86 protein-coding genes are annotated in these 115343 nt (G+C 65.1%); 33 read left to right on the top strand and 53 right to left on the bottom strand.

Features of this window, described 5'->3' with window-relative positions:
- Nucleotides 1-26: 26 nt before the first annotated feature.
- Nucleotides 27-1472 (bottom strand): cryptochrome/photolyase family protein, encoded by a 1446-nt coding sequence (locus tag BUB09_RS14175; protein ID WP_072898574.1) that lies wholly within the window; start codon nt 1470-1472, stop codon nt 27-29.
- 129 nt (nt 1473-1601) lie between these two features.
- On the opposite strand from BUB09_RS14175, the gene BUB09_RS14170 reads away from it, so the two are divergent.
- From BUB09_RS14170 to BUB09_RS14145, 6 genes are all read left to right on the top strand, one after another.
- Nucleotides 1602-2516: an ABC transporter ATP-binding protein gene (locus tag BUB09_RS14170; protein WP_072898572.1), complete on the top strand. Its 915-nt coding sequence runs from the start codon at nt 1602-1604 to the stop codon at nt 2514-2516.
- Complete coding sequence (locus BUB09_RS14165) at nt 2513-3280, top strand: ABC transporter permease (RefSeq protein WP_072898570.1); 768 nt, start codon at nt 2513-2515, stop codon at nt 3278-3280. Before BUB09_RS14170 ends, BUB09_RS14165 begins: the two co-directional genes overlap by 4 nt.
- 7 nt (nt 3281-3287) lie before the next feature.
- Nucleotides 3288-3506 (top strand): BolA family protein, encoded by a 219-nt coding sequence (locus tag BUB09_RS14160; protein ID WP_072898568.1) that lies wholly within the window; start codon nt 3288-3290, stop codon nt 3504-3506.
- 15 nt (nt 3507-3521) lie between these two features.
- Entirely contained in the window at nt 3522-4787 is a 1266-nt protein-coding gene (murA, locus tag BUB09_RS14155) for a UDP-N-acetylglucosamine 1-carboxyvinyltransferase (RefSeq protein ID WP_072898567.1), read from the top strand.
- A gap of 42 nt (nt 4788-4829) precedes the next feature.
- Nucleotides 4830-5594 (top strand): NYN domain-containing protein, encoded by a 765-nt coding sequence (locus BUB09_RS14150; RefSeq protein ID WP_072898565.1) that lies wholly within the window; start codon nt 4830-4832, stop codon nt 5592-5594.
- A gap of 179 nt (nt 5595-5773) precedes the next feature.
- A complete protein-coding gene (locus tag BUB09_RS14145; RefSeq protein WP_072898563.1) occupies nt 5774-7924 on the top strand; it encodes a TonB-dependent siderophore receptor in 2151 nt (716 codons plus the stop codon).
- On the opposite strand, the gene eutC is transcribed toward BUB09_RS14145, so the two are convergent.
- Both eutC and BUB09_RS14135 read right to left on the bottom strand, forming a co-directional pair.
- A complete protein-coding gene (eutC, locus tag BUB09_RS14140; RefSeq protein WP_245793293.1) occupies nt 7908-8753 on the bottom strand; it encodes an ethanolamine ammonia-lyase subunit EutC in 846 nt (281 codons plus the stop codon). The two genes, BUB09_RS14145 and eutC, sit on opposite strands and share 17 nt — an antisense overlap.
- The gene (locus tag BUB09_RS14135; RefSeq protein WP_072898561.1) at nt 8750-10144 is read right to left on the bottom strand and encodes an ethanolamine ammonia-lyase subunit EutB; all 1395 of its coding nucleotides are present in this window, start codon (nt 10142-10144) and stop codon (nt 8750-8752) included. Before BUB09_RS14135 ends, eutC begins: the two co-directional genes overlap by 4 nt.
- Nucleotides 10145-10260: 116 nt before the next feature.
- On the opposite strand from BUB09_RS14135, the gene hisG reads away from it, so the two are divergent.
- Genes hisG through BUB09_RS14120 form a run of 3 tightly spaced genes read left to right on the top strand, consistent with a single transcriptional unit; the run spans nt 10261 to nt 13138 of the window.
- Complete coding sequence (hisG, locus tag BUB09_RS14130) at nt 10261-10902, top strand: ATP phosphoribosyltransferase (RefSeq protein WP_072898554.1); 642 nt, start codon at nt 10261-10263, stop codon at nt 10900-10902.
- The gene (gene hisD / locus BUB09_RS14125) at nt 10899-12215 is read left to right on the top strand and encodes a histidinol dehydrogenase (RefSeq protein ID WP_072898553.1); all 1317 of its coding nucleotides are present in this window, start codon (nt 10899-10901) and stop codon (nt 12213-12215) included. The genes hisG and hisD overlap by 4 nt, the downstream gene beginning before the upstream one ends.
- A 38-nt stretch (nt 12216-12253) precedes the next feature.
- Nucleotides 12254-13138 (top strand): DUF4382 domain-containing protein, encoded by an 885-nt coding sequence (locus tag BUB09_RS14120; RefSeq protein ID WP_072898551.1) that lies wholly within the window; start codon nt 12254-12256, stop codon nt 13136-13138.
- A 136-nt stretch (nt 13139-13274) separates the two neighbouring features.
- Here the strand turns inward: BUB09_RS14120 and BUB09_RS14115 are convergent, their stop codons facing one another.
- The 4 genes from BUB09_RS14115 to BUB09_RS14100 are packed head-to-tail and all read right to left on the bottom strand — an operon-like array spanning nt 13275 to nt 17775.
- Entirely contained in the window at nt 13275-14387 is a 1113-nt protein-coding gene (locus BUB09_RS14115; RefSeq protein ID WP_072898537.1) for a glutathionylspermidine synthase family protein, read from the bottom strand.
- Entirely contained in the window at nt 14387-14758 is a 372-nt protein-coding gene (locus BUB09_RS14110) for a hypothetical protein (protein ID WP_072898535.1), read from the bottom strand. The genes BUB09_RS14115 and BUB09_RS14110 overlap by 1 nt, the downstream gene beginning before the upstream one ends.
- A gap of 8 nt (nt 14759-14766) precedes the next feature.
- Nucleotides 14767-15168 (bottom strand): DUF350 domain-containing protein, encoded by a 402-nt coding sequence (locus BUB09_RS14105; RefSeq protein ID WP_072898532.1) that lies wholly within the window; start codon nt 15166-15168, stop codon nt 14767-14769.
- Between the two features lie 54 nt (nt 15169-15222).
- Nucleotides 15223-17775 carry a tetratricopeptide repeat protein gene (locus BUB09_RS14100; RefSeq protein WP_072898530.1) on the bottom strand — a complete coding sequence of 851 codons (2553 nt, stop codon included), beginning with the start codon at nt 17773-17775 and terminating at the stop codon, nt 15223-15225.
- A 256-nt stretch (nt 17776-18031) separates the two neighbouring features.
- On the opposite strand from BUB09_RS14100, the gene BUB09_RS14095 reads away from it, so the two are divergent.
- From BUB09_RS14095 to BUB09_RS14070, 6 genes are all read left to right on the top strand, one after another.
- A complete protein-coding gene (locus tag BUB09_RS14095; protein WP_139250299.1) occupies nt 18032-20074 on the top strand; it encodes a carboxypeptidase-like regulatory domain-containing protein in 2043 nt (680 codons plus the stop codon).
- Between the two features lie 169 nt (nt 20075-20243).
- Nucleotides 20244-21476 carry an efflux RND transporter periplasmic adaptor subunit gene (locus tag BUB09_RS14090; protein ID WP_072898525.1) on the top strand — a complete coding sequence of 411 codons (1233 nt, stop codon included), beginning with the start codon at nt 20244-20246 and terminating at the stop codon, nt 21474-21476.
- A 41-nt stretch (nt 21477-21517) separates the two neighbouring features.
- On the top strand, nt 21518-22219 hold the full coding sequence (locus BUB09_RS14085) for an ABC transporter ATP-binding protein (protein WP_072898523.1): 702 nt from the start codon (nt 21518-21520) through the stop codon (nt 22217-22219).
- A 13-nt stretch (nt 22220-22232) separates the two neighbouring features.
- Nucleotides 22233-23381: an ABC transporter permease gene (locus BUB09_RS14080; protein ID WP_072898521.1), complete on the top strand. Its 1149-nt coding sequence runs from the start codon at nt 22233-22235 to the stop codon at nt 23379-23381.
- A gap of 70 nt (nt 23382-23451) precedes the next feature.
- On the top strand, nt 23452-24630 hold the full coding sequence (locus tag BUB09_RS14075; RefSeq protein WP_072898519.1) for an ABC transporter permease: 1179 nt from the start codon (nt 23452-23454) through the stop codon (nt 24628-24630).
- Nucleotides 24630-25451, top strand: a complete 822-nt coding sequence (locus BUB09_RS14070) for a TOBE domain-containing protein (RefSeq protein ID WP_072898516.1) — start codon at nt 24630-24632, stop codon at nt 25449-25451. The genes BUB09_RS14075 and BUB09_RS14070 overlap by 1 nt, the downstream gene beginning before the upstream one ends.
- On the opposite strand, the gene modC is transcribed toward BUB09_RS14070, so the two are convergent.
- From modC to BUB09_RS14045, 5 genes are all read right to left on the bottom strand, one after another.
- Nucleotides 25448-26104 carry a molybdenum ABC transporter ATP-binding protein gene (gene modC / locus BUB09_RS14065; protein WP_072898514.1) on the bottom strand — a complete coding sequence of 219 codons (657 nt, stop codon included), beginning with the start codon at nt 26102-26104 and terminating at the stop codon, nt 25448-25450. The two genes, BUB09_RS14070 and modC, sit on opposite strands and share 4 nt — an antisense overlap.
- Nucleotides 26104-26808, bottom strand: coding sequence for a molybdate ABC transporter permease subunit (gene modB / locus BUB09_RS14060; protein WP_072898512.1), 705 nt, complete (start codon nt 26806-26808; stop codon nt 26104-26106). The genes modC and modB overlap by 1 nt, the downstream gene beginning before the upstream one ends.
- Entirely contained in the window at nt 26808-27611 is an 804-nt protein-coding gene (gene modA, locus BUB09_RS14055) for a molybdate ABC transporter substrate-binding protein (protein ID WP_084083455.1), read from the bottom strand. Before modA ends, modB begins: the two co-directional genes overlap by 1 nt.
- A gap of 100 nt (nt 27612-27711) precedes the next feature.
- The gene (locus tag BUB09_RS14050) at nt 27712-28704 is read right to left on the bottom strand and encodes a formylglycine-generating enzyme family protein (protein WP_072898510.1); all 993 of its coding nucleotides are present in this window, start codon (nt 28702-28704) and stop codon (nt 27712-27714) included.
- Between the two features lie 80 nt (nt 28705-28784).
- Entirely contained in the window at nt 28785-31049 is a 2265-nt protein-coding gene (locus BUB09_RS14045) for a bifunctional serine/threonine-protein kinase/formylglycine-generating enzyme family protein (protein ID WP_072898508.1), read from the bottom strand.
- A 144-nt stretch (nt 31050-31193) separates the two neighbouring features.
- Between BUB09_RS14045 and BUB09_RS14040 the strand changes: the two genes are divergently transcribed.
- Complete coding sequence (locus tag BUB09_RS14040; RefSeq protein WP_084083454.1) at nt 31194-32150, top strand: 2-oxoadipate dioxygenase/decarboxylase family protein; 957 nt, start codon at nt 31194-31196, stop codon at nt 32148-32150.
- Nucleotides 32151-32156: 6 nt separating this feature from the next.
- Here the strand turns inward: BUB09_RS14040 and BUB09_RS14035 are convergent, their stop codons facing one another.
- Complete coding sequence (locus BUB09_RS14035; protein ID WP_139250298.1) at nt 32157-33584, bottom strand: mannose-1-phosphate guanylyltransferase/mannose-6-phosphate isomerase; 1428 nt, start codon at nt 33582-33584, stop codon at nt 32157-32159.
- Nucleotides 33585-33942: 358 nt separating this feature from the next.
- Between BUB09_RS14035 and BUB09_RS14030 the strand changes: the two genes are divergently transcribed.
- The 3 genes from BUB09_RS14030 to BUB09_RS17705 all read left to right on the top strand — a co-directional run bounded on the left by BUB09_RS14030 (nt 33943) and on the right by BUB09_RS17705 (nt 43367).
- The gene (locus tag BUB09_RS14030) at nt 33943-36900 is read left to right on the top strand and encodes a ribonucleoside-diphosphate reductase subunit alpha (RefSeq protein ID WP_072898506.1); all 2958 of its coding nucleotides are present in this window, start codon (nt 33943-33945) and stop codon (nt 36898-36900) included.
- A gap of 361 nt (nt 36901-37261) precedes the next feature.
- The gene (locus BUB09_RS14025) at nt 37262-40294 is read left to right on the top strand and encodes a TonB-dependent receptor (RefSeq protein ID WP_072898504.1); all 3033 of its coding nucleotides are present in this window, start codon (nt 37262-37264) and stop codon (nt 40292-40294) included.
- Nucleotides 40295-40394: 100 nt separating this feature from the next.
- On the top strand, nt 40395-43367 hold the full coding sequence (locus BUB09_RS17705; RefSeq protein WP_072898503.1) for a thrombospondin type 3 repeat-containing protein: 2973 nt from the start codon (nt 40395-40397) through the stop codon (nt 43365-43367).
- Between the two features lie 110 nt (nt 43368-43477).
- On the opposite strand, the gene BUB09_RS14015 is transcribed toward BUB09_RS17705, so the two are convergent.
- Genes BUB09_RS14015 through BUB09_RS13990 form a run of 6 tightly spaced genes read right to left on the bottom strand, consistent with a single transcriptional unit; the run spans nt 43478 to nt 47338 of the window.
- Nucleotides 43478-43969 (bottom strand): hypothetical protein, encoded by a 492-nt coding sequence (locus tag BUB09_RS14015; protein ID WP_072898489.1) that lies wholly within the window; start codon nt 43967-43969, stop codon nt 43478-43480.
- Nucleotides 43970-43976: 7 nt separating this feature from the next.
- On the bottom strand, nt 43977-44492 hold the full coding sequence (locus BUB09_RS14010; protein ID WP_217650312.1) for a YHS domain-containing (seleno)protein: 516 nt from the start codon (nt 44490-44492) through the stop codon (nt 43977-43979).
- Nucleotides 44493-44529: 37 nt separating this feature from the next.
- Nucleotides 44530-45699 carry a hypothetical protein gene (locus BUB09_RS14005; RefSeq protein WP_245793292.1) on the bottom strand — a complete coding sequence of 390 codons (1170 nt, stop codon included), beginning with the start codon at nt 45697-45699 and terminating at the stop codon, nt 44530-44532.
- 13 nt (nt 45700-45712) lie between these two features.
- A complete protein-coding gene (locus tag BUB09_RS17245; RefSeq protein ID WP_072898487.1) occupies nt 45713-46225 on the bottom strand; it encodes a hypothetical protein in 513 nt (170 codons plus the stop codon).
- Nucleotides 46209-46661: a hypothetical protein gene (locus BUB09_RS13995; protein WP_139250295.1), complete on the bottom strand. Its 453-nt coding sequence runs from the start codon at nt 46659-46661 to the stop codon at nt 46209-46211. The genes BUB09_RS17245 and BUB09_RS13995 overlap by 17 nt, the downstream gene beginning before the upstream one ends.
- Before the next feature lie 11 nt (nt 46662-46672).
- Complete coding sequence (locus BUB09_RS13990) at nt 46673-47338, bottom strand: peroxiredoxin-like family protein (RefSeq protein ID WP_072898470.1); 666 nt, start codon at nt 47336-47338, stop codon at nt 46673-46675.
- A 161-nt stretch (nt 47339-47499) separates the two neighbouring features.
- On the opposite strand from BUB09_RS13990, the gene BUB09_RS13985 reads away from it, so the two are divergent.
- Entirely contained in the window at nt 47500-48447 is a 948-nt protein-coding gene (locus BUB09_RS13985; protein ID WP_072898469.1) for a LysR family transcriptional regulator, read from the top strand.
- Nucleotides 48447-49292, top strand: a complete 846-nt coding sequence (locus tag BUB09_RS13980; RefSeq protein WP_072898467.1) for an alpha/beta fold hydrolase — start codon at nt 48447-48449, stop codon at nt 49290-49292. Before BUB09_RS13985 ends, BUB09_RS13980 begins: the two co-directional genes overlap by 1 nt.
- Here BUB09_RS13980 and BUB09_RS13975 read toward each other — a convergent pair.
- Entirely contained in the window at nt 49289-50731 is a 1443-nt protein-coding gene (locus BUB09_RS13975; protein WP_072898458.1) for a GNAT family N-acetyltransferase, read from the bottom strand. The two genes, BUB09_RS13980 and BUB09_RS13975, sit on opposite strands and share 4 nt — an antisense overlap.
- 424 nt (nt 50732-51155) lie before the next feature.
- On the opposite strand from BUB09_RS13975, the gene BUB09_RS13970 reads away from it, so the two are divergent.
- Nucleotides 51156-52352 (top strand): ribonucleotide-diphosphate reductase subunit beta, encoded by a 1197-nt coding sequence (locus BUB09_RS13970; protein WP_072898456.1) that lies wholly within the window; start codon nt 51156-51158, stop codon nt 52350-52352.
- Between the two features lie 166 nt (nt 52353-52518).
- Here the strand turns inward: BUB09_RS13970 and BUB09_RS13965 are convergent, their stop codons facing one another.
- From BUB09_RS13965 to BUB09_RS13950, 4 genes are all read right to left on the bottom strand, one after another.
- A complete protein-coding gene (locus BUB09_RS13965; RefSeq protein WP_072898454.1) occupies nt 52519-53523 on the bottom strand; it encodes a WD40/YVTN/BNR-like repeat-containing protein in 1005 nt (334 codons plus the stop codon).
- Nucleotides 53524-53583: 60 nt separating this feature from the next.
- Complete coding sequence (locus tag BUB09_RS13960) at nt 53584-56172, bottom strand: efflux RND transporter permease subunit (protein ID WP_072898452.1); 2589 nt, start codon at nt 56170-56172, stop codon at nt 53584-53586.
- Nucleotides 56173-56385: 213 nt separating this feature from the next.
- On the bottom strand, nt 56386-57738 hold the full coding sequence (locus BUB09_RS13955) for a DUF1329 domain-containing protein (protein WP_072898450.1): 1353 nt from the start codon (nt 57736-57738) through the stop codon (nt 56386-56388).
- A gap of 47 nt (nt 57739-57785) precedes the next feature.
- The gene (locus tag BUB09_RS13950) at nt 57786-60347 is read right to left on the bottom strand and encodes a DUF1302 domain-containing protein (protein ID WP_072898448.1); all 2562 of its coding nucleotides are present in this window, start codon (nt 60345-60347) and stop codon (nt 57786-57788) included.
- Between the two features lie 418 nt (nt 60348-60765).
- On the opposite strand from BUB09_RS13950, the gene BUB09_RS13945 reads away from it, so the two are divergent.
- From BUB09_RS13945 to BUB09_RS13935, 3 genes are all read left to right on the top strand, one after another.
- On the top strand, nt 60766-62025 hold the full coding sequence (locus tag BUB09_RS13945) for an OmpA family protein (protein ID WP_139250294.1): 1260 nt from the start codon (nt 60766-60768) through the stop codon (nt 62023-62025).
- Between the two features lie 89 nt (nt 62026-62114).
- Nucleotides 62115-63356: an alkane 1-monooxygenase gene (locus BUB09_RS13940; protein WP_084083452.1), complete on the top strand. Its 1242-nt coding sequence runs from the start codon at nt 62115-62117 to the stop codon at nt 63354-63356.
- A 75-nt stretch (nt 63357-63431) separates the two neighbouring features.
- Entirely contained in the window at nt 63432-64511 is a 1080-nt protein-coding gene (locus tag BUB09_RS13935; RefSeq protein WP_072898442.1) for a 2Fe-2S iron-sulfur cluster-binding protein, read from the top strand.
- A 154-nt stretch (nt 64512-64665) separates the two neighbouring features.
- Here BUB09_RS13935 and BUB09_RS13930 read toward each other — a convergent pair whose 3' ends face one another.
- Together BUB09_RS13930 and BUB09_RS13925 are read right to left on the bottom strand one after the other, a co-directional pair.
- The gene (locus BUB09_RS13930) at nt 64666-67284 is read right to left on the bottom strand and encodes a LuxR C-terminal-related transcriptional regulator (protein WP_072898440.1); all 2619 of its coding nucleotides are present in this window, start codon (nt 67282-67284) and stop codon (nt 64666-64668) included.
- A 104-nt stretch (nt 67285-67388) separates the two neighbouring features.
- Entirely contained in the window at nt 67389-69005 is a 1617-nt protein-coding gene (locus BUB09_RS13925; protein WP_072898438.1) for a fatty acyl-CoA synthetase, read from the bottom strand.
- 400 nt (nt 69006-69405) lie between these two features.
- Here BUB09_RS13925 and BUB09_RS13920 point away from each other — a divergent pair, with 400 nt between their 5' ends.
- The 4 genes from BUB09_RS13920 (at nt 69406) to BUB09_RS13905 (ending at nt 77731) form a co-directional block, all read left to right on the top strand.
- On the top strand, nt 69406-71028 hold the full coding sequence (locus tag BUB09_RS13920; RefSeq protein WP_072898436.1) for a flavin-containing monooxygenase: 1623 nt from the start codon (nt 69406-69408) through the stop codon (nt 71026-71028).
- Nucleotides 71029-71060: 32 nt separating this feature from the next.
- The gene (locus BUB09_RS13915; protein WP_436232914.1) at nt 71061-73211 is read left to right on the top strand and encodes a PQQ-dependent dehydrogenase, methanol/ethanol family; all 2151 of its coding nucleotides are present in this window, start codon (nt 71061-71063) and stop codon (nt 73209-73211) included.
- 135 nt (nt 73212-73346) lie between these two features.
- Nucleotides 73347-74795, top strand: coding sequence for an aldehyde dehydrogenase (locus tag BUB09_RS13910; protein ID WP_072898435.1), 1449 nt, complete (start codon nt 73347-73349; stop codon nt 74793-74795).
- Between the two features lie 245 nt (nt 74796-75040).
- Entirely contained in the window at nt 75041-77731 is a 2691-nt protein-coding gene (locus BUB09_RS13905; RefSeq protein ID WP_072898433.1) for a winged helix-turn-helix domain-containing protein, read from the top strand.
- Between the two features lie 24 nt (nt 77732-77755).
- Here BUB09_RS13905 and BUB09_RS13900 read toward each other — a convergent pair whose 3' ends face one another.
- From BUB09_RS13900 to BUB09_RS13880, 5 genes are all read right to left on the bottom strand, one after another.
- Entirely contained in the window at nt 77756-78598 is an 843-nt protein-coding gene (locus BUB09_RS13900) for a class I SAM-dependent methyltransferase (protein WP_072898431.1), read from the bottom strand.
- Nucleotides 78599-78711: 113 nt separating this feature from the next.
- On the bottom strand, nt 78712-79554 hold the full coding sequence (locus BUB09_RS13895; protein ID WP_072898417.1) for a class I SAM-dependent methyltransferase: 843 nt from the start codon (nt 79552-79554) through the stop codon (nt 78712-78714).
- 99 nt (nt 79555-79653) lie between these two features.
- Nucleotides 79654-80268, bottom strand: coding sequence for a C40 family peptidase (locus BUB09_RS13890; protein WP_072898415.1), 615 nt, complete (start codon nt 80266-80268; stop codon nt 79654-79656).
- A 126-nt stretch (nt 80269-80394) separates the two neighbouring features.
- Complete coding sequence (locus BUB09_RS13885) at nt 80395-82941, bottom strand: hypothetical protein (protein WP_072898414.1); 2547 nt, start codon at nt 82939-82941, stop codon at nt 80395-80397.
- Between the two features lie 83 nt (nt 82942-83024).
- Nucleotides 83025-83738: a hypothetical protein gene (locus tag BUB09_RS13880; RefSeq protein ID WP_139250293.1), complete on the bottom strand. Its 714-nt coding sequence runs from the start codon at nt 83736-83738 to the stop codon at nt 83025-83027.
- 128 nt (nt 83739-83866) lie between these two features.
- Here BUB09_RS13880 and BUB09_RS13875 point away from each other — a divergent pair, with 128 nt between their 5' ends.
- Nucleotides 83867-85750 (top strand): DUF885 domain-containing protein, encoded by a 1884-nt coding sequence (locus BUB09_RS13875; protein ID WP_072898411.1) that lies wholly within the window; start codon nt 83867-83869, stop codon nt 85748-85750.
- 7 nt (nt 85751-85757) lie between these two features.
- Here BUB09_RS13875 and BUB09_RS13870 read toward each other — a convergent pair whose 3' ends face one another.
- The 17 genes from BUB09_RS13870 to BUB09_RS13790 all read right to left on the bottom strand — a co-directional run bounded on the left by BUB09_RS13870 (nt 85758) and on the right by BUB09_RS13790 (nt 103974).
- The gene (locus BUB09_RS13870; protein WP_072898409.1) at nt 85758-86492 is read right to left on the bottom strand and encodes an RNA pseudouridine synthase; all 735 of its coding nucleotides are present in this window, start codon (nt 86490-86492) and stop codon (nt 85758-85760) included.
- Between the two features lie 37 nt (nt 86493-86529).
- Nucleotides 86530-87069, bottom strand: a complete 540-nt coding sequence (locus BUB09_RS13865) for a SprT family zinc-dependent metalloprotease (RefSeq protein WP_139250292.1) — start codon at nt 87067-87069, stop codon at nt 86530-86532.
- A complete protein-coding gene (locus tag BUB09_RS13860) occupies nt 87066-89387 on the bottom strand; it encodes an ATP-dependent DNA helicase (RefSeq protein ID WP_072898395.1) in 2322 nt (773 codons plus the stop codon). Before BUB09_RS13860 ends, BUB09_RS13865 begins: the two co-directional genes overlap by 4 nt.
- The gene (locus BUB09_RS13855) at nt 89384-90109 is read right to left on the bottom strand and encodes a hypothetical protein (RefSeq protein ID WP_072898393.1); all 726 of its coding nucleotides are present in this window, start codon (nt 90107-90109) and stop codon (nt 89384-89386) included. The genes BUB09_RS13860 and BUB09_RS13855 overlap by 4 nt, the downstream gene beginning before the upstream one ends.
- Nucleotides 90109-90699, bottom strand: a complete 591-nt coding sequence (locus tag BUB09_RS13850; protein WP_072898391.1) for a LexA family protein — start codon at nt 90697-90699, stop codon at nt 90109-90111. The genes BUB09_RS13855 and BUB09_RS13850 overlap by 1 nt, the downstream gene beginning before the upstream one ends.
- Nucleotides 90700-90772: 73 nt before the next feature.
- Nucleotides 90773-92215, bottom strand: coding sequence for an amidohydrolase family protein (locus BUB09_RS13845; protein ID WP_072898869.1), 1443 nt, complete (start codon nt 92213-92215; stop codon nt 90773-90775).
- On the bottom strand, nt 92212-93483 hold the full coding sequence (locus BUB09_RS13840; protein WP_072898389.1) for a CoA transferase: 1272 nt from the start codon (nt 93481-93483) through the stop codon (nt 92212-92214). The genes BUB09_RS13845 and BUB09_RS13840 overlap by 4 nt, the downstream gene beginning before the upstream one ends.
- On the bottom strand, nt 93462-93914 hold the full coding sequence (locus BUB09_RS13835; protein ID WP_072898867.1) for an SRPBCC domain-containing protein: 453 nt from the start codon (nt 93912-93914) through the stop codon (nt 93462-93464). Before BUB09_RS13835 ends, BUB09_RS13840 begins: the two co-directional genes overlap by 22 nt.
- 15 nt (nt 93915-93929) lie before the next feature.
- Nucleotides 93930-95426, bottom strand: coding sequence for a class I adenylate-forming enzyme family protein (locus BUB09_RS13830; RefSeq protein ID WP_072898387.1), 1497 nt, complete (start codon nt 95424-95426; stop codon nt 93930-93932).
- Nucleotides 95427-95504: 78 nt separating this feature from the next.
- Entirely contained in the window at nt 95505-95819 is a 315-nt protein-coding gene (locus BUB09_RS13825) for a hypothetical protein (RefSeq protein ID WP_072898385.1), read from the bottom strand.
- Between the two features lie 30 nt (nt 95820-95849).
- On the bottom strand, nt 95850-96794 hold the full coding sequence (locus BUB09_RS13820) for an alpha/beta hydrolase (RefSeq protein ID WP_072898383.1): 945 nt from the start codon (nt 96792-96794) through the stop codon (nt 95850-95852).
- A gap of 16 nt (nt 96795-96810) precedes the next feature.
- Nucleotides 96811-97983 carry a thiolase C-terminal domain-containing protein gene (locus tag BUB09_RS13815; RefSeq protein ID WP_072898382.1) on the bottom strand — a complete coding sequence of 391 codons (1173 nt, stop codon included), beginning with the start codon at nt 97981-97983 and terminating at the stop codon, nt 96811-96813.
- Nucleotides 97980-98411, bottom strand: a complete 432-nt coding sequence (locus BUB09_RS13810) for a Zn-ribbon domain-containing OB-fold protein (RefSeq protein WP_072898379.1) — start codon at nt 98409-98411, stop codon at nt 97980-97982. The genes BUB09_RS13815 and BUB09_RS13810 overlap by 4 nt, the downstream gene beginning before the upstream one ends.
- A gap of 210 nt (nt 98412-98621) precedes the next feature.
- A complete protein-coding gene (locus BUB09_RS13805; protein WP_072898377.1) occupies nt 98622-101168 on the bottom strand; it encodes a CaiB/BaiF CoA transferase family protein in 2547 nt (848 codons plus the stop codon).
- An 85-nt stretch (nt 101169-101253) separates the two neighbouring features.
- Nucleotides 101254-102360, bottom strand: coding sequence for an amidohydrolase family protein (locus tag BUB09_RS13800; RefSeq protein ID WP_072898376.1), 1107 nt, complete (start codon nt 102358-102360; stop codon nt 101254-101256).
- 144 nt (nt 102361-102504) lie between these two features.
- On the bottom strand, nt 102505-102825 hold the full coding sequence (locus BUB09_RS13795) for a 2Fe-2S iron-sulfur cluster-binding protein (protein WP_072898374.1): 321 nt from the start codon (nt 102823-102825) through the stop codon (nt 102505-102507).
- Between the two features lie 117 nt (nt 102826-102942).
- Nucleotides 102943-103974, bottom strand: a complete 1032-nt coding sequence (locus BUB09_RS13790) for a Rieske 2Fe-2S domain-containing protein (protein WP_072898865.1) — start codon at nt 103972-103974, stop codon at nt 102943-102945.
- 192 nt (nt 103975-104166) lie between these two features.
- On the opposite strand from BUB09_RS13790, the gene rpoZ reads away from it, so the two are divergent.
- The 3 genes from rpoZ to BUB09_RS13775 all read left to right on the top strand — a co-directional run bounded on the left by rpoZ (nt 104167) and on the right by BUB09_RS13775 (nt 107607).
- The gene (gene rpoZ / locus BUB09_RS13785) at nt 104167-104424 is read left to right on the top strand and encodes a DNA-directed RNA polymerase subunit omega (protein ID WP_072898372.1); all 258 of its coding nucleotides are present in this window, start codon (nt 104167-104169) and stop codon (nt 104422-104424) included.
- Between the two features lie 116 nt (nt 104425-104540).
- Nucleotides 104541-105455, top strand: a complete 915-nt coding sequence (locus tag BUB09_RS13780) for an AraC family transcriptional regulator (protein WP_072898853.1) — start codon at nt 104541-104543, stop codon at nt 105453-105455.
- Nucleotides 105456-105570: 115 nt separating this feature from the next.
- Nucleotides 105571-107607, top strand: coding sequence for a Tad domain-containing protein (locus BUB09_RS13775; RefSeq protein WP_072898370.1), 2037 nt, complete (start codon nt 105571-105573; stop codon nt 107605-107607).
- 101 nt (nt 107608-107708) lie between these two features.
- On the opposite strand, the gene BUB09_RS13770 is transcribed toward BUB09_RS13775, so the two are convergent.
- From BUB09_RS13770 to BUB09_RS13750, 5 genes are all read right to left on the bottom strand, one after another.
- Nucleotides 107709-109016 carry a TolC family protein gene (locus BUB09_RS13770; RefSeq protein ID WP_084083448.1) on the bottom strand — a complete coding sequence of 436 codons (1308 nt, stop codon included), beginning with the start codon at nt 109014-109016 and terminating at the stop codon, nt 107709-107711.
- 5 nt (nt 109017-109021) lie between these two features.
- Nucleotides 109022-110062: a beta-barrel domain-containing protein gene (locus tag BUB09_RS13765; RefSeq protein WP_072898366.1), complete on the bottom strand. Its 1041-nt coding sequence runs from the start codon at nt 110060-110062 to the stop codon at nt 109022-109024.
- A complete protein-coding gene (locus tag BUB09_RS13760; protein WP_072898364.1) occupies nt 110059-111771 on the bottom strand; it encodes a type I secretion system permease/ATPase in 1713 nt (570 codons plus the stop codon). Before BUB09_RS13760 ends, BUB09_RS13765 begins: the two co-directional genes overlap by 4 nt.
- Nucleotides 111772-111843: 72 nt before the next feature.
- On the bottom strand, nt 111844-113091 hold the full coding sequence (locus BUB09_RS13755; protein WP_072898362.1) for a glycosyltransferase family 4 protein: 1248 nt from the start codon (nt 113089-113091) through the stop codon (nt 111844-111846).
- Nucleotides 113092-113168: 77 nt separating this feature from the next.
- Nucleotides 113169-115073, bottom strand: coding sequence for a beta strand repeat-containing protein (locus BUB09_RS13750; protein WP_072898360.1), 1905 nt, complete (start codon nt 115071-115073; stop codon nt 113169-113171).
- Nucleotides 115074-115343: the final 270 nt, after the last annotated feature.

Below are 115343 nucleotides of genomic sequence, written 5' to 3'. Positions count from 1 at the left end.
TTAGCGGGTTGGGTCCGATACGGCGCTCATCCGGCCTTGAGCCGCTCGAAGGCCTTCAGAGCGCGACCGCGGCTCTCACCCAAGTCGACCGACGGCATCGGATAGTCGTGCCCCAGTTGCAGCCGGTTGCGGGCCAGATCGGCAGGGTCGCCCATCCACGGCGCGTGGATCGACTTCTTGCCCAAGCGCGCGATCTCGGGGACCCAGCGCTGGATGTAGAGCGCATCCGGATCGAACTTCTGACTCTGCGTGACCGGGTTGAACACGCGGAAATAAGGTGCCGCGTCGGCGCCGCTGCCGGCGATCCACTGCCAGCCGAGCGTGTTGTTGGCCTGGTCGGCGTCCAACAACGTGTCCCAGAACCAAGCCGCGCCTTCCTGCCACGGAATCAGGAGGTTTTTGACCAGATAGCTCGAAACGATCATGCGCACGCGGTTGTGCATCCAGCCGGTGGTCCACAGCTGGCGCATGCCGGCGTCGATGATCGGCACCCCGGTCTGTCCGCGCTGCCAGCGGCGCAGATCGTCGGCGTAATCGGCCGGCTCGCGCCACGGGAAGGCGGCGTAGCGCGGGTCCATCGGCGCAACCGGCGTTTGCGGAAAGTGAAACAGCACGTGGTGCGCGAACTCGCGCCAGTAGATCTCGCGCTCGAAGACTTCGGCGCCACCGGCGACGCCGGCCCCGTGCTGCTCGGCCAGCGCGCGCTGCAGGCGGCTGAGCACCTGTACCGGGCCGATGTCGCCGAAGTGCAGATGCGGCGACAGCATCGAGGTCAATAGTTGGTCGGGACGGTCTCGCCCGTCGGCATAGCCGGCCAGCGCCTCGGCGCAGAAGCGCTCCAGCCGCTGATGCGCGCCGCGCTCGCCCGGCGTCCACACGGGAGCAAATCCAGCGTCCCAGGCGATCGTCGGCCGCAGGCCCAGGTCCTCGACGCTGAGTCCCTGTAAGCCGGGCACGCCGTCGAGCCGCGTCGGCGCCGGCAGCGGCGCGCGCGGCAGCCCACGAGCGCGAACCGTGCGCGAAAACGGCGTGTAGACCCGATACGGACCACCGGTCTGCGTCTTGACGTCCCAGGGCTCGACCACCAACGAGGCATTGAAGGTGTCGACACGCAGGCCATCGCCGATCAGCGCCTCGGCCAGCCGCCGATCGGCGCGATCTTGGGCCGGCTCGTACAAGCGGTTCCAAACCGCAACCGTCGCGCCGACCTGTTGGGCGAGTTCGAGCAGCACGGCCAGCGGCTCTCCGCGACGGATCAGCAGCGGGGCCCCGAGGGCTTGCAGATCGGCCGACAGCGCGGCCAGCGCGTGGTGCTGCCACCAGCGGCCGGCGCCACCGGGCTCGGTACCCGGCGCTTCGAAGCCGTCGATATAGACCGGGACGATGCGCTGGGCCTGGCGCACCGCATCGTACAAAGCCGGGTTATCGGCCAGGCGCAAGTCGCGCCGAAACCAGACCAGCGCCGTCGTCATGGGTCGTTGTCACCGCAGGAAAGGGCTGCGATTGTAAGACCGCTGCCCGCTGCAAAGGCCACCCCGCAGCGGCGAGGTGCAAAAACACGGCAGCCGGGCCGTCGGCATCGGCCGCTATAATCGCGCCCCATGACCAACTCCCCCTCGAACGCGCTCGACATCGTCGGCGTTCGCAAATCCTACGGTTCGCTACAGGCACTCAAGGGCGTCGAGTTCTCGATCCCGCGTGGCGAGTTCTTTGGCCTGCTGGGCCCCAACGGCGCTGGCAAGTCGACACTGATCAGCATCATTGCCGGTCTGGTCCAGGCCGATGTCGGCCAGATCGCCGTGCTCGGCCACGACACGGTCGGCGACTTCCGGCATGCGCGCCGGTTGCTCGGCGTGGTGCCGCAGGAGCTGGTGTTCGACCCCTTCTTCAAAGTGCGCGACATGCTGCGCATCCAGGCCGGCTACTACGGTGCCGGCCGCGAAGTCTGGCCGTGGATCGACGAGATGCTGGAACGCCTCGACCTGACCAGCAAGGCCAACACGTCGATGCGCGCGTTGTCCGGCGGCATGAAGCGCCGCGTGCTGATCGCCCAGGCGCTGGTCCACAAGCCGCCGGTGGTCATCCTCGACGAGCCCACGGCCGGCGTCGACGTAGAACTGCGCCGCACGCTGTGGCAGTTCATGTCGGACCTGCACCGCCAGGGACAAACCGTGGTGCTGACCACGCACTACCTGGAAGAAGCCCAGGAAATGTGTTCGCGGATCGCGATTCTCGACCGCGGCGAAGTCAAAGCCCTGGAGAGCACGCGGCAACTGCTGCGCCGCCACCCGTTCCGGTTCTTGCGCGTGAAGCTGGCCGGCAATGCCGCGCTGCCTGAAGCACTGCGCGAACTGGTCGCCAGCGAAAGCGACGGCAGCATCGAACTGAAGCTGGAGACCGGCAAACACCCGATCGGCAGCGTGTTCGATGCGCTGCGCGACGCGGGCGTGGCGATCGAGGACGTGCAGACCCGCGACCCCGATCTCGAAGACATCTTTGTGGAACTGACCCGATGACCCCCAACCAGCGCGGCTTCGTCACGCTGCTGAAAAAAGAAGTGATGCGCTTCTGGGCCGTGCTCGGCCAGACCGTGACCGCACCGGTGATCACCGCGCTGCTGTACCTGCTGGTGTTCGCCCAAGCGCTGTCGGGCCGCGCCTCGGCCTACGACGGCATCAGCTATACCGAGTTTCTGGTGCCGGGCCTGATCATGATGACGGTGATGCAGAACGCGTTCGCCAACACCTCGTCGAGCCTGATCCAGTCCAAGGTCATGGGCAACTTGGTGTTCCTGCAGATGGCGCCGCTGGGGCCCTGGGAATGGTTCGCCGCCTACGTGCTGGCCGCGCTGGTGCGCTGCGTGCTGGTCGCCAGCGCGATGTTCATTGCCACGCTGTTCTTCGTGCCGCTGCCGGTGCACCAGCCGCTGGCGATCCTGGCGATGTTTCTGCTGTCGGCCGGCAGCTTGGCCGTGGTTGGACTGATCGCCGGGATCGTGTCGCAGAAGTTCGACCATATCGCGGCCTTCACCAACTTCTTCATCAACCCGCTGGCATTTCTGAGCGGCGTTTTCTATTCGGTGCATGCGCTGCCGCCGTTCTGGTACACGGCGTCGCACCTGAACCCGTTCTTCTACATGATCGACGGCTTCCGCTTCGGCTTCTTCGGCCATGCCGACGTGCCGATTCTGCACAGCATCGCCTGGAGCGCTGGCTTTTTCGCGCTGGCGTCGGCGGTGTGCATGCGGATGCTGATCACCGGCTACAAAATGAAGCGCTGAGCCCGCCATGACCAAAACCGAAATCCAGCAACTGATCGAAGCCGGCCTGCCCGGCGCCACCGTGCGCGTACTCGGAGACGACGGCCAGCACTTCGAAGCCGAAGTGATCTACGCAGGCTTCGCCGGGAAGCTGCCGCTGGCCCAGCACCGGATGGTGTACGCCACGCTCGGCGACAAGATGGGCCGCGACATTCACGCCCTGCAACTGCGCACGCGCGCGGCCTAATCCGAGGTTCCTGGTTTGGATAAATTCATCATCGAGGGCAACGGCCCGCTCAACGGCGAGATCGCCGCCAGCGGCGCCAAGAACGCCGCGCTGCCGATCCTGTGCGCTGCGTTGTTGTCCGACGAGCCGTTGACCGTCACCAATTGCCCCGCGCTGTGGGACATCGGCACGACCAAGAAGCTGCTCGCGCAGATGGGCGTGACCGTCACGCAAACCGACCCGCATACAATCGTGCTCGACGCCAAGCCGATCACGACCTGCGTGGCGCCGTACGAACTGGTGCGCACGATGCGTGCCTCGATTCTGGTACTCGGCCCGTTGGTGGCACGACGCGGCGAAGCCCACGTGTCGCTGCCCGGCGGCTGCGCGATCGGCGCGCGACCGGTCGATCTGCACTTGATGGGCCTGGAAGCGATGGGCGCCGAGATCACGCTCGAAGGCGGCTTCATCCACGCCAAGTGCCGCAAGCTCAAGGGCGCGCACATCGTGTTCGACACGGTCACCGTGACCGGCACCGAAAACCTGATGATGGCGGCGACGCTGGCCGAGGGCGAGACGATTCTCGAGAACGCGGCGCGCGAACCCGAAGTCGTCGATCTGGCGCGCTGTCTGCGTGCGATGGGCGCGAAGATCGTCGGCGAAGGTACGACGACGATCCGCATCCAGGGCGTTACGAATCTGCATGCTGCAACGCATCGCGTGCTGCCGGACCGCATCGAGACCGGCACTTACCTGCTCGCAGCCGCCGTCACCCGCGGCCGCGTACGCGTCAACAAGACCGACCCGAGCCTGCTCGACGCCGTGCTGGTCAAGCTGCAGCAGGCCGGCGCCAAAGTGCAGACCGGCGTCGACTTCATCGATGTCGACATGCAGGGACGCCGCGCCAGCGCCGTCAATATTCACACGATGCCGCATCCGGGTTTTCCGACCGACATGCAGGCGCAGATGATGGCGATGAACTGCGTTGCCGAAGGCGTCGGCGTGATCAAGGAAACGATCTTCGAAAATCGCTTCATGCACGCCCAGGAGCTGACGCGCCTTGGCGCCGATATCCGCATCGAAGGCAATACGGCGGTGATCACCGGCCGTGAGCGTCTGCAAGCGGCGCCGATCATGGCCACCGATCTGCGCGCCTCGGCCTCGCTGGTGCTCGCGGCGCTGGCCGCCGACGGCGAGACGCTGATCGACCGCATCTATCACATGGACCGCGGTTACGAAGACATCGAAGGCAAGCTGAGCGCACTGGGTGCGCGCATCAAGCGCATCGCCAAACTGATCTAGCCCCGGCCGTCTGCGGTCGATCGCCACGACGAGGAGCACCGCATGACATCGCCGAGCACTGAAGCCACACACCGCCGCCTGGCGGTGCTGATCGACGCCGACAACACCACGCCGGGCATCGCCGAAGCGCTGCTGGCCGAGATCGCCAAGTACGGCGTGGCCAGCGTCAAGCGCATCTACGGCGACTGGACACAGCCCAACCTGAAGGGCTGGAAGGACGTGCTGGTGACGTTGGCGATCCAGCCGATCCAGCAGTTCGGTTACACCAGCGGCAAGAACGCGACCGACAGCGCGATGATCATCGATGCGATGGACTTGCTGTACACCAATCGCTTCGACGGCTTCTGCCTGGTGTCCAGTGACAGCGACTTCACGCGGCTGGCCTCGCGGCTGCGCGAGTCAGGGCTCGACGTGTTCGGCTTCGGTGAACGCAAGACGCCGACATCGCTGGTGTCGGCTTGCGACAAGTTCATTTACCTGGACGTGCTGCGCGCACCCGCTGCCAGCGACGACGGCAAGCGCGTCAAAGGCGATGCGCAACTCAACGCCGATGCGCGCTTGCTGGCGCTGTTCCGCGACGGCATCGAGTCCACGGCCGATGACGAGGGTTGGGCCGCGCTCGGCGGCGTGGGTCAGATCATCGGCAAACAAGCGCCCGACTTCGATCCACGCAACTACGGCTACAAGAAGCTCAGCGACCTGGCCGCGGCAATCACATCGTTCGAAGTCGAACACCGTCGCCACGAAGACGGCCGCAGTCGCGGCATCTACATTCGTATCAAGCGCAGCGCCGCGCGCAAGCGCTGAGTCACTCAGCTTTTGCGCGGACGGCGCTTGCGCGTCGCTGCCGCGCGTTGGGCCGAGTCATACGGCCGCGCTGACTATCGACTTAAATCCTCCGCGCGCCGTACACTGACGCCGACCCACCGATCGCGCGATTCGCAAGGCAGGCACTTCCCCGCCCTGTCTCGAATGAGGAATCCGCGATGTCTGCTGCACTCCCCCGCCGCACCCTTTGGCTTCCGTTGCTGCTCCACACTGGTTTGTCATGGTCGGCGGAAACGCCCGACACCGACGCCGTCGTGCTGGAAACCGTCGTCGTCACCGACAGTGGCGCCTCGCCCTATGCGGTCCGCGAAACCAGCGCGGCCACGCGGCTGAACCTGAGCCCGCGCGATACGCCGCAGTCGCTGACCACGTTCACGCGCGAGCGCATCGAAGACCAGAACCTGCAGTCGCTGCGCGATGTTCTGGACAACACCACTGGCGTCTATTCGTACAGCTACGACAGCGAGCGCGTTGTATTCAGCGCACGCGGCTTTACGATCGACAACACCTTGTACGACGGCGTCCCGGTGGCCCCTGGCCTGAACACCGGCTCCAGCGATGCCTCACTCGACACCGCGCTGTACGAGCGCATCGAGATCGTCCGCGGTGCGACGGGACTGATGTCGGGCGCCGGCAACCCCTCAGCTGCGATCAACTTTGTCCGCAAGCACGCCGATGCGCGTACGCCCGAAGGCATGCTGACGCTGACCGCGGCGTCGTGGAACGACCTGCGGACCACGGCCGATGTCAGCACGCCACTGAGCGCCGACGGTCGCGTGCGTGCCCGCGCTGTTGCCGTCTACCAGCATCGCGATTCCTACATGGACCTGTACGAGAACGAGAAACGCGTGTTCTACGGCGTCGTCGATGCCGATCTGACGCCGATTACACGGCTCAGCTTGGGCTATGACGACCAGGCAACGCGACCGCAAGGCAATACCTGGGGTTCGTTCCCGCTGTTCTTCAGCGACGGCAGCCGCACGCACTGGCGTCGATCGATCACGACGGCGACACGCTGGAGCTACTGGAACAACGACACGCGAACCGCGTTTGCCGAACTGCGCCACCGTTTCGGTAATGGATGGTCGCTGCGCAGCAGCGTGCAGCGTCGCGAAACCGACGGGCATTCGAACCTGTTCTACGTTTACGGCTACCCGGACCGCGATACCGGCGAAGGCTTGTTTCCTTACGCCTACCGCAGCGAAGACGCCGGTCGACAGAACACCGCCGATGCGTACCTGAGCGCGCCGTTTACCTGGCGCGGCTTGCAGCACGAGTGGCTGATCGGTGCGACGGGCTCGTGGCTGCGCGGCGATGCCGATGAGTTCGCGCACGGCGAAATGGCCGATACCGGCAATTTCTATGACTGGGACGGCTCGTACCCCGAACCGATGTTCGAACGTGTCGGCACCGATATCCAGCGCAATCGCACGCGTCAGCGCGCGGCTTACTCGGCGCTGCGGCTGGCGCTGGCGGAGCCGTTGAAGCTGATCGTCGGCGCGCGTGCGACCCGCTACCGCGCCGAGCAGTACTACTTGTATGACGGACCGGAAACCTTCCAGCATGATCACGATCGCATCACCCCGTATGCCGGGCTGATCTACGACCTCGGCTCGCAGTGGTCGGCGTTCGGCAGCTACACGCAGATCTTCAAGCCGCAGAATCTGCAGCAGGCCGATGGAACCTATCTGGACCCGCTCGACGGCTATAGCCAGGAAGTCGGCATCAAGGGCGCGCATTTCGGGGGGCGCCTGAATACCGCGCTGACCGTGTTCGATACGCGCCAGGATCACGTCGGCGTCAGTGACGTTGGCCGCTACGTCAACGACGATCCGACGCGTCCGGCCTACCGGCAGGCCGATGGCACACGCACCCGCGGCATCGAAGCTGAAGCCAGCGGCTCACCGTTGCACGGCTGGAATCTGTCGCTGGGCGTATCGCACTTCCGCATGCAAGATGGCGATGGCGAAACGATTCGCCGTTACGTACCACGCAGCCTGGTGCGCGCGTTCTCCAGCTATACGCTGCCCGGCGACTGGCAGGCGCTGACCTTGGGCGGCAACCTCAATTGGCAGTCCGCCAGCGAAGTCGAGGCCGCCCAGAACGTCCAGGGCGACGTGCAGACGATCCGCCAAGGCTCGGTGCCCTTGCTCGGCTTGATGGCGCGCTACGCGTTTGATGCGCACTGGACGCTGCAGGTCAATGGCAACAACCTGCTCGACCGCCGCTACTACGTGCTCGACGAGTACGCCAACCTCGCCTACGGCGCCCCGGCGAACGTCGCCGCCACGCTCAGCTATCGCTTCTGATTGCGGCGATCGTCGACGGGTCGAAGCGCAGTGCCACGCCGCTGCGCTGCGCTTGCAGCGCAGCGCGCAGCAACGCGGCGATCTGCTGCGCAGCCTGAGTCAACACCAAGCCCTGCGGCCGGATATTGGAGATGCAATTGCGCACCTCGTCGGTATTGCCGACGCGCGGTGCGTAGGTCAGATAGGCGCCGAGGCTGTCGGGCGACGACAGCCCCGGCCGCTCGCCAATCAAGCTGACGGCGATGCGCGCCTGCAAGCGTTGCCCGACTTCATCGGACAGCGCGACGCGCGCCTGCGTGGCGATCACGATCGGCGCGATGCGCAGATCGGCCATTAGCGGCCGCAAGGCCTGCAGCAGCGGCGCTGCATGGCATTGGACGGCGGTGGACGACAGGCCGTCGCTGACGACGAAGGCGACGTCGAAGGCCACATCGTCGGCATCGATGCGCGGCGCGGTGGCCGACCGTGCCGCGTCCAGCAGCGGCAGCGCATCGTCATGCAGCCGGCGGCCCCAGTCGGGGCGCGCCAGGTACGCCGCGCGATCGGCAGCCCGGCTGGTCAGCGCGATCACGTCCCAGCCGTCGGCCTGCAACTGCGACTGCAAGGCCGCGACATCGAGCGGCAGATGCACTGCGTCGCGCGCTTGCGCATGGGCCAGGCCAAAGTCGAGCACTTCGCGCGTCGGCAGGCTGCTGCCGCTGCGGCCGAGCGCGATGCGTGCTGCCGTGTACTGGCGCAGCGACTGCCAGGGATCGCGCGCGACGACGCTGCGATCACCGGGATCCGACGGCAGCAGCGGGCCGGCGGCGTCGTCGTTGATGGCGCTCACGAGGCGGCCTGTGCGAACGCGGTCAGCGCCGGCAACATCGGTGACCGACGGCTGTCGCGCAGGCGACCTTGCTCATCAATCAACTGCATCTTCTGCAGCCATTGCTCGAACTCGGGTGCATGTCGCAGCGACAGCGCTTCGCGCAGGAACAGCGCGTCGTGAAAGCTGGTGCTCTGGTAGTTGAGCATGATGTCGTCGGCGCCGGGCACGCCCATGATGTAGTTGACGCCGGCCGTGCCGAGCAGCACCAGCAAGGTATCCATGTCGTCCTGATCGGCTTCGGCGTGATTGGTGTAGCAGACGTCGACGCCCATCGGCAGACCCAGCAGCTTGCCGCAGCAATGGTCTTCGAGCGCAGCGCGGATGATCTGCTTGCCGTCGTACAAGTATTCGGGGCCGATGAAGCCGACGACGGTATTGACCAGCAGCGGATCAAAGCGCCGCGCAACTGCATAAGCGCGCACTTCGAGCGTCTGCTGGTCGACATCGTGATGCGCGTTGGCCGACAGCGCACTGCCCTGCCCGGTTTCGAAATACATCAGCTGCGACCCGCAGGTACCGCGCCGCAAGCTCAGCCCGGCCTGATGTGCTTCGTCGAGCATGGCGAGGCTGATGCCGAAGCTGCGGTTGGCCGCCTGCGTGCCGGCGATCGACTGGAACACCAGGTCGATCGGTGCGCCGCGCTCGATCGCCTCGATCTGCCGCGTCAGGTGGGTCAGCACGCAGGACTGCGTCGGGATATCGAAACGGGCAATCAGCTCGTCGAGCAACTGCCACAGCGTCATCAGCTTGGCCGGATCGTCGCTGACCGGATTGATGCCAATGACGGCATCGCCGCAGCCGTACATCAGGCCATCGAGCGTGCTGGCTGCAATGCCGCGCGGGTCGTCGGTCGGATGATTCGGCTGCAGGCGTACCGCAAGGCGCCCCGGCAGACCGAGCGTGTTGCGAAACCGCGTGACGACGCGGCATTTGCGCGCGGCCAGCACCAGGTCCTGATTGCGCATCAGCTTGGACACGGCAGCGGCCATCTCCGGCGTCAGGCCCGGCGCCAGCGCCGCCAGCATCGCCGGCGTCGTGGTGTCGGCCAGCAGCCAGTCGCGCAGACCGCCGACGCTGAGCCCGGCCACCGGCGCGAACGAGGCTGCGTTGTGCGTGTCGACGATCAGCCGCGTCACCTCGTCGGCCTCGTACGGGATCACGGGTTCGTCGAGGAAGCGGCTCAGCGGCAGCTCGGCCAGTGCCCGCCGCGCGGCCATCCGCTCCTCGGCGGTCGCCGCCGCCACGCCGGCCAGGTAGTCGCCGGATCGGGCCGGGCTGGCCTTGGCCAGCAGCTCGCGCAGGCTGGCGAAGGTGTAGCGGCGGAGGCCGACGGCGTGCTGGTAGCGCATGGGGCCTAGCTTAAGCGCCGCCGATGAATCTGCCGCGTCCGGCCAGGCCGTGCATTCGCCACGCGCGGCGCCCCTAGCGGTTAAAATCGCGGCCCCTCGCTTCACCGATGCCTACGATGACCGGCCTCACCCTCGCCCTGTCCAAGGGACGCATCCTCGACGAAAGCCTGCCGCTGCTCGAACACGTCGGCATCGCGCCGGCCGGCGACATCGACCGGCTGCTGCGCGTGCCGTCGACCCGCGCCGACGTCTCCCTGGTGATGATCCGCCCGGCCGACGTGCCGACCTATGTCGAGCATGGCGCCGCCGACCTGGGCATCGTCGGCAAAGACGTGTTGATGGAGCACGGCGGCAGTGACCTGTACGAGCCGCTCGATATCGGCATCGCGCAATGCCGGATGTCGGTGGCCGCCGTCAAAGGCTATGTCGCCCCGCGTAACCGCCGGCTGCGGATCGCCACCAAGTATCCCGAGATCGCGCGGCGCTTCTACGCGGCACGCGGCGAGCAGGTCGAGATCATCAAGCTGTACGGCTCGATGGAACTGGCGCCGCTCGTAGGCTTGGCCGACCAGATCGTCGATCTGGTCGCCACCGGCAATACGCTGCGCGCCAATGGCCTGGTCGAAGTCGAAAAAATCTGCGACATCAGCTCACGCCTGGTGGTCAACAAGGCCTCGATGAAAATGAAACATGCTGCGATCCAGCACCTGATCGACGCCTTCCGCGATGCGGATGCCAAGCGGGTACGGGCGTCATGAGCCGGCTTGAGATTCTGCGGCTCGACGCCAGCGCCGCCGGCTTCGACGCCCAGCTCGACCAGCTTCTGGACCGCGCGCCCGAACAAAACGCCAGCGTCACGCAAACCGTCGACGCGATCGTCGCCGACATCCGCCGTCGCGGCGACGCCGCGCTGCTCGAATACACCAACCGCTTCGACCGCCGCAGCGTCAGCCAGGCAGCCGAGCTGGAGATTCCCAAAGCCGAGCTGGCCGCCGCATGGCAGCGGCTGCCGGCCGATTTGCGCGCGGCGCTCGAAGCGGCGGCGGCGCGCATCCGCCGCTATGCCGAGCATCAGAAGCTGGCCGACTGGGAATTCAGCGACGAGCTGGGCAACCGCCTCGGCCAGCGCGTGACGCCGATGGACCGCGTCGGTGTCTATGTGCCCGGCGGCAAGGCGGCATATCCGTCGAGCGTGCTGATGAACGTGATTCCGGCCAAGGTCGCCGGCGTGCCCGAAGTGATCATGGTCGTGCCCACGCCCAGCGACGCCGAGGGCCACAGCAAGCCCAATGACGCCGTGCTCGGCGCAGCACATCTGGCCGGCGCCGATCGCGTGTTCACGATCGGCGGCGCGCAGGCGGTGGCGGCGCTGGCCTGGGGCACGGCGACGATTCCGCCGGTGGACAAGATCGTCGGCCCCGGCAACGCCTACGTTGCGGCCGCCAAGCGCGCCGTGTTCGGCCGTGTCGGCATCGACTCGATCGCCGGGCCGTCCGAGATCGTCGTCATCTGCGATGGTCAGACCGATCCGCGCTGGATCGCGATGGACTTGTTCAGCCAGGCCGAACACGACGAAGACGCGCAGTCGATCCTGATCGCGCCCGACATCGCCTATCTGGAGCGCGTTGCCGAGGCAATGGAACAGCGGCTTGCCGAACTGCCGCGCGCGGCCATCGTGCGCGCCTCGCTGGCCGGACGCGGCGCGCTGATCGCGGTCCGCGATCTGGCGCAGGCCGCCGAGATCAGCAACCGCATCGCGCCCGAGCATCTGGAGCTGTCGGTGGCCGATCCGCGCGCGCTGCTGCAGCAGATCCGCCATGCCGGCGCCGTGTTCCTGGGCCGTCACGCTCCGGAATCGTTCGGCGACTACTGCGCCGGTCCCAACCATGTGCTGCCAACCTCGCGCGCCGCGCGCTTCTCCAATCCGCTCGGCGTCTACGAGTTTCAGAAGCGCAGCAGCCTGATCGACTGCACCGCCGACGGCGCATGCCCGCTGGCAGCGATCGCCGGTCGTATCGCCGATGCCGAAGGTCTGCACGCGCACGCTGCCTCGGCGCGCGATCGCAGCTGATACGCTGCGCCGGTCTGCCCGGTCATGGAGTCCGCCCGATGAATCTGCCGAGCCGTTGCCTGCTGATCTTGTCCAGCGTCGTTGCGCTGAGCGCCTGTGAAGACGGACGCGTCAGCGTCGAGCTGAGCGCCGACCGGCCCGCGGTGGCCGCCACGCAACAGGTGGTCGTGCAGATCGCGGGCGTCACGCTGCGCCGCACCGACGGCAGCTTGGACCGTTACACCTTCGACGATCCGCTGCGCGTCGATCTGATGCGCTTCGACCGCAACGCGTTCTCGCTGCTCGGCGCCGAAGGCCTGGATGAAGGCGAGTTCAACGGCATTCGCGTCGATTTCAGCGACAGCGACCGCAGCGACACCGACAACCTGGTCGTCGATGCCAACGGCGCGCAGCGCCCGCTCGACATCGTCGCTGACGATGCCGACTTCGCTGCGCTGGCATTGAAGGTCAACGACAACGGCCGGACCTACGTGGTGCAGACGCGGCTCGACTTGCGTCTGTCCTTGGCGGCCAATGGCGACCGACGCGAGCTGCGTCCGGTGCTGCGCGCCGCGCGCGACAGCCGCGCCGGTCAGGTCAGCGGCAGCGTGCGCAGCAGCTTGATCAGCGCCAGCAGCTGCCGCCAGAACCGCAACGAAGGCGTCGGCGTGGCGATCTACGCGTTCCGCGGCCGCGACGTGACGCCCAATGATGCCGACGGCACCGAGCCGGCGCCGCTGGCGTCCGCGCCGGTGAGCCGCAGCGGCAGCAGCGGCGATTGGTCGTACACGCTGCCCTTGCTGCCGTCCGGTGACTACACGCTGGCACTGACCTGCAACGGCGACATCGAAGACGCCGCCCGCGACGACGACCTCGACTTTGTCGGTGACACGCGCAGCCTGACGCTCGACGACGGCGACGAGCAGGACGAAGACTTCAACTAGACGGCGCAGCGCGGCGCGATGCGCGGCATCGCACCGGTGGCCTTCGATACGTTGGTACCGACATCGGCCGGGCCCCATCCGCCTTCGCCCGCGCCACGGGTGTTCGACTGTCAGAGACCGGCATCGCCGGGGGCAATCAGAACCAGTGGGGCACGAATCGACTGGTGTTGGAGGTAATGTCGGTCAGGCTCTCCCGAATCCCGATTCCGGCGGCCTGATTGCCGATGACCCACGACCCGATCACCGGTCGGTGGCCTTCGAACGACGGCAACGGCTGATACTGCTGGATCACGATGTCGGTCGATGCCCGTTCGGCCCACGCGTCGAGCGCCGTTGGGAACACCTGGATGCCGGCGCCCTCTCGGCCCAGTCGGGGCTTGGCGACGACCGGGCCGTCGATCAGTCGTCCATCAAACGATGCCGCCAGCAAGTTCGGATGCCCCGGGTGGCGCTTCCACAAGGCCGGCAACAGCGCCTTGGTCGACAGCAGCAGCTTCCAGGCCGGTTCGATCCACTCGGTAGGCGCTGACGCGATATGTTGCCCAAAGGGCTCGTCGAGCATCCATTCCCAGGGATAGAGCTTGAACAGCTGGTCGATGGGCTGGTCTTGCAGATCGAGGAACTGCCGACCTTTCCATCCGACGTCCTGAATGTCGAGCTCGATGGTGGCGTGCCCCGCCAGAGCGCAGGTCGTGCGCAGATATTCCACGTTCGCCTCGTCTTCGCGACTCGCGGAAAAACTCGCAAAGTGGACGGTCCGCAGGTCGCCGTGCCATCGCTGTTGCCAGGCTGCGATCAGCTTCTCGTGAATGGAGTTGAACTGGTCGGCCTGCGGATACACGTCCTGAAGCCAGAACCATTGGATCGCAGCCGCTTCGAGCAGCGACGTGGGCGTGTCGGCGTTGTACTCGTAGAGCTTGGGCGCAGAGCGCCCGTCGAAGCAGAGATCCATACGACCCATCAGAGCCGGCTCTCTGCGCTTCCAGCTGCGTTCCACCAGCGCTGCCGCATCGGCGTCCAGCGAGAACGCGTGGTAGTCCCCCGAGGCCACCGTGTCGGCGACCATCGACAGACACATGCCGTGAAGCTCGTCGGTTGCGGCCTCCAGCTGATCGATTTCGTCCTCGGTGAATCGATAGCAGACGCCTTCGCTCCAATACGGCACGCCGTCGGACGTGTGGTAATCGAAGCCCTGTGCTTCCAGCCGGGCGGCCCAGTGGTCGCGCGGCGGACAGACGAGTCGTTCCATCAGCTGCGAGGCGGCGTGCCCCGCCGAGCGGTGCCGCCGAATCCGTTGCGATAGCCCGGCTCGGTGGTGACCGAGCCGTGTTCGCCTCGACCACCCGAATAGCCCGAGCTGGATCGCCAATGGCGATCGCAATGGCCCGGGCCCGGATCCGCTGGATCCTGACGGCGGATCGTCTCATCGCTGGCAAACCAGGGGCCCACGACCTCGGTACCACCGGCGCTTTGACACTGTGCGGCCGAGTAGTCGCATTCGCAGTCGCGACGGTCGGTGTATCGCTTCCGTTCAAGACTTTGGTAATTCGGTGCCAAGACGGTCGCGGTGACCAAGGCCACGCCGGCGACCGTCAGCGTCACGCCGTCGGATCGTTTCATCGACGCGCTCAGTAGGTCATGGCAGCGGCGTTGAGCACGCCGGCCGCGACGGACACGACGGCCGCGAGCAGCGCCACCGCGCCATTGTCGTTCTCGATCTGCGATCGCAGATCACGCCACATCAGCCGCATGACGGCATAGGCAACGAGCTGCACGGCAAAGGCGACGGCACTCCAGGACGCCAGATCGGCCAGGCTGACGCTGTGCGCAACGGCGCTGGCGACCGGCAGGACCAAGCCGAGGATGACGCCACTCAGACTGATCGCGGCGCTCCGATTGCCTTGCGCGATCAGCTTCAACTCCGTCTGCGGCGTGATCCACAAGTAGATGCCGACGAAAGCGACCGTCGCCAGTACGGCAAAGCCCCAATACGTCAGAAATGCAGGAAGGCTGCTGAGGTAGGACAGCATAATGTTCCGAAACAGGGGCCCGGCAAGAAGTCTGCCTGTTGCCGGGCCTGTCCGTCACCCGGAGGAATCACGCAACGCGGCCAGCCGCTCTGGCCAATCGTCACGCGGCTCGGCGCGATGCAGCGCCGATGCCGACAGCGAGGCCAGCAGCGTATCCAGATCGGCCGGTGGCAGGCCAGCGCGACGTCCCAGCTCGGCACGCCGGTACATGGCCCATTGCGTCTGCGGATGGTCTGGCCCGAGCAACTGCACCAACTGTGCACGCGCCTCGTCGAGTTGCTGCAAGCCAGCTTGCGACTCACCAGCATCGAAGCGGCAGACGGCCAGCAATGCCGCCGCTTGCGCCGTGAAGTGGCTGGTGTCACCCGCGGTGCGCTGGTAGCCCTGGTAGCTGTCGCGAGCCGCGGTCAGGGCTTGATCAAAGCGGCCGGTGGCGTTGTAGATCGTCGCCAGCAAGCCCAGCGTCTCGAACGTGTACAGCGTATTGGGCGCGTTGCGATTCATCACCGCATAAGCCGGTGCTAGCACCGCTTCGGCGTCGGCGTAGCGCTGCTGCGCCAACAGGTTCAGTCCGTACAAGTTACCGAATCGGGCGGCGGTCAGGCTGTCGGAGACGCCGCGTTTGCGCAGAGCGGCAAGGCCCGCCTCGAACAGCGGATCGGCATCGGTGAAGCGGCCCATCCGTGAATACAGCGTCGCCAGATTGGCTCGCCATTTGAACAGCGCCGTATGGTCGCGCGGGTCGACCTGCTGCTGCAGCTCGACGGTCGCTTCGCAATGCGGCACCGCGTCTTGAAACTGCGAGCGGATGATCGCGTGGTAGCAATGCGCGCGGTGCCTCGAGAGCTGTGTGCGCGCCTCGCCGACATCACCGCGCGCGGCGTCGGCATCGGCGCGCCGCAGTTGCTCGGCGGCCGCATCGAACTGCGTGGCTTCGGTCAGGTCCTGCGCCCACCAGTAGCGGGCGCGCAGCGTGCGCGGATGCGTCGCGCCCAAGCTGCGCTCAAACAGCTCGACCGCGAGACGGTCCTGCTCCAGGGCCGCCGGGAGACGGGTCATCTCACCGTAGATCTGACCGACGGTGGCGCGGATCGCGGCTTCGGTCGCCGGCTGGTCGGAAAAGCGATCGCCAATTCGCGCCACGGCCCGGTCAACCGCCTCCTGAATCGTCGGATTCGGCGCACCGCCGATCCGGTCGTACGGGGAGGCCACCGCAAGAAGCTCGGTGTTGAAGAAATCGGTCACGGACTCCGCCAGCTGCGCCTGCTGGCGTGCATCGCGGCCGGCACGCAGCGCGTGTTCGTACAGCACGGCCCCGCCGACGAAGCCGATGCCGATCGCGGCCAGCGCCGCACGGCGCCAAGGCCGCATCGCATGTTCACGTTCCGCCGCACGACGCGCCTCGTCAGCCTGCTGTTCAGCCTGCAGCTGACGTTGATATTCGCGCCGGCGCCACGGCAGGCGGCGTAGCTGCAGCGCAAGCTCCCGGGCCGAGGTCTGACGACGCTCCGGGTTGCCGTCGACGGCCAGTGCGATGTCTTGGCGCAACAAGGCATCGTCGACGTCCTGCTCCCAGCCTGGTGCCAGCGGCTTGCTCAAATCACCGACGACCAGCTGATACAGCAGCACGCCGAGTGCATAAATGTCGGCCAGCGCGGTCGGCGACTGACCCGTTAGCAACTCCGGCGCCACATACAGCGTCGTGCTGCCGGCGGCGCCCTGGTCCGCCACGGTCAGCGTCGGCTGCAGCGCGGCGTCCTGCGCCACCGCGAGCAGATGCCCGCTGCCGAAGTCGGCCAAGCGTGGACGCCAGCGCCCCGCGCCATCGCGGAAAACCAGCACATTGGCCGGCTTGAGATCCTTGTGGAGTACCCCGACCGAGTGCGCTGCTCCGATCGCGTCGGCAATATCGGCCAGCAGTTCGAGCCGCGTATCCAGCGGCAGCGTCGCAAGTCCGCCGAGTGACTGCGCCCAGTCGTCGAGCCGCGGGCCGCCGAACTCGGCTTCGATGAAAAACGGCGCGCGGTCGAAATTCCAGTCGATCAGCCGAACCCGATCGTCCCGATCACCCAACTGCTCCCGCAGCATCCGATACAGCGTGACTTCGCGCTTGAGCGACGACAGCCGCACGCCGTCGACGCTGAACTTGAATACCCGACGTTCGTCGAGCCGTCGGTGGCGTGCCAGCCAGACTTCGATATCGCGGTTGCTGCCGAGCGCCTCAACCAGCTCCCAATCGTCGCGACCCGGAATCGTCGCGCCGGCCTGAAGGCGCGCGGCGTGGGCGCGCGACTCCAACGCCGGCTGCGCTTCAACCGGCACCGCAATTCGATAGCCCAAGCGGTGAACCGTCGCGACGATCATCTGGTCTCGGTCGCCGAGTGCGGCACGCAGCCGGCTGACGGCCTGGTTCAAGGCCCCATCGCTGACATGCTGGTGGCCATAGACGGCCTCGACCAGTTCGTCTTTGCGGACCACTTCGCCGGCATAACGCAGCAGCTGGCGCAGCACTTCCAACGGCCGGGGTTCCAACTCGGTCTTTTGGCCGGCCACCTGCAGCGTCCAGCGCAGCTCGTCGAATTCGGCTTGTGCGAACCGCCAGATCATCGGCGGTAACTGGGCGGGGGCCTCACCCCGCGTCGGTCGGTCGTTCACATGGCTCCTCGGGCGGCGGCAGAAGCAGCGCGTCCACTGCAGACCATAACCCAACCACGTCACAGTGTGAGCCCTCCGAATGTGGCAGGTCCGATACAGCCCCTCAGGTTTCCGTCGGGCTTCGTGAGGGTTTCGTGAGGACTCGGCCAGCGCAGCGGACTACAACCCGGAATGTCCCGATTCGGGCCTCCTCACTCTAAGGACCGTCATGCATCCAGCCCTCTCTGAGTCCCGCCTGTTACGGGCTCGCACCTCCCTGCCCTGGCGCCCTGCGGCGCTGGCCGCCACTCTGTCGCTGGCCGCTTGTGGCGGCGGCGGCGGTGGTGGGGGCAGCAGCGACCCGGTCACGCCGCCGCCTCCGGTGCCCACACTGAAGGTGACACTCAGAGGCCAAGTCGTCGACTCGCCGATTGCCAACGCAGTGGTCACCGCAGCGGTCGGCAGCCGCAGCTTCACGGCGACCGCCGATGCGCAGGGCAACTACTCGCTGCCGATCGAAGTGCCGCGGGATGCCGGTGCGAGCTTTGTCACCCTCAACGCCGACGGCGTCGGCGCCCAGGCTTTCGTGGAACTGGTCAGCCTGGCCGGCGACCTGTCGGCGCTGATCGCCGCAGCGGGCAGCGACGGCGTCCTGACGGCCGCTGAAAGCTTCGTTACCCAGGTGACCAACGTCAGCACCGCCGAAGCCGTGCTGCTGCAGCAGGCCAACGGCGGCCAGCCGATCACCAGCAGCGCGCAGAAGAGCCAACTGGCGACCGGGATCAACGGCGGCGACGTGCTGGACTTGGCGACCGCGATCAAGCTGGCGGTCGACAGTCCGTCGAGCTACCCGCTGCCGTCCGGCCAGGCGACGACGCTGACGCTGGCGCTCAACACCGAGGCACGCGAAGCGTTCATCGCCAGCGCCCAGGCGCAGGACCCGGCCGTATTTCAGCAGACCGCGACCGCCGTGGCGGCGGACCCGGCGGTGACGCCGCCGCTTCCGGCAGGCTCGACGCCGCCCGCGATGCTCGCGGCGCAGCTGTCGGACGAGATCGGCTTTACATTCAACTTCACCAACCGCGTGATGGCCTTCGAGTTTGCAGTCGATGGCAGCGCCTCGGTGACCAACGGCGACGGCAAGGCCGCATCCACCTGGCAGGTTCAGGGCAACACGATCGCGATCCGCTACGCCGAGCCGGTGTCGTCGATCAGCTTCCCGGTCGAGCGCTGCGGCAATACGCAGCGGCAGGTGCAGGCCCGCTTCGTCAGCGAGGGCGTTTCGCTCAACCGCTTGAGTGATCGCACGCTGGCGCTGACGACGACGTTCCAGATCACGTATCTGGATTGCCCGGAACTGAGCAATCGCACCGTCACCGAAACGGCGGCGCGGACGCTGCTGACGACCAGCGACTTCCAGACGCTGACACTCGATGATGTCCGTGACGCGACGCAGAGCCTGCAGGTGTTCGACGCCAGCACCAGCAGCCTTGCAGCCGACGTGGCGACGTTCAATGCCGACGGCTCCGGCCGCACCGTGCTGTTCGGGCTGCCGTTCCAGTGGACGCTGACCACCGACGGGCGTGGCATCAACGTCAACTACGACAACGGCGTCCGCAGCACCTACCGGCTGCTGCGCGATGTGGACACGGTGGCGTCTGACGGGTTCTATGACCTGACGGTCGGCGAACAGCGCTATATCGACGCCGGCGCCTCGATCAGCATCGAGACACCGCCGCCGGTGTTCACCGCGCAGACCCTGCCGGCGCGCTACTACCAGTTCGGCATCGGCAACGAAACGGCACCGGCGCCGAATACCAAGGGCTTCCGACTGCGCTTCGACGCCAACGGCAGTGGCTCACAGGAAGACGACTTCATCGACGACAACGGCAACCTCGTCACCGTCGACAGCAGCAACACGCCCAACCAGTTCTTCCGGTGGGCCATCGACAGCGACAACAGCGTGCTGCTGAGCCGCAGCATCGACATCAACACCGGCAGCTTCCAGTGCCAGCCCGGCAGCGCCAACTGCGCCACGTTCGACGAGCGCCGCATCTTCCCGGCCGTGCTGTCCGGCAGCCGCTACTACTGGATCGAGAAGCGCCAGATCGCAGGCCCGAACGAAGTCGTCACCGACCGTACACCGGCGACCTATCTGGCGCGCTTCTATGACGTCGAGGCGCTGCCCGCCGGCAAGGCCGCTCGGGCTGCAGCGCCGACCGGCGCACGTCCGTCGCCGTCGTCGATGCTCGCCGCTCAAGCGCTGCGCTAGTCAAGCCAACGCGACCGCCGCGACGGCGATCGCGCGCCGCGGCTCCAAAAGGCCGGTCCGCAAGGACCGGCCTTTTGGCTGTGCGCGCGACAGCGAACGCCGGTTGACGTGGATCGCCAAGCTGCCAAGCTAGCCTGGTCGCGGTTCCGCCCGCGTTTCCACGCCTTCCATGAACGACAAAGCCGCACTGCTGAACCAGCTGAAGATCGACCGTGCCCCGGAGCCTGATGGCGAAGTAGGCGTCGGCCGCTGGATCGTGATCGGCCTGATCGTCGCAGCGCTGATCGCGGCCGTGGCCTGGTGGCTGATGCGGCCCGATGGCATCGCCGTGCAGGTGGCGCGGGTCGAGTCGGCCGGCGGCGCGAGTGGTGCGCCGGCCTCGACGCTCGACGCCTCGGGCTACGTCGTTGCGCGGCGCATGGCCACCGTGTCGTCGGAAATCACCGGCAAGGTGATCGAGGTGCTGATCGAAGAAGGGCAGCGCGTTGCGGCAGGTCAGATCGTGGGCCGGCTCGACGACACCAACATCCGCGCCAGCTTTGACCAGGCGCAAGCCCAGCTGGCGCTGGCACGGGCATCCGAGCAGCAAGTGCGCGTGCAACTCGACAATGCCCAGCGGGACTACGAGCGTCGCCAGCAGCTTCTGGCGCGCAATTTCGTCAGCCAGGCCGATGTCGACAACGCACGGACCACGCTCGACAACCTCAAGGCGCAGCTGGTCACCGCCCAGCGCAACAGCGAGGTGGCGTCGCGCACCGTCAACGTCTCGCAGAAGAACCTCGACGACACCGTCGTGCGCGCTCCGTTTGCCGGCGTGATCACGGTCAAGGCCGCGCAGACCGGCGAAATCGTCTCGCCGCTGTCGGCCGGCGGTGGCTTCACTCGCACCGGCATCGGCACGATCGTCGACATGGAATCGCTGGAAGTCGAAGTCGACGTCAACGAAAGCTTCATCAACCGCGTCAGTCCCGCGCAGCCGGCATTGATCAAGCTCAATGCGTATCCGGACTGGGAAATCCCGGCCGAAGTGATCGCGATTATCCCCACCGCCGATCGCGCCAAGGCCACCGTCAAAGTTCGTGTCGGCTTCAAGCAGAAGGGCGACCCGCGCGTGCTGCCGGACATGGGCGCGCGCGTCGCGTTTCTCAGCGCCGCGCCGAGCGCCGGCGCCGTTGCAGCGCCGGCCGGCGTACGCGTGCCGGCGCGTGCGGTGCAAGTGAGTGGCGATACCGGCGTGGCCTGGGTGGTCCGCGACGACAAGCTCGAACGTCGTGCGGTCAAGCTGGGGCCCTCGCAAGGCGAAACGCTGACTGTGCTGGCCGGCCTGTCGGCCGGCGAGCGCGTCGCCATCGGCGACAGCAGCACGTTTGCCGACGGTCAAACCGTCATCGTCAAACCGTAGTTTTCCGTTCCATTTTCAAGAGCGTTGCAAAGGAAAGCCCCATGAACGCCATCGTTACGCTGCAGAACGTCACCAAGCGCTACACGCGCGGCAAGCAAACCGTCGAGGTGTTGCACGGTATCGATCTGGAGATCGCGCAAGGTGACTTCGTCGCGTTGATGGGGCCATCCGGCTCGGGCAAGACCACGCTGCTGAACCTGATCGGCGGACTCGACCAGCCCAGTACCGGCTCGGTGGCGGTTGCCGGCGAACGCATCGACTCGCTGTCGGGCTCTCGCCTCGCCAAGTGGCGAGCGCGCCACATCGGCTTCGTATTCCAGTTTTACAACCTGATGCCGATGCTGACCGCGCAGCGCAACGTCGAGTTGCCGCTGCTGCTGACCTCGCTGTCGGCCTCGCAGCGCAAGCGCAATGCCGAAGCAGCGCTGGCCGTCGTCGGGTTGGCGGAACGTGCGCGGCACAAGCCCAACGAGCTGTCGGGCGGCCAGGCGCAGCGCGTCGCGATCGCGCGCGCTCTGGTGGCCGACCCGACGCTGCTGGTCTGCGACGAACCCACCGGCGACCTGGATCGCAGCACGGCCGACGAGATTCTCAACCTGCTGCAGGTGCTCAATCGCGAGCACGGCAAGACCATCGTCATGGTCACGCACGACCCGAAGGCGGCCGAATTCGCCACGCACCAGCTGCATCTGGACAAGGGCAAGCTGGTCGGCACGACCGCCACCTCAACCACGGCCGCCTGACGCGGAGTACGCCATGAAATTCCTGCCCTTGTTGTGGGCGTCGCTGTGGCGCAAGAAGACGCGGACGATCTTCACGCTGCTGTCGATCGTCGCGGCCTTTCTGCTGTTCGGCATGCTGCAAGGCGTCAACGCGGCCTTCGAGCGCACCGCCGACTTGGCCAACGTCAATCGTCTGGTCGTCGTCAGCAAGATCTCGTTTACCGAGTCGCTGCCGTATTCGCAGATGCAGCAGATCGCGGCCGTCGACGGCGTCGATGCGGTCAGCTTCAACAGCTGGTTCGGTGCTTACTTCCAGGACCCGAAGAACTTCATCTTCTCGTTCCCGGTCGAGCCGCGCCGCCACTTCGACATGTACCCCGAGTTCAAGCTGCCCGAGGATCAGCTGCAGGCGTTCGAGCGCAATCGCGGCGGCGCCGTGGTCGGCGCGGCGCTGGCGACCAAGTACGGGTGGAAAATCGGCGATCGCATTCCACTGCATTCGACGATCTGGACGCGCAAGGACAACGGCAGCTCCGACTGGAACTTCGAGATCGTCGGCATCTACACGGTGCCGACCGATGTCGGCCAGGAAAACCAGTTCTTCTTCCAGCACGAAAACTTCGACGAAGCGCGTGCCTTCGGACGCGGTCGCGTCGGCTGGTACATCGTGCGGATCAAGGACGCCAACCAGGCGGCTCAGGTCGGTGCGGCGATCGATGCGCTGTTCGCCAATTCCACCGACGAGACCAAGGCGCAGTCGGAAAAGGAATTCCAGATGAGCTTTCTCAAGCAGCTCGGCGACATCAACTACATCGTCACCCGGATTCTGATCGCCGTGTTCGTCGCGCTGCTGTTCGCAACCGGCAGCACGATGATGCAGTCGGTGCGCGAGCGCGTCCCCGAGCTGGCCGTGCTCAAGACACTAGGCTTCTCCGATGCCAGGGTGCTGACGCTGGTGCTCGGCGAATCCGTGCTGCTGTGCGTGCTGTCGGCCTGTCTGGGTTTGGGTATCGCGGCGCTGTTGTTCCCGGCGCTGAAAGACGTACTCGGCTTGGTCCGACTGCCGGGCGAAGTTGTCGCCGGCGGGCTGATCGCGGCCGTGCTGCTGGCGCTGATCACCGGCCTGCCACCGGCGCTGCGGGCGCGCAGCTTGAATATCGTCGACGCGCTGGCGGGACGCTAGCGCGCGCCATTCTGGCGAGTCCGGGCCGTCGCCGACCCGGTCAATCAACACCAGCATCCGTGAGTGGGCCATGTTCAAACAGACAATCGCCGTCACCAGCATGAACCTCCGCGCGTTGCCGCAACGGCTCGGCATCTCGCTGGTCATCGTCATCGGCATCGCGGTGACCGTCGCCGTGCTGGTGTCGGTCGGTGCGATGGCCACCGGCTTCCAGAAGACGCTATCCAACACCGGGCGCGACGACCGCGTGATCGTGCTGCGCGGCGGCTCCGAAGCCGAGCTGTCGAGCACCATTTCGCGCGACAACACGTTGACCATCCTGGATGCTCCCGGCGTCAAGCGTGATGCCGACGGCAAGCCGATCGGCTCGGCCGACATGGTCGCCATCGTCAGCCTGCCGCTGAAGGCGAGCGGCTCGGGCGCCAACGTGACGCTGCGCGGCGTCGGCCCGAAGATGCCCGTACTGCGGCCCGAAATCCGCATCGTCGAAGGCCGCATGTTCACGCCGGCGCTGCGCGAGCTGATCGTCGGCCGCGGCGCCGTCAAGCAATTCTCCGGGCTCGATCTGGGCAGCAAGGTATCGTTCCGCGACGCCGACTGGACCGTCGTCGGCATCTTCGAAAGCAACGGCGACGCGCACGAATCCGAGTTGATGACGGACATCGAAACCGCGCTGTCGGCGTACCGTCGCAACCTGTTCCAGTCGGTGACGGTGATGCTCGAATCGCCGGAGGCGTTCAACGCCTACAAGGACCGGCTGACCACCGATCCGACGCTGGGCGTCGATGTGAAGCGCGAGCCCGACTACTACGCCAAGCAGTCGCAGGGCTTAAAAAAGCTGCTCGATCTGCTGTCGTTCGGCGTCGGCGGCATCATGGCGCTGGGTGCGATTTTCGGCACGCTGAACACGATGTACACCGCCGTTTCGTCACGCGGTGTGGAGATCGCCACGCTGCGCGCAATCGGCTTTGGTGCGTTGCCGGTCGTCGTGTCGGTGTTCGTCGAAGCCTTGGCACTGGCCTTGATCGGCGGTGCGCTCGGCGCAATCGGCGCGTGGATCTTCTTCAACGGCAACACCGTCAACACGCTCGGCGCCAACTTCACGCAAGTCGTGTTCAACCTGACCGTGAGCCCGGCGCTGCTGGTCAATGGCATCGTCTGGGCTTGTGTGATCGGCGTGATCGGCGGCTTGTTCCCGGCCGTGCGTGCAGCACGCTTGCCGATCGCCACGGCGCTGCGGGCCGGCTGATGGCGTCGAGCAAGCCGCCGCTGGCGCTGCAGGCAAGCTTGAGCCTGGCGTCCGGCGACGGCGTGCTCGCGGGCGAGAAGCGCATGGCGCTGCTCGAAGCCATTGCCGGTACCGGCTCGATCACCCAGGCCGCCAAGGCGATCGGCTTGAGCTACAAGGCCGCCTGGGATGCGGTCGAGGCGATGAACAATCTTGCCGACGAACCCTTGGTCGCCCGCATGGCCGGCGGTCCCGGCGGTGGCGGCACCGCGCTGACGGCTCGCGGCGCCGCACTGCTGGCGAGCTATCGCGTCGCCGCTGAGCAGCACGCGCGCTTCGTCGACGCGCTGAACCAGAGCCTGGGGCAGGCTCGCAGCGATCTGTCGCTGCTACAGAGGCTGACGATGAAGACCAGTGCGCGCAATCAACTGTGGGGCCGCGTCGTCGCGATCACGCGCGGCGCGGTCAACGATGAGATCACGCTGCAGCTGCGCGGTGGCGACCGCATCGTGGCGATCATCACGCAGGCCAGCACCGAGGCGATGGGCCTGGCGGTCGGCACCGAAGCCGCTGCCCTGATCAAGGCCTCGTGGGTCATGCTCGCCGTCGTCGATGCGTCTCAGCCGCACTTGCGCATATCAGCGCGCAACCAACTGCGCGGCCGCGTCGTTGCGCTGCAGGCCGGCGCGGTCAACACCGACGTGACGATTGAACTGGCCGGTGGTAACACGCTGTCGGCCGTGATCACGCAGAGCAGCGCCGAAGCACTGGCACTGACACCGGGCGACGACGTGGTGGCCCTGTTCAAGGCGTCGAGCGTGATCCTGAGCGTCGCGAGCTAAGCATCAGCGGCGATCGCGGGCGCCAGACGACCATCGGCGATCGCCAACACCTGCGTGGTCAGCGCCGCGATCTCTTGCGGCGCATGGCTGACGTACAGCATCGGCAGGTGCATCTGATCGCGCACACGCTGTAGAAACGGCAGGATCTGCGCCTTGAGCCGCGCGTCGAGCGCCGACAGCGGCTCGTCGAGCAGCAACAGTTGCGGCGACATCAGCAGCGCGCGCCCCAGCGCGACGCGCTGGCGCTCGCCGCCACTGAGCTGATCCGGTCGGCGCTGCAACAACGGCCGCAGTTCCAGCAGGTCGATGACGGCGTCAGGCGCGACGCGTCGCTGTGCAGCCGGCAGCCAGCGCAGCGCATAGTGCAAGTTGGCGTGGACGCTCAGATGCGGGAACAGCTGCCCGTCCTGGAACACCAGACCAATGCGCCGCTGGTGCGGCGGCAAGAAGCACCCGCGCGCGGTATCGACCCAGCAGCGTCCGTCGAACGTGATGCGCCCCTGCTGCGGCACCAGCAATCCGGCGATCAGCGCCAGCAGACTGCTCTTGCCCGATCCCGACGGACCGCAGATGCCGGTGACGCCCGGATCGAAGCGGTGTTGAACCTGCAGCTGAAAGTCGCCGCGGCTGAAATGTAGATCGACGTCCAGCATCAGGCGTCACGCCGTGTCGGCAGCGCCCAGCGCCGCCGCAGCCGCGCGGTGACGACATGGCTGGCGAGCAGCGCTGCAAACGCGAGCCCGATCGACAACAGCGCCAGCCGCAGCGACGCGGCTTCGCCGCCCGGCAGATGTGCGTAGGAATAGATCGCCAGCGGCAGCGTGCGCGTCTGCCCCGGGATGTTGCCGACGAAGGCCATCGTCGCGCCGAACTCACCCAGGCTGCGCGAAAAACACAGGATCGCGCCGACGACGATGCCCGGCATCGCCAGCGGCAGCGTCACGCTGGCAAACACCTGCCAGGGCGAGGCGCCCAGCGTCGCGGCCGCGCGCTCAAGCCGCGCGTCGACCAGCTCGAACGCCAGGCGGATCGGCTGCACCGCCAGCGGAAACGCCATCGTCGCCGAGGCCAGCACCGCGCCTTTCCAGTCGAACGCCAACGTGATGCCGGCGACGCGCTGCAGCCACGCGCCCAGCGGCCCCTGCGTACCCAGCAGCATCAGCAGCAGGTAACCGGGCACCACCGGCGGCAGCACCATCGGCAACTGCACCAGCGCTTCGACGACCAGCTTGCCGCGGAACGAGTAGCGCGCCAGCAGCGCGCCGCACGCCACCGCCAGCGGCATCGACACCAGCGTGGCCCAGAAGCCGACCTTGGCCGACAGCCACAGCGCGGTCAGCTCGTCGGGTGTCAGCATCAGCGGCTCGCCGGCAGCCAGACGAAGCCATGGCGCTCGAACACGCGCCGCGCCGCCTGTGATTGCAGATAGAGAAACCAATCGCGTCCAGCCGGACTGGCGTCGCGCAACAACGCAAACGGATAGACGATCGGCGGATGCGTGTCAGCCGGAAAGCGCGCGACGACCTCGACGCGTGCGCTGGTCGCCGCGTCAGTGGCGTAGACGATGCCGAGCGCGCACTCGCCGCGCTCGACGAAGGCCAGCGCCGTGAGCACGTCGTCGGTGCCGACGATGCGCCCCCGCAGTGACGCCCACCAACCCAGTGACTGCAGCGCGGCTTGTGCATAGCGGCCCACCGGCACCACGCCGGGCTCACCGGTACACAGCCTGCCGTCGAACGACGCCGCCATATTGAAGCCCGGCGCCATCGTCACGGCCGGCGCGCGGCCCTTGGGCGCGATCAGCACCAGAGCATTGCCGAGCAAGTCGATCCGCTGACCGTCGGCGACGCGCCCTGCCCGCTGCACTTGATCCATCCAGGCACTATCGGCCGACGCGAACACGTCGGCCGGTGCGCCGGCTTCGATCTGCCGGGCCAGCGTCGACGACGAGGCCAGCACCAGTTGCGGACGCGAATGGCCGTCGGCCGTCCACTGCGCGGCGATATCGCCAAGCACATCGGTCAGGCTGGCGGCGGCATAGGTCCGCAGCCGCGCATCGGTTGCCGGTGCCGGCGACGGCAGCAGACCCACCAGCAGCAGGCCACAGCGCAGCAGCCAGCTCGCGACGCTGCCGCGCCGAGGTGCTTGTGCTGCTGCCATCCGATGTCCCCCGGTCGATCCGCTATATCGCCGACTATATAGCGCCCGATTCAGGCTGTCGTCGCGATGCCAATCCAGGCGTCGCCGGCAACCGCGTCGATCAGCTCGGTTGCGCCGGGGCCACCAGCCGGAAGCCGGTCCAGACGTTGCGGTGCCAGGCGCCAAACGGGCTGCGGTGCACCAACTCCAGCGCTTGCTGCGGCTCCTGCCATGACCCGCCGCGCAGCACCAGGTTGGTGGCCTCGTCGAAATGCGGCGCGCAACTGCCGACGCTGCCGGCACCTCGGGTCGCAAACGGGGTGCAGGTCCATTCGCGGACATTGCCGGCGATATCGAGCAAGCCGAACGGATTGGGCGCCCGGGCACCGACGTAGGTCGGGTGCTGAGGTGGGCGAGGCCCGCAGCCGAAGCATTCGGCATAACGCTCTTGGTATTCGTCGCCCCACCAGAAGCGCGTCGCGGTGCCTGCGCGGGCCGCGTACTCCCACTCCAGCTCGGTGGGCAGCCGCAGCGGCTGGCCGATCTGCTCGGACAGCCAGCCGGCAAAGGCCATTGCATCTCGGGCACTGACGCAGACCACCGGGAACGTGTCGGCCTGCTCGTAGCCGGGGCGGTCCCAGGAAAGATCCGTTGAGGTGCCGGTGCATGGAAAGTCGGTCCATGCCGGGTTGCTGTAGCCGGTGTACTTGATGAACAGCCGGAACTGCTCGACGGTGATTTCCGTTCGGCTGATCCGGAACGGCGCCACCTCGAAACGAGCCGGCGGATCACGCTGCTGCAGGCGCCCACCGGGGATGTCGATCCACTGTGGCATTTGCAGGCGCTCCTGCGCGCTCGGCTGGCGCGGCGCCACTGGGACCGATGGATCGGCCTGCATCCAGGCCAGCAGCAGCGACACGATCATCGACGTCAGCGCCAGCGCCAGCAGCGGGAAACGCAGCGAGTCGGTTTCGGGCGGCGCTTCGCCCGGCAGTTCGGGAGGACGAATGCGGTCCGACGGGCTGCCGTCGTCACGTTGCTGACGGCGAAACGGCTCGCGCGTCGGTGCCGACTCAGGGGATGCGGGGTCGGCAGGAGGCGGTGTGTCGGTCACCTCCCGATGGTAGAGGCAGTGCCGTCAAAACGGGAGGGCCGCATGTACAGCGCACGGTGGCGCTGCAAACGCCGGCGCGGTTATCGCGGCTGCGCGAGGCGGAAGCCGGTCCAAGCATCGCGACGCTGGCGGTCCAGCGGCGCTCGGCGCGCCGAACGCAAACCGTCGGCGTTGTCGATCCAGGCACCGCCGCGCACGCTGAGCACGGCACCGTCACGAGTGGCGTCAGCGCAGCGGCTGTCGCTGCCACCGCCGTAGGGCGCATAGGCCGAGCAAGTCCATTCGCGGACGTTGCCGGCGGTGTCGGCCAGCCCGAAGGCATTACGCGGCCAGCGGCCGACCGGCAGCGGACCAGTGCGCGCTTCGGGGCAACCCGCGCAGGTGGCCTGGCGCGGATCGAACCGGTCACCCCACCAATAGCGGCTGTCGCTGCCAGCACGGGCCGCGTACTCCCATTCCGCCTCGGTCGGCAGCCGGTAAGGCGTACCGGTGACCGCGCTCAGCCACGCGGCGTAGGCCTGAGCGTCGACTGCGCTGACGCAAACCACCGGTCGCCGCGGCCCTGACGAATAGCCGGGCTCGGCCCAGCTGGCGTCACGGCCGCCCGCGCTGTCGCAGGGGTAGCGCGACCATTGCGGATTGACGTAGCCGGTCTGCTCGACGAACTGCCCGAACTGCTCGACCGTTACTTCCTCTGCCGCCAACGCGAAGGCCTCGACCGGGACACGATGGGCCGGGCGCTCGCTGTCGTCGCCACGGTCGTCGCCGACCTTGGCGGTGCCAGCGGGCAACAGGCGCATCTGCGGCATCGTCAATGGGCCGCGGACTGTGGTCGGTCGCGATGGCGACGCGGCCGCAACGGAGGCCGCCGGCTGGGCGATCGGCGTGGCGGTGCTGACGATGCGCGGATTCAGCGGCGGCGGCGACAGGGCAACGCCGTCGAACCCGAGCTGCCAGACCAGCGCTGCCACCAGCAAAGCCAGTGCGCCGACCAGCGCCATTGGCACGGCGAGCACGGTCCACGACGGCGCCGCCGCAGCGGTCGACACCTTGGGTGGCGCTGCCGGCGCCAGCCCCGATGCACGGGCCTGGGCGCGTGCCTGCGGTGCGACGACGGGCGGCTCGGACTCGGCCGCCTGCGCCTCGGGTGTCGATGGCGGGTGCAGCGGCGCGACACGCCGCGTCGGCGGCACTTCGTCGGCGCCTGGCAGGTCATCGGTCAGAAACGCCTCGGCCGCGACCGCGCTGGAAAACGCGGCTGGGTCGGCAGGCGGCACCGCCTCGGGCGGCGCGATGGGCGCCGGCACGGGTGCTGTCGCCGGCGCAGACTCGGGCGCCGCCGCGACCTCGGCCACCGGCGCTGCCGCGGTCGACGGCTCCATCAGCGGACGAAAGTCGGTCAGCGCGGCGATGAATTCGGCGGCGCTCTGGAAGCGCGCTTCGGGCATCAGGGCCATCGCCCGGCGCATCGCCGGCACCAGCGTCGCCGGTATGCCGGCCCAGCCGTCGCGCTCCAGCGGGTCGTCGCTGAGACGATCGAGCGCGGTCGGCGGCGCCACGCCGGTCAGCATTCGGTACAGCGTCGCTGCCGCACCGTAGACGTCAGTCCACGGGCCTTGCGCGGTGCGGCGCTGGTACTGCTCCAGCGGGGCATAACCGTCGGTCAGCACCACCGACATGCTGTGCTGACGCTCGCCGGCCGCCTGCCGGGCCGCGCCGAAGTCCAGCACGATCGGCTTGCCGACCGTGGCCAGGTAGATGTTGTGCGGCTTGAGGTCGCGATGGACGACGTCGTGTTCGTGAACGAACTGCAGCGCTTCCAGCACCGGGCGGATCAGCGGCACGGCCAGCGCTGGCTCGATGACCTTGCGCACGCGCGACAGGTACTCGCCGAGCGACAGCCCTTCGTAATAGTCCATCACCAGATACGCGGTGCCGTTGGCGTTGAAGAACGAGCGCACGCGGACCACGTTGGGATGATCGAGCTTGGCGACGATGCGCGCTTCGCGCAGGAACTGCTCCTTGCCGAACTCGAAGGTGCCGCGCGATTCCTCGGTGTGCGTGGCGATGTCGAGCTGACCGGGGTGGCGCGTGACGATGTCGCGCGGCAGGAATTCCTTGATCGCGACGCGCTGCTGCAGATGCACGTCCCAGCCCAGGTACGTGATGCCGAAGCCGCCGGGCTGGCCGAGCACGCGGCCGACGCGGTACTGGCCGCCGATGACGATGCCGTGCGGCAGGAACAACGGCGGCCGCGGCAGCGACTCGTCGTAGCCGCAGACCGGGCAGACGGCGATGCCGCTCTTGTCGTGGAAACAGCCGGGGCAATGCTTCTGAAAGACCATTGAAGCTCGGGGCGGCCGCAGGGTTGCGTTCGATTGTATGCGCAAGCCGGCCGCTGGCCGCCGCACTTTTGTTGGATCGCATCAGCGCATAGGCTTGCCAACATCGGCTGCGCCCGGCGCGCCTCCTCCATCGAAGGTCGACCCATGACTGCCTTGCCATCCCGCCTGCCCCCGCAGGCCCTGCGTGAACGCTTCGTCGACGTCGCCACGGCAAAATTCGCCACCCAAGTGCCGGACTTCGTCGCGCTGCGCCAACTGGTTGCCGACAACGGCGGCCATTTCATCAACGATCACGGCGCAATCCGCACGGCCGACCCGGCGCTGCGCGCGCTGATCGTCCGCGCCGCCGGCGTGCTCGGCCTGCGCAAGGAACGCGACTACCTGTTCCCGGCCAAGAAGCTGGTCAGCTTCGACCTGCAAGCGATCGGCGAAGACCCGCGGCCGTTCAAGATCTTCGTCTCGCAAGTCGACTTGAGCGCATTTCCGGCCGAGGTCGCCGCGCTGATCGAAGCCGACTGCGCCGAACAAGCGGCGGCCGTCGACCACGGTGAATGGGTCGAACTGATCGAACAAGCCGAACAAGACGGCGGCCTGAGCGACGGCGACGCCGAGGCCTTCGTCCAGCACTTCGTCTACCGGCTGATGCAGCGCAACGGTGCGCCGCTGCGCCGCTCGCTGCTCGAAGCGGTGGCCGCCGTTTCGGGGGAGGCGGCCAGCGCGCTGGCGCTGGGGCCCGACTTCAACCACGTGACGATCGACGTCTACGCGGCCGGGTTCAGCGGCATCGATGCGATGGCCGAGGCGATGCGCGCGCGCGGCTTCACGCTGCTGCCGGCGATCCAGGGCGCACCGGGCACGATGCTGCGGCAGACGGCGACGATGGCCGCCACGCAGCCGACGCCGGTGCTGGAAGCCGACGGTCAGCTCGGCGTTGCGCAGACCGAAAAGCAGTTTGTCGAGATCATCGAGCGCAACCAGGCGGTCAACGCCTGGGGCGGCAAGCTGTGGAAGCAAGACGGCACGCCGCTGATCTTCCGCAACTTCCTGGCGGCCAACGCCGAAAAGATTTTCGACGCGGCGTCGACCCGGCTGGCCTGCTGACCGGCGCTAGACCTTGGCCGGCGTGCGGCCGTAGATGTCGTCGAAGCGAACGATGTCGTCCTCGCCCAGGTAGGCGCCGGACTGCACTTCGATCAGCTCCAGCTGCACCTTGCCGGGGTTTTCGAGCCGGTGCGTCTGGCCCAGCGGGATGTACGTCGACTGGTCTTCGCACAGCAGGAAGTTCTTGTCGCCGCACCAGACGCGCGCCGTGCCCTTGACCACGATCCAGTGCTCGGCGCGGTGGTGATGCATCTGCAAGCTCAGCTTCTGACCCGGCTTGACGATGATGCGCTTGACCTGGAAGCGGTCGCCTTGCGCGACGGTTTCGTACGAGCCCCAGGGCCGGTAGACGCGCGGGCTGGCTTCGGCTTCGGAGCGTCGCGCCTGCTTGAGCCGGCTCACGATCTTCTTGACCTCCTGCACGCGGTCGCGCGGCGCCACGAGGATCGCATCTTCGGTCTCGACGACGACCGTGTCGCGGATGCCGACCATGCCGACCAGCCGGCTGCTGGCGTGAACCAAGTTGTCCTGGCAGTCCTCGAGCAGCACGTCGCCGCGGGTGCGGTTGCCGGCCGCGTCATCCGCCGGCAGCTTGCCCAGGTAGCTCCAGGAGCCGACATCGTCCCAGCCGGCGTCCAGCGGCACCAGCGCGATGTTGGCGGTCTTTTCCATCACCGCGTAGTCGATCGATTCGTTGCGGCACTTGCGGAACGCGCCCGGCTCAAGCCGGATGAAGTCGATGTCCTTGACCGCGTTGTTCCAGCTCAACAGGCTGGACGCATACATCTCGGGCTCCAGACGCTTGAGTTCGTCGAGGAACACGTCGGCCCGGAACATGAACATGCCGCCGTTCCAGTAGTAGCCGCCTTCGGCAATGAAGGCTTCAGCCTTGGCCCGCTCCGGCTTTTCGACGAACGCCGCCACGTCGTAAGCGCCGCTTTGGCCGATCGCGGCGCCGACCTTGATGTAGCCGAAGCCGGTCTCGGGGTGGGTGGGCTGGATGCCGAACGTGACGATCCGGCCCTCGGCCGCGACCGCGGCGCCCGCCTCGACCGCACGAACGAATGCGGCGGTATCGGTCACCGCCTGGTCGGCCGCCATCAGAAACACCACGGCCTGGGAACCGTATTGCGTCGTGGCGTAATGGGCCGCGACCGCGGCGGCAGGCGCCGTATTGCGGCCCTCGGGCTCGAGCATGATGCCGGCCCCGTCGAGGCCGACCTGACGTAGCTGCTCGGCGATCACGAAGCGGTGCGCGTCGCTGCCAATGACCAGCGGCGGCGCCGTGTCGCCGACCCCGCCGAGCCGCAGCGCCGTGTTCTGCAGCAGGCTGCGCTCGTCGAGCAACTTCAGAAACTGTTTCGGGTATTGCTCACGGGACAGCGGCCAGAGCCGGGTGCCGGAGCCGCCAGCCATCAATACGGGAACGATCATCAGCGTTTCATCGGCACAGGGTATTCGGTTCGGCATTGTAGCCAGCGCCGGGTAGGACAGATGAGAAGCCGCTCGGTTTCTGCGGGGTCTGCAACCCGGCTTCGACCGACCCCGACCGTTCGTCGGCTTCGCGAAACAAAGCCCTGCCGGAGCGGCCTGATCCACACCCCCGCCAAGCCCCGCAAAGCCGCGTCGCTGCGTGATTCCAGCACTTTTGTCCACAGGCAGCGCACAGATAATCACAGGATGTAAACACAGGATGTTGGGGTTGACGCCCCGCCGAACCACTAGATATTGTTACCGGACGGTTCAGCCCCGTTGGAAGAACCGACTCCGTCGCACTGCATAAGGGGAGCCCATGCAAACACATACCCAAGAATTCAATGACCTGCGTCGCCCGGTTTCGGCGGCGCCCGCTTCCACGGCCGAACTGGCCGCCGTCGCCCCGGGCGGTATCAAGGTGATCCGCCGTAACGGCAAGGTCACCGGCTTCGATTCCACCAAGATCGCCATCGCGCTGACCAAGGCCTTCCTCGCCGTCGAAGGCGGCCAGGCAGCGGCCAGCGCCCGCGTCCGCGAGACGGTGCAGACGCTGACCACGCAGGTCGTGCAGGCGCTGACCCGCCACATGTCCGGCGGCGGTACCGTCCACATCGAAGACATTCAGGATCAGGTCGAACTGGCGTTGATGCGCGCCGGCGAGCACAAGGTCGCCCGCTCCTACGTCATCTACCGCGCCGAGCGCGCCAGCGCCCGCGCCGCCGAAGCGGCCAAGGCGGCCCCCGATGCGCCGGCCGGCCCGGCGATCAACGTCAAGCTCGACGACGGCACCGTCCGCCCGCTGGACACCGCGCGCATCGTCCGCGTGGTCACCGAAGCCGCGCAGGGCCTGAGCGGCATCAGCATCGACGAAGTCGTGCAGTCGGCGCTGCGCGACCTGTACGACGGCATCAGCGAAGCCGAGCTGTCGCAGGCCGTGACGCTGGCTGCCCGCGCCCGCATCGAAAAGGAGCCGAACTACACCTACGTGTCGGCCCGGCTGCTGATGGACGGCCTGCGCCACGAGGCGACCAAGTTCCTCGGCATGGCCGAAACCCGCCCGACGCTGGCCGAGATGAAGGCGCTGTACCCGGAATACTTCCGCGAGTACATCCACCGCGCCGTCAGCCTGGAACTGCTGGATCCGAAGCTGGCGCTGTACGACCTGGACACGCTGGGCAAGGCGCTGATCGCCGAGCGCGATGCCAAGTTCGACTACCTGGGCCTGCAGACGCTGTACGACCGCTACTTCATCCACAGCAACAAGGTCCGCTTCGAGCTGCCGCAGGCCTTCTTCATGCGCGTGGCGATGGGCCTGGCGATGAACGAGATCGACCGCGAAGCCCGCGCGATCGAGTTCTACCAGCTGCTGTCGAGCTTCGACTTCATGTCGTCGACGCCGACGCTGTTCAACTCCGGCACGCCGCGCCCGCAGCTGTCGAGCTGCTATCTGACGCAGGTGCCCGACGATCTCGACGGCATCTTCGGTGCGATCAAGGACAACGCGCTGCTGTCCAAGTACGCCGGCGGCCTGGGCAACGACTGGACGCCGGTGCGCGGCATGGGCGGCTGGATCAAGGGAACCAACGGCAAGTCCAATGGCGTCGTGCCGTTCCTCAAAGTGGCCAATGACACGGCGGTGGCCGTCAACCAGGGCGGCAAGCGCAAGGGCGCCGTCTGCGCGTACCTGGAAACCTGGCACCGCGACATCGAGGAATTCCTCGAACTGCGCAAGAACACCGGTGACGACCGTCGCCGCACGCACGACATGAACACGGCCAACTGGGTGCCCGACCTGTTCATGAAGCGCGTGATGGAAGACGGCCCGTGGACGCTGTTCTCGCCGGAAGAAACGCCCGACCTGCACGACCTGATCGGCGAAGCCTTCGAAGCGCGCTACATCGCCTACGAAAAGCTGGCCAGCGAAGGCCGCATCAAGAACTTCAAGCGCACCCAGGCCTTGGGCCTGTGGCGCAAGATGCTGTCGATGCTGTTTGAAACCGGCCACCCGTGGATCACGTTCAAGGACGCCTGCAACCTGCGCAGCCCGCAGCAGCACATCGGCGTCGTGCACAGCTCCAACCTGTGCACCGAGATCACGCTCAACACCAAGGCGGGCTCCGAAATCGCCGTCTGCAACCTGGGCTCGGTCAACCTGCCGGCGCACATCGTCGACGGCAAGCTCGACACCGCCAAGCTCGAGCGCACGATCAAGACCGCGATGCGGATGCTCGACAACGTCATCGAGTACAACTACTACTCGGTCGCAACGGCGCGCAATTCCAACCTGCGCCACCGTCCGGTCGGCCTGGGTGTGATGGGCTTCCACGACGCGCTGTACAAGCTGCGCATGCCGTACGAGAGCCAGCAGGCGGTCGAGTTTGCCGACCGGTCGATGGAAGCCATCAGCTACTACGCGTTGAAGGCCTCGGCAGACCTCGCGGTCGAACGTGGCGCCTACGCCAGCTTCAAGGGCTCGCTGTGGGATCAGGGCATCCTGCCGCTCGACTCGATCAAGATCCTGGCCCAGTCGCGCGGCGGCAACGACACCGCGTATCTGAAGCAGGACGTCAGTGTGTCGGGTGCGTTCGACTGGGATGCGCTGCGCCAGCAGATCCGCACCACCGGCATCCGCAACAGCAACACGATGGCGATCGCGCCGACGGCGACCATCGCCAACATCACCGGTGTCAGCCAGTCGATCGAGCCGACCTACCAGAACCTGTACGTCAAATCGAACCTGTCGGGCGAGTTCACGGTGGTCAACGAGTACCTGGTCAACGACCTCAAGGCGCTCGACCTGTGGGACGAGGTCATGGCCCATGACCTGAAGTACTACGACGGCAGCGTGCAGAAGATCGACCGCGTCCCGGCCGAGATCAAGGCGCTGTACAAGTGCGCCTTCGAAATCGACGCCAAGGTGCTAGTCGACGCCGGCAGCCGCCGCCAGAAGTGGATCGACCAGGCCCAGTCGCTGAATCTGTACATGGCCCAGCCGAGCGGCAAGAAGCTCGACGAGTTGTACAAGCATGCTTGGGTGTCGGGCCTGAAGACGACCTACTACCTGCGCACGATGGGCGCGACGCACACCGAGAAGACGACGATCACCGACGGCCGTCTGAACAAGGTCGGCTCGGCCACGGCCAGCGCGTCGGCTGCCGCCGCTGCGGTCGCCAACGCCCCGTCGGTCCCGGCCAGCAGCGTGCTGTCGACGACCGATGTCAGCGGGGCCAAGGTCTGCTCGATCCTCGATCCAGACTGCGAAGCCTGCCAGTAAGCAACCAGTAGTCGACGCGCATCGCGGTTGGATGCGCAGCCAAGCCGCCCGGGCAACCGGGCGGCTTTTTTGTTGCAAATCGCCACATCGTTGTCATGGCGGCAGCGCTACCGCTTAGCGGACTTCACATGGCTGCAACAAATCCGGGCCGATCCAACGCCCGCTGTCATAAAACAATCACGGGCGGTGAATAACCTGCGCTCCGCTGAACGAACTGGGCTCGACACCCCGGGGCTTCGAGTCGGCGCTCGTAGAGGCTCGTCGAGCGGCAGGTTCCTTCAGCATTTCGTGCATCCATCTCGAGCCACACGCTCGGCATGAGCCGCATTGCACTGGATTTGCCGCGGATCATCACCTCTACATGAAATCGTTCTACCCGCTTTTCGGAGCCGCCACGCTTGCGCTGATGTCCGGCTCGGCACTCTCGGCCGAGCTCTATCTGAACACCTTCCTCGGTAGCAACCCGCTGAAGGACCTCGAAGTCGAACTCGACGGTCGCCTGCTCGGAACCACCGATGCCAACGGCGCCGTCAGCGGCGAATTGAAGGAAGGCGCGCACGTGCTGCGCGTGCTCGAAAAGCGCGTACCCCTGACGGAATACCGCTTCGAACTGGCGCCTGGGCAGAGCGCCGATCTGAGCCTGACGTTCACCGATTTCGCGCAGCCTCCGGCCGCCAACATCGAGAAGTACGATCCCGCAACGGCTGCGCAAGGCGCGCCCGGTCTGATCGAAGGCACCGTCAGCGACGGCGAAGGCAAGCCTCTGGCTGGCGCCGTGGTCCACATCGAACCGGCCAATCTCGAGACGGTGACCGATGAAAGCGGCCGCTTCAGTCTGCAAGCACCGCGCGGCATCTACGAACTGAGCATCCGCGCCGACGGCTACCAGACCGTCAGCACCACCGGGCTGCGCGTTGCAGCCGGCGTCGGCACCGCAATGAACGCAACGCTGAACCCGGAAGCGGTACAGGAAATCGGCGGCGGCAGCAGCAGCGGCAAGGGCGCCGACGGCGTCGAAGAAATCGTCGTCACCGGCTCGTACAAGCCGCGCTCGACGCCGGCCGGCATCGAGCGTTTCTCGGTGGCGGTGACCGACGCGATCAGCGTCGAAGAACTGGTGCGCGCCGGTGACACTGACGTCGCCGCGTCGCTGCGTCGCTTGGTCGGCGTGTCGGTGACCGGCGGTCGTTACGCGGTCGTCCGCGGCCTCGACGGTCGTTACATCGCGGCCACGCTCAACGGCAACTTGCTGCCGAGCACTGATCCGTTCCGCCGCGACGTCCAGCTGGACCTGTTCCCGTCCGACATTCTGGGCGGCATCGAAGTGCAGAAGAGTTTCTCGGCCGATATGCCGGGCGACACCACGGGCGGCATCATCAAGATCGCCACCCGCGATATTCCCGACCAGTACGTCAATCGTCTGTCGGTCAGCGGCGGTTTCGTCAGCGGCGTCACCGGCAAGGGCCTGGTGCGCTACCGGGGTGGTGACGGCGATGAAATCGGCTACGACGATGGCATCCGCGAACTGCCAGGCGATGTCGACAGCGCCACCAACGGTGGCCTGAATTTCCGCCTGTGCCAGGTCGAAGGGCAGACCGGCTGCGTCAGCCAGGTCGAAGCCGCGCGTCTGGCGTCGTTGCTGCCGAACATCTACAAGGTCAAAGAAGAAAAGGCCGCTCCGAAGTTCGGCGCCGCCTACTCGCTTGGCAACTCGTTTGATCTCGACATCGGCCGCGTCGGCGTCTACGGCGTGGCGACCTACGACAACAGCAACGCGTCGCGTCAGGATGCGAGCGTCGACAACGTCACGACGCGCTCAACCTATCAGCGCGACACGTTCAACACCGCGCTGACTGGCTACCTGGTCGCCGGAATCGAAAGCGTCGATGGCTGGACGGCCACCAGCAAGACGCTGTTCCTGCACGACAGCGAAGACAACACCACGTTCGAGTCCGGCTTCGACAAGAACGAAGACAACAACTTCGACCGCATCCTGCTGGAATGGATCGAGCGTCAGCTGATCTCGCAGCAGCTTCTGGCCTCGGTCCCATTGTTCGACACGCACAAGCTGGATCTGCACGCCAGCATTTCGCAGACCACGCGCATGTCGCCGGACCGCCGGACCTACAACTACCTCGGTGGATCGCTGGTCGTGTCGTCGGTCGAGCGCAGCTACTCCGACCTGACCGAAGACGCGATCGACGCCGGCGTCGACTACACGCTGCCGATCGAGATCAGCGACAGCGTCAACAGCAACATCAAGTTCGGCGGCCTGTACGACACCCGCGACCGCAACAACGATCTGGTCCGTCTCGGTCTGCGTACCGGCAACCGTTCCGCCGATCTGACCCAGGACGTCGAAGAACTGCTTTCGTTCGAGAACTTCGCCAACGACTCGTTCCGCTTGCGCGGCACCTCGACGCTGACCGACACCTACGTCGCCGAGCAGGAAACGGCCGCCGGGTATCTGTCGACCGAAACCAATATCGGTGAATCGTTCACCGTGGTCGCTGGCGCCCGTCAGGACAACTTCAAGCAGAGCCTGAGCTTCCCCAACGACACCACGTCCGCGGTCAGCCTGAAGTCCAACGAGCTGCTGCCCTCGCTCGGCACCATCTATCGCTATGGCGACGATCTCCAGGTGCGCGCCAACTATGCGATGACGGTGTCGCGTCCGAACATCACCGAGTTGGCGCCGTCGCGCTTCTTCGATGACAAGGGCCGTGAGCACGTCGGCTGCCCGACTTGCACCGCCTCGACGATCGACAACTACGACCTGCGCGTCGAGTACTACTTCAGCCGCGAAGACAGCATCTCGTTCGCGCTGTTCTACAAGGACATCACCAATCCTCTGGAGCGTTCGGTCGCCGACGGTTCGGGATCGGCCACCAACGCGCTGACGTTCCGTAACAACGAAGGCGCCACGGTGAAGGGTGTCGAACTCGACGGCAACAAGTCCTTCCTGTTCGCCGAGGCGCATCAGCTGTCGCTGGGTGCCAACGTCAGCTTCATCGAGTCGAAGATCGAGCTTGACGATGTCGGTCGCCGCCTCGAAAGCAACGACAGCCGCAAGCTGCAGGGTCAGTCGCCGTTCCTCGCCAACATGCGCATCGGCTACGACCACTTCCCGACGTCGCAGAAGGCCACGCTGGTCATCAACTACTTCGATGACCGCATCGACATCGTGGCCCGTGCACCGCAGGCCCCGATCTTCGAGGCCGGCCGTGCCACGGTGAACCTGACCTACGAAAAGGAATTCGCCAACCTGTCGAAGCTCAGCTTCCGGATCGAGAACCTGCTCGACGCGAAGGTCAAGTTCGTACAAGCCGACAAAACCATCGAGAGCTGGAGCAACGGCATCGAGTTCACGCTGGGCTACAGCTACAACTTCTAGTCGTTCTGGTCGCCTTCCGGTCCAGCCGTCTTGCGACGGCTGAGACCTTGTCTTTACCCGCCGTCTTCGTCCGTACCAAACCCGATCAAGGGAGAGATTCATGAAGAACAACCCGTTACTACTGTCGCTAGCCAGCGCCAGTTTCCTGCTCGTATCTGCCTGCGGCAGCGGCGGTAGCGACAACCAAGGCACGACGCCGCCCGACGCCGACCGCGATGGCATCGCGGATGCTGCCGACAACTGCCCTGCCGTTGCCAACGCATCACAGACCGACAGCGACCGCGACGGCGTTGGCGATGCATGCGATGCACCGCCCCCGCCGGTCGACACCGACGGTGACGGCATCGCCGACACCACCGACAACTGCCCGACGGTTGCCAACGCTGACCAAGCGGATGCCGACAATGACGGCATCGGCAATGTGTGCGACAGCAGCAATCCCCCGGTCGATCCGAGCTTCGTCAGCTGCAACGGCAACACCTGCACGATCACCGGCATCGTCAATCAGAACTACACGATGCAGGCGTCGCGGAACTGGGTCATCGATGCCGTGGTTCAAGTCGGCACCGGTAACGGCACGCTGGCCAACGCGGATGCCGTCGCTGCTACCAAGGCGGCGGGCGTGACGTTGACGATCGAAGCCGGCACCAACATCAAGGCGCTCGACGACGGCGTGCTTCTCGTCACGCGTGGCTCCAAGCTCAACGCGATCGGCACGGCAACCGCTCCGATCACGATCAGCAGCCTCGATGAAAACTTCGACGGCGAAGGCGAATGGGGCGGTGTCATCATCCAGGGCTTCGCGCCGCAGTTCGGCAAGGGCAATACCGGCGCCTGCTTTGGCACCGGCACGGTTTGCAACGTCGCAGGCGAAGGCGGCACGTTCGTCGGCAACTACGGCGGCAACGACCCGGCCGACAGCAGCGGCACGATCAAGTATCTGCGTATCGCGGAAGCGGGTCTCGTCGCGGGGCCGAACAACGAAGTCAACGGCCTGACGCTGCAGGGCGTCGGCTACGGTACGACGGTTGACTACGTACACGTCCACAACAACCTCGATGACGGCATCGAGTGGTTCGGCGGCACCGTCAACGTCACGCACATCGTGCTGACCAATAACGACGACGACGATATCGACTTCGACGAAGGCTACAAGGGCAATATCCAGTACGCGATCGTCCAGAAGAACCAGACCAAGGCGCAGCCGACCGGCAGCAACGATCCCCGCGGCATTGAGGCCAACAGCAGCAACGCTGACCTGGTCACGGAAACGCAGGCCGTCCTGTCCAACGTCAGCATCATCGGCGGTCCGGTGGTCAATGCAAGCGGCAGAACGCAGCCGGGCGTGCTGGCTCGCGGTGCGGTGACGATGTCGATGTTCAACTCGGCCGTTAAGGGCTTCAACGCCGGCTGCATCCGTATCGACGATGCCGATACCAACAACGACAGCACGGCGGATGTTCGCTCGAACGTGTCGCTGACCAACGTGCTCGGTGACTGCGCTGCGGGCCTCTACGCACGCCGTGCCGCCGACAGCGCCAGCAATGCGACGGCGACCACGGTGACGTTCAATGACGCCTATGCCGTCAACGAGTCGTCGGCACGTCTGTCATCGGCCCCGTCGATCACGCCGGTTGCCAATGGCTCGTCGTTCCAGTTCGAACCGACCAACTACGTCGGCGCCATCGCGCCCGATACCTCGGCTGCCTCGGCTTGGTGGGCAGGCTGGACGCTGCCGGGCGTGCTCGCGCCGGTTGCCGAAACGCCGGCTCCGGCCAGCTTCGTCAGCTGCGCCAGCAACGTCTGCACGGTCACCGGTACGATCAACACGAACTACACGTTCACCGCGGGCACCGAATGGCGCATCGACGGTCCGGTGCTGGTTGGTGGCGGCAATCGTACGATCACCGACGCGGCCGATGTGGCAGCGGTCAAGGCGGCCGGCGTCACGCTGACGATTCGGCCCGGCGTCAACGTCAAGGCATTTGACGATGGCGTGCTGGTCGTCACCCGCGGTTCCAAGATGGTCGCTGATGGATCAGCGAATGCGCCGATCACGTTCAGCAGCCTGGACGAGAACTTCGACGGTGAAGGCGAATGGGGCGGCGTCGTGATCCAGGGCTTCGCGCCGCAGTTCGGCCGCGGCAACACGGGCGCCTGCTTCGGCTCCGGCACCGTCTGCAACGTCGCCGGTGAAGGCGGTACGTTCGTCGGCAACTACGGCGGCAACGAGCCGGCCGACAGCAGCGGCACCCTGCGCTATGTCCGTATCGCGGAAGGTGGCTTGGTCGCTGGTCCGAACAACGAGATCAACGGCCTGACGCTGATGGGCGTGGGTCACGGCACGCTGGTCGACTACATCCAGGTCCACAACAATCTGGACGACGGTATCGAGTGGTTCGGCGGCACGGTCAATGTGCGTCACATGGTGCTGACCAACAACGACGACGACGACATCGACTTCGACGAGGGCTATAAGGGCAACATGCAGTTCGCCATCGTTCGCAAGAATCCGACGAAGACGGCGCCGACCGGCAGCAATGACCCGCGCGCAATCGAAGCCAACAGCAGCAATGCTGACCTGGTGGTTGATACGCAGGCGATGCTCGCCAACCTGACGCTGATCGGCGGTCCGCTGAACAACGTCACGGGTCGGACTCAGCCGGGTGTGCTGGCTCGCGGCGCCGTCACGATGTCGATGGTCAACAGCGCGGTGCGCGGCTTTGATGTCGGTTGCGTCCGCATCGACGATGCGGACACCAACAACGACACCGTTGCCGATGTCCGTTCGGTTGTGTCACTCAGCAACGTGCTGGGCGAGTGCACGGCGGGCTTCTATGCACGCCGTGCTGCCGACAACGCCAGCAACGCCGGCCCGTCGACGGTCACGCTCGACACCTCGTATGCACTGACCGAGTCCACCGCGACCCTGTCGGCCCCGTCCTCGATCACGCCGGTCAACAACGGCTCGAACTTCACGTTCGACGCCACTGACTACATCGGCGCCGTCAAGCCGGGCACGAGTGCCAGCGCCGCCTGGTGGAAGAACTGGACGATCCCCGGCTCGCTGTAAGCGCAAGCCTTTAAGCTGCTAAAAAGCCCCCGCCGTAATGGCGGGGGCTTTTTTGTGGTCGTCGATTATCGGTTGCGATGCGCTGCTTCGGCCGTCGCGTCCCGACCGCTTCAATGGGATCGCGGCGTCATCCAGCCCAGCCAGATCGACCGGCGCATCCACAGCAGCAGCGCGCAACACAGCCAGACCACGCACGCCATCGCAAACAGCTGTCCGCCGTCGCTGCTGCCATCGGTGTTGATGACGGCCACGCCCAGCGGCGTAAACAGATGAAAGCCGATCGCGCCGGAGATCACGCCCAAGCCCAGCGCCGCTCCGGCCAATTGCAGCAGCCGGCGCGAGGGCGACATGGCACCGAACAACAGCAGCAGTGATGCGATCAACTCGGCACTGCCGACCACCTTGGCCGAGAACACGCCGCCCGGGGCGAACACGCCGGCAAAGCCCAGCGAAGCCGCCCAGGGATCGAGACGACCCTCAAAGATGTAGACCGTCTCCGGCGAGTTGCTGAATTTGAAGAACAGCGACTGCACGAACACGAACACGACGAACACGGTCGGCAACCAGTGCGCGTGGCGCTGCCAGGGACTCAGAGTTTGCATGGCGGCCTCACTTGGCGAGCAGCGACGCGAATGCCGCTTGCGCCTTGGCGTTGTAGCCGGCCGGATCCTGCGTCCACTTCTTCTGCACGTCGGCGCTGTAGTTCAGATACAGCTTGCCGTCGAGAATCGTGAACTGCTCGGGCTCGATGCTGACCAGATAGCCTTGCGCGACACCATAGGCGCAGTAACCACCGAACTGAGGCGCGTACTGCTCGGGCGCCGCCTTGAACAGATCCAGATGCTGCTGCGACGCGAACTGCCATTGCGCGCCGTTCCAGCTGTAGCGCAGCGTCGGCTTGCCGGGCACCGGCTTGCGCTCGGTGAAATAGGCCACCGGATCGTAGCCATTGATCGCAACACCGGTATCGCTGTCACGGATCAAGCCGCGCTTGAGCGTGTTCACCGGCGATGCAGCCCAAGCCTGCGACGGCAGCGCCAGTAACAGGCACAGCAGCAATGCGGCGTAGACCGCCAGCGATGACATCGGGCGGAAGCGGATCGAGGAAGACATCAGATAGCGCATGGGACAGCTCCTTGTCGGGAATGTAGGAAAGGGTGATTCAGAACCACTGCCGGCCGCGCCGCAGATCGGCGATGAACAAGCGCAGCAGCTCGAATGCAGAAGTGACCGGCGCGCCCAGCGAGCGGCTGGCGGCGCCGATCGAGAAGGCGAGTCGCCACTGCCGGAACATGGCGCGGTAGCCCTCGACCAGCGGCGTACCGGGGTGATAGATGTGAGCGCTCTCGGCCGTGACGCCGTTGAGCTCCAGAACCTGGAGCCCCTCGCCGCGCTGCAGATGCTCCAGACTCGGCGCGCGCAAATCGATGCGGCCGAATCGATAACCGGGCACCGCCGCCGTCAGCCGCATCAGGCTGTCGACCAAAGCCGGCGTGGCGTGCGCCGTGGCATCCAGAAACAGGCTGCCGCGACAATGCGACCCGATTTCGACCAGCTTGATCCGTTGGCCGTCAGCCGGCACCTGCGACAGCTGTGACGCCCAACGCTCGAGCAGGATCGCCGCGATCAGCCTGGTGCGCTCTCCGGCCAGAATCAGTTCGCGAAGGCTGCGGCGGCCGTCGCCGGTCACGCTCGGGAACGTCTTGTGGACGATCGATATCACGTCCAGGCGCTGCCCCGGCATCTGCGCGATGAATACCCCGAACTCTTCACCGCCGACATGTCGCTGCGCGATCACAGCACCGTCGTGACGTGACAGATACTGACTGACCGCCGCCGCATCGCGCGCAATGTAGACGCCGCGTCCGCGCTGACCGACGTCGGGCTTGAGTACCAGCGGAAATCCGATATCGTCGCGCGCAGCAAATGCCAGCGCCTGCTGTTCGCGGGCCGTACCCGGCTCGGCCGGCAGCAGCGTGAAGCAGGCCACCAGATCCGGAGCATTGCGTTGCAGCGGCATCAAGCCCTGATGCTTGCGCTCGCCGACGACACCGCCGTTGTCGAGCGCGGGGTTGGCCGCTGTAAACAGCGTGGCGCTGCGGTGCCGCAAGCCCAGCACGAGGATCCACAGCACGATCGGTCCGTAGTACAGCCACGCCGGCCAGAACTCCCAGCGTCGCGCCCGCGACCAACCGATAGCCCAGCGTGTGACCCAGCCCAGCGGTGCAGCCGATGGCGCTGCATCCCATGGAGCTGCATTGGCATCGATGGCGATCATGTCGGCGCGCAGGCCCGCATCGGCGGCATCGGTCGCAGTGTCGGGCGCAGCCATCGGCGCACCGTGATCAAGCGCCGCGTGCATGACGCACCGTGGCGGGGGCTTTGCCGAAGTGCTCGTCGAGCTGCATGCCGCTGGCCTCGCAGCGCACCCGTACCAGCGCATAGTGATGGATCGCATGACTGGCCAAGAACAATAACTCGCGGCTCAGCGACGAGAAGCTGACGTAGTTGTCTTCGCCACCCAGACCGCCGCGCATCTGGACTGCGATCGGCTCGGCGATACGGCCGACATCGAGCGCCAGCAACTGCTGCTGCACATGACGCAGCCGTTGCTGCGCCAGCAGCGGATCGGATTCGAGCGCGTGGTCGCGGGCGCGCGTGTCGTAGTCGACCGAACTGGTGTGGATATGCAGCGTGAATGCGTCGTAGTGCTCGACGATATGGCGCAGATGCGGTCCGCAGTAGCATCCAAACTCATCGCGGCCGTCGGCGCGGTACAAGTCGATCAACTGCAGGCCTTGCTCGATGACATCGACGTTGTAGCGCAGCAGTTTGTGCAGGTCAGGACGCAGATTCATTAGACAAGGCTTCCAAGGGGTCTTCACGATTGATCGATTGCGCCGCGCGCAGCGGCTCGGTGCGGAGCAGCAGCGACACGTAGCTGATGCAAAACACGAGATTGGGCACCACGCCGGCAGCGAGTGTGAGTGCAAGATGTGGCGTGCCGATCGCCAGATGAACACTGATCAGCAAGGCATAGGTGAGCGTCAGGCCGCCGCCGCAAGCGAACAAGATGGCCTCGAGCGGCCGCGAGCCGAGTCGGTAGCAGCGGCGCATCAGCCCGGTACCGCAGTAGGTCAGTAGCGTGCTCATCGCCCAGTGCGCGGCGGCGGCCGTTCCGGCGATGCGCAGTCCAGCATCCCAATTCACATAGAGCACCCAGGCGCCATAGACAGCGCCGCCGAGAATCGCACCGACCACGCTGTCGACGAGGCGCCGCAGCCGCGACAGCAAGCGCGGGGCGCTCATACGCGAGTCCGCGGCGCATCGACGGCGCGGTGGTGTGACACCAGCCAGGCCAGCAGCGCCTCGGGTGATGCACGCCGGCGATAGTCGACGTCCAACTGGGCCCATAGAACCTGGCCGTTTTCGCCGACGATGTAGGCGGCCGGCACTGGCAAGGTCCAGCCGCCATCGCCGTTGAGCTGCGGTAGCGGCGTCTGGTAGTGCTGCTCGAACAGCAGCTTCAGATTCGGCGGTAGATCGTAGGCCAGACCATAGGCACGAGCGACGTGGCTGCCGACATCGGCCAGCAACGGAAACGGGTCAGGCACCGTCGACAGCGGCAGACGCTGCGGCGTGATCGCGACCAGCGGGCTGCGCAGTGCGGCAAAACGCGGCGCCGCTTCGGCAAACGCGCGCAGCGTCAGCTCGCAGAACGGACACCAGACACCGCGAAAAAACAGAATCACCGCCGGCCCCTGAGCCAGCAACTGATCCAGCGACTGCGGGCGGCCGTCGCGATCGGCCAGCCGGAATCCGGGGGCACGCTCGCCAACGCGCACCGCTCGGGCCTCGATACCAGCATGGTGCAGGTAGTCCATCGCCATGCGTTCGACCGCGCTGGCCGGCGCTGGCTGCTGCTGCAGCCAGTAGACACGCTCTTGGTCGAGCTCGGTCTGAAGGTTCATGGCGGGTGGCGGCTGGTCTGGTCGTGATGATGATGACGATGATGATGATGATGGACACAGCCTGACCGGTAACCGTCGCTTTCAGAAGACCGATCGGCGCCATAGCAAGGATGCGCAAACGGAATGATTCGAAAGCGCGGCTTCCCGGCTACAGTAGCGACATGGACCGCTTTACCCTGATGCAGTGTTACGTGCGTGCCGTAGAGACGGGCAGCTTTTCGGCTGTGGCCCGCGAATTGGCGACGACGCAACCCACCGTCAGCAAAAACATCGCCGCGCTCGAAGATCATCTCGGTGTGCGCCTGCTGCACCGATCCAGCCGCAAGATGTCGCTGACGTCCGAAGGCGAAAGCTACTACGCTGAATGCCGGCGCATTCTCGACGCCGTGGCCGAAGCCGAATCCGGCGCGCGCGGCCAGCAAGCCGCCGCCGGGCTGCTGCGCGTCGCCTGCCCCGCCGCACTGGCGCGGCATCGCGTGATGCCGCTGATCAAGCCGTTCACCGAACAGCATCCAGACGTCAGCATCGACCTGATGTTCAGCAATCGCGATCTGGACCTGATCGAAGAAGGTCTCGACATCGCATTCCGGATCGGCAAGCTGCAGGATTCCAGCTATCGCGCGCGACTGGTCGCGACCTATGCACTGTGCTGCGCCGCCAGCCCCGAGTATCTGCAGCGGCACGGCACACCGCAGACACCTGCCGATCTGCTGCAGCACAACTGCATCTTGTTCACACGCAACAGCACCGGGCCGATCTGGCAGTTCGGTAACGACAGTATTCGCCCGCAAGGCAACTTGCGCGTCGACAGCCCCGACGGCCTGCGCAGCGCCGTGCTGTCGGGGTTGGGCATCGTCGTTGCGCCCACCTGGCTGTTTGCCGACGAGCTGCACGACGGACGCTTGAGCTGCCTGCTCGAAGCCTGGCCGATCCAAGCCTTGCCCGTGCATCTGATCTATCCCGCCAAGGGCTTCTTGCCGGCGCGAACGCGCGCATTCATCGACTTCGTCGTCGACGCATTCAGCCGCGACCCCTGCCTGAATGGCGAAGCGGTCGCCGAGATGGGCTTGGAGCCCTGCGTGCGCGCGCTGCAGTCCGCCGCGTTGTGATGCGCCCTGCCGTCTCGATCGTCGCGCTGACGCTGGCGCTCGCGGCTTGCATCGGCCCACCGTATCCACGCGGCGATATCGAGCGGCTGTATCCACAACCGCCGCGCCCGGAACTGCGTTCGATCGACATCGACGGCCGCCCCTTGCGCGTCGCCGTGATGCCGGGCCGCGCCGATGGCACGCCGCTGTTCTTCATCCACGGCTCACCCGGAGACTGGACAGCGTGGGCGCGCTATCTCGACAGCACCGCGCTGGCCGGCAGCGGCACGCGCTACGCGTTCGACCGCCCCGGGTTCGGCGGGTCGATGCCCGGCGCCGTGATCACCGACCTGCAGCAGCAGGCCGATCACATCGCCGCCGCGATGCGCGTGCTTGAACCGCAGCGCCCCACCGTGCTGGTCGGCCATTCGCTCGGCGGGCCGCTGGTGGCCTGGATTGCGCTGCGCCACGCGGAGCAGGTTTGCGGCGGCGTGATGGTCGCCGGCTCACTGGCACCAGCGCTGGAAGCGCCGCGCTGGTACAACCGCCTTGCGGCGTCCTGGTTGGGGCGCTGGCTCGCGCCGGACGAAATGCAATGGTCCAACGACGAGATGCTGCCGCTGCAGTCCGAGCTGATGCGGCTCGACGCCGCCTGGCCCTCGCTGCATCGGCCTCTGATCGCGATCCAAGGTGAGCGCGACGAACTGGTCGATCCGCGAACCGCCGACTACGTCGAGCAGCGCGCACCCGCCGCGTGGTTGCGTGTGGAGCGCGTCGCCGACCAGGGGCATTTCGTGCTGTGGCAGCAGCCGCAGCGGGTCACCGATGCGATCAACGCCCTGCCCTGCGCAGCAGCGCCGGGCTAGGCGTCGTCGGACGACGCCGACGACGCACTGAACTTGGCGCGGATGCGCGGCGGGATGTCGGCCACCGCGACGAACACCAAGCCGTCGAGCGTGCCGCCGAAGTCGGCGTCGACATTGAAGCCCGCAAAGCGCCCGCGCAGCTCCAGATAATGGCGCAGTAACACCGGCAGGCCGGCGCCGCTGCCGACCCGCGACACGGCGCGCGACAGCAGCGCCGGCTCGGCCAGCGCAGCGGCCACTGTCGGCGTGACGCGGTCGCCCGCCGCGTAGCGTGCCGGTGTGCGCGGCCGCACCAGTGATTGCAGGCTGCGCTCACCGTGATGCCGCGTCAGCGCCAGCTCCATCAGCTTGCGACTCAGCGCGCTGTAGCCGCCGCTGATGCTGACCGGCCCGAACAGGTACTGCAGTTGCGGATGCGCGTCGAGCACCTGAACGATGCCGCTCCACAGCAGCCGCAGCGCTCGAAAGCTGCGCTGCCACTCGGGCCGCACGAACGAGCGGCCCAGCTCCAGCGACGGGCCGATCCGCGCCAGCAGGCGCTGGTCGTAGTCGAACAAGCTGTGCGTGTACAAGGCCTGCGGCGCCGCCAGCGTTGCCGTGAAGCCCAGGCGGTACGCACCAATGATCTGCCGGCTTGGCGCATGCCATAGCCACAGGTGCTGATAGTGCGCGTCGTAGCGATCAAGGTCCGCGGGCAAGCCGCTGCCCTCCTGCACGGCGCGAAAGCTCAGCTCACGCAGCCGGCCGATCTCGTCGAGCACGCCGGGGATCGGCGCCGCCGGCGCGCAGTACACCGCGAACTCGCCTTGACGCAGCAGGCAACAAGACGCCGACAGCGCGTCGATTTCGGCCGCCAGGCGTTCGGCGGCGACCGGGGCGGCCAAGGGCGCCAGCGGCCGTTGCTCGGGTGCCACGGCGCTGCTGCCGCCGAGCGCCTGACACAGCAGCCGCAAGTAGGCGCCCTGCGCCGCAAGATCGATCCGCGCCAATTCGGCCGCGGGTAAAACGTCGCCGAGATGCAGCAGCGTCGGCCGACGCGGCGACCACGACGCCGGCCGGTCGAGCCGCAGCGGCTGCACCGGCACCGTCTGCGCTGCCAGCAGCCCAGGCAGATCGACCCCGCTGCGGCGCCGCAGCACCCACGCGCGGCGCGGCGTGGCAATACAGCACAGCAGCGCACCACCGGCGGCGAGGTGCGCTATCGCCGCCGCCTGCGTCAGCGAAGGCGCGGTGCCATCGAGCAGGTCCGGCCGGCGCTGGTGCAGCAAAGCCCGCAGCGATGTAGAGGCAGCCGTGTCGGACGGCAGGCACAGCAGCAGCGCGCCACGCTCCGGCACCTGCGACAGGCTGCCGCTGGCGATCCGCAGATGCGGTGACGGCACGGCGGCGGTCGGGTGCAAAACGGGCAATTCGGGCAAGGCCGGCATCGGCGCGTCCATTCGATCAAGTCGGGGGCAGACTCAAGGCTGAGCCCGCAGCGGGTACTGCAGAAGACCCGCCGTCGCCATAGCAGCCATGCCCGCAGCGAATACAAGCTGAACCGCCCGGCACACGTAGCGGCAACCCGCTACCGCCACAGTGCTGCACAGGGTGTGGATAAGCTGTTGCCCGAATGTGGGTAAACACTACATTTAGTGGTGGGGCGACCGTACGCTCACTACTACTAGTGTTTGCAGCGCATTTTCTTCTTGACGTTGCCCCGGCTCGGGAGCACCCTAGCGGCACGCAGCTGAAGGCCCGAGTGACCGCCAAGCAGTACCCGGCGGCACCTACTACAGCCCACGTCATAACCCTCGCGGCCACGCCCTGCAAAGGCTTGAAACCTTTTGCCGGCAGAGCCCACTAAAACAAAGGAACGACACCATGCTGGATTGGGATGATGCCCCTCAGACCGCCACCAAGCCCGACCTCGGCCTGCAAGCCGCTCGTGCTGCTGCCATGCCCGCTGCATCGGCCTCCTACAAACCGTCGCCGGCTGTCGTCATGAACGCCGCACCGAAAGACGCCGGCTTCACCGGCCTGGAAGATCTGACGATGGGTGCCAAGCGCATCCAGGTCGACGACAAGAAGATCATCAACTGCCGCGCCGACCTCAACCAGTTGGTGCCGTTCAAGTACAAGTGGGCTTGGGAAAAGTACCTGGCCGCCTGTAACAACCACTGGATGCCGCAGGAAGTCGGCATGAGCGCCGACATCGCGCTGTGGCAGGACCCGAACGGCCTGACCGATGACGAGCGCATGATCATCAAGCGCTCGCTGGGCTTCTTCAGCACCGCCGACAGTCTGGTCGCCAACAACCTGGTGCTCGCGGTCTACAAGCACATCACCAACCCGGAATGCCGCCAGTACATCCTGCGCCAGGCGTTTGAAGAAGCGATCCACACGCACGCCTACCAGTACATCATCGAAAGCCTCGGCCTGGACGAAGCCGAAGTGTTCAACATGTACCGCGAAGTGCCGTCGATCCACGACAAGGCCGCATGGAGCCTGCCGTACACGCAGAGCTTGGCCGACGAAAACTTCCACACCGGCACGCCGGAGATGGACCAGCGTCTGCTGCGCGACATGATCGCGTTCTACGTGGTGTTCGAAGGCATCTTCTTCTACGTCGGCTTCGTGCAGCTGCTGAGCTTCGGCCGCCGCAACAAGATGGTCGGTGCGTCCGAGCAGATCCAGTACATCATGCGTGACGAAGCCATGCATATGAACTTCGGCATCGACGTGATCAACCAGATCAAGATCGAAAACCCGCATCTGTGGACGGCCGAGTTCCAGGAAGAAGCCCGGCGCATGATCGTCGAAGCCACCGAACTGGAAATCCGCTACGCCCACGACACGATGCCGCGCGGCGTGCTCGGCCTGAACGCCAGCATGTTCAACGAGTACATGCAGTACATCGCCAACCGTCGCTGCAACCAGATCGGCCTGAAGGAAATCTACCCCGGCGCCGAAAACCCGTTCCCGTGGATGAGCGAAGTGATCGACCTGAAGAAGGAGAAGAACTTCTTCGAAACGCGCGTCACCGAGTACCAGACGGGTGGAGCGTTGAACTGGGATTGAGTTCAGCAGCAACGTGAGCGGCCGCATCGACTACCCGTCGATGCGCGCTCAAACAAAAAGCCCCCAGCTTGCTGGGGGCTTTTTTGTGGCATCGATCAGCCGCGGTCGACTGCTTCGCCTGGGTTCGCGGCGTTGCGGGCGGCAGGAGGCATCAGGTGTGGCCCGGTCAGCGCAGCGGCACCGAGTACACGCCCAGCTCGCCGGCGACGATCAGCGCGTTGCCGTCGACCACGGCGCCAGCGAGGCTGCTCGACTTGCCGGCAACGTTGATGCTCGGTGCCAACGGCTGCGATGCGCCGCTGCGCGAGACTTGGATCATCTGGCCGTCGGCACCGACCAGCGCCACGGCGCCGCCCGGCAGCACTTCGCCACCGAACAGGCTGCCCAGCGTGCCGACGTCGATCTTGCGCCATGCGCCTTTGGCCAGATCGTCGGTCGCGAATACGTTGCCGCGCATGCCGTACGCGATCGCGCCGGCATCACCCCAGGGCAGGATGCCGAAGAACGATCCGTCGTACGGCGTGGTCGAGCGAGCCCATTCGGTTGCCGAGGTCTGGAACGCAACGAGGCCGCGCTCGCCCGCTACCGCGATACGGTCACCCGGCAGCCGCGTCGCAGCGTTCAAGTGGTATTTCTCGTCGACGACCTGCGCGGGTTCTAGCGCCGTCCAGGTCTTGCCGCCATCGGTGGTCTGCCGCATCAAGCCGAATGCACCGACCGCCACCGCATGATCGCGACTGGTGGCGATCACCGCGAAGAACGGCGCATTCAAATCGGGCTCGTAGTGCTGGATCTCCCAGTGCTGCCCGGCGTCGCGGGTATGCAGGATCAGCGCATCGTGGCCGACAGCCCAGCCGTTGTTGGCGTCACCGAAGGCAATGCCGGTCAGCGTCAGATCGATCGGCGTCAGCACCTGCGACCAAGACGCGCCATCGCGCGAGGTGACGATGACGCCGTTGCCGCCGACGGCCAGCAGATGGTCTCCGGCGCGAGCCACGCTCAGCAATAAGCCCTTTTCGGCATGAGCCGTTGCCAGTGCGGGAATCGTGGCCGCTGGCGACGCTGGAGCCGCCGCGCCGCCGTCGGTGGACGCAATGTCGACGGCGGCGGCGGCCGTGGCGACCAGCAAGGACAGCCCGGCTACGAGGGACAGCTTGGTTGGAACAATCATGGTGGCCTCTGTTCGATGGCAGCGCATTGACGAGTACGAATGGCGACGAAGGCGTGCAGCTCAGGCACGCGCAAACACAGGAATCGGCTGACTCTTCATCAGGATCGATGCGAACGCCGGCAGCATCAGCAGCGCGGCAAAGGCATTGGCCATGAACATGATCGTCAGCAGAATGCCCATGTCGATCTGGAACTGCAGACCCGACAGCATCCAGGTCGCCACGCTCGCCGACAGCGCGAACGCAGTGACGATCACCGCCTTGCCGGTCTGATGCAGCGTATCGGCGTAGGCCTGACGCAGCGGCATACCCTTGGACATCACGTTCTCTTCCAGCACGCTGTAGATGTAGATGCCGTAGTCCACGCCGATACCGGCAGCAAATGCGGCAACCGGGAGCGTCGCCACGGTCTGGCCGATACCCAGGAACACCATGATCGCGTAGGTCATCACCGATACCGCAGCGAGCGGAACGACGACGCAGATCAAGCCGGCAATGCTCTGGAACGAGGCGATGACGCAGACCGAGATCGCCAGGTACAGCCAGAACAACACCGTGAACTCGGTCTTCTTGATCACATCGTTGGTCGCCGCCATCACACCGACGTTGCCGCCTGCGAGCTCCAGCTTGAGATCGGCAGGCGCGCGCCCGTCGGTGTCGAAGCGCTTGATGGACTCGATGACCTGATCGATCGTCGTGGCTTTGTGATCCGCCGTGAAGATGTACATCGGCATCACGCTGCAATCGTCGTTGAGCAGGCCCGTGGACGTCGTGAACTGCTGGCCGGCGAGAATCAAGCCGTCCGGCGAGCGCGGCAGCTGCTGCCAACGTGGGTTGTTCTCGTTGTATTGACCCCAGACCACCTTATCGAGGCCCGCCAGCGACGTGGTCGACACCACGCCCGGGGTGTTCTGCATGTACCAGCCGAACCGATTGATCCGGTTCATCACGTCATAGTCGATGCAGCCGTTGGTCTTGGTCGCTGCGTAAACCTGCAGGATGTCGACACCGATCGCATAATTGTTCGAGATGAAATCCGAATCCAGGTTGTAGCGTGAGTCTGGCTTCAACGCCGGCACACCGGCATGCAACTCGCCCACTTGCAGATCACGGGCGACGAATCCCGATGCCAGCCACAGCAGGCCGAAGCCGCCCAGGATCGACAGCGCAATCGGCCGATTGGTCAGCACCGCCAGGCCATTCCAGATCGGCTTGAGCTTGGCGTCGCGCTGCTTCTGAAAGTCGCGGAAGCGCTGCGGATCTTTGATCGTGGCGTACGACAGCAGACAGGGCAGCAGAATCTTTTTGCAGATGATCACGGCCAGCAAGCCGAACATCGCATTGATCGCCATCTCCTGCACGATGCCGATCGGGATCAGCAATATCGTGCCGAAGCCGATGATGTTGGTGACCAAGGCGGTAATGCCGGGGATGACCAAGCGGCGATACGTAGCACGCGACGCCGCGAAGCTATCCAAGCCATGGTCGGCCACTTCCAGCAGCCAGAAGCTGGTGATCTGAATACCATGCGAGACACTGATCGCCAGCACCAGGAACGGCACCAGAATCGCGAACGGGTCCAGACCGTAGCCGGCCAAGTGCAGAATGCCCAGCTCCCAGATCACGGCCAGCACGCCACAGCTCAGCGGATACAGCGACACCACCAATGAGCCCATGTAGTACGACAGCACCAGCCATACCAGAACCACCGACAGCACGAAGAAGCCAGTGACCTGCAGTGCAGCATCCGCAACATCACCGATGACCTTCGAGAAGCCGATGATCTCGACATCGATATCCGGATTGAACTCGGGGTTGTCCGACGCAAACACCTGCAGCTTGGACGCCGGCACCTTGTGCTCGGTGACGTCGCCGTCGCTGTTGCGGACGCTCGTGGTGTAGCGCTTGAATCGGCTGAAGGCGCCGCGGGGATCGTCGTAGACGGTTGCCACCAGCGTACCGCTCTTGATACCCCTGTAGTCTTCCTTGAGCTTGAGCTCGTAGAGCGTGGGCTTGAGCAAGCGGCTACGGATCGTTTCGAAGCGGTGCGCCGTCTCGATGTAGTCGAGCTGACGATGCGTCCGCGGGTCCTTGTCGACCAGCTCCGACACCACCATGGCCGAGCGTTGATCGTTGGACACCAGCCGGCCGATGATCGAGGCCTTGCTGACATTGTCCTTGACCATCGCCAGCGATGCCTCATTCGGCGTGAAGCCCGACGGGATCACATTGCCGCCGCGGAATCCGCCTTCGACGGCTTCAAGGAAGCGAACGTTGGGCGTGTACAGCGAGCTGATACGGGTACGGTCGACGCCCGGCGTGTAGAACACCGCGTCCGTCGCCGCTTTCAACGATTCCAGAAAACGGCCTTGGTAGATGTCGCCCTTACCCGGCTTCTGGCTGACGGCGAGCAACACACTGTTGCCACCGCCAAACTGATCTTGGTACTTCTTGAGAACCTGGATGTACGGATGCCCCTTGGGCAGCTGCTTCTCGAAGCCCGCATCAAGGCGCAGATTCAGCGCCTGGTATCCGAGAAAGACCGTCATCAACGTCAGTACCGTCAGCGTCAATGGCCGCTTCGAAAAAATCAGCGGCTCGGTCAGCTTGACGAACAGGGTCGAAAACCACCCTTTGGACTCAGCATGCATCGTAACGACTCCAGTGAAGCCTGCACTGACAATGGAAGAATGAGGATGTCGAGGTAGCCGATCCGACACGCGCCGCAGGTCAGGCGGCGGATCGTTCGACGGTGCAGCGGGCACACCCGGCCGACGCCGGCCATGGTGGCCACGTCAACCCATGCGATGCCGACGCGATCAGCAGCGTGTCGACCACCTCGTCGACACGCTGCGTCGCTTCAACTACTTGCTGGCGCGCTGCTGCACGGCGCTGTCGGTAAAGAAGCCGTCGGGATACTTGACGCTGTAGTCGTTGGGCTTGCCCTCAGCCTGCAGCGCGGTCATGAAGTAACGACCCGAGTCGAAGTGGTGAATCACTTCCGGCACCGTGAACACCGTCTGCACGTTCGGCTGCGGCGTCAGGAAGCCTTCCTGGAAGTTGAACAGCGCACCCTTGGCGTCGTAGCAGTCGATCATCACGATGTCCCACGAATCTTCGTCGACATACAGCGTGCGCTTGGCATAGGTGTGACGCTCGCCAGGCACCAGATTCGCTTCGACGACCCAGACGCGGTGCTTCTCGTAGCGAGCGACGTTCGGATTCGGGAAGTTCGGATTCACGATCTCCGCATACTTGGCGCGCGACATCTTGAAGTTGTTGTACGGGATGATCATTTCCTTCTTTCCGACCAGCTTCCACGTATAGCGCTCTAGCACGCCGTTATACATGTCGACCTGATCGTAGAACTGCTGACCATCGCTGCCTTCGTAGGGGTTGTCGCAGCAGACGGCCGGCGCACGGCGAATACGCTTCAGTGCCGGCGCGTAGAGCCAAGCTGCACGACCGGATGCACCAACGCCGGCGCTCTCATTGACCAAGATCATCGTGCCGGCGGTACGAGCCGGCGACATGATCTTCGACAGGTAGTACAAGAACAGGCCCTTGCCCTCCTTCAGCGGAACCGGGTTCACCGAGTTCGCGTACAGGAAGCTGATGTCTTCGACCAACTGCGCGGTCTGACCGTGGCCCGATGCATCGACATTGAGCTGGTCGTTGTTGCGACGCACGGTGTCACCGCGCCACTTCAAACGATGATTCCAGATCACTTCGGCGCCCGACTTCGGGATCGGGAACGGGAATCCTTGAACGCAGTTATCAGGATCGTCCGTGCCCTTGAGCTCGCAGGTCGTGGCATTGGCGGCCGTCGACTTGTAGATGAAGTCCGGCCAAGACACCGTCCGATGGCTCGGATACACGATCATCTTGTAGTTGGGGAACGTCTTCAGCAGGTACTTGCTGCCCTCGCTGAGCTGATCGCCGTACTTCGCGATGCTGGCAGCCGTGATGGTGTCGATCGGCTTGTCGGCCTCGATGGCCGCATCCGACGCGAACTCACCGCTGAGCTTTCCTTTCTGCGGTGCCGGAGTCCACGCCGGGATGGACCCGTCCTTGTTGCCCGCCTTTTCGGCACCAATCGGCGTCAACGCTCCACCCAGCTTGGCGGCTTCGTCGGCGCCGACTTTCGCCATTGCCCCTTGCGCTACGAGCGCAAGCAGCATGGCACTACACATCGACAGACGTTTCATATTTTTCATGGATTGAGGCTCCTCCTTGATGTCGCTTTTGAACAATCAGCGTTGGGCTAAAACGAGTACTTGACGAAGAATCTCGCGGTATCCCGGTCCTGGAACAGATTGGCGTCGCCGCCGCCGGCCCACATTTGATAGCCGAGGTTGAACGACCACTCCGATCCGTATCGAACCTCGATGTTGGTATCCCACAGCACGCGTCCCTTCACGTAGTTCGACAGGTAGCCTGGCGAGTGTCCGAAGACGTCGTACTTCAAGATGATCTGCGGATCGATACTGATGTTGGGCAGAATGTCGTCCCACCGGATCAGCACCACCGCTCCGATACCGCCGGAGAGCTTGGTCGGATACAGGCCCAGCGGTGCTTGATGCGGGTTGAAGCGCAAGCCATCAGGGCCGTAGTTGCATGCGACGTTGGTCGAGCACGCCTGGCGTGATCCGTCGGCACCGGAGCCGTCCGCACCGGCCGTCGGGCTGGTGAACGTACCGGGTACCGCGAGCGCCAGTTTGTCTTGATCAGGCAGGTTCAGCACCGCGCGAAATCCGACTTCGGGCAACCAAATGATTTGATCGGCACCAATCAGGCGCGGCACGAAGTCCGTGTTGCCCTCGACGTAGGTGGCACCGAAGTCCAGCGACAAGGTCTGGAAGCGTTCCCAGCCCTGAATGCGAGCATTGGGTGCGTTGGTTCCCAGCGTGCCGCCGCGATACGGGATGATGAAGTTCGGGAACGACCGTCCCGAGCCGGGCAGCTGGCCGACGATCAGGTCGTAGGTGTCGTTGTAAGCACCAGGACCATTGGCCGTCTGATAGTTGCTGTTGCCATAGACGCCGACGCTGCCGTCCGGCTGAGTTCCAAGACCGGTCGTGCTACCCGAGCAGCCAGGCGCGAGGTGGCAGTTGTTGAACACCGGACCGAGACCGGCAAACGCAAGATCAACGATGTCGACCTGCAGCGGATCATTCGGCCGGTACGCCGCTTCACCTTGCAAGGACACATCGCCGAAGCTGGTGTTGAAGCTGAAACCCAGCATCTTGACGCTCTTCGGATACTCGAGCCGAAACTTCATGCTATCGAGCGGGAAGGCGTCGTCAGTCGCGCCTTCCGGATCATTCTGATTGCCGAGCGAATGCAGCAACGGAATGTTCGGGCAAGCCAGCAGAAACTCGACCGTATTCGTCGTGTTCTTCGAGCACGCTTGATCCGCCGAGAAGATGCTGACGATCGGGATGCGCGACGTATAGTTGGCAAAGTAGAAGCCGAGGTTGGTGCCGTTGTTGAGCCAGTCGGCGGTGTAGGTCAGCTTGACGCCGAAATTGTTATCGGCGTGGTTTGGCTTTTCGTCACGCAGCCGGCTGGCTCGCGACGAGGTGTTCGTGATCAGCGTCAGCGGGCTGTCGAGCAGTGTGCCCCTCCCCGATTCATCCGGTGCCAGGTTCGCGAAGCTGATCGTCAGATAGTCCGGGCCTTCGTTCTTGGTTCCCAGATTCACCGGCGAATAGAAGCCACCTTCGGCCGGCAGCTCGATCGGCTGGAACTCCAGCGCGTACCAAGCCGATACGTTGATATCGTCGGCCGGCGTCATCGCCAGCGACACCGCGTTTAACGGTTGATAGAAGTCATCGAGACCGTTGCCGCCGATACGGAAGAAGTTGTTGAGATTCGGCGGATTCAGGACGTTGATCGAGTCGAAGAACTGCAGCGTCGACTCGCCCCAGATCACTTGCTGACGCCCAACGCGCACCTGCAGCGTCTTGTCGATGACCGGCACCGTGACGTTGCCAGTAACGTTCAAATCCAGCAGCTGCAAACCCAGACCGATCTCCTTGAGCGTCCTTGAGTCGTTGCGCTTTTTGTAGACCACGCCGCCTGGACCATAGACGATGCCGCACGGCCCACCGGTCGGATTACGCTCGGGAGGACAGGCCGTTGAATCGGTGCGAACACCCAAGCCGGGAATCGCAAGCGGGTTGGCCAGCAAGCCGGTGACCAGATTCGGTGGAAGGCCCAGGCCGGACACCAACGCCGACAATCCGCCGAGATTCTGGCCCGTGCGGACGATCTCGGTGCCGCCGGTGGACACATAACCCACCTGCCGATAATTGCCCTCGGTGATCAGGTTCGGGTGGTACTCGGTGAAGTTGTAGTTCACCGGGTCGTAGAAGCCGATACCCTTTGCAAACAGCGTCCATCCCTTCCACACCATGGTGACGTCTTCGTTGATACGAAGCGCCGCTTGAGTGATGTCACCTTGGCGATAGTTCAGGTTGCCATGGCTGAAATTGTTGCTGAACGAGCCGGGCGCATCGGCCAAGTGCTGCGACGGAAAGATCTGATCGCGGAAAAGCCCTTGGCATTCCTGATAGAACACGGCGCCCTGCGCAGTCCGTCCGCAGACGTTGGGATTGAGCTCGTTCTTTCCGATCGAGCGCTCACGCTGAGGTTCGGCTCGAATCGCAACGCCGGTGATCACCGTCGTATTGGAAATCGCCGAAATATCTTCGCCGACGAAAGGGATCGTGAATCCCAGTGCGTTAACAGCGGTGGGTGATACGGCTGCCGAGATAACCAGCAGCGACGCGACCGCCGCCGAGCGACGGTTCGCCCGATTCATTTGAAGCACTCTCCCCTCCAGATCGCACTTTTAGGCGATTCGCTTGTTAATGCCCGCTGAGATCAGCGGAGTCGATGAACTATCGTCATCTGCTACTGACGCCGCTCGCAGCTTGTGCTGCTGTAATGGATGCGGCCGTCGAATCATCTTCGTCAGCACCGGCAGTGTCACCGTACTTTTGGTAGGTAATGGATGGGGTTTCGTACGACGTGCGAATCGACACCACACCGCCGGCGAATAACCTTCCGAAAGTTTGTTGACCCTGCGTTGCAGACTGCATGAGGATCGCGAACCGCGTTGCTCGGATCGCAGGTCTTCCCGCTAAAACAGCTCGCTGCGCTGTAAGCATTGGACTACTCGGAGCATCACGTGAGGTAAGCGACGCCTTGAGAACGTCGCTACATGCCGACTGCATCATGTGCCCGACATCGACAGGGCCGTGAGCCGTCGAATATCGAGAACAGCGAGGGGACAACCGATGAAGGCATTGGTGAACATGGGATGGATCGCGGCCAGCATTTGGGCGACGGCATCAGCTGCCGCGGAGATCGCACCCACGACGGAGTACAACGCGTTCGCAGCGCTCGGCACACGAACTTATTTATCGCCGATGAGCAGCTATACGTTTGCCGACTCGGGTCGGCAGACCGAATCAGGATTCGGCGGATCGTTATCGTTCGGTCGTCTCATCGGCGATCGCTTGCTCGGTGAGATCAGCGGTCAATACCAGGTGTACCGACGCGAGTCAGACGATCGCTCAATGAAGATGAGCACGCTGACGGCCAACGGGCTTTTCTTCCCCACTGCGAATCCGGGCTATGCCTTGATCGGGGTTGGCTACGGCGACGTTCGCTCTCATCCGGGCAATGACGCCGGCTACGGCACCGCGTTGTTCAATCTTGGGGCGGGCTACTTGTGGAAGCCTGCCGCCTCTCAAGACGTCGTCGTCCGTCTACAGGGACTATGGCGCCTCGATGCCCATAACGACCGACGGACCGGCGATAGCATTGGCAACGGTCGAAAGGCATTCAACGACATCGTCGTCAGCGTCGGCCTGCTGATCCCATTGGGCAGCACACCCCGGCTTGCCGCTCCGGCGCCCGAGCCGGTGGTGGTCATGCCCGTTGACACCGGCGAGCCCGCACCGTCCGTTGAGCCACCCGCACCACCGGTATGTCGCTCGCCTGAGCCCGGCCAAGCGGCTGATCTTGCCGGCTGTGCGACCGGCGATCTGATCGTGTTGCGTGGCGTGAACTTCAACTTTGACAGCGCGATGCTGACGCCCACTGCGACGACCACGCTCGATGGCGTCGCCGAGTCGCTACAACGGTTGCCGTCGCTGCGTTTCGAGGTCGGCGGGCATACCGACGCCATTGGCAGTGACGCATATAACGACGATCTATCGAAGCGACGCGCGCAAACGGTCGCGGATCATCTTCAGTCTCAAGGTATCACCGGTGATCGAATGAGGACGCACGGGTACGGTGCTGCGCACCCGATTGCCGACAACGCAACCGATGAGGGGCGCGAACTCAATCGTCGAGTCGAACTCAAGATCATCGAGGCGGATACCACTACATCGTCAGCATCGTCTTCTTACACCGACCCCGCCGTGGTCGACGTTGATGCGATGTCATCGACACCCGATACCGACGCGACGATCGATTCACCTCGCTGACATTACGGGCGATATGTCCTTACTAAGGTTGGGCGACTCTCGCAGATACAGCGCCTATATTTTCGGTGCGGATACAACAGGAGAACGATATGAATAATATAGTGCGGCATATGAAGTACTGCAGCATGACGCTGATCGGTTTGACGTTCACGTTTCTGCTTGGACTCGGCGATGCCTACATGATGGCAGGCTTCGCATTCTGGATCGCCGTTTCGGTCGGCGGTGATTTTCTGTTCGGCAACGATCTCGACGAGCGCGAATATCGATCGACACGCGTACTGGACTTTTTCTTGTTCCTGTCGCTGCCGCTGCTGGTCGGCATGACCATCGTCTACAGCTGGTATCTCGGTGACGCGGACCCGTTTGGCTTGGGCTCTTTCGTCCTCGCAAACACCGGCTACGACATGTTTGCGGCGCGGTCGGCGACCACCGTTCTGGACCTTGGGTTCGGCTTCGCCGGTATGGGCCTGAGCTACGTGCTGATCGGCACCAATGTCGGGCACGAGTTGACCCACCGTACTTGGAGCCCGTCGGCACAGCTCGTTGGTCGTTGGCTTCTGGCGTTTAGCTTTGATACCGCATTCTCGATCGAGCATGTCTACGGTCATCACCGCAATATCGCCACTCGCGAAGACCCGGCATCGGCACGTCGTGGCCAGAACGTCTACAAGTTCTTGTTCACATCAACGCTGGGGCAGTTCTACCACGGCTTTAAGCTGGAGAAAGAGCGTCTCATTCGCCAGGGCGAAGCGGTGCTGAGCTGGAAGAATCGCGCGATCCGCGGCCAACTGATGACGCTGGCGCTGTTCGCTTTGTTTGGCTACATGGCGGGCGTAACGGGCGTCGTGGTGTTCTTCTTCCTGGCGTTCTACGCCAAGTTCTATCTCGAAGTCGTCAACTTCATCGAGCACTACGGCATCGCACGCGTCCCCGGCGAACCGGTCGAGCCGCGCCACTCCTGGAACTGCAACCAGGCGATGAGCACCTGGATGTTGTACAACCTGCCGCGGCACTCGCATCACCATGCCAAGGGTGAAGATCCTTTCTGGGAACTGCGTGCCTATCCGCAAGCACCGATGCTGCCGTTCGGCTACGTGACGATGATTCTGATCGCGCTGGTTCCGCCGCTGTATCGCAAGATCATGACCCCCAAAGTGTTGGACTGGGACCGTCGCTTCAGCGTGCCGGCCGAGTGGCCTCTGATCGAGCGTCAGAATCGCGAAAGCGGCGATCCGACCTTCATCGGGTCGACGGCCCATCGCGAAGCGCCCACCCGATCGCAGGACTATGGCAGCAGCGCTGCCACCAGCGTCGGACTGTCGAACGGCTAGCATCACACTGACGACCGGCCGACACGCGCGAATTCAGCGCGATGTCGGCCCGGTCTTTGATCCAAAGAGACGCCAATGCTCGCACGCTTCTTCCAACGCTCCCGTTCGGAGCATGTCCTGGAGATCGCACCGTCGGGCGCGATCCTCAAGACCAATACAAAAACCACCATTCTTCAAGCCGCACTCGATCAAGCGGTCGCGTTTCCTCACAACTGCCGAGTCGGCGGATGCGGCTCGTGCAAGTGCAAGCTGCTGTCAGGCCGCGTTCGCGAGATGACCGATAAAAGCTATGTACTGAGCACCGACGAACTCAAGCAAGGCTATATTCTCGCCTGCCAGAGCGTCCCGCTCACCGATGTCACCGTCGAAGTCGACATCGCGGCGCGATCGGCACATCCGGTGATCCATACATCCGGCGTCATCACGGCACTGGACAAGATGACGCACGATATTCTGCGTGTTCAGTGTCGTCTAAAAGACCCGGCACGCTACACCGCCGGGCAGTTTGCCGAGTTGTATGTGTCCAACAGTGACACTGGGACCGGTGGGCGTCAGTCGCGTAACTATTCATTCGCTGGTGCCCCCGGCATCGATTCACCCGTTGGGACGGTCGAGTTCTTCATCCGCCATGTTCCAGGCGGCGCGTTCACCGATTGGCTGTTCAAGAGCGCCAAGCTCGGTGACGAGATCGAAGGTCACGGTCCCTATGGCGACTTCTGGCTGCGGCCGAGCTCTGCGCCGATCGTTGCCATTGCAGGCGGCAGTGGTTTGGCGCCAGTGATCGCGATGCTGGAGCAGGCGCGCGCCGAGCGGATCACGCGTGATGTCACACTGTTTTTTGGCGCGCGCAGTCAGCGCGACCTGTATTGCTTGAGCCGCATCGAAAAGCTGGCGAACCAGTGGATGGCGCGTTTCCAGTTTGTGCCCGTGCTGTCCGACGAACCCGAGAACTCCGGATGGACCGGGTTGCGCGGATTCATTCCGCAGCATTTGGTACGGATGGTGGGCCCTCGTATCGGAGAGCACCATGCATACCTGTGCGGCCCGCCGCCGATGATCGATGCCTGTCGGATGGTGTTGTCGGAGTCCGGCATTGCGTCCAGCAACACGCACTTCGACAAGTTCCTGGACCGGAGTCACGTCGCGACCGCGTAATGCCGTCGCATGCAGACGCCGCATCGGCGATCCGCAATACCCGTCGTGGCGCGCCTATGCATCATCAAGGCGCGCCACTACTTTCGAAGCTGCACCCGATCGATGCTCTGCCGAGCTGGTGTACGGGCCCAGCCGTACACGCCTCGTCATCGGGCTAGCGATGGCTCAGCAAGCCCAGGGCTCGAGCGGCGTGGATCGCGGCCGTACGGCTCTGCACATTGAGCTTGCCGTACAGATTGTGCAGATGCCACTTGACGGTACCTTCGACCAGGAAGCAACGCGCTGCGATTTCGGAGTTGCTCAGGCCCTGATCGATCAGCAGCAGCAGTTGGCGCTCACGCTTGTTGAGCACGACCTTGCTGCCGTCGATGATGACCGGCTCCTTGAAATCCTGGCGAGCGGATGTCCCGACCACGATTTCGGCCCAAGTCGCCGCCATCTTGTTCCGCGTGATCGCACCTTGGCTCTTGAGCCAGCGACCGATCAGCGCCAATAGATCCGATCCTTCGTCGATGAAGATGCGCTGGTAGTTTTCGAGGCTGCCGAGTTCCAGTGCTTCCTTGAGCGCCGCATCAGCTGCGACGTCGTGCTTCTGGCGACTCAGTGCCAAGCTCAGCAGGATCAACAACTCGCACAGCTTGTATTGCTGTCGGCCTTTGCGGGCATGCTCGATCAACGGTTTGAGCAGATCGACGGCGATATCAAAGCGGCCGTCGGCGATCGCGATGCGTGCGTTGACGCGTCCGGCTCGGTCGGTGACCAGGCCTTGGATCGCGCCGCTGCCCGTGGCACTGATCGCCGATTGCAGAACACTGACGGCCTGCTCGGGCGCACCCGCGCGTTGCAGCAACAGCGCCCGCTCGGATCGCAGACTGATCGTCAGACGCGGGAAGTTGCGCTGATCACCGCAGCGCTCGCCTTCCGACAGCAGATCGAGCGCCGCACCCAGATTGCCGTCGGCATAGCGGGCTCGCGCGGCGGCCGAGAATCCGAGAATGATCGTATCGACGATGCCCTGGTCCGGCAGCGACGTCAGCGCCGTTGCCAGAACTTCGCGCACGACGGCGAGATCATTGCGCTCGTACCGGATGAAGGCTTCGATTGCCAGCAGCATCGAGCGCTGGCCGTCCAGGCCCGCATTGTCAGGGCAATGATCCAGACCGCGTCCGACTTCGGCCAGTGCGTCGCGGTGCTGACCTTGCTTGATCAGTGCCAGCGCACCGACGATGTGGACCCACGACAAACCGTACTCGGACATTGACTTGCCGAAGGCCGTTGCCGAGTGACGTAGCGATGCTTGGGCACCGACGATGTCGCCCAAACACTTCTGCTGGAAGCCGAAAATCGCCCATGCGGTGCCCTGGAAGAACAGGCTCGACGTCATGCTGACCCGCTGCAGCCACTGCTGGGCCAGCAGACCGCCGATCTCGTAGTCGTCGCGAAGGGCGCTGATCAGCGATCGCTGTAATGCCGCCTCGCCGCCCGCGTTGCCGGAGCGGCTGTCGGCATCGTCCTCGATCCGTTCTTCTGCCAGCACGAAGCGCCGGCGAAAGATCAGTGCCCAGGTTGCAAAGCGGTTCAGCGCGGGATCGCGGCGCTGCGCAATGTGTTCCCACTGATTGACCAGCGTGACGAAGGTCTGATGATGACCGCTGCCGAATACCATTTCCGGACCGAGCAGCAGCAGCCATTCACGTGCGACATCGATATGGGCAGCATTGAGCTCCAGCAGTAGCCGCACGGCTGCAGGGCCCTGCCCGTGATTCTGCAGCCAAGTGGCGGCAGCCAGTACAGTGCCGGACTTTTCGGCGTCGAACTCGGCCGAGAACAAACGCAGGGCCGTCTCGCGGACCAAGCCATGCAGCACGATCTTCGGATCGCTGCGCTCCGAGCCCACCTCCTGCAGAACGCCGAGCGTTCCCAGATGGCGCAGGATCGGCTCCATGTCGCCGTGAGCCGAGAATATGGATTCGAACAGCGAGCGCTGCGCCGGCCCTACGCAGGACAACATCCACAGCAGCTTGCGCTCCTGCGTTTCCAGGCGGTTCAAAAACTTCTCGTAAATGTAGTCACGCACCGGACCGAGGATCGCAACCGTCGACCCCGAGCCAAACGGCAGACTGTCGATCGGGATCGCGAACGCCAACTGCACGATCGCGGGCCAGCCATTGGTGGACTGCGCCAGCCACTCGACCTGACGCTCGCTCAGTTCGTGGCCGTGACACTGGGCAAGCTGCGCGATCTCCGGCTTGGTCAGACGCAGCGCATCGGAGCTGATCCACTGCACTTTTGACTTGGCCACCAGATCGGCAAGTCCGATATCGAGCGCGACCGGCTGCGTCGTGATCAGGATCTTCAACGGACCGCCGGCTGCCATCAGCAAGCGCCTGATGTAGTTTGCCGCCTCGCTACCGGCGACCAAGTGCACGTCGTCGAACACCAGCCGGATCGGATGCTCCGAGTCCGACAGCTGGTCCGTGATCCGCGAGAAGCGATTGCTGAGCAGCGATGATTCGTCCAGGCCGCCGCCTTCGACCTGTGGCTGCTTGCCGATCAACTCGTCGGCGAGTCGCTCAAGAAAGACCGACGGGTCGCGCAACTCGGCGTCCAGCGTGATCCAGATGCCGCACTGCGGTGCATCAGCCCGCTTGAGCCAGGCTTGCGCGAGCAAGGTCTTGCCGTAGCCGGAAGGCCCTTCGATCACGACCACCGGCCGCGAGTCGTCCGCGAGCAAGCGGTCCCGACTCACTTGGAACAAATGCGCTTCCTGCATCTACCGCTCCCTGGTCGCATCGTCGCGACGACTGAACGCGGCATGATAGCCCAGTTACCCGGCGCTTCCGCCGGGCATCAGGGCCGGTGCAAGCGATACCGCGATCAGGCCGGTGCGCTGGCACCCGCGTCGGTGTGGACGCTCGCGAAACGGTCGCGCAGTTCGCGCTTCAGGATCTTGCCGCTGGCGTTCTTCGGCAGCTTGTCGACGATGGCGACGTGCTTGGGCGATTTGTAGCCTGCAAGCCGGTCGCGGCAGTGCGCCATCAGCGTATCGGTCTGAAGCTCGGCGCCGGGGCGCAGCACGACGACGGCCATCACCGCCTCGATCCAGCGCGGATGCGGCACGCCGAACACCGCCACTTCGGCAACGGCCGGATGCTGGAAGATCACTTCCTCGACTTCGCGGCTGGCGACGTTCTCGCCCCCGGTCTTGATCATGTCCTTCTTGCGGTCGACGACGGTCAGATAGCCGTCTTCGTCGTAGACCCCGAGGTCGCCACTGTGAAACCAGCCGTTGCGGAACGCTTCGGCTGTTTTCTCGGGATTCTTCCAGTAGCCGAGCGTTGCATGCGGACTGCGGTGCACGATCTCGCCGATGACGCCGGCCGGCACCGGCCGATCGTGATCGTCGACGACGCGGGTTTCCACGTTCAGCGCCGCGCGGCCGGCCGAGCCGAGCTTGTGCATCTGCTCATCGGGCCCAAGGATCGTCGCCACCGGCGACATCTCGGTCTGTCCGTAGAAGTTGAACAAGCGGATGCCCGGCAGACGGCTGGTGATTTCCTTGATGATCTCCATCGGCATGATCGACGCGCCGTAGTAGCCCTTCTTCAACGAGCTCAGATCACGACAGTCGAAGTCCGGATGGCGCAGCAGCGAGATCCATACCGTCGGCGGACAGAACAACTTGGTCGCGCGCTCGTCCTCGATGGTTTTGAGCAACGCGGACGGCTCCGGCGACGGCAGCACGATGCTGGTCGCGCCGATATACAAGTCGGGCGTCAAGAAGCAGTCGAGCTGGGCGCAGTGATACAGCGGCATCGAATGGACTTCGATGTCGCTGGCGCTCATCTCGCCACCGGCGATGCAGCTGGCGTAATGCGAGTACAGCGAGCGCGCCGACAGCAGTGCGCCCTTGGGCCGCGACTCGGTGCCACTGGTGTACAGCAGCTGTACCGGATCATCGTCGCCAACCGCCACATCGGGCGGCGTGGCGTCGGCATGCTGCATCAGTCGGGCAATCGGCTGCCAGTCATTGCCGACCGTGATGCCCGCTTCGTCGATGACCAGTTTCATCCGCATCGTCAGCCCCGCCTGAGTCAGCGCCGCATCGGCGGTGGCGGCAAGGCTGTCTTCGACAACGATGCCCTTGGCTTCCGCGTTATCGACGATGAAGGCAATCTCGGCAGCATTGAGCATGAAGTTGATCGGCACCACGACGGCGCCGAGCCGCGCCAGCGCAAAGCGAGTGACCACGAAGGCGTCGTTGTTGTGCGAAATCAGCGCGACGTGATCACCGCGGCCGATGCCGCACTGCGTCATTGCATTGGCCAGGCGATTCACCACGGTGTCGAGCTCGGCAAAGCTGCGGCGCAGGCCTTTGTAGACCAAGGCCGTCTTGTTCGGCGTTCTTGCTGCACTGCGCCACAAAAGATCGGCAAGCCGGTAACGGCGTGCACTGTCGATGCTCTGCGCAAGAGTCGGTTCGGTGGGGTGCATCGGGGTCTCCTCGTGTGGACGTGCATCCTCTGGGTGATGCATCGGGGAAGCCTGAATGGTGCGCGCTGTCGCGCGGTCCTCGACCGGCGCGGCGCAGCACGCAAGCGAGCCGCAGTGCTGCGACCCGACCACAGCATAGAGTCGCCGCCCAGTGTCTGTGCCTACCCATTTTGGGTAGTGCCGACCGCACACCCCTTTCATACGATCGGCTTGAGAGAGGCGCAGTGGCTCAATGAAGGCTGCTGACGATATTAGAACCAGTCCCGCATCGCGTTCAGAGTCGGTCACCTGAAAGCGGGCTTGCGAGCGACGGATTTGCGCGCCGGTCTGGTTTGGTCCTCTCGGGATGTCAGTCCACGCCGGTCGGCTGCGGCCGCCACTCGATCACGGGTACCCAACAATGAACAACGAAAAGATCAGATCAATTCCGGAATCTGCCTACGACGTGCTGATCGTCGGCGCGGGCTGGTCGGGCATGTACATGCTGTACCAGTGTCGACGTTTGGGGCTGTCGGCGCGGATCATCGAAAAGGGGCCGTCGGTCGGCGGCACCTGGTACTGGAACCGCTATCCGGGCCTGCGCTGCGACGTCGAGAGCGTCGAGTATTCGTTCTCGTTCGACAAGGAGCTGGAGCAGGAATGGAACTGGTCGGAGCGCTACGCCTCACAGCCTGAAATCCTGCGCTACGCCAATCATGTCGCCGATCGCTTTGATCTGCGCCGCGACATCTCGTTCAATACCAAGCTGACGGCGCTCCATTACGACGAGACCACGACCCGCTGGACCGCCACCACTGAAGACCAGCAGACGGTCAAGGCCCAGTACGTCGTAATGGCCACTGGCTGCCTGACGATACCGAAAGACCCGGCGATCCCGGGTCTGGATCAGTTCAAGGGCGAGGTCTACCACACGTCGAGCTGGCCGCATGATCCGGTGGACTTTCGCGGCAAGCGCGTCGGCGTCGTCGGCACCGGCTCATCCGGTATCCAGGCGATTCCGATCATCGCCGAGCAGGCCGATCATCTGTACGTCTATCAGCGCACGCCGAGCTACAGCCTGCCGGCGCACAACCGCAAGCTGACGCCCGAGCAGATCAGCCAGGTCAAGGCGCACTACGACGAACTGCGCAATGAAGCGCGCCACCACATGGTCGGCATCCCCGGCGAAACTTATGCCGCATCGGCGTTCGACCTCGACGAGGCCGAGCGCACGCAGATTTATCAGCGCATCTACGACCAAGGCCGGCCGTTTGCGCTGATGGTGGCGTTTGGCGACGTGCTGATCGACGAAAAAGCCAACAAGACCGCACAGGAGTTTCTCGCCGCACGGATACGCGAGCGGATCAAGGACCCGGAACTGGCTGAGCAGATGGTGCCGCGCGATCAGTTCGCGGGCACGCGGCGCTTGTGCATCGATACGAATTACTACGAAACCTTCAATCGCGACAACGTCACGCTGAAGAACCTGCAGAAGGACCCGATCAAGCGCATCACCGATAAGGGCATCGAAACCGAGCGCGGCTTCGAAGCGCTCGATTGCCTGGTGTTTGCCACCGGCTACGATGCAATGACCGGCGCGCTGATGTCGCTCGACATTCGCGGCAAGGGCGGCCAGACGCTGCGCTCAAAGTGGGCCGAAGGGCCGCGCACGATGATGGGCTTGATGACGGCGGGCTTCCCGAATCTGTTCATCGTCACCGGTCCGGGCAGTCCGTCGGTACTGAGCAACATGCTGATCTCGATCGAGCAGCACGTCGAATGGATCGCCGGCTGTCTCGATCATCTGTCGAAGCACGGCAAACGCCAAATCGAAGCCAGCATCGAAGCTGAAGACCAATGGGTGGACCACGCTAACGCGGTGGCCCACAGCACGCTGTTTCCCAAAGGCAACACTTGGTACATGGGCGCCAACATCAGCGGCAAGCCGCGCATCTTCATGCCGTACATCGGCGGTGTAGGTAATTATCGCCAGCTGTGTGAGCAGGTGGCGCGCGACGGCTATCGCGGGTTTATAACGCAGTGACCAGGGGCTTTGAGGAGACAACCAGAATGAGAATGAACCGTTTCGCCGCCGCGGCTTTGCCGTGCCTGCTGCTGACGATGGTGGCCTGCAAGCCATCACCAGATAAGAGCGCAGCAGCCAGCACCGCGCCAGCTGCTGCTGCATCACCCGCGGCCAGTGTCGATGCAGCGCGCATCATCGCGGCCGACAAAGAGCCGGGCTCTTGGATGAGCACCGGTCGCACCTACAGCGAGCAGCGCTATAGCCCGCTGACCAAGGTCAATCACGAAAACGTCGGCAAGCTCGGCTTGGCTTGGAGCTACCGACTCGACGTCGACCGCGCCACCGAAGGCACGCCGATCGTCGTCGACGGCATCATGTTCGTCACCCATGCCTATTCGATCGTCAGCGCGCTCGACCCGGTCACCGGCAAAGAGCTGTGGAAGTTCGACCCGCAAGTGCCGCGCGACAAGGCGCGTGACGGCTGCTGCGACGTGGCCAATCGCGGCGTCGCCGTGTGGAAGGGCAAGGTTTACGTGGGCGCCTACGACGGCCGCTTGATCGCGCTCGACGCGGCCACTGGCGCCAAGGTGTGGGAAGTCGACACCGTGGTCGATCATTCGCGCAGCTATACCGTCACCGGTGCGCCGCGCATCATCAAAGGCAAGGTCATCATCGGCAATGGCGGTGCCGAGCTCGGCGTGCGCGGCTACATCAGCGCTTACGACGCCGCCGACGGCAAGATGCTGTGGCGCTTCTTCACGGTGCCGGGTGATCCGTCCAAGCCGCCTGAGAGCGAAGCGATGAAGATCGCGATGCCGACATGGAAAGGCTCGCGCTGGTGGGACAAGGGCGGCGGTGGCGGCGGCACGGCCTGGGACTCGATGGCCTACGACGCCGATCTCGATCTGCTCTACGTCGGCACTGGCAATGGCTCGTTCTGGAACCGCGCATCACGCAGCCCCGGCGGTGGCGACAACCTGTTCGTGTCGTCGATCGTCGCGATCAAGCCCGACACCGGTGACTACGTCTGGCATTACCAGACCACGCCGGGCGACACCTGGGACTACACCGCCACGCAGCACATCATCCTGGCCGATCTAAAGTTCGGCGACACGACGCGCAAGGTGCTGATGCAAGCGCCGAAGAACGGCTTCTTCTATGTAATCGATCGTGCCAATGGTCAGTTGATTTCGGCCGAGAAATTCGCGCCGGCCAATTGGGCGACGCACGTTGACCTGAAGACCGGCCGCCCTGTCGAAAATCCGGAAGCCGATTGGGCAACCAAGCCGGCACTGGTCAGCCCAGGTCCGCTCGGTGCGCATAACTGGCAGCCGATGTCGTTCAACCCGGATACCGGCCTGGTCTACATTCCGATGCAGGAAGCCGTTGCACTGTTCACGCCGGACCCGAAGCAGGACTTCAGCGGCAAGGGCACGTGGCACATGGGCTCGACACCGATCGCACTGCCCGAGAACGATGCCAAGGCACTGCAGGGCGTCACCGACATGCACAAGGGCCATCTGGTCGCTTGGGACCCGGTCACGCAGAAGGAAGTCTGGCGCCAGAGCTATGTCACCGTGTGGAACGGCGGCACGCTGAGCACCGCCGGCAACCTGGTGTTTCAGGGCACGGCCGATGGCCGCTTCGTCGCCTACGACGCCAAAACCGGCAGCAAGCTGTGGGAAACGCCGGCCAATACGGGCGTGATGGCCGGTCCGGTCACCTACGAGATCAACGGCGAGCAGTACGTCACCGTCGAAGCCGGCTGGGGCGGTGCGTTCCCGTTGGCGCTCGGTGCGTTGTCGGAGCCGGCCAAGGTGCGGCCGGAAGCGCGCGTGCTGACCTACAAGATCGGCGGCACCGCCACGCTACCGCCGCCGAAGAACGAGCCGCGAACGCAGCCCAAGCAGCCGCCGGTCACCGCGACCGAGGCCGTCGTGGCGCAAGGACGTGATCTGTACAACGGCCATTGCGGCATGTGCCACGGCCCCAATGCGCTGGCGGGATCGGTGATCCCCGACCTGCGCTACATGACGCCGGAAAAGCACGAGATGTTCGCCGGCATCGTCGCGGGTGCGTATCGCGCCAAGGGCATGCCGGGCTTCAGCGACACGCTCAAGCCTGAAGACGTCGAAGCGATCCACCAGTACATCATCAAGCGCGCCAACGACCTTCAAACGCAGTTGGGCTCGACGTCCTGAGCCCTGCTTCGCCGCGCCGGAATGGCACGACCTGATACGCGAAATCAATTACCAGGTACTCCGAATCGAATCCCTCATGTAGCCCCGTTCGCGCGGGTGAGGCGATTCGATCGGCTCTTTGGAGGAGAAGGATAGATGGCAAGCAACGACTACTCTCGCAATGCATTCTTCATCGGTGGCCAATGGGTCGCGCCGTCGACGACGCGACGCTTCGATCTGACCAATGCATCGACCGAAGAACATCTCGGCTCGGTGCCCGAAGCGGCCGAAGCCGACGTCGATCGTGCCGTCGCTGCCGCGCGGCACGCGTTCGATCATTCGGGCTGGGCCACATCGAGCGCTGCCGAACGTGCCGCCGTGATGGGTCGCTTCGCCGAAGCACTGAACAAGCGCTCGACTGAAATCGCCAAGCTGGTCAGCATGCAGAACGGCATGCCGGCATCGCTGAGCGCGCTGTTCGAAGGCACATTGCCGGTGGGACTGCTTGGCTACTACGCCGAGTTGATCGGCAGTCAGTCGCCTGATGAAACGCGGCCGTCTCAGCTGGGCAAGGAAACCATCGTCAGCCGCCGTCCGATTGGCGTCGTCGCGGCGATCGTGCCGTGGAACTATCCCGTGGTGCTGGCGATGACCAAGATCGCACCGGCGATGGCGGCCGGCTGCACGATCGTCATCAAGCCGTCGCCCGGCACCGTGCTCGACAGCTACCTGATCGCTGAAGCGGCGATTGAAGCCGGCGTACCGGCCGGCGTGATCAACTGGGTCGCGGCCGACCGTGAAGTCGGCGCCTACCTGGTATCGCATCCCGGCATCGATAAAGTGGCCTTCACCGGCTCGACGCCGGCAGGCCGCTCGATCGCCAAGGTCTGCGGCGAACTGCTGCGGCCGGTCACGCTGGAACTCGGCGGCAAGTCGGCTGCGGTGATTCTCGACGACGCCAATCTCGACCAGGTGCTCGCCGGCCTGCCGATGGTGTCGCTGATCAACAACGGTCAGACCTGCTTCAGCTGCACGCGCATCCTGGCGCCGGCCAACCGCTACGGCCAGATCGTCGACGCGATTGCATCGACGGTGTCGTCGATGAACGTCGGCAATGCACTCGACCCGTCGACGCACGTCGGTCCGATGGCATCGGCCGCACACCGCCAGCGCGTCGAAAGCTTCATCGCCAAGGGCAAGAGCGAAGCGCGTCTGGTCACCGGCGGTGGGCGTCCTGCAAACCAGAGCCGTGGTTGGTTCGTGCAGCCGACCGTGTTCTCCGACGTGACCAATGATGCGGTGATCGCACGCGAAGAAATCTTCGGGCCGGTGCTGGCCGTGATTCCGTACAAGGACGAAGCCGAGGCGATCCGCATCGCCAACGACACGATCTACGGCTTAGGTGGCTCGGTGTGGAGCGCCGATACCGATCGCGCGCTGCGCGTCGCCAATCAGATCCAGACTGGCACGATCGGCATCAACGGCTATGCGCTGTCGATCGGTTCGCCGTTTGGTGGCGTCAAGGCCAGCGGCCTGGGTCGCGAACTGGGTCCGGAGACGCTGTCGGGTTACCAGCAGCTGCGTTCGACCTACGTCTCGGGCTGAGCACGGCGCACGACCTTGTGATGTAAGGCCCGCAGGCCGCTGCGACGACAGCGGTCTGCGGGCATCACGCTGCCCCGCAGTCGATACGCGAGCAGGTGCTACCATCGAGTTCGGCACCGACTCTGAACACTCCGCTGATGTTTCCATCGCCTGCAAGCGCGTCGCGCGATTCCGATACACGGCTTTGACAGCAGGCCCGATCTGGTGAGCCCGTCTGCTGCCGCGCCGGCTGCGATTCACTGCCGATGACCGCTTCGGAAATCAACGTCCAGAAACTGGACGCGCCGCGCAACCTACCCGATGCGATTGCGCGTGATGCGTTGTTTGCGCGCGGCCTCGATGATCCATCGGTGCAACTCGTGCTGCTGCAAGCGCCCGCCGGCCACGGCAAGACAACGACGCTGCTGCAGTTCAAAGAGCGCGCCGAACGCGACGGCGCCCGCACCGCGTGGCTGACGTTCGACAACGCCGACAACGATACGCGCCGCTTCTCGGTACACCTGCAAGCGGTGATCGATCGGGTTGCACCGGTCGATGTGCGCGAGGCGGATACCGCGCAACACGATGCGCTGATTCCACGACGCGCCTCCGACTGGCTGATCGACCGGCTGATGCAGTCCCGCGAGCCGATCGCGCTGTTCTTCGATGAGTTCCAGCAGTTGCAGCAGCCTGATCTGCTTGGCTTCTGCCAGGAATGGTTCGAGCGCCTGCCGATGCACGTGCGCGTCTACATCGGCACGCGCGCCGAGCCGGCAATCCACTTATCGCGAATGATCGTCAGTCGCCGCGCGGTGGTGCTGCGCACCGAAGATCTGCGCTTTACGCGCGACGAGGTATCACGCTACTTCGATGCTCAACTCGGCACCGAGGTCACCCGCGACGAAGTCGATTCGATCTTCCGTCTGACCGAGGGCTGGCCCGTCGCCGTACAGCTCTACGGACTGAGTCTGTCGAGCGCCGACGTACGCCGCACACTGCACCTACCGCCGCCGCAGACTCAGGAGTTGGCGCGGTATCTGTCGAGCCGCGTGCTGATGCTGCAGGAGCCGGGCATCCGCGACTTTCTGCTGAAAACGTCGATCCTCAAGCGGCTGTGTGGTCCGCTATGCCAGGCGGTGACCGGCCGTAGCGACGCCGTCCACATCCTGCTCGACCTGGAACGCTCGGGCCTGTTCCTGCGACGCCTCGGCATCGATGGCGTCTGGTTCCGATATCACGGGCTGTTCTCCGACTTCCTGATCGCCGAATTCGGTCGGACATCGGCCGCCGCTAAGGCCGATGCGCATCGCTGCGCCGCTGCGTGGAACCTCAAGCACGGCTATTACGAAGATGCGGTGTACCACTGGCTGGAATGCGGCGACGTCGGCGCCGCTGCCGATGCACTCGCCGTCTTCGGCAAGGAGCTGGTCGCCAACGGCTCGCTGATCACGCTCGAATACTGGTCTGACCGGCTGCCGTTCGACGAGATCGCCAAGCGCGCCGATCTGTCGATCGCGGTCGCCTACGCTTATGTGTTTCTGCGTCGCTTCGACAAGCTGCCGCCGCTGCTGGCGCTGTTCGATACGCTGATCGGATCGGGCAGCGTCGAGGCGACGACCAGCCCGGATATCGTGCTGTCGATGGCGGCGGTGGCCGCCGACGACACCGCCCGAGCCTTTGCTCTGATCGACCGCGTGCCCGTCGATGCGCTGCAGCCCGGCGGCTTTAGCGCCTTCGAACTGGGTGCCGCGTCGAACCTGCTGGCCTATCGCGAAATCACGCTCGGTCGCTTTGCCGAAGTCGACCATCACATCCATGTCGCGCGGCGCTGCAACGTGATGGGCAAGGCCGCCTTCAGCCACGGCTATACGGTCGGCGTCGCCGGTGCCAGCGCCTTGCTGCAAGGCAGTCTCGACGAGGCGATCACGATCTTCCAACGAGGACTCGCCACGCATTACGCCGAGCTGGGTGAGTCGTTCTCGCTGGCGGCGCTGGTGTCTTGCTACGTCTGGGGTCTGTACGAATCCGGCCAGTACGCGTCGGCGCTGGCGCTGTTCGATCAGCACCGCTCGATCATCTCCGGCTCGGCGCTGCCGGATTTCTTTGCGGTGGCGTTTCTGTCGGCCGCGCGGATGCGCTCTAGCAGCGGGGATCGCAGCCAGGCCGAGGCCTTGCTCGACGTCGCGGCCGACATCGCCGAACGCAATCGCTGGTCGCGGCTGCAGGCGCTGATCGGCTGGGAGCGTGTGCGCACTGCGATCGCCGACGATGATCTGGCACAGGCTCAGGCGCTGGCCGACACGATCGCGCCGACGTTGTTGCCGTCAGGCTGGGTTCCGTTTTCGGAAGAGCTGGAATGCGAGGTCCTGGGCCGGCTGCGTCTGCTCGCGCATGCAGGTCCGGTCACGGCGGCGCGCGAAGCACTGGACGCCGAAAAGCTGCGATCGCACAACCGGCCATTCCGGACCATGAAGCTGCAACTGCTCGACGCGGTCTTGCTGGATCGCCGCGGGGACCGACGCGGCGCACAGCGGCTATTGCAAGGCGTGATCCGCGCCGCCGAGCTGGGCGGCTTCATCAGCGTGTTCGCCAACGAAGGCCGCACGATCGCCAAGCTGCTGCAGGACATGTACAGCGCGATGCTGCTGCATCCGCAGACCGGCGATTTGCCGGTGAGCACCGAGTTCATCAGCGCGGTGCTCGCCTGCTGCCGCATCGGCATCACCGGCAATGCGCCGCCCGTGACCGCCGAGCCTCAGCACGAGCCGCTGTCGGAACGTGAAATCGATGTGCTGGCGCTGCTCGGCTCGGGCGTGAAGAACAAGGGCATGGCGCAGCACTTGTTCGTGTCCGAAAACACGATCAAGTTTCACTTGAAGAACATCTTCGCCAAGCTGCACGTGACCAGCCGATCCGAAGCGATCATCACCGCGCGGCGTCTCGGCATCATCGAGTAAACACGCCGCGCGGCACGATCTGCGTCAGGGCTGCGGCTTGATGAACTTCAGCGTCATCCGGTCGGACTCGCCGATCGCAACATACTTGGCGCGATCCTGGTCGCCCAACTCCAGCGTCGGCGGCAAGGTCCAGACGCCTTCGGGGTGATCCTTGGTGTCCTTCGGGTTGTGGTTGACCGGCGAGCTGGCAACGAAACGAAAGCCCACTTGCTGCGCCAGCGCCTTGACGTAGGCTTCGCTGACATAGCCCGTCTTCTTCATCTCGTCGACCGTTTCGCCGGGCTTGCCACGATGCTCGACGATGCCGAGCGTGCCGCCGGGCTTGAGAGCGGCATAAAACGCCTGGAACGCCGCCAGCTCGCTGTCGCGTGCGATCCAGTTGTGCACGTTGCGGAAGCTGACGACCAGATCGGCGCTGGCAGCGGGCGCGATGTCGACACGCAGCGGCGGCTGGAATTCGGTGATCACCGGCGTGCCGTAGCGCGCCGGGTCGGCTGCAAAGCGCGCCGTCATCGCCGCCACGGCCTTCTTGGCGCCGTCGGACGCGGTCGGCAGGCTGACCGCTGACGCTGCCGCGTAGTAGCGGCCGCTCTTGCTCAAGTACGGCGCGAGGATTTCGGTGTACCAGCCGGCGCCGGGTGAAACCTCGACGACGGTCATGTCCGGCCGGATGCCGAAGAAGCTCAGCGTCTGCAGCGGATGGCGATAGCGGTCGCGCTGGCGATCAGCATCGCTGCGCTGAGGGCTGGCGATCGCCGCCTCCAGTTGCGGATCGGTCGCGGCGGCAGGCCTAGCGCCCGCAGCGGCGCAAACGGATGCGGCCAGCACAGCAGCCAGCGCCCAGGGCGCGGCGGATATCAGTTTCATGGTGATCGTCCCAAGTGGATGACGGTGCGCGATAGGCGCCGATGCGCTGCGCAACGTTCGCCTTGCGATGGTAGACCGCCGCAGCCGAGGCCGACAGCGCAGCAGCCGCGACGCTAGCGGCCGGCGCCGCGCGTGGCCAGCACGCCGTCGCCGTTGAACTCGGTACGAAAGCCGGCGCGCTGCAGCCGGCCGGCCACTTCGGACGGCACATCACGGCGGCTGGTCAGCCGGTTGGGCGCCCCGGTGTAGTGGAACAAGCGGCCGCGCGGGCGGATCACGCGCGCCAGCTCGTCGTAGAAGCGCTGCGAATACAGCTCGCCGGCAATGCCGAAGCGCGGCGGGTCGTGCAGGATCGCGTCGACCGATGCCGACGTCAGCGCCGTGATCGCGTCGGCCACGTCGCCCTGCTGCAGCTGCAATGCGCTGGGCAGCCGATGGTCCGGCGACCAGGGATTGAGCGTGCGCAGCCAGATCACGTCGGGATTCTTCTCGAACGACAGGATCTGCCGCGCCCCGCCCTGCAGGCACCAGGCAGCGAAGTACCCCAAGCCGCCGCAGGTATCGAGCACCACCTTGCCCTGCGGCTGGATCAGCCCGACCTTGCGCTGCGCGTCGTCGTAAGGCGACACCTGCTCGGTCGGCAGCATCTTGATGCCGTCGATCTCGAAGGTCGGCGGACCCCAGTGCGTCGGCACCAGCTTGATCAGCGAAGCACCGAAGCGCGACACCGGCACGAAGCCGGCACCGTCCCAGTGGTAGATCGTGCGGTCCTTGCAGACGTCGGCATACGCGAAACGCTGCTCGCGCCAGCCCCAGTGATCGGCGGCCAGCGCAACCGTGTGCCGGCTGCGGCCGAGATCGAGCGACACCTCGACGCTGGACTGTCCGGCATCGCGGGCCGCGAGCAGCGCTTGGTGTACCGGCAGGGTCAGCAGCGGCAGCGAATCGGAAGCCATCGATGGAGAACGAGCGCCGGCCAAACCGGACGAAGCGGCAAGCCTACACGGCCGGGCGTGGCTGCGGGACGGCGCCGCCGCGCCTCCGCGAGGGCGACGCTAGTAAGCGGTGGCCGTCGACGGCAGCACGCGCCGCGCCTTGACCAGGCGGCGGTCCCAATGCGAGCTGAGCCGCGTGCGGACGACGCGACGGGCATCGGGTGAGGCATGGATGATCTCGCGGTTACCGGCGTAGATCGCCACGTGCAGCTGGTTCTTGCGGAAGCGGTAGAACAGCAGGTCGCCGGGCTGCAGCGCGTGCAGGCCGACTTCGCGGCCGGCGTGGATCAGATCACGCGTCGAGCGCGGCAGGTCGACACCCGCGTTGCGGAACGCCATGCGGACCAGACCAGAGCAATCGGTTGCATTCTCGGACGCAGAACCATAGCGATAGCGCACGCCGATCATGCCCGAAGCGTTGTCGAGCGCTTCGGTGCCCGGATCAATCGCACCGTAATCGTTGCTGTCGAGCTGCTCGGAAAACAACAGCTGCAGTTCGGCCATGGCCAGATCGTCGTCGCCGTCGATCAAGTCGGCGGTACGGAATTGCATCGTGGCGCTGGCGGATGCCGGCGCAAACACCGGGCGGGCGGAATCCAGATCAGCGCTGAGCTGCAGTGCAAATGCTTGCGACGCCAGCAGCGATGCGATCAGACAGAAAATCAGTCGAGCCAAAGCAAACCTCTATCGGGAACGGAGCCGCCGGAAGGCCGCGCATAGTACGCAGCGGGTGTCTGGAAGCCCCATAGACAAAACATCGCATGGGCGCAAAACCAGATGTCCGGTAGGGCGGGCCCGTTCTTACGGTGGGGGTTCGACTTCAGATGCAATCGGTTGCGTGATAGGCGCCACCGTCTCGGCCGCCTTCTGCCGCGCCACCCGGTCGATGTCCTCCTGGGTCGGTGGCAGCCGTTGGATCTCCAGCGCGATCGTGTTGACGATGCTCGGGTCGTCGCGCAGCTTCAGATACAACTTGCCGTCAGCCGGATGCGGCACCGGCAGGCTGTAGCCGGGGAAGCCGTCCGACACCTGGACGGCCGGCTCGAAGCGCGGGTTGGCCGACACCGAATCGACCAAGAACAGGTCGCTGCCGCTGAGCTTGCAGGCCAGTTCCGGGTCGGCCGGGCACTTCAGATCCTTGAGCACCGGCAAGCGCACCAGCGACACCAGCGGCTGCCAGTCGCCGGCGATGTTGCCGACCACCGGCCGGAACTTCAGCGGCCCGAATGCCGAAAAGCCGAACGCCCGCGCCGGGTCCAGCGACACGACGCCGACACGGGCGTCGCCGAGGCGGATACCGCCGTTGGCGATGCTCAAGCGTGTGGCGAAGGCCTCGTCCTGGGTGGCCACTTCGATGATCTGGTCGGGCGGGAACGTCGCCGGCACCTGGGCGCGCACCGAGAACGTCAGCCGCGCGTCCTGTGGCAGCTCGCCCTGGTTGGCCAGCGTGATGTTGCTCTCGCCGCTGCTGCGCGATGGCTGCACGCTCTTGCCAATCAGCGTTACGCGCGGCCGTGGCGGGTCGATCGTCGCGGTGACGCGGACCACGCGGCCGTCTTTGAGCGTGGCGCGCGCCGCGATGCCGCGGTCCGGGCGCAGCGCGGCAGCGGCCTGCAGGTCCTGGGCGACCATCGGCAGTTCGTCGTCCTTGCCCTGCGTGGACAGCTCGCCCGGCACGAACGTGGCGCCGCCGATCGCCAGGCTGACCACTTCATCGAGCCGGCTGCCCTTGAGCAGGCCCTGCCCGTCGCCGGCATGCATCGCAAAGCTGTCGAGACGCGTGGCATTGGAAAACACCTGCAGCGGGATCGAACGCGGCTCGCTGACCCCCGACTGCTGCACCAGCAACGTCATCGCACCTGGCTGCGCGGTCTGCAACGGCAGCTTGACCTCGACGATGCCCGGCTTGACGGTCTTCCACTCGGCCTTGAGCTCCTTGCCGGCCGGGTCGCGCAACATGAAGCCGTCGACGCAGCTGGTGCTGCTGGCGCGCAGCCGCACCGTGTCCTGGCGGCCGACCACCAGCGCGTTCTCGTCGCCGTCGGCCAGCTCCCACGCGTCGGTCGCCGCATTGGCATTGCGCAGCGTGAACGTCGGGCCCTGGTAGGGCTCGAAACCCCAGTAACCCACCAGCGAAGCGCGCACCGTGTCGCCGAGGTTCACCGACTGCAGACTGGCCGTATTGACCACGTAGCCGCCTTGGGCGGCGTCGGCGCGCGCCGGCAGCCGGATCAGCTTGCCGTCCTGACCGGTCACGTTGAGCGTGATGTCGTGGGCAAAACCGGTCGAGAACGCCAGCGGCGCCCCTTCGACCGGCAGCACCAGCTGGTCACGGCTGGCGCAGTAGATTTCGGTCGGGTCGACCGCGTGCAGCGGCGGCAGCTGCGACTTTTTCTCGATCGCCGGCATCGCCACCACCAGCACCGACTTGGGGCTGTGGAACGACGGCGGCGCGTTCAGCGTCAGCGCCAGCTTGTCGCCCTGCTGCGAGGCCAGCGCCGGGATGTACTGGTACTGCGCGGTGCTGAACGAGTCGAAGATGCGGACGATGTCGAGCACCGAGGCGATGTACGGGCTGTAGATGCCGTAGCCCAGCTCCGGCGTCGCCGCAGCGGCCATCACCAGGTCGGCGCCGGGGCCGCTGGTCAGCGTCGCGGCGATCGACATGCTGTGGCCGTCGTTGAGGATCAGCGCCTCCTGGCCCTGGGTCAGGCAGGCCGCCTGCAGCATCGGGATCTTGTCGAGGCACTTCTCGTCGACCTTGATCTGCAGGCTGCGCGCCAGCAGCGGCGCGACTTCCTTCATCAGTGACGGCGCGCCCTGGCTCAGCGAATGCACGGCGGCCAGATAGCGCTCGAGCCGCGACCGGTCCAGGGCCGCCTGGTTCAAGTCCTGCGTGGCGCGGACGAACGCACCCGGCCGGCCGCGCACGGCGCTGACCAGCGCGTTCATGTCGCCATTGGTGGCCGGTGCCAGCATCACCAGCATCTGCTGCGCGCCCTTGGGCACGGTGACGGTCAGGCCCTCGCGCTTGCACTTGCCCGTCCAGGTCTTGCACGGATAGAACCAGTCTTCCGGCGGCGGGTTGGTCGAGCCGCTGAGAAACGCGGCCACCATCAAGTAGTCGGCCGACTGTGTTGCCGGAAACTCCGGCTTGATCCAGATCTTGTCGCCTTCGGCCAGATGCGGCACCTCGGACGCCGGCAGGATCACCTTGCCGCGGGTGACGACCACGTCGAGCGTCGGCCCGGCGAGGTCAAACGGGGCCGGCCCGGCGGCCTGGACGACGCCGGCCAAGGAGCCCACCAGCGACAACACGATGCACAACAGCCAACGTTGCAATGCCATGAAAGGGTTCAACCTGATCGATTCACAATGAGCGCCGCAATGCGCCCCAGCCGCTTGGAGCCTGCGCAAGGTCCGAAGTTCGGCTAGCGGTAATGACGGGCGATCTCGCCCCAGCGGGCCTTGGCCTCACCGACGAGTTGGGTGAACGCGTCGCGCTCCGCCGCCAGCCGCGCCGCGTCGACCGAGCGCGCATCGGCCACGGCCGCCGCGTCGAGGCCGCGTGACACGATGCCGCGCGCCTCGCCGTAGGTGTAGCCGGTACGCACGTCGGTGAACACGGCGCGCGCAACGCTGGTCACCGCGTCACCCTCGCCCGGTGCACCACCCAGCCGTAGCTTGCGGTCCGGGCCGTAGTCCTGTCCCCCGATCCGGAACGTCGTCTCGACCGTATACATCAGCAGGATGTCGCTCTGCAGCTTGGCGGCGCTCAGGCGCAGATCGTCGAGCGATTCGAGCTTGCGCGGCAGCAATTGCAGGTCAAGCCGGCCGACGCTGGCCACGGCCGGCCACTGCGCCATGGCCTGCAGTTGGGTCTCGCTGAGCAGCTCGCCGCTGGTGACCAAGCTGTAGCGGCCCTTGCCGTAGCTGCCGACCGTCGCCGACTGGTATTCCGAGGCCTGCAGCCGGACCACCGACAGATTCGACGGGAAATGCGGTGACGGCTGGCGCGGGATCGCATCGGCGTCGGTGCCGTGCAGCGCGTCCCACTGCACAGCGCCGCCTGGCGTGCGGTAGTGAGCGCAAGCGGCGCACAGCAGCGCAAGGCCGGTGGTCAACAGCAGCACTGAATGTCGCAAAAACCCTCTCCTGGTGGCCCGCGCGCCCGGCGCGGGGCGCCGCAGTTTAGCGGCAGCCGCTTGCCGACGGCTGAGCGGGGCGCGGCATGCGGTAGGCTCTGCGCTGACCTTCAGGGACCCCGACGCCGATGACCCGCACCGCCTTGACCACCGCCCTCGCCGCCCTGCTCGCCAGTGCTTGCGCCAGCCAGCCCCCTGCGCCACCCGCCGCGCCGCCGGTGCCAGCAGCGGCGACGCCCGCAGCGCCAACCGCCGAGCAGATCGCCGCCGAAACCGCGCGACTCAACGCCTGGTTCGAAGCGCGCTACGAAGAAGAGCTGGCGTTCAGCCCGATCATGCTGACGTTTCTGGGCCGCAAGGATCGCTACAACGAACTCGACGACATGAGCGAGCAGGCGGAGATCGACCAGCTGCAATGGCGCCGCAACAGCGTCGAGGCGATGAAGTCGCAGTTCCGCTACGACTGGCTGACCGACGAGGCGAAGACCTCGTACGACATCTGGCAATACCAGTACGAACGCCAGGCCGCCGGCGCCGCGTTCCGCCGCAACCGCTACATGTTCGACCACATGAACGGCGCGCAGTCCGATCTGCCGACGTTGCTGATCAGCTTCCATCGCGTCGACACCGAATCCGATCTGCAGGCCTATATCGACCGCGTCGCCGCGATTCCAACGGCCATGGACACGCTGATCGGCCGTGCGCGGCTGGGCTTGGAGCAAGGCGTGCGTCCGCCACGGTTCGCCTACGAGGGCGTGATCGACCAGGCGCGCAAGGTCATCACCGGCGCGCCGTTCACCAAGGGCAAGGACTCGGCGCTGTGGGCCGATCTGCAGGCCGAGATCGACGGCCTGCAGAAGAAGAAACTGATCAGCGCCGCACGCGCCCAGGCCTTGAAGTCGCAGGCGCGCACGACGCTGGTGATGCAGCTCAAGCCGGCGTACCAGCGTCTGATCGCATTCGTCGAAAGCGACATTGGCAACGCTGCGGTCAACCCGTCCGGCGTCGGCAGCACGCAGGCCAACGGCGCGGCGTATTACGACGAAATGCTGCGCTTGATGACGACGACCGACCTGAGCGCCGAGCAGATTCACCAGATCGGCCTGAGCGAAGTGGCGCGGCTGCGCGGCGAGATGATCGCGCTGAAAGACCGTGTCGGCTTCAACGGTGATCTGGAGGCGTTCTTTGCGTTCATCGACTCCGACAAGCGCTTCGTATTCCCGGAGAACGACGCCGGCCGCCAGGCTTATCTCGATCAGGCGACGGCGGCGATCAACAACATCAAGAAGGAACTGCCGCGCTACTTCGGCGTGTTGCCCAAGGCCGATCTGGTGGTCAAGCGCGTCGAAGCGTTCCGCGAACAGCCGGGCGCGGCGCAGCACTACTATCCGGGCACGCCCGACGGCTCGCGCCCTGGCACCTACTACGTGCATCTGTCCGACGTCAGCGCAATGCCGAAGACCGAGCTGGAAGTGATCGCGTATCACGAAGGCCTGCCCGGCCATCACATGCAGATCTCGATCGCACAGGAACTGACCGGCGTGCCGACGTTCCGCACGCAAGCCGACTTCACTGCGTATCAGGAAGGCTGGGCGCTGTACTCGGAATGGCTGGCCAAGGAGATGCCCAACACCTATCAGGACCCGTACTCGGAATACGGCCGGCTCAGCTCAGAGATGTGGCGCGCGGTGCGTCTGGTGGTGGATACCGGCCTGCATGCCAAGGGCTGGACCGAGCAGCAGGCGGTCGATTACTTCGATGCCAATCTGTCGGTGCCGCGCGCGGCCGTGGTGTCCGAGGTGCAGCGCTACATCGCGGCGCCGGGTCAGGCCACGGCGTACAAGATCGGCATGATGCGGATCCAGCAGCTGCGTCGCAGCGCCGAAGCCGCGCTCGGTGATCGCTTCGACATCCGCCGCTTCCACGACTGCGTGCTGGCCGGCGGCGCGCTGCCGCTGGATCTGCTCGATCGCCGCGTCAAGCAGTGGATCGCAGCCGAACAGCAGCGCTGATGCGCAACTAGAAGCGCTTGAAGCCCGGCAGGTAGCGCCACTGTCCGGGCTGCAGCTTGCCCATCGCGACCTGACCGATCCGCAAGCGGCGGATCGTCGTCGCGGTCAAGCCGACGCTCTGGCACATCGACTCGATCTGCGCGGCGCGGATGTCCTTGGCCGCAAAGCGCAGACGCTGCTCGCTTTGCCAGCTGACCTTGCAGCCAGGCAGCTTCCAGCCGTTGGCGGTGATGCCGAGGTTGAGCCGGTCCAGCCCGCCTTCGGCGATCGTGCCGCTGACGTCGACGACGTATTCCTGCTCGATCAGCTTGGCGTCTTCGGTCAGCCGGCGGCGCACGCCGTAGTCCTGCGTCAGCACCAGCAGCCCGCTGGCGTGCACCGCCAGCGGCATCGGCACGTCGAGCCGCACGAAGTGACGGCGCAGCACGCGCATCGGCGGGTCGGTGTGCTCGGTTACGCGCGTGTCGGCCGACAGCCGCCGCCACGCTGGCTGTTCGCCGCCATCGGCATCGATGCCGGGCGGCTTGTGCATGATGATCGTCACCGGCTCGATCGGCGCCGGCGCCGCATCTGGCAGCAAGGCCACCGTCATCGCATCGGGCTCGACCATGAACTGCGGCTCTTCGACGATGCGGCCGTCGACGGTGACCCAGCCGCCTTCGATGTACAGCTCGGCCTCGCGACGCGAGCACCCGGTGAGCGCAACGACGGCTTTGGCGAGACGGATCGAGGGGTTGGTCATGGCGCCATTGTAGGCGCAGCCCTGCAGCCGCGTGCCGCTACAGCGCCAAGCGCCGCTGCGGCGGCGGCTCGACCGCGATGCTGCGGCGCTGGCCTTCCATCTCGTGATACGGCAGCGGCGGACGGCCGAAGTAGCGCATCACGGCACACCACTCGGCGCCGTGATGCTCGCGCGTCCTGGGCAGATACCAGTCGACGACCAGGTGCGCGATTTCGTGCGGCGTGGTCTGCTGGATCATCTGGATCGGATAGCGCATCAGCAGCTCGGGATGCACATGCATCCATTGCTGCGGCGGGCCGGGCTGCTCGCGCAGGCTGACCGCCATGCCGGCCACGCTGCCGCGCAAATCGTAGACCACGGTCGGACGCGGAATCGGTGTCTTGACGCGCGTGATGATCGGCATCTGCCGCGCGCGCTCGATCCAGTGATCGACCGCTTGTTCCAACCGTGCGCGGACGCGCTGCGGATGGCGCTGCGCGGCACCGACCTCCCATTCCACGCCATTGCGGTCGCGTACCAGCGGCACCGCGTTCCAGCTGTGCGCCGGTGGATCATCACTGCGCTGCAGATGCTTCATGGCGCGCTCGCGTTCCACCAGCGCGGCAGCACTTGGCGCACGCGCGGCCGCAGATAGCGGTCGTCGATCAAGTGGATCGTGCCGCGGTCCTGGCGCGTGCGGATCACGCGGCCGGCGGCTTGCACGACCTTCTGCAGGCCCGGATACAAGTAGGCGAAGTCGTAGCCGTCCTCGGCGCCGAAGATATCGGTCAGACGCTGGCGCATCACTTCGTTGACGGCGTTGTACTGCGGCAGACCGAGCGTGGCGACGAACGCGCCGATCAGGCGATCGCCGGGCAGATCGACGCCTTCGGCAAACGCCCCACCCAGCACCGCCAGCCCGATCTGCCGGCCGTTGGCGGTAAAGCGCGACAGAAAGCCGCTCTGCTCCAGCTCGCTCATGCCCGACTTCTGCGCGTGCACCGGCAGCGACGGATGGCGCTCGGCCAGCGCTTCGGCGATCTGCTGCAGGTAGTCGTAGCTGCTGAAGAACGCCAGATAGTTGCCGGGCTGATGCGTGTATTGCGCGGCGATCAAAGCGACGATCGGCGCCACCGATGCGGCGCGGTCGCGGTAGCGCGTCGAGATGCGCCCGGCGATCTGCACGCTCAGCTGCTGCGCATCGAACGGCGACGGCACGTCGAGCCAAGGCGTGTCGTCGGCCAGGCCGATCAGGCTGCGATAGAAGTGCGGCGGCGTGATCGTCGCCGAGAACAGCACAGCCGACGTCGCGGCGTACAGCCGCGGCGCGAGAAACGGCGCGGGCACGACGTTGCGGATCGTCAGCGTCGAATCGGTATTGCCGATGCCGGGATGACGGACCACTTGCAGGTCGCAGACCGAATGCGTGCCGAAGCTTTCGGCGCGCTCCAGAAAGTGCAGCGCGTCGAAGTAGAAGCGCTGCAGATGCGGCGGCCCGGCGTCGGGATGCTCGGTGTAGAAGTCGCCCAGCGCCGCGACGGTCTGCGTCAGCCGGTCGATCAGTACCTGCGGCGCGGCGTCGAGCTGTACGTAGTCTTCGGTCTGCGGCGCGCTGATGCGGCGCCAGTCGTCGGCCAATGCATTGAGTGCGCGCGAGCTGGCGCGATGCACCGATCCCTTGACGGTCGGGATCGCGGTTTCGGTCAGCTCGGCGGAATACATCGCGCGGCCGCGCTCGACCAGGTTGTGCGCTTCGTCCACCAGCACGGCGACGCGCCATTGGTTGAGCGTGGTCAGGCTGTGCAGCAGCGCGCTGCTGTCGAAGTAGTAGTTGTAGTCGCCGACGACGACGTCGACCCAGCGCACCAGATCCTGCGCCAAGTAGTACGGACAGACGCTGTGGCGCAGCGCGACGTTGCGCAGCGCGGCTTGGTCGATGCAGTACAGCGCCAATGCCTCGTCGCGCGCGGTCGCCAAGCGGTCGTAGAAGCCCTTGGCCAGCGGGCACGACTGCCCGTGGCACAGCTTGTCGCGATGCACGCAGGCCTTGTCGCGCGCGGTCAGTTCAAGCACGCGCAGCGGCAGCGCGCTGCCGTCGGCACCGCGCAAGCTGGCCAGCGCCGACAGCGCGGCCTGACGGCCGGAGGTCTTGGCCGTCAGGTAGAAAATCTTGTCGAGACGGCCTTTGGCCATCGCCTTCAGCGACGGGAACAGCGTGCCGATCGACTTGCCGATGCCGGTTGGTGCCTGCGCCAGCAGCGGCGTGCGGCGCTGGATCGCGCGGTAGATCGCCTCGGCCAGTTGGCGCTGGCCCGCATTGAAGTCGGCAAACGGAAACGCGGCCCGCTCCAGCGCCTGGTTGCGCTGCTGCTGGTGCACGAGCTGCGCCGCGTCCCAGACGCGGTAGGTCTCGCAATGCTGCTCGAAATACGGATCCAGCTCGGCAACGCTGTAGCGCTGCGTCAGCGGCGTTTCGGACTTTTTGTCGACGTCGAAATAGATCAGGCTCAGATCGATCTGATCCAGGCCGCGTTCGGCGCACAGCTGCGCGCCATAGATCTTAAGCTGCGCCCAGTGCAGCGTGCGGTGATTGTCCGGGATGCGCTCGATACGGCCGCGATACGTCTTGATCTCTTCGAGCGTGGCGATCGGCGCGCTGCCGGTCGGCGGACGCAAGCCGTCGGCACGACCACGCGTCAGCAGCGTCTGGTACTGCCGCTGCAACGGCACTTCGCGCAGGTAATCGCCGCTGCGTCGACCCGTGACGATCGCATGGCCTTCGATGCCCTGCTGCGAGGTCGGTGACGGCGTGAAGCGCAGGTCCAGATCGCCGCGCTTGGCGGTGAACTCGCACAGCTCGCGCACGGCGATCGGCGTCACCGGCGTCACCTCGACACAGGCCGCGGCTGCGCTCATAGCAAGGGCATCGGGTCGGCCAGTGATCGGTAGCGATCGGCCTTGGCCAGCGCCATCCAGTGGCTGAAACCCAGGCGCACCGGACGGTGCGGCGCCGGACGCAGCATCTGGATCGCATCGGCAGTGGCTCGCATCACACCGCATTCGGGCGGCACGTCGTCGGCATCACCGACACCGTCGGCCAGCACGTACCAGCACTGGCTGGCCAGCGCCAGATAACCCGCGCGCTTGTCGGCCTTCTTCAGGTCGGCCTTCAAGTCGGCGCGCTTGACCTTGATCTCGTGGATCACCGGCTCGACATAGTCCTCGACCGTGGTGTTGGCGATCGAATACACATCGGGCCGCAAATGCAGCCAAGCCTCGCCCGGCTTGCCCAGCAGCGTCAGACCGCGAAACGCGATGCGGCCGTTGCGCACTTGCTGGTCGGCAATGCGCTCGACCAGCGCTTCGTGCTCGTCGAGCGCCGCGCGGTTGCGGTTCAGCGTTGCCGACAGATGGCGCAAGCCTTCGTCGGTGACGCGCAGGCATTCCGGCCCGCTGCGCTGCGCGACGCGTTCGAGCAGGCCCGCCGCGAGCAGATCGATTTCGATGCTGTCGAGGCAAGGCCAGCCGGCCGAGCGGTACATCGCGCGCAAGCGCTGATCGTGTGCCCGGCTCAGCAGCGGCCGCGTGGCGGCGACGGTGGTCGTGGCGGCGACGGGAAGATCAAGCACGGCGCTCATCAGCGGAACCGCTTGATCAGGCCGGTGACGACACCCCAGATCATCCATTCGTCGCCGTCGCGGATCGTTCGTACCTGGTGGATCGGGTTGGACGATTCGGGGATCAGCTGCGGCGTGCCGCCGCGCGTCGACCAGCGCTTCACCGTGTGGCCTTCGCCGAGAATGATCGCGATCACGATGTCGCCGTCGCGCGCTTCCAGGCCGCAGTCGACGATCAGCTTGTCGCCTTCGCCGATGCCGGCGAGGTCCATCGAATCGCCTTCGACCGTGAAGATCCGCGTCTTGTCGGCACGACGCACCAGCAAGCGGTTCAGGTCGACCCCGAAGTCGATGTCGTCGTCGGCCGGCATCGCGGCGCCGGCCGGCACCCGCGTGCTGACTTCACCCAGCAGCAGCTCGGGCGGGTCGAAGGCCACCGGCTCGGACGGCAGCTGCGCCGCCGCGCGTTGCAGCCGGTAGCCGTCGAGGAAGCGCACCACGCTGGGCACCGCGCTTTCGGGCACGCGCAGCGTGCGCGTCGATTCGCCGGGGTAACGGCTACCCGAGCCGGCCGGACGGCCGGCGCCGGGTCGATATCCACCTTTGGGCATGGCACAACTCGCTTCTGATTATTGTGACCATAATCAGAAAACCCGCCGGCGCCGTCAACCGCCGTGGGCGGCGCTAGCCGTCCCCCGCCGCTGCGATCGGCCGGCCGGCGCGCAGCGTCAGCCTCGGGACGACCCGATCGAGACGGGTCCGCGCCGCAGCCCAGGGCTCGGCCAGCAGGCACAGATCGGCGGCGGCACCGCGCTCGACGCGTCGCTGTCGCGGCAGCGCCAGGTCCGGCGCCAGCAGAAAGCCTTGCAGCGCCTGCTCCGGGCTCAGCGCCTCGTCGGCGCCGATGCGCAGTCCACGGTCGGTCTGCCGCGTCACCGCTGCGTGCATCGCCTGCCAGGGGTTGCTGCGGCCAAACGGCGCATCGGTGCTGGACGCCAGCACGATGCCGGCGTCGACGACGCTGCGCAGCCGGTACAGCCAGGGCCGGTCGTCGGCATCGACGTCGGTCAAATAAGTGTCGCCGCGCTCGGCGATGAAGCCGGGCTGGCTGACCACCGCCACGCCGAGCCGGCGCATCCAGTCCAGCAACTCAGGCGGCGCCACGCTGGCGTGCTCGATACGGTCACCCGCAATCGCGCCCGCCTGCTCGATCGCGCTGAGCGCAAACGTCAGGTCGGTGCGCGTCACGCAATGAAACGCAGCGGCGCGGCCTGCCGCGTGGCTGCGCTGGATAGCGGCCACCAGTGTGTCGAACTCGGGCAGATCGGCGTCGTGCAAGTGGAACTTGTGTGCACCGCGCTGCACGTCGCGCCCGCTGACGAAGGCGGATGCCGCGTCGAGATCGGTATTGCCCATCATCGTCACCGCTTGCAGCAACTCGCCGCGCTCGATCGCCGCGGCAAACACCGCCGCCATGTCGGCGTCGTTGTCCGGCGTGGTGTCGGTGACGCTGGCCACGCCAAGGCGCGCCAGCTCCCGGCTGATGGCGCGCAGGCTCGGGCGCTGACGCGGGCGACGCCGGCGCATCCAGTCGTCGGCGTCATACAGCCGGCCGGTGTACTGGCGCTGCGCGTCGCGTTCCAGCGGTACGTCATCGTCGCTGCCGCAGACGCCGAGCGCGGCGATCGCCAGCGAATTGAGTATCCACAGCCGGCCGCTGCGATGCTGGATTCGCAGCGGACGCGCCGGGCCGCAGCGGTCGAGCCAGTGACGGTCGATGTCGCCGGCCACCGACTCGTGATAACCCACGCCGCGCAGCCATTCGCCAGGCGCCAGCATCGCGTGACGTCGATGCAGCGCCGCCTGCAGCGCATCGGCATCGGCCACGTCCGGCGGGCCGCAAGATAACGACTGCAGCGCCGCTGCGGCCGCGTACAGATGCAGATGATGATCGTGCAGCGATGGCAGCAACGCGGCGCCGGCCGCATCGATGACCGCGCCATCGCGCGCCGTGATACGCGCATCGCCATGCGGCACGACGTCGCGGATCAGCCCGTCGGCGAGGATCACGTCGACGCGGCAGGGCGCGTCGATGCCGATGTCGGCGTCGAGGATCGCGTCGATCATGCGCGCGGCTCGCGCAGCACCTGCTGCCAGTGCTGAAGTCGCTGCGCCGACGCGCACATCGCCGGGCCGCAACCGAAGTCCAGGCACTGGCGCACCACGTCGACCATCGCGATGTCGATCAAGCCGCCGCCACCGCGCTGGTGGCCGGCCCACGCGGCGATCGCGGCGTGCAGGCCGGTCAGCGGATCGGCGATCGCATCGCCGACGAAAGCCCATTGCCCGGTTGCCTGATGCAAGCAGTGCGACAAGCCGGCAGCGACCGCCGCATCGTCGCCATAGGCGATCCACTGCGCTTGAGGTTCGCGTCGGCCATATCCGGTGATGCTGATCCAGGTCTTGCCCGGATCGGCTGCGATCAGCGCATCGGCATCGATACCGAGCTGGCGCAGCGCACGCGGCCGCGAGGCTTCGATCACGATGTCGGCGCCCTGTAGCAAGGCCAGCAGCGCCGCGCGACCTTCGGCGTTGCGAAAATTGAGCTTCAGCGATGCCTTGCCAGCATGCAGATGCTCGAAGAACGCCGGACTTCCAGCGCGCGCGCCATCGGGCCGCTGCGTGCTCTCGACCTTGATCACGTCGGCGCCGCAGCGCTGCAACAGATGGCTGCACAAGGGGCCGGCCCACAGTGACGACAAGTCGACGACCCGCGGCGCCTGCCGCGCTGCGAGGCGCAGCGGCGGCACCATCGGCGACGGCCATGGCAGCGCCGGCGGCCGGCGATCGGCTCGCGCAACGGCCAAGCCCAGCTCGCGCCCCTGCTCGACCAAGTCATCAGCCGCGCGCGTTGCCACGAGCTGAGGCAGCTCGTCGGCGATGACATGGTCGGCTTGCAGCCACGCCGGCAGCAGCGCGTGGTCGTCGTCGCGCGCGAGATTGATCGCGATCACGCCGTCGGCAGTGGCGAGCAGGCGGCAGCTGCCGTTGGCCGACACGGCGCCGCGCCGCTGCAGGCCGAGCAGCGCGGCGCGCTCGGTCAAGCGCTGCGCGCCGCTGGGCGCGTCGCGCCACTGGCCTTGCGGCGCCATCGCGATCAGCGCCGCCATCGCGCCGTCGGCACAAGCCGCGATCGGCGCCGGGCATAGCAGCGGCGCGGCATCGGCGGCGCCGCTCAGTTCGATCAAGCCGCAATCGGCGGCGATGACGGCCGGATGCCGGTCAACGATGTCGAGGCGCGCATCGGCGATGCCGTGCAGCGCCAGCAACTGCTCGGCATAACGCCGCGCAGTGGTCCGCTCGTCGACGTCGCTCAGCGGCGGCGCTGCGCCCACAGCTGTTCTGCGCGCTGCTGGATGCCGGCGGTCATGCCGGCAAAGCCATGCTGCAAGCGGCGGCCGAGCAGGCCGCGCACCAGCGGCATCATCCAGCCGCGCAACTCGAAGTGCGACTGATAGCGCGTGCGGTCATGGCCGATGCTCTTGACCTCGTGTGAGCGGCCGCTGCTGAGCGCACCCGCCGGCACCGGCTTCATCGCATAAGCCAGCCGCTTGCCGGGAATGTGTTCCTTCATCCATTCGCGCTGCTTTTGCGGGCGGCCGGCGAGCTTGACGCGCATGTCGATCGGGTCGCCCGGCTTGAGCGTGGACTCGCACTCAACGCAGAACGGATTCCACTGCGGATACGCGGCCAGGTCGGTGATCACTTCCCAGACGATGCTGGCCGGTGCGTCGATGTCGACGGTCTTGTCGATCGTGAACTTCATGTCCGGCTCCATGGCTCACTGCGCATCGACGAACTCCTGGCGGATCAGGCGCCGCAGCACTTTGCCGAGCTCGTTGTACGGCAGCGCGTCCTTGAACACGATCCGCTGCGGCACGCGCGAGCTGCGCAGCCGCGATTTGACCAGCGCCTGCAGCTCGTCGGCGGCCGCTTGCGCACCCGGCTTGAGCACGACGGCCGCGGCGACACCCTCGCCCCACTGCACGTCGGGCATCGCGACGACGGCAACGTCGGCCACGGCCGGGTGTTCGAGCAGCACGTCTTCGATTTCGCCGGGTGAGATGTTCTCGCCACCGCGCACGATCACATCGTCAGCGCGACCGTCGAGGTACAGATAGCCCTCGGCGTCCAAGTAGCCGCGATCCTTGGTCGGGAACCAGCCGTCGGCATCAAGCTGGCTGCCCAGCGACAGGTACTCGCCGCTGACCTGCGGGCCGCGCACGAACACCAAGCCGGCCTGTTCGGGGCCGAGCACGCGGCCCTCGTCGTCACGGATCTCGATTTCGACCGCACCGGGTTTGCCGACCGACGCGAGGCGACGGCGCACCATCGGGTCGTCGCTGCTGGCCGCCGCGCGATGATCGTCCGGGCCGAGCACGGCGATCGTCGAGCTGGTTTCGGTCAGGCCGTAGGCATTGGTGAAGTCGACCTGCGGCAGCAGCGCCATCGCACGCTGGATCGTCGCCAGCGGCATCTTGCCGCCGCCGTAGGCCAGCGCACGCAGCGCCGGCAACTGCGCATCGCCGCCGCTGGCGTCCAGATGATCAACGATGCGCTGGAGCATCGTCGGCACCAGAAACGCGTTGCTGACGCGATGCTCGCGGCACGCGGCCAGCCAAGCCGATGCTTCGAAGGCTTCGAGCTGGACCATGCGGCGGCAGGCGTAGGTGCTGCTCAGTACCGCCGAAATACCGGCGATGTGATACGGCGGCACGGTGACGACGATCGCGTCGTCTTCGTCGGCTGCCGCGAATTCGACCGTGCCGACGATGTAGCTCATCAGGTTTTCGTGCCGCAGGATCGCGGCCTTTGGCTTGCCGGTCGTGCCGCTGGTGAACAGCTGCACGGCAACCGCGCGCGGATCATCGGGCGGCTCGATCGGCTCGGCCGGCGCCGGCAGCGACAAGAATGCGGCACGGTCGATCAGCACCACGTCGCTGCGCGGTTCGACGATGCGCGCCGGCTCGGCGCTGGTGATCAGCAGTGCCGGTGCGATGCGCGCGATCAGCTCGTTGATCTCCGGCGGCGTCAGCCGGTAGTTCAGCGGCACATACGGCACGCCGGCATAGGCAGCACCGAAGATCGCCACCGGCGCGGCCACGCTGTTGACGTCGAGCAGCGCCACATAGCTCGCGCCCGAGGCCTGGATGCGCTGCGCAGCCGCTTGCGCGGCAGCCTTGAGTTCGGCGTAGGTGAGCCGCGTGTCGCCCGACACGACCGCGACGCGGTCACCGAAGGCTTCCGCCGACATGTCGAGCAAAGTGGCGATATTCATGGCTGGGACAAAGACGTGAGAAGGATCGAAACGCGCCGCCGCAGCAGCGCGAGGTGAAAGCGCAGGCCGGCGCGACGATCAGTCGGACGACGGCAGCTGCTTGGCTTGCTTGACGTCCAGCGCGGTGCCATTGAGCGTCAGCGTGCCCTGGCCGCCCTTGGTGCACAGCAGTTCGAGCGACTCGTCCTCGTTGACGTAGCGCTTGCCGATCAGCGTACCGCCGGACAGCGTCGCAGCGAGGCTGACGCCTTCGGGCGCGGTTGCCGTACCACCGAGCATATCGACGCCACCGCAGCCCAGCTGGTGCTCGCCCGGCGGCGCCTTGACCACCATCACTTGCGTGTCGCACACCGCGCTTTTGAATCGGGCGCCTGCCTTGAGTACCGTCGCCATGCTGCTGCTCTCCGTGAGTCGTAAGGGCTGTTATGCGCCTAGTTCACCACGGCCGGCGACGGTCTGCCTCGTCCAAACGGCTAAGCGTTCGATCAGCTGCGCGCGCGACGCGAACAAAAAGTGAGCGTGCCCGGTGTCCGGCAGCACATGCAGATCGATCTGCGGGCTAGCTGTGAACGCCGCTGGAATCTGCTGCGGCGTACCGGCCATGTCGCGATCACCGACGGCCAGGAACACCGGCACGGTGATCGTCGCCGCATCGATGACGACATTGCCCGGCAGCATCGAGTGATAAGCCGCCAGCGGCAGAATCGGCTCGTCGGAGGCTGCCTTCAGCGCCGCCACGCCGCGCGGATCGGCACTACGGCTGCCGAAGATGTCGCGCGACTGCGGATTGCGGCCGATGCGCGGATACGGCTCACGGAAGATGCGTCGCGCCAGCGTCGGCAACTGCTCGCGCAGCTGCGTCGGGTCCGCCGCCAGCGTGTGCTGATCGGGCGGCGTGTAGTCCGGCAAGCCGCGCGTCGAAAAGCCGAGCAGCGCGATGCCGGCGTGCGCCCGCGTGCGCGCCTGCTGGATCAGCGTGAGCATCGCGCCCATCGAATGACCAACGCCGATGCTGTGGCGCAGTTGCGGATGCTGCTGCCGTACCCGCGCCGTGGCTTGTGCGTTGGCGGCCGCGAGCAACTCGGAGTCCAGCGCGTAGCCGTCGAGCGGCCGACTGCTGTCGCCGATGCCGAGATGATCCAGCGTCAGCACATGAAAGCCGCGCGCCGCCATCTGCTGCGCGAAGCTGAAAGACCGGTCGCCGTCATCCGGCAGCAGATCAAAGTAGCGGCGGTTCATACCGCCACCCGGCAAGCAGACCAGTAAGCTGCCGTTGGCGTGACGCGGTTCGAACAGCGTGGCGGCGATCGCCAGCGCCGCCTCGCCGTCCAGCGCAATCTCGATCGGTAGATGCAGCGACGTCGGCATTGGCGCGCCGCGACGCTTAGACGGCGCTGAGGATCGCGCCGGCCATGCCGGAGGACACCAGCACGTTGTCGACCTTGCGCCGCATCACTTGATTGACCGACGTGCCGCGCACCTGGCGCACACCTTCGGCCATGCTGTTCATGCCGTGGATATAGGCTTCGCCGAGCAAGCCGCCGTGCGTATTGATCGGCAGCGAGCCGTCGAGTGCGATATGGCCGCCGCGGATGAAGTCCTTGGCCTCGCCCTTGCCGCAGAAGCCGAAGGCTTCGAGCTGCATGAACACCTGCGGCGTAAACGCGTCGTAGATCATCGCGGCCTGCATGTCCGACGGCTTCATGCCGGTCTGCGCATACAAGCGCTTCGCCGTGCCCCAAGCCTCGGGCATGATCGTCAGGTCGTCGTGATAGAAGTTCGAGATCACTTCGACGTTGTACGGAATCGACTGGCAGGCACCGGTGATCTTGACCGGCTTCTGCTTCAAGTCGCGCGCACGCTCCAGGCTGGTGACCAGGAAGGCCACGCCGCCATCGCTCTCCTGGCAGCAATCGAGCAGACGCAAGGTCGGCTCCTGAATCCACTTGCTGGCCTGATGGTCTTCGATCGTGATCGGCTTGTTGTAGAACCAGGCCTTCGGATTGGTCGCCGCGTAGGCGCGCTGCTGCACCGACAGATAGCCCAGATCGCGATTGGTCACGCCATAAGTGTGCATGTAGCGCTGGCCTTGCAGCGCGCCCCAGCTGGCCGGCGTCATCGCGCCGAACGGGATGCACCACAGCAGCGATCCGGTGCCATGGCCGGCGGTGTAGCCACCGGTGTTGGTCGGGTTCTGGCCGAAGCGGTACTGGCTGCGCTCGTTCATGGCGCGCCAGATCAGCACGTTCTTGCAGACGCCGGCATTGACCAGCGCCATCGCCTGGTAGATCGTCGCGGCCGCTGCCGCACCGCCACCGGGAATGCGCGCGGTATGCGCCAGATCGCGCACGCCGAGGCAGCGGCCGAGCGCAATCTCGTCGCTGTTGTCGATCGTGAACGTGATCATGCCGTCGATATCGCGCGGATCGACGCCGGCATCCTCACAGGCGGCCAGCGAACATTCGGCGGCCAGCTGCAACTCGCTGCGGCCAGACTCCTTGCTGAACTCGGTGGCACCGATGCCGGCAATCGCGGCGTCCTTGAACGTACGGCTCATGCGGCGCTCCGCGGGCGGAAAACAGGGACTTTGTGCTTGTTCATCGTGTCTTCAAACATCACTTCGACCGGCATATCCATGCGCATGTCCTCGGGCGCAACGCCGACGACGTTGCTGACCATGCGCGTGCCTTCTTCGAGCTGGATCACCGCCACGACCGGCGCTTCCTTGAAGCCGAACGGATGCGGATGACGCGGCACCGTCCAGGCGTGCACGGTGCCGCGCCCGGACAGCGGCACTTCGAGCCGCTTCAAGCTGTGGCAGTGCGGGCACATCGGGCGCGGCGGGAACGTGAAGATGCCGCAGTCGCCGCACTTCTGGCCGACGAACTGTTCGCGGTCGGCGGCCTCCCAGAATGACTTGGCGTCGGGCGTGACGATCGGCGCGATACGCGTCGGCTTGGGCGGTGCGGCGGGTTCGGTGCTCATCGGCAACTCGATAATGGAAGGGTGAGGATGCTCAAAACCTTATCGCGCGCACCCGGCAAGCGGATGGCGCAAATGGGTGAGCCAACGGGGGTGATGCGGGCAGACCGGCGCCGCGCACCCGCGCAGCGAGCGTTCGCGGAGCGGGTGTGGGAGTCAGCGATCGCACGGCGGCGCTTCGTGCCGCCGTGCGGATGCGGAATGCAGCGGGAGCTACTTGCCGCCTTCCTTGTCGACCATGCTGGCCATGCCCTTCTTCGGCGCATCGCCGGCAGCGGGACGCGGTGGCATGCGCGGCATGCCGGCAAAGCCCACCGCCATCTGCTCTTCCATGGTCTTGATCTCGTCGGCGCTGTAGCCCATGTCGCCGAGAATCTTCTGCGTGTGCTCGCCGACGATCAGCGGACGCCCCTGGATCACGCCGGGCGTGCGCGACAACGAGAACAGCAGGCCGATCTGGTCGAGCTTGCCGACGACCGGATGCGGATACGACACGACCCACTGCTGATCGCGGAACGCCGGCACGTCGTGCAGCTTGCGCGAGAAGGTCTCGTCGCAGACTTCGACCGGCACGCCGGCCGCATCGAGCTTGGCAAACCAGGTCGAGGCATCAGCGGACTTCAGCGCGCCGCCGATCGCCGCCGCCCGAGCGGCGTCGTCGTGCTGGCGCACGGCATCGGCCGGCAGGCCGAGCGTGCTCAGTAACGCGCTCCAATGCGCGTCGGTCGACACGGCCACGCAGATCCAGCCGGATGCGGTTTCGTAAATACGATGCCCGGCCGAATAGCCGACTTGATCGCCACCGATCCGTGGCCGCGCAAAGCCCTTGCCGTCCGGCGTCGCCACCGCGTAGCTGGTGTTCAGCAGCGCGGCATTGATGATGCTGGTGTCGACGAACTGGCCTTCGCCCGTGCGGTCGCGGTGATAGATCGCCTGCACGATCGCGGTCGCCGACAAGAAGCCATTGCCGGTGTCGCCGAAGCTGGTAAAGCTCCACAGCGGACGGCCGACTTCGCCGTTGGCACCGACGCGGCCCATGCCGCCGTCTTCGAACTGAATGCCCGACAAGCAGGCACCGGTCTGGTCATTGCCCGGCAGGCCCGCGCGCTTGCCGCGCTCGAAACCGCGCGTGTGGCAGTAGATCAGCGTCGGGTTGATCTGCTTGAGCGACTCGTAGTCGATCTTCAAGCGCTCGGCTGCGTCGTAGCGCATGTTGTGCTGGACGACGTCGGCCTTGGCGACCAAGTCGAGCAGCACTTTCTTGGCGCGCGGGTCCTTCAGGTTCAGCGTGATGCTCTGCTTGCCGCGGTTGGCCATGTAGGCGATGTGCACGCGGTGCCAGAACAAGTCGAACAGACCGTTGATCTTGATCACCGTGGCGCCCAGGTCGCTGAGCAACTGCGTGCCGAACGGACCGGCGATCGCCAGACCCAGATCGAGCACGACGATGCCGTCGAGCGGTGCCTTCAGCGTGCGGCCGGACGCGGCCGCCGCGGCGGCGCTGCCGGCCTTGGCGTCGGCGATGATGCGCGCGGCCTCAGCCTTGACTTCGTCGGTATTGGCACCCGGCTTAACGGCCGGTGCGCCGGGCTTGCCCTGAGTCTTGCTCATGTTGAACGCGTTGCCGACCGTGCGGATCGTGCCCAGTTCGGCATCGACCGTCTCGGTCACGCAACCGTCTTCGAGGAACGCCGGATCGGCCAGTGATTCTTCGACGCTGCGCACCGGCTGCATCGTCATCTCGGCCGTGGCCGCCGCTTCGATCCAGTCCTTGACCGGGAACTTGGCGACCGCTTCGGCCAGGATCGGCTGGTAATGCGACATCACCAGAATTTCTTCCGGACCGGTGCCGAAACGATCGGGGTCGTTCTGCACGGTCAGGTCGGGCGAGGCATTGAGCGTGTCGCCCTGCGCGGCTTGCAGGATGAAGCGCGGATTCGGCACCCAGTTGTGCAACCAGTGCCCGTCCTTGGCTTGGAAATGGCCCTTGGGCGAGCGGCAATTGAGAATCCAAGTGTCGAAGCCGGGCGCGTCGATCTTTTCGGCGCGCTGCCAGACGCCAGCGGCACCGGCCATCGCGCCCTGCAGCAGCGAGGTCTCGACCCACTGACCCAGGCCGGTGATTTCGCGCGCCCGCAGCGCGGCGCTAATGCCGAGGCTGGCGTTGAAGAACGCGCCCAGGCTCGGCCATTGCGAGGCGACGAACAGCGGGCCAGGACGCGGCGCGCCCTGCACCCAATCCTGCGGGATTTCGAGATCCGGGAACGGATCGGGCTCGCCGTTCATGTGGTTCAGCGCGCCTTCGGCCCAGCCACGCTGTTCGAACATCAGGCCGGTACGCGCCTGCACCAGCGCGTCGACCGCCGGACGCTGCGCATGCTCGTTGTCGCGGCCGTAACCGGTGATCGAGCAGACGATGATGCGCGGGTTCAACTGCGACAGCGTGGCGTAGTCGATGCCGAGCTTGGCGGCTTCGCCCGGCGCGAACGATTCGACGACGATGTCCGCGGTCTGCGCCAGCGCCAGGAAGATCTTCTTGTCGTCGGCGTTGTGCAGATCGAGAAACGCGCTGCGCTTGCCGCGCTGCCAGACGTGATAGCCGAGCTGATGCGGGCCCGGCTGCTTGCGCGCCGGATCACCACCGGGCGGTTCGATCTTGGTGACGCTGGCGCCGTTGTCGCCGAGCAGCATCGCGGTCATCGGCCCGGCGATGCCGGACGAAAGATCGAGGACTTTGAGTGAGGCGAGTACGCCAGTCATGGAAACTCCGTTTCGTAGGAAATGCGAACAGTGATGGGGCCGCGCGAACCGGCCGCGCGGCCGTGTTGCGAACGATCGCGCTGGTTTACAGCGCGAACGCCTTCAGTGCGTTCTGGCTGACGATCTTCTTGCGATCGGCGTCGCTGATGCCGGCTTCGCGGCACTGGCTGACGACCTGGCTCTGCGAATGCGGCCAGCAGGTCGCCGGATGCGGGAAGTCGGTGCTCCAGTACAGGCAGTCGGCGCCGAAGTAGTCGTAGAACGCCTTCAGGCCGATCGGCTCGTACATGAAGGTCGCGCCCATCTGGCGCTTGAAGTATTCGCTGGGCTTGAGCTTCACGCCGGGGAACTGATAGTGCAGGTTCATCCGCAGGTCGAGCACCGCATCGAAGAACCACGGCAGCCAGCCCAGGCCCGGCTCGACCATGATCACGCGCAGGCCGGGGAAGCGCTCCAGCGTGCCGGTCAGAATCCAGAACATGATCGACTCGGCCAGCGGCGCCCAGGCAAGGCCAGTGAAGATGCCCTTCTGCGGCGTCGGGTCGCGGCGGAACACATCCCACATGTCCGGCTTGACCTCGAGGTGATTCATGATCGTCACGCCGCATTCCTGGATCGTCGCCCACAGCTTGTCGTAGCGGCGGTCGTGAACGTCGGGCAGGCCCATGCTGGCCGGGAACGGCGTGATCTGCACGCAGCGCGCCTTGTTGTGCTTGGCCAGGCGCAGCACTTCGCTGACGGCAAAGTCCACGTCCTGCAGCGGCAGCTGATAGGCGCACAGCAAGCGGTCCGGATCGTGGCTGGCGAAGTCGGCCATCGACTGGTTGTAGCCGCTGAACACTTCCTTCCACGAAGCACCCATCAGCGCTTCGTTGCAGATGCGTGCACCGCCCAGCTCAGGGAAGATCACTTCGGCGAGGACGCCATCGCGGTCCATTGCCTTGATCTTGCCTTCCGGCGTCTTGTAGCCAGCGTCCTGAGACGCTTCCGGATCGACGAAGTCTTCGAGGTGCAACTGCGGCTGACCGCCGCGCAGCACTTGCGCGGCGTACTGTTCGGACTTGACCGTGGCCTCGTCCCAGACCGCATGCAGCTCGCGGCGTAGCCGCTGCTTGACCCAGTCACTGGTAAAAAAGACGTGGGAATCGGCGGAAACCAGCTTCTCTCGGTGATCGGCGGCGACAACGCTCATCGGGTTCTCCTGTCCTGACGGATGCACCGCGTGGGTGCTTCGTTGCTGCCGCGCCGATCTGATGTCGGTGTACTACGGCAGTCGTGAGTCGAACTTACAAAGCGCCCGCGAACGATGCCTGCTGCAAACGGGTGAGCGGGTCGCTCAGGCCACCGGGCCGACGGTGACCTGCATATCCGGCGTCGATTCGTCGACGAACACCTGGCACGACAGCCGCGAGGTCGGCCGCACTTCGACGAAGTCGGCGATCGCGTCGAGCATCGCCTGCTCGCCTTCACTGCGCGGCGGCAGTGACTCGCCACCGGCATCGATATAAATGTGGCAAGTACCGCAGCTGAGTTCGCCACCGCAGATGCCCTCGACGCCGGCACTGCCGTCGCGCAGGAATTCCATCAGCGGAATCGCCGGGCTGGCCTTGATCTGCAGCTTCGCGCCGTCGCGCGTGGTGACACTGATGGACGCCATGTTCGATTGCTTGCTTGGTTGTCGTTGTGGAGCCGATGCGCTGCTTCAGCGAATGCGGCAGATGAAAAAGCCCTCCCCCGTCGCCGGGAGAGGGCTCGCGCGCCCGTTCGACGGCGCTTACACCTTGGCCAGCGTGCTGGCGTCGGCGTCGTAGAACTGCTTGAACCACTTGCGGAACTGCAGCACCGGACCGTCGCCGTCGCACAGCAGCGGACGCGGGCGATACTTCTTGTTGTTCCAGACGATGAAGTCGACGCTTTCGAAGCCGGCGCTTTCTTCACCTTCGGCCGCACCGATCATGTGATCGATGATCTTCTTGGCCACGGCCTGTTCCATGCTGCCTTCCGGGTACGCCTTGGAGCGGAAGCACATGTTCATCTGGCTCAACTCGGGCGTGATCGGCTGCGTGTACGAGATCATCGTCGCGCTGACGCCGTTCTGAGTGAACTCCAGCACGTTCAGGCCCGGACCGTAGGCGCGGCCGACGATGTAACCGTTGCCGATGTCCAGGTCCATGATGTGGTCGTGGAACTCGGCCTTGACCGGCGGAATGCCCGGCGCGTTGTGCAGGAACTTCAAGTGCGCGGTGTCGACGCCGTTTTCGGCGATTTCCTGGATCGCGGTGTTCGCAGTCCAGCTGCCGCGGCGCGAGCCGGTCCAGCCTTCATCTTCCAGTGCCGGAATCGACGGTAGCTGCCAAGTCGGCTCGGCGCAGGTCGGGTGATACCAGGCGAAGATCAGGCCGTAGCGCTCTTCCATCGGCAGCGCGCGCAGCACCGCCTGCTTCTTGGTGATCGGCGGCATCACCTTGCCGTAGGGGATGCTGGTGCACCAGCCCTCGGTGTTGTATTCCCAATGGTGGAACGGGCAGCGCAGGGCTTCGCCGCAGACCTTACCGCCGTGGCCCATGTGGGCGCCCAAGTGCGGGCAATACGGGTCGGTCATGCCGGGCTTGCCGCCCTCGGTGCGGAACAGCACCCATTCCTGGTCGAACAGCTGCACGTTGCGCAGTTCGCCTGGTTTGAGGTTCTCGGAGTAGTCGACGAAGTACCAACCGGTCGGGATCGGGAACGGGCAGCGTTCGAGCGACTTGGCTTCGAGCAGTTGTGCAAGATTGATGTCGGCTTTAACGGGTGGGTTGCTGGTCATTTCGGCTTCCTCGGTGAGGGCCTTAGTAAATGGCCAGCCGCGCGGCCGCGCCTGCTGCGAATGGACGAACTCCGCGACAAAGTCGCCGCCGCACGGCAAAACCGTGCCGGTCGCACCGCGGCGGAACGCGTCGCCGCCAATGCGCCTATAGTGTCGGACCGTGCTCTTGCGGCGTTCGACCCGGAAACCCCTATGGCACGCGTGACGATTGAAGACTGCCTGACGATCATCCCCAATCACTTCGACCTGTGCCAGATCGCGGCCAAGCGCGCCCGTCAGCTGGCTCGCGGCGCGCTGCCCAAGGTGCCGTGGGAAGACCACAAGTCCACCGTGCTGTCGCTGCGCGAGATCGCGGCCGGCTACGTCGACAAGACCGTGCTGACCGAAGCCGATCTGCCGCCGATCCGCAGCTCGCAAGCCGATCTCGACCTGCCCGAACTGGCGTTCTAGTCCAGCGGCACTGCCTGCGCAGGGACGCGCGGGCATGATTGGCATTCGGCGCGGCATGGCGCTGCCGATGCCCCACGCTTAGCATGCGGCTCATGCCGCCCCTGCCTGCCGACCCCGTGCAGCCCGCCCCCGCTCCGCCTGGATCGGCGAGCGTCGATGCCGTGCTCGAATCGGTGCTCAGCAGCTACCAGTTACGCGTCGAGATCACCGCCAACGTGCGCTACTGCGGCAGTTGGTTCGAGCAGGAACCGACCACGCGCTTTGGTCAGTTTCATCTGGTCACCGATGGCGACTGCTGGGTCAGCGGCCCGGCCTTGCCAACACCACAGCATCTGCTGCGCGGTGACTTGATCGTGTTTCCGGCCGGCATGCGTCACACGCTGTCAGCGACGCCCGACCCACATCGCCCGATCAGCAACGACGACAGCGCCACCTCGATGCTGTGCGGCGAGCTGGAGTTTGTCATGGGCACGCACAACCCGATTTTCAGCGCGCTGCCGCCGTGCTTCATCGTCCGCGCATCCGACAGCAGCGATGCGTTCCGCCAGCTCGCCAACATGCTGATCGCGACCAGCACCGACCGGCGCTGGGGCCGGCAGATGGTGCAGAACAAGCTCGCCGATTCGCTGTTCACGATGGCGGTCTGCGAATACGTGCGCAGCGCCGGACAGCCGCGCGGCCTGCTCGCAGCGCTGACCGATGTCCGGCTGTCCAAAGCGCTGGCCGCGATCCACGAACGCCCCGGCGAAGAATGGACCATACAAAGCATGGCGCAAGTGGCCGGCATGTCACGCACCGCATTTGCGGAACGCTTTGCGCAGACCGTCGGCCAGCCACCGATTCAGTATCTGGCGCAGTGGCGCGCGACCGAAGCGCGGCGCTTGCTGAAAAACCGCCGGTTCTCGGTCGCGGCGATCGCCGAGATGATGGGCTATCGCAGCGAGGCGGCGTTTCGCCGTTTTTTTAAACGGGTCGACGGCAGCGGGCCGGGTCAGGTGCGCGCCGGACGCGACCAGGACCCGGCTAACTGAAGGCCGCTGAGCGCCTCGGGATTGCCACTGATCTGCGAATCGCGTCCGCCTACCCGTACGGAGCCGGAGGGTCGCTCGCCTTGGTGTAAAACGGCGACGTCGAACCTGGATCCCTATGTCCAAGCAACCGCTCGCCCCTCGCATCATCGGCTCCCGGCAACGTGGCGCCGTCGCCATCTGGATCGCGGTGTCGCTGGTGGCACTGATCTCTGCCACGTTTCTGGCGATCGACACCGGCCAGTTGTATTACGCCCAGAAGCAGCTCGAAAAATCCGCCACGATGGCGGCGATCGCGGGCGCGCAGATTGCCAGCGGCTGCGTTGCCGGTGACGGCAAGCAGAGCAGCGTCGCCGACGTCGTGCCGGTTGTGCAGTCATTGCTGCTCGCCAACGGCGGCTCGCCCGAATGGCTTAGCGGCATCAACGGCAATGCCGCCGTCGAAGTCGGTCGAACCCAGATCAACAGCGGTGGCTTGCGCGTCTTCGAACAGCTCGAAGAAGGCGATTCCAATATCGACTCGGTGCGGGTGAATCTGAGCCGGCCGATGCCGAGCGCCTTTCTGCCGACGCTGTTCAGCGGCGCCGGCGGCACGCTGGTGGCGTCGAGCACGGCGCGCCAGCGCGTCGTCGGCACGTTCTATGTCGGTGCCGGCCTGCTGCGCATCGACAGCGAAGACAGCGCCCTGCTCAATCCGCTGCTAAGCGCGCTGCTCGGCACATCGGTCAACCTCAGCGTTGCCGATTACCGCGGGCTGGCCAACGTCAACGTGTCACTCGACACGCTGGCGCTTGCACTGGGCGTCGAGGCCAAGGATCTGTCGAATCTGGTCGAGCTTGATCTCGACTCGCCGCTGCTGCCGAATCTGCTCGGCGGCCTCGCCGACGGCCTCGACGACACCGTCAGCGGCACGGTGCGACAGGTACTACGCAACCTGGCCGGCGCCGCCAAGGACGAGCCGGTGCCACTGGGCGCCTTGCTCGGGCCGCTGACCGACGTGATCGGCGCGGTGCCGTTCGTCAACCTGCTCGACTTGATCATCGCGCTCGGCCAAGCCGCGTCGGCGACGCCCGACGGCAGCGTCAACCCGATCATCGTGCCGCTGGCGCTCAATATTCCCGGCGTGCTGACGACGACCGTCTACCTGCAGGTCCTGGAGCCGCCGCAGTTCGGCATCGGCCAGCCCGGCGAAGCCACGGCCAAGACCGCGGCGATCAAGCTCGCGGTGCGGATCGACGCCGGCCAGGTCCTCGACGGCGTGATTCGTCTGGTCAACAACCTGCTGTCGGGCATCCTGCAGACCGTCACCGGTTTGCTGCGACTGCTGACGCTGGGCTTGGTCAACATCCAGGTGACGGGCCCGACGATCATCCCGAACCTGAATCTAGGCATCGACGTCAACGTCGCACAAGCCGCCGCCAGCCTCGACTCGATCCGCTGCCCGGGCCTGGGCCAGCCGGAGCCGGTCGTTGAACTCAGCGCCAGCCCGGCGATCGCCAGCGTCCACGTCGGCAGCTTCACCGGCACGCCGACGGCGAGCTACTTCCCGCCGCTGGATACGAACACGACCACGTTCGACGTGCTCAAACTCGGCCTGCGCGTGGCCCCGCCGCTGGCGGGACTCGGATCGCTGAATCTCGATGTCGCACTCGACCTGTCCTGCGTATCGGTCGGCGGCGCTTGCTACGGCCCGAGCCAACCGTCGGCCGGCCCGTTCATCCCGCTGCCGAACGCGGTCGAGCAGTTCACGTACAACCCGCCGACGCTCGGCGTCGCCGGCTTCTACCAGGCCGAAGGCGCACCCAGCGACGATCCGGTGCCCGGCGAGAATCCGCAGACCGTCGGATCCAACCTCGACGTCGTCGTCGACCTGAACCTGCGCCAACCGATCACCAGCGGCAGCGGCGCCCTCGGCGGCCTGGCCTATGTACTCAATGCCCTGATCTCCGGCGTTCTGAACCTGCTCGACCCGCTGCTCGACTTCGTCAGCAACCTGCTCAATTCACTGGTGCTGCCGCTGCTGGACCTGCTCGGCATCCACCTCGGCGAAGCCACCGTGTTCATGAACGCCGTCAGCGTCGATCGCCCGATCACGGTTACCAAGTGCATTCCGGGTGCGGCCTTGCCGAGAGGGTGTGCAGCGCCGGGGAGTTGAGAAGCAATCAGTCGACGGATTGGCCTTGGGTTGGAGAGCCGAGTAGACCACGTACCAGCAAGTTGACGCGTTAAGCCTTAGCGAATCGATCTTCAGCGCCGCTACCAGCGCGTCACTGCTGCGAGCCAAGCAAGGCGTGGCTCGTCCAGCTCACCGCGTGCGAGGCGGAAATCACTCCAAAGCTTTAGAGCCTCGGCTGTCAGCGCATCCTGCTCCTGCTCAGCCTTCAGGTTTTCCATCGTCGCCAGCGCGAGATCCTTGCGGGTGTGCGTTCCTGCCCTGACCCCAAGCTCGGCTTGACGCAAAGCAAGTTCGCAGCGAGCGCGGTCAGTGTTGAGTGCCTCCATCCGGGAGCGCATCGCAGCAAACGTTGTTACGGCGACCTGCCGGTCGAGCGCCTGCCGATTGCGCTCGAGCTGCAGCTCCATTTCCGCCATATGCAATTGCGCTTGCGCCTCGCGCACCGACGCCTGGATTGCTCCGTTGGTAAACAGGGGTACCGAGGCTTGCAACTGTATGCGGTAGGTGTTGAATTCGGACCCGATCGTGATCTCGGAATCCTGCAAGCTCATGCTGCGACTGGCGACCAGATCCAGCGTCGGCAGGCGGTTGTACTTCACCGAGTCGACGGCGTGTTCTGCACTCTCGACGTTCAGACGTGCCGCGTCGATTCCGGGCGTCGTCAGCGGCGCTGCATAAGTCTCGGCCGACATCACGTCGGTGGCGAGCAACACCAGAAGATCGCTTGCCACCCGCTCCGGCGGCATCGGGTACCCTGCGGTCGACTGCTGCCATAGCAGCTCAAGCTTGGCTTGCTGAGTTTTCAGATCCGCTATTCGACGAAGCAAGCTCGCACGGTCGGCTCCTGATCGGGCACGTTCAAGCTCCGTGCCCTCACCCGCTGTCAGCGATTGCTCCGCGACCTCCACCAGCAGCTCAGCCGCTTGCAGGCGCAGCTGCGCCAAACGCAGCTCGCTATGCAATGTGGTCCAGTCTGCCCATAGCTGCGCCAACTGGTTCGCAAGCTTTTGCCGGTTGGCTTTAACCGACATATCGGCCGCCTGATACCGACGCAGAGCCGACGTACGGCTGGCCCAGGCTTTGGGTCGGAACACACCCTGACGGATCTGGACGGTCCAGCTCTCCGTTCGATAATCACGATCCTGAAAACCTACTGCGCTGTCGATGCCGGAGTCTGCGTAACCCGTCGAGTATTGAGCGCCGATCTGCGGACCGAGCTGAGCGCTCGCCAAGTCGGCCCGAGCCCGATCGACATCACGCTCGAAACGCGACAGCTGATACGACGGGTCAGCAGACTCGGCGGCGCGGATCGCGTCCAGCAAGCCTGCATTGGCCTCCTGCGAGGCTGACCACAACAACATCGCTACTGCCGCCATCGATCCGCGCATGTTGCTCAGGGCTCCGTCAGGCTCGTCGCGACGCGGTCCGACAAGGGCTTCAGCAGGTAGACAAAAAACGGGCGTTCACCAGTCACCACAATGGCCTCCACCGGCATGCCCGGCTGTATCGGCGCAGCCCCCAGTTTGCGCAACTCCGTACCGTCGATGTCCAAGCGCATGACGAAGTGCGGCGTGCTGTCGGCTTGCTTGGGCTGCACCAAGTCCGCGCTGATCAGGCTCACGCGCCCGGCAACCACGGGCGTGACGCGCGGGTCCAACGCAATGAAGCGCAACTTGGCTTCCATGCCGACATGAACGCGCTCGATCAAATGGGGCGGCACATGCGCCTCGATGACCAAGGTATCTCCGTCGGGTACGAGTTCGAGCACGGGGGTGCCCGGCGTGACCACGGCCCCCGGAGCACTGACGGCAAGTCCCATCACGGTACCGCCGACCGGCGCCCGCAGTTCCGCCCGGTCGACCTCAACCGACAAGCTGGCGAGACGGTGTGTCTGCTCCTGAATCTGAGCGGCGAGCTGATCGGCCTGAGCCAACTGCATTGACAGTTGTCGCCGGGCTTCGATCAGCCGGCGAGCGAGATCGTCATACTGATTGCGCGGGTAAAGCGCTTCATCGACCAACGGCCGCAAGCGATTAACGGTGTCGGCAAGAGACGTCGCTTGGTCGCGTGCACCGGGCAGGCTCGCAAGCACGCCGTCACGTTGGGCTTGCAAGGCTTCGATACTGCTGCGGATCATGCGTTGCTGCTCAAGCTCGCTACGGGTATCGAGCACAATCAGCCGATCACCCGCAGCGACGCTTTGACCGTCGCGCACAAGAACTTCACTAACAACGCCCCCGCGAATGTGCTGTATCGGCTTGCGCTTCGACTCCACGACGACGACGCCGGCGAGCGGCACCCCCTCGTCGATCGGTGCAAACGAAGCCCACGCAATGAAGGCCGCCAGCAACGCAAGCACAAGCGCGCCACTGACCACGAGCAAAGGTGATATCGAGGTCGGCAACGGACCGACCGCAGGCAACGCCTTCTTCATTCGACCGTCTTCGCTGGCGGCGCAGGAGCACGCCCGGCATTCAATGTCGTCAATACGGCATCACGCGGCCCATTGAGTGCGATACGCCCATCTTTGAGCACAATCAGCCTATCTGTGATCGCCACTGTGCCTGGGCGATGCGAAATCAATACGATGCTCACACCGGACGACTTGGCCGCCAGCAACGCGTCCTGCAGCGCCTTTTCGCCGATCTCATCGAGATTCGAGTTGGGCTCGTCCAATACCAGCAGGGCCGGCTCGCCGTAGAGCGCGCGCGCCAACGCGACTCGCTGTCGCTGTCCGCCGGATAGCGATTCGCCACCGATCCCGACGCGGGTGTTATAGCCCTGCGGTAATCGGGCAATGGCATCATGCGCGTGGGCCGCTTTGGCCGCAGCGATGATCGATTCACTGGTCGCGTCGGTAGCAAATCGCGATATGTTTTCGCCGACGGTTCCATCCATCAGCTGCACTTCTTGCGGTAGATAACCAAGATGCGGACCCAGGTCATCGCGGTTCCATGCCGCGAGGTCAAAGCCGTCTAGGCGCACCACTCCGCTGCTAGGCTTGCAAGCGCCGACCATTAACTTGGCGAGGGTGCTCTTACCACTGGCGGATGGACCGATGATGCCCACGATCTCGCCCGGCGATACCGACAGACTGACGTTCTGCAGAATCGGCTCATCTCCGGACGACAATCTGAAGCTGACCTGCTCGAGCAGCAAGCGTCCGGCCGGACGCGGCAGCACCACACTCGGTGCGCGATCATCGGCTAGCGCAAGCAACTCCTTGAGCTGAGCCCAACTCTTCCGAAAGCCCACGAACGGCTTCCATGAAGCGATCAACTGTTCGACTGGTGCAAGAGCACGACTCGCCAGAATGCTGGCGGCGATCATCAGCCCCGGTGTTACGTCTCCCGCGATTACCAATGCAGCGCCCAAGCAGAGAATCGCCGACTGTAGTGTGATGCGGACGAACTTGGAGGCGGAGGTTAGCATCGACGCCCGATCGGCTGCTTTCGACTGAAGCACCGCCGCTGGCAACGTTTGGCCCGACCAGCGCTCACGCACTCGGGCCGTCATGCCCATCGCCGAGATGGCATCGATGGAATGCATCGCGTTGGAAACGCCGGCATTGGCAGCAGACTGAAACGCGCTAGCCTGTCCTAGCTTGCTGCCAGTGGTCCACTCCGTCAGCAGCGCCAACGCAACAAGGATCAGCAGTCCAATCAGGACCAGTAAAGCGAAGTATGGGTGCATCAGATAAACGACGAATAAGTAGATCGGGATCCACGGCGCATCAAACAACGAGGCCATCCCGCTACCGCCGATGAAGCTTCTGATGACGGATAGGTCGTTCAGACGCCCAAGCAACCGAAGATCCCGGGTCAGGGCATACCGATTGAAAACCGCGTCGAAAACCGACGAGGACAACGCCGCATCGACGCCGTTGCCGATCCGAACCAGCATCATGTTGCGTATGGCGCCGAGCGCGGCTAGCGCGATGTAAGCCGCAAGCATCAATACGGTCAGCATAGTGAGCGTGGTCAGATTACGACTCGTCAACACACGATCGTACACCTGCAACATGTACAGGCTGGGAACCAGATAGAGCGCGTTGATCACGGCCGAGTACGCCGCGGCTGCGATGAGGCCGCTGCGATAACGCGCAAGCGCATCACCAGGCATCAGTACCGAGTCAGCCGCCACAGTGACCTCGTTCGTAACGATGAGAATTGACGCTATGAGCGCGGTGCACGGAGGGATAATTGTTGGGCACCATCATCGATCGACCAAACCTTCAACCCAGGCAATCTGCTGAGGGAGAGAGACTGTCTTGAGGTCGTAACGCTGCACGACGGTAGCGCGTGCGGCACGACCCAGCTGCCGCGCCGATTTGCGATCCTGCAACAGCGCAATAACTTCCTTTGCCAATGCATCAACGTCACTGAAGCCGACGAGGCGCCCTGTGACGCCGTGGGTTATCACCTCACGAACAGGAGGCGTCGAACTTGCAACGATGGCGCAGCCGGCACTCATGGCCTCGAGCAGACTCCAACTGAGAACGAATGGATAGGTCAGGTAGACATGAACTGCCGACACTTGAAGCAGGTTGACAAACGTCTCATACGGGACGGTGCCCAAGAAGTGCACGCGCTCCCAGTCCGCTGATGGAATCTGGGGCTTGACCTCGTCAATGAAGACTTGCTTCCACTTGCGGCCATCAGGCGATCGGGCTCCATAGCTAACATCGTCGGCGCCAACGATCAGAACTCTGGCTTGTGGGCGTGCCGCAAGAATCGCCGGCAGCGCTCGCATGAAGATGTGATATCCGCGATAAGGCTCCAGATTCCGATTGACGAACGTAATGACCTCATCGCCATGGGCCATCGGAAATCTTTCGTTGCCACGCTGCACCGTGATGCGTGCCTTGGACGAAGGCACGACGCGGTCGGTATCAATTCCATCGTGAATAACTTTTATCTTTCCACGAAAGGCAGCCGGAAACGTATCGGCCTGCCATAGCGTCGGCGACAGCCCGTACTCCACTTGGTCGAAATGCATGAAGTAGTTCGCGTTCTTAAGCCGAAGCCGACACGCACTACCCACTGGATCATCTGCGGGAAACTCCGGATCGAAGCCAACGTCTGCACCATCCGATCCATAGAAGTATTCGCAATACATCACGATCTTGGTCTTCGACCAGACTTCTTTGAGGAACAGGCTTTCGCCCCAACCAGGGTGGGCCACCACGACATCCGGAACGAAGCCTTCATCGCGTAGCTTGAGGCAGGCCCTAAGACATGCTTCACCTCGTAAGGTCTTGGCTTCGAAATCGATCAGCCACGGATGGATATTCTTGGACGAGCCTCGTTGAACTTGATACGGAACGACGCGCACGCCGCTCCACGAAATCGTCTCACCGGCACGAATCGCTAACGCGACGACTTCATGCCCGCGTGCGGCCAAGGCCGGAGCCCAATGCTTGAACTGACCAGGAAAGTTCTGGTGTATGAAGAGGAATCGCAAGGCTTGCGTGCTCGGACGTGCTCGGACATAGAAAAGCAGTGGGGACCTTTACCGATCCCCGCTACTTCGCAATCGACTTACAGGATGAAGTCAGCAGCCTGCAGGGAGTTAACACCAGCCAAGTCGATGATCATCTCAGCAGCCGAGTCAGCATTGGTACTGACATACAGAGATCCGTTCTCGAATCGGATTTGGCCGGTTGCGTTGTCGCTGAACTGGGATGACCCAATGAAGCTGAGTGTCATGCCCAATGCATTCGACAGACCAGCAAAGTCGAGCTTGTCAGTGCCAGAGACAAAGTCAGTAATCAGGTCAACGAAATTCACGCCATCAGAGTTGGCTATTGCACTAAAGCCAAAGTAGTCAGCGCCAGCGCCGCCGACCAGACGATCGGACCCGCCTCCGCCCACCAACGTATCAATACCAGCCCCTCCGTTCAGCGTGTCATTGCCCCCGCCGCCAACCAGGCTGTTAGCTGCACTATTGCCGGACAGGACGTTGGCCGCACCGTTGCCTGTGCCATTGATTGCGGCAGAACCCGTCAGAACCAGGTTTTCGAAGTTAGCACTTAGCGTGTGGCTCACTGAGGACTGAATGACGTCAGTTCCTTCGTTAGCCGCTTCAACGACCACATCGCTTGTCGAATCGATCACATAAGTGTCGTTACCACCACCGCCCGTCAACGAGTCGTTACCCGTGCCGCCATTCAACGTATCGTTACCCGCGCCAGCAGCAATCGTGTCGTTCCCGGCACCGCCGGCGAGGCTGTTGGCGGCCGTGTTACCTGTCAGCACGTTGTCCACGCCGTTGCCCGTGCCATTGTTGGCGGCCGAACCAGTCAGAGTGAGATTTTCGACGTTCGCCGCTAGGGTATGGCTCACCGACGACTGCACCAAGTCGGTTCCCTCATTGGCTGCCTCAACGACCGCGTCGCTAGCCGAATCGATCACATAGGTGTCGTTGCCAGCACCGCCGGCAAGGCTGTTGGCGGCCGTATTGCCCGTCAGTACGTTGGCCAACTCGTTGCCGGTGCCATTGATGGCGACCGAACCGGTTAGTGTGAGATTTTCGACGTTCGCCGCTAGCGTGTGGCTCACCGACGACTGCACAAAGTCGGTCCCCTCGTTGGCCACCTCAACGATCACATCGTTCGTCGAGTCGATCACATAGGTGTCGTTGCCAGTACCGCCCGTCAACGAGTCGTTACCCGTACCGCCATTCAACGTATCGTTGCCCGCGCCAGCAGCAATCGTGTCATTTGCTGCACCACCATCGAGGCTGTTGTCAGCGGTGTTGCCCGTCAGCACGTTGGCTAGGTCGTGGCCGATGCCGTTGATGGCGGCAGAACCGGTCAGTGTGAGATTTTCGACGTTCGCCGCTAGCGTGTGGCTCACCGACGACTGCACTAAGTCGGCCCCCTCATTGGCAACCTCAACGACAACATCACCGGTCGAATCGATCACATACGTGTCGTTGCCCGTGCCGCCCGTCAACGAGTCGTTACCCGTACCGCCATTCAACGTATCGTTGCCCGCGCCAGCAGCAATCGTGTCATTTGCGGCACCACCATCGAGGCTGTTGTTAGCGGTGTTGCCCGTCAGTACGTTTGCTAGGTCGTTGCCAGTAAGGTTCTCGACGTTGGCGCTAAGCGTGTATGACCCAGCACCTAGCCTAACGACATCCAATCCCTCGTTAGCCAATTCCACTATGACGTCTTTTTCCGAGTTGACTATATAAACATCATTGCCGGCGCCACCATACATCGTGTCGCGACCTATTGTCCCATCCATAGTGTCATTTCCCTCTCCACCGCTCATGCTGTCGTTCCCACCTGCCCCATAAAGAAAGTCATTTCCTTCATAACCAAAGATGACATCGTCACCACCGTTGCCGCTGATTCTGTCGCTGGCCGATGTCCCGTAAAAGTATTCTGGACCCTCACTTGAGCCGGCGGTAACTGTATTATTTTTACGTATACTCATTTTCGAGACTCAGATTATTAAAATAGATTTCTTATATAGAAAATATAATTGGTAGATACTGCGCGTCACTAATATCGATTTTTATATTAGAAGCTTACTGCCTCTAATTGAAAGACAGCTCCTAAAAAATAAGCAGCGGGAACTGTTGCCGATTCCCGCTGCTTCCAAAGTGACGCTTACAGGATGAAGTCAGCAGCCTGCAGGGAGTTAACACCAGCCAAGTCGATGATCATCTCAGCAGCCGAGTCAGCATTGGTACTGACATACAGA

Origin of the sequence: Hydrocarboniphaga daqingensis (genome assembly GCF_900129825.1) — a bacterium.
GTDB lineage: Bacteria > Pseudomonadota > Gammaproteobacteria > Nevskiales > Nevskiaceae > Hydrocarboniphaga > Hydrocarboniphaga daqingensis.
Note: the sequence above shows the minus strand (reverse complement) of the source record. Positions and strands in the feature narration are given on the sequence as shown.

Coding starts and splice junctions, on each gene's coding strand:
- BUB09_RS14175 (WP_072898574.1), bottom strand. CDS start 1,472: ATGACGACGGCGCTGGTCTGGTTTCGGCGCGACTTGCGCCTGGCCGAT.
- BUB09_RS14170 (WP_072898572.1), top strand. CDS start 1,602: ATGACCAACTCCCCCTCGAACGCGCTCGACATCGTCGGCGTTCGCAAA.
- BUB09_RS14165 (WP_072898570.1), top strand. CDS start 2,513: ATGACCCCCAACCAGCGCGGCTTCGTCACGCTGCTGAAAAAAGAAGTG.
- BUB09_RS14160 (WP_072898568.1), top strand. CDS start 3,288: ATGACCAAAACCGAAATCCAGCAACTGATCGAAGCCGGCCTGCCCGGC.
- BUB09_RS14150 (WP_072898565.1), top strand. CDS start 4,830: ATGACATCGCCGAGCACTGAAGCCACACACCGCCGCCTGGCGGTGCTG.
- BUB09_RS14145 (WP_072898563.1), top strand. CDS start 5,774: ATGTCTGCTGCACTCCCCCGCCGCACCCTTTGGCTTCCGTTGCTGCTC.
- BUB09_RS14135 (WP_072898561.1), bottom strand. CDS start 10,144: ATGCGCTACCAGCACGCCGTCGGCCTCCGCCGCTACACCTTCGCCAGC.
- hisG (WP_072898554.1), top strand. CDS start 10,261: ATGACCGGCCTCACCCTCGCCCTGTCCAAGGGACGCATCCTCGACGAA.
- hisD (WP_072898553.1), top strand. CDS start 10,899: ATGAGCCGGCTTGAGATTCTGCGGCTCGACGCCAGCGCCGCCGGCTTC.
- BUB09_RS14120 (WP_072898551.1), top strand. CDS start 12,254: ATGAATCTGCCGAGCCGTTGCCTGCTGATCTTGTCCAGCGTCGTTGCG.
- BUB09_RS14115 (WP_072898537.1), bottom strand. CDS start 14,387: ATGGAACGACTCGTCTGTCCGCCGCGCGACCACTGGGCCGCCCGGCTG.
- BUB09_RS14110 (WP_072898535.1), bottom strand. CDS start 14,758: ATGAAACGATCCGACGGCGTGACGCTGACGGTCGCCGGCGTGGCCTTG.
- BUB09_RS14105 (WP_072898532.1), bottom strand. CDS start 15,168: ATGCTGTCCTACCTCAGCAGCCTTCCTGCATTTCTGACGTATTGGGGC.
- BUB09_RS14100 (WP_072898530.1), bottom strand. CDS start 17,775: ATGATCTGGCGGTTCGCACAAGCCGAATTCGACGAGCTGCGCTGGACG.
- BUB09_RS14095 (WP_139250299.1), top strand. CDS start 18,032: ATGCATCCAGCCCTCTCTGAGTCCCGCCTGTTACGGGCTCGCACCTCC.
- BUB09_RS14090 (WP_072898525.1), top strand. CDS start 20,244: ATGAACGACAAAGCCGCACTGCTGAACCAGCTGAAGATCGACCGTGCC.
- BUB09_RS14085 (WP_072898523.1), top strand. CDS start 21,518: ATGAACGCCATCGTTACGCTGCAGAACGTCACCAAGCGCTACACGCGC.
- BUB09_RS14080 (WP_072898521.1), top strand. CDS start 22,233: ATGAAATTCCTGCCCTTGTTGTGGGCGTCGCTGTGGCGCAAGAAGACG.
- BUB09_RS14075 (WP_072898519.1), top strand. CDS start 23,452: ATGTTCAAACAGACAATCGCCGTCACCAGCATGAACCTCCGCGCGTTG.
- BUB09_RS14070 (WP_072898516.1), top strand. CDS start 24,630: ATGGCGTCGAGCAAGCCGCCGCTGGCGCTGCAGGCAAGCTTGAGCCTG.
- modC (WP_072898514.1), bottom strand. CDS start 26,104: ATGCTGGACGTCGATCTACATTTCAGCCGCGGCGACTTTCAGCTGCAG.
- modB (WP_072898512.1), bottom strand. CDS start 26,808: ATGCTGACACCCGACGAGCTGACCGCGCTGTGGCTGTCGGCCAAGGTC.
- modA (WP_084083455.1), bottom strand. CDS start 27,611: ATGGCAGCAGCACAAGCACCTCGGCGCGGCAGCGTCGCGAGCTGGCTG.
- BUB09_RS14045 (WP_072898508.1), bottom strand. CDS start 31,049: ATGGTCTTTCAGAAGCATTGCCCCGGCTGTTTCCACGACAAGAGCGGC.
- BUB09_RS14040 (WP_084083454.1), top strand. CDS start 31,194: ATGACTGCCTTGCCATCCCGCCTGCCCCCGCAGGCCCTGCGTGAACGC.
- BUB09_RS14035 (WP_139250298.1), bottom strand. CDS start 33,584: ATGATCGTTCCCGTATTGATGGCTGGCGGCTCCGGCACCCGGCTCTGG.
- BUB09_RS14030 (WP_072898506.1), top strand. CDS start 33,943: ATGCAAACACATACCCAAGAATTCAATGACCTGCGTCGCCCGGTTTCG.
- BUB09_RS14025 (WP_072898504.1), top strand. CDS start 37,262: ATGAAATCGTTCTACCCGCTTTTCGGAGCCGCCACGCTTGCGCTGATG.
- BUB09_RS17705 (WP_072898503.1), top strand. CDS start 40,395: ATGAAGAACAACCCGTTACTACTGTCGCTAGCCAGCGCCAGTTTCCTG.
- BUB09_RS14015 (WP_072898489.1), bottom strand. CDS start 43,969: ATGCAAACTCTGAGTCCCTGGCAGCGCCACGCGCACTGGTTGCCGACC.
- BUB09_RS14010 (WP_217650312.1), bottom strand. CDS start 44,492: ATGCGCTATCTGATGTCTTCCTCGATCCGCTTCCGCCCGATGTCATCG.
- BUB09_RS14005 (WP_245793292.1), bottom strand. CDS start 45,699: ATGGCTGCGCCCGACACTGCGACCGATGCCGCCGATGCGGGCCTGCGC.
- BUB09_RS17245 (WP_072898487.1), bottom strand. CDS start 46,225: ATGAATCTGCGTCCTGACCTGCACAAACTGCTGCGCTACAACGTCGAT.
- BUB09_RS13990 (WP_072898470.1), bottom strand. CDS start 47,338: ATGAACCTTCAGACCGAGCTCGACCAAGAGCGTGTCTACTGGCTGCAG.
- BUB09_RS13985 (WP_072898469.1), top strand. CDS start 47,500: ATGGACCGCTTTACCCTGATGCAGTGTTACGTGCGTGCCGTAGAGACG.
- BUB09_RS13980 (WP_072898467.1), top strand. CDS start 48,447: ATGCGCCCTGCCGTCTCGATCGTCGCGCTGACGCTGGCGCTCGCGGCT.
- BUB09_RS13975 (WP_072898458.1), bottom strand. CDS start 50,731: ATGGACGCGCCGATGCCGGCCTTGCCCGAATTGCCCGTTTTGCACCCG.
- BUB09_RS13970 (WP_072898456.1), top strand. CDS start 51,156: ATGCTGGATTGGGATGATGCCCCTCAGACCGCCACCAAGCCCGACCTC.
- BUB09_RS13965 (WP_072898454.1), bottom strand. CDS start 53,523: ATGATTGTTCCAACCAAGCTGTCCCTCGTAGCCGGGCTGTCCTTGCTG.
- BUB09_RS13960 (WP_072898452.1), bottom strand. CDS start 56,172: ATGCATGCTGAGTCCAAAGGGTGGTTTTCGACCCTGTTCGTCAAGCTG.
- BUB09_RS13955 (WP_072898450.1), bottom strand. CDS start 57,738: ATGAAAAATATGAAACGTCTGTCGATGTGTAGTGCCATGCTGCTTGCG.
- BUB09_RS13950 (WP_072898448.1), bottom strand. CDS start 60,347: ATGAATCGGGCGAACCGTCGCTCGGCGGCGGTCGCGTCGCTGCTGGTT.
- BUB09_RS13940 (WP_084083452.1), top strand. CDS start 62,115: ATGAATAATATAGTGCGGCATATGAAGTACTGCAGCATGACGCTGATC.
- BUB09_RS13935 (WP_072898442.1), top strand. CDS start 63,432: ATGCTCGCACGCTTCTTCCAACGCTCCCGTTCGGAGCATGTCCTGGAG.
- BUB09_RS13930 (WP_072898440.1), bottom strand. CDS start 67,284: ATGCAGGAAGCGCATTTGTTCCAAGTGAGTCGGGACCGCTTGCTCGCG.
- BUB09_RS13925 (WP_072898438.1), bottom strand. CDS start 69,005: ATGCACCCCACCGAACCGACTCTTGCGCAGAGCATCGACAGTGCACGC.
- BUB09_RS13920 (WP_072898436.1), top strand. CDS start 69,406: ATGAACAACGAAAAGATCAGATCAATTCCGGAATCTGCCTACGACGTG.
- BUB09_RS13915 (WP_436232914.1), top strand. CDS start 71,061: ATGAACCGTTTCGCCGCCGCGGCTTTGCCGTGCCTGCTGCTGACGATG.
- BUB09_RS13910 (WP_072898435.1), top strand. CDS start 73,347: ATGGCAAGCAACGACTACTCTCGCAATGCATTCTTCATCGGTGGCCAA.
- BUB09_RS13905 (WP_072898433.1), top strand. CDS start 75,041: ATGACCGCTTCGGAAATCAACGTCCAGAAACTGGACGCGCCGCGCAAC.
- BUB09_RS13900 (WP_072898431.1), bottom strand. CDS start 78,598: ATGAAACTGATATCCGCCGCGCCCTGGGCGCTGGCTGCTGTGCTGGCC.
- BUB09_RS13895 (WP_072898417.1), bottom strand. CDS start 79,554: ATGGCTTCCGATTCGCTGCCGCTGCTGACCCTGCCGGTACACCAAGCG.
- BUB09_RS13885 (WP_072898414.1), bottom strand. CDS start 82,941: ATGGCATTGCAACGTTGGCTGTTGTGCATCGTGTTGTCGCTGGTGGGC.
- BUB09_RS13875 (WP_072898411.1), top strand. CDS start 83,867: ATGACCCGCACCGCCTTGACCACCGCCCTCGCCGCCCTGCTCGCCAGT.
- BUB09_RS13870 (WP_072898409.1), bottom strand. CDS start 86,492: ATGACCAACCCCTCGATCCGTCTCGCCAAAGCCGTCGTTGCGCTCACC.
- BUB09_RS13865 (WP_139250292.1), bottom strand. CDS start 87,069: ATGAAGCATCTGCAGCGCAGTGATGATCCACCGGCGCACAGCTGGAAC.
- BUB09_RS13860 (WP_072898395.1), bottom strand. CDS start 89,387: ATGAGCGCAGCCGCGGCCTGTGTCGAGGTGACGCCGGTGACGCCGATC.
- BUB09_RS13855 (WP_072898393.1), bottom strand. CDS start 90,109: ATGAGCGCCGTGCTTGATCTTCCCGTCGCCGCCACGACCACCGTCGCC.
- BUB09_RS13850 (WP_072898391.1), bottom strand. CDS start 90,699: ATGCCCAAAGGTGGATATCGACCCGGCGCCGGCCGTCCGGCCGGCTCG.
- BUB09_RS13845 (WP_072898869.1), bottom strand. CDS start 92,215: ATGATCGACGCGATCCTCGACGCCGACATCGGCATCGACGCGCCCTGC.
- BUB09_RS13835 (WP_072898867.1), bottom strand. CDS start 93,914: ATGAAGTTCACGATCGACAAGACCGTCGACATCGACGCACCGGCCAGC.
- BUB09_RS13830 (WP_072898387.1), bottom strand. CDS start 95,426: ATGAATATCGCCACTTTGCTCGACATGTCGGCGGAAGCCTTCGGTGAC.
- BUB09_RS13825 (WP_072898385.1), bottom strand. CDS start 95,819: ATGGCGACGGTACTCAAGGCAGGCGCCCGATTCAAAAGCGCGGTGTGC.
- BUB09_RS13820 (WP_072898383.1), bottom strand. CDS start 96,794: ATGCCGACGTCGCTGCATCTACCGATCGAGATTGCGCTGGACGGCGAG.
- BUB09_RS13815 (WP_072898382.1), bottom strand. CDS start 97,983: ATGAGCCGTACGTTCAAGGACGCCGCGATTGCCGGCATCGGTGCCACC.
- BUB09_RS13810 (WP_072898379.1), bottom strand. CDS start 98,411: ATGAGCACCGAACCCGCCGCACCGCCCAAGCCGACGCGTATCGCGCCG.
- BUB09_RS13805 (WP_072898377.1), bottom strand. CDS start 101,168: ATGACTGGCGTACTCGCCTCACTCAAAGTCCTCGATCTTTCGTCCGGC.
- BUB09_RS13800 (WP_072898376.1), bottom strand. CDS start 102,360: ATGAGCGTTGTCGCCGCCGATCACCGAGAGAAGCTGGTTTCCGCCGAT.
- BUB09_RS13795 (WP_072898374.1), bottom strand. CDS start 102,825: ATGGCGTCCATCAGTGTCACCACGCGCGACGGCGCGAAGCTGCAGATC.
- BUB09_RS13790 (WP_072898865.1), bottom strand. CDS start 103,974: ATGACCAGCAACCCACCCGTTAAAGCCGACATCAATCTTGCACAACTG.
- rpoZ (WP_072898372.1), top strand. CDS start 104,167: ATGGCACGCGTGACGATTGAAGACTGCCTGACGATCATCCCCAATCAC.
- BUB09_RS13775 (WP_072898370.1), top strand. CDS start 105,571: ATGTCCAAGCAACCGCTCGCCCCTCGCATCATCGGCTCCCGGCAACGT.
- BUB09_RS13770 (WP_084083448.1), bottom strand. CDS start 109,016: ATGCGCGGATCGATGGCGGCAGTAGCGATGTTGTTGTGGTCAGCCTCG.
- BUB09_RS13765 (WP_072898366.1), bottom strand. CDS start 110,062: ATGAAGAAGGCGTTGCCTGCGGTCGGTCCGTTGCCGACCTCGATATCA.
- BUB09_RS13750 (WP_072898360.1), bottom strand. CDS start 115,073: ATGAGTATACGTAAAAATAATACAGTTACCGCCGGCTCAAGTGAGGGT.